General features: G+C 65.0%; 105 protein-coding genes (2 of these 105 cut by a window edge). 48 read left to right on the top strand and 57 right to left on the bottom strand.

The features are described from left to right. The 6 genes from ACSQ3S_RS26770 to ACSQ3S_RS26745 form a co-directional block, all read right to left on the bottom strand. Positions 1-228, bottom strand: partial view of a flagellar protein FlaG gene (locus ACSQ3S_RS26770; protein ID WP_176654207.1) — the 5' portion only. 150 nt of this gene lie to the left of the window's left edge; 228 of the gene's 378 nt are visible here — the first part of the coding sequence; its start codon is at positions 226-228; its stop codon lies beyond the left edge, outside the window. A 90-nt stretch (positions 229-318) separates the two neighbouring features. Next, positions 319-1,860: a flagellin gene (locus ACSQ3S_RS26765; protein WP_176654208.1), complete on the bottom strand. Its 1,542-nt coding sequence runs from the start codon at positions 1,858-1,860 to the stop codon at positions 319-321. A 308-nt stretch (positions 1,861-2,168) separates the two neighbouring features. Then, positions 2,169-3,749, bottom strand: coding sequence for a GGDEF domain-containing protein (locus ACSQ3S_RS26760; protein WP_176654209.1), 1,581 nt, complete (start codon positions 3,747-3,749; stop codon positions 2,169-2,171). A gap of 141 nt (positions 3,750-3,890) precedes the next feature. After that, a complete protein-coding gene (locus ACSQ3S_RS26755) occupies positions 3,891-4,538 on the bottom strand; it encodes a response regulator (protein ID WP_176654210.1) in 648 nt (215 codons plus the stop codon). 27 nt (positions 4,539-4,565) lie between these two features. Then, a complete protein-coding gene (locus ACSQ3S_RS26750; RefSeq protein ID WP_436144294.1) occupies positions 4,566-5,729 on the bottom strand; it encodes a histidine kinase in 1,164 nt (387 codons plus the stop codon). A gap of 48 nt (positions 5,730-5,777) precedes the next feature. Further along, entirely contained in the window at positions 5,778-6,347 is a 570-nt protein-coding gene (locus tag ACSQ3S_RS26745; RefSeq protein ID WP_436144293.1) for a hypothetical protein, read from the bottom strand. A gap of 91 nt (positions 6,348-6,438) precedes the next feature. Here ACSQ3S_RS26745 and greB point away from each other — a divergent pair, with 91 nt between their 5' ends. Both greB and ACSQ3S_RS26735 read left to right on the top strand, forming a co-directional pair. Then, complete coding sequence (gene greB, locus ACSQ3S_RS26740) at positions 6,439-7,005, top strand: transcription elongation factor GreB (RefSeq protein WP_176654213.1); 567 nt, start codon at positions 6,439-6,441, stop codon at positions 7,003-7,005. Positions 7,006-7,039: 34 nt separating this feature from the next. Next, entirely contained in the window at positions 7,040-7,891 is an 852-nt protein-coding gene (locus tag ACSQ3S_RS26735) for a hypothetical protein (protein WP_436144292.1), read from the top strand. A 7-nt stretch (positions 7,892-7,898) separates the two neighbouring features. Here ACSQ3S_RS26735 and ACSQ3S_RS26730 read toward each other — a convergent pair whose 3' ends face one another. The 4 genes from ACSQ3S_RS26730 to ACSQ3S_RS26715 form a co-directional block, all read right to left on the bottom strand. Then, positions 7,899-10,235: a RelA/SpoT family protein gene (locus ACSQ3S_RS26730; RefSeq protein ID WP_176654215.1), complete on the bottom strand. Its 2,337-nt coding sequence runs from the start codon at positions 10,233-10,235 to the stop codon at positions 7,899-7,901. 82 nt (positions 10,236-10,317) lie between these two features. Next, positions 10,318-10,521 carry a DNA-directed RNA polymerase subunit omega gene (gene rpoZ / locus ACSQ3S_RS26725; RefSeq protein WP_008451304.1) on the bottom strand — a complete coding sequence of 68 codons (204 nt, stop codon included), beginning with the start codon at positions 10,519-10,521 and terminating at the stop codon, positions 10,318-10,320. A gap of 24 nt (positions 10,522-10,545) precedes the next feature. After that, a complete protein-coding gene (gene gmk / locus ACSQ3S_RS26720) occupies positions 10,546-11,184 on the bottom strand; it encodes a guanylate kinase (RefSeq protein WP_176654216.1) in 639 nt (212 codons plus the stop codon). Positions 11,185-11,264: 80 nt separating this feature from the next. Beyond that, positions 11,265-12,017 carry a DUF72 domain-containing protein gene (locus tag ACSQ3S_RS26715; RefSeq protein WP_436144291.1) on the bottom strand — a complete coding sequence of 251 codons (753 nt, stop codon included), beginning with the start codon at positions 12,015-12,017 and terminating at the stop codon, positions 11,265-11,267. A gap of 184 nt (positions 12,018-12,201) precedes the next feature. On the opposite strand from ACSQ3S_RS26715, the gene ACSQ3S_RS26710 reads away from it, so the two are divergent. From ACSQ3S_RS26710 to ACSQ3S_RS26665, 10 genes are read left to right on the top strand one after another with little or no spacing between them, the layout of a single operon-like run. Then, on the top strand, positions 12,202-12,648 hold the full coding sequence (locus tag ACSQ3S_RS26710; RefSeq protein ID WP_436144290.1) for a chemotaxis protein CheW: 447 nt from the start codon (positions 12,202-12,204) through the stop codon (positions 12,646-12,648). Next, positions 12,638-13,996 (top strand): CheR family methyltransferase, encoded by a 1,359-nt coding sequence (locus tag ACSQ3S_RS26705; protein ID WP_436144289.1) that lies wholly within the window; start codon positions 12,638-12,640, stop codon positions 13,994-13,996. The genes ACSQ3S_RS26710 and ACSQ3S_RS26705 overlap by 11 nt, the downstream gene beginning before the upstream one ends. A gap of 2 nt (positions 13,997-13,998) precedes the next feature. Then, complete coding sequence (locus ACSQ3S_RS26700; RefSeq protein ID WP_436144288.1) at positions 13,999-14,613, top strand: chemotaxis protein CheW; 615 nt, start codon at positions 13,999-14,001, stop codon at positions 14,611-14,613. Between the two features lie 15 nt (positions 14,614-14,628). After that, positions 14,629-16,578, top strand: coding sequence for a TonB-dependent receptor plug domain-containing protein (locus tag ACSQ3S_RS26695; protein ID WP_436144287.1), 1,950 nt, complete (start codon positions 14,629-14,631; stop codon positions 16,576-16,578). Continuing rightward, positions 16,566-17,123 carry a YfiR family protein gene (locus ACSQ3S_RS26690; RefSeq protein ID WP_436144286.1) on the top strand — a complete coding sequence of 186 codons (558 nt, stop codon included), beginning with the start codon at positions 16,566-16,568 and terminating at the stop codon, positions 17,121-17,123. The genes ACSQ3S_RS26695 and ACSQ3S_RS26690 overlap by 13 nt, the downstream gene beginning before the upstream one ends. Beyond that, entirely contained in the window at positions 17,124-18,896 is a 1,773-nt protein-coding gene (locus tag ACSQ3S_RS26685) for a methyl-accepting chemotaxis protein (RefSeq protein ID WP_176654223.1), read from the top strand. A gap of 15 nt (positions 18,897-18,911) precedes the next feature. Beyond that, a complete protein-coding gene (locus ACSQ3S_RS26680; RefSeq protein ID WP_436144285.1) occupies positions 18,912-21,215 on the top strand; it encodes a hybrid sensor histidine kinase/response regulator in 2,304 nt (767 codons plus the stop codon). After that, positions 21,212-22,288: a chemotaxis-specific protein-glutamate methyltransferase CheB gene (gene cheB, locus ACSQ3S_RS26675; protein WP_436144284.1), complete on the top strand. Its 1,077-nt coding sequence runs from the start codon at positions 21,212-21,214 to the stop codon at positions 22,286-22,288. Before ACSQ3S_RS26680 ends, cheB begins: the two co-directional genes overlap by 4 nt. Continuing rightward, a complete protein-coding gene (locus ACSQ3S_RS26670) occupies positions 22,285-23,736 on the top strand; it encodes an ATP-binding response regulator (protein WP_436144283.1) in 1,452 nt (483 codons plus the stop codon). The genes cheB and ACSQ3S_RS26670 overlap by 4 nt, the downstream gene beginning before the upstream one ends. Before the next feature lie 5 nt (positions 23,737-23,741). Next, positions 23,742-24,104 (top strand): response regulator, encoded by a 363-nt coding sequence (locus ACSQ3S_RS26665; protein WP_413449341.1) that lies wholly within the window; start codon positions 23,742-23,744, stop codon positions 24,102-24,104. 10 nt (positions 24,105-24,114) lie between these two features. On the opposite strand, the gene ACSQ3S_RS26660 is transcribed toward ACSQ3S_RS26665, so the two are convergent. Together ACSQ3S_RS26660 and ACSQ3S_RS26655 are read right to left on the bottom strand one after the other, a co-directional pair. After that, positions 24,115-25,503 (bottom strand): NCS2 family permease, encoded by a 1,389-nt coding sequence (locus ACSQ3S_RS26660; RefSeq protein WP_436145081.1) that lies wholly within the window; start codon positions 25,501-25,503, stop codon positions 24,115-24,117. Positions 25,504-25,750: 247 nt separating this feature from the next. Further along, complete coding sequence (locus tag ACSQ3S_RS26655) at positions 25,751-26,641, bottom strand: YicC/YloC family endoribonuclease (protein ID WP_176654487.1); 891 nt, start codon at positions 26,639-26,641, stop codon at positions 25,751-25,753. Positions 26,642-26,728: 87 nt separating this feature from the next. On the opposite strand from ACSQ3S_RS26655, the gene ACSQ3S_RS26650 reads away from it, so the two are divergent. The 7 genes from ACSQ3S_RS26650 to ACSQ3S_RS26620 all read left to right on the top strand — a co-directional run bounded on the left by ACSQ3S_RS26650 (position 26,729) and on the right by ACSQ3S_RS26620 (position 33,650). After that, positions 26,729-27,754: a serine/threonine protein kinase gene (locus tag ACSQ3S_RS26650; protein ID WP_436144282.1), complete on the top strand. Its 1,026-nt coding sequence runs from the start codon at positions 26,729-26,731 to the stop codon at positions 27,752-27,754. Positions 27,755-27,783: 29 nt separating this feature from the next. Then, a complete protein-coding gene (locus tag ACSQ3S_RS26645; protein ID WP_176654230.1) occupies positions 27,784-28,752 on the top strand; it encodes a PP2C family protein-serine/threonine phosphatase in 969 nt (322 codons plus the stop codon). Between the two features lie 10 nt (positions 28,753-28,762). Continuing rightward, positions 28,763-29,497, top strand: a complete 735-nt coding sequence (rph, locus tag ACSQ3S_RS26640) for a ribonuclease PH (protein ID WP_176654231.1) — start codon at positions 28,763-28,765, stop codon at positions 29,495-29,497. 66 nt (positions 29,498-29,563) lie between these two features. Then, complete coding sequence (locus ACSQ3S_RS26635) at positions 29,564-30,493, top strand: ABC transporter substrate-binding protein (RefSeq protein WP_436144281.1); 930 nt, start codon at positions 29,564-29,566, stop codon at positions 30,491-30,493. A 64-nt stretch (positions 30,494-30,557) separates the two neighbouring features. Continuing rightward, on the top strand, positions 30,558-31,142 hold the full coding sequence (gene rdgB, locus ACSQ3S_RS26630; protein ID WP_176654233.1) for an RdgB/HAM1 family non-canonical purine NTP pyrophosphatase: 585 nt from the start codon (positions 30,558-30,560) through the stop codon (positions 31,140-31,142). Beyond that, positions 31,139-32,395: a radical SAM family heme chaperone HemW gene (gene hemW, locus ACSQ3S_RS26625; RefSeq protein ID WP_353403962.1), complete on the top strand. Its 1,257-nt coding sequence runs from the start codon at positions 31,139-31,141 to the stop codon at positions 32,393-32,395. Before rdgB ends, hemW begins: the two co-directional genes overlap by 4 nt. Before the next feature lie 7 nt (positions 32,396-32,402). Further along, positions 32,403-33,650 carry an anthrax toxin-like adenylyl cyclase domain-containing protein gene (locus tag ACSQ3S_RS26620; protein WP_176654235.1) on the top strand — a complete coding sequence of 416 codons (1,248 nt, stop codon included), beginning with the start codon at positions 32,403-32,405 and terminating at the stop codon, positions 33,648-33,650. On the opposite strand, the gene ACSQ3S_RS26615 is transcribed toward ACSQ3S_RS26620, so the two are convergent. From ACSQ3S_RS26615 to ACSQ3S_RS26580, 8 genes are all read right to left on the bottom strand, one after another. Further along, positions 33,647-35,374 carry a methyl-accepting chemotaxis protein gene (locus tag ACSQ3S_RS26615; protein ID WP_436144280.1) on the bottom strand — a complete coding sequence of 576 codons (1,728 nt, stop codon included), beginning with the start codon at positions 35,372-35,374 and terminating at the stop codon, positions 33,647-33,649. The genes ACSQ3S_RS26620 and ACSQ3S_RS26615 overlap by 4 nt on opposite strands. A 123-nt stretch (positions 35,375-35,497) precedes the next feature. Next, the gene (locus ACSQ3S_RS26610) at positions 35,498-36,583 is read right to left on the bottom strand and encodes a patatin-like phospholipase family protein (RefSeq protein ID WP_436144279.1); all 1,086 of its coding nucleotides are present in this window, start codon (positions 36,581-36,583) and stop codon (positions 35,498-35,500) included. 96 nt (positions 36,584-36,679) lie between these two features. After that, positions 36,680-38,131 (bottom strand): efflux transporter outer membrane subunit, encoded by a 1,452-nt coding sequence (locus ACSQ3S_RS26605; protein ID WP_436144278.1) that lies wholly within the window; start codon positions 38,129-38,131, stop codon positions 36,680-36,682. Next, positions 38,124-41,276 (bottom strand): efflux RND transporter permease subunit, encoded by a 3,153-nt coding sequence (locus ACSQ3S_RS26600; protein ID WP_413449146.1) that lies wholly within the window; start codon positions 41,274-41,276, stop codon positions 38,124-38,126. The genes ACSQ3S_RS26605 and ACSQ3S_RS26600 overlap by 8 nt, the downstream gene beginning before the upstream one ends. A 12-nt stretch (positions 41,277-41,288) precedes the next feature. Beyond that, complete coding sequence (locus ACSQ3S_RS26595; RefSeq protein ID WP_413449145.1) at positions 41,289-42,482, bottom strand: efflux RND transporter periplasmic adaptor subunit; 1,194 nt, start codon at positions 42,480-42,482, stop codon at positions 41,289-41,291. Positions 42,483-42,659: 177 nt separating this feature from the next. Next, the gene (gene tal, locus ACSQ3S_RS26590) at positions 42,660-43,595 is read right to left on the bottom strand and encodes a transaldolase (protein ID WP_436144277.1); all 936 of its coding nucleotides are present in this window, start codon (positions 43,593-43,595) and stop codon (positions 42,660-42,662) included. A gap of 141 nt (positions 43,596-43,736) precedes the next feature. Beyond that, on the bottom strand, positions 43,737-44,141 hold the full coding sequence (locus ACSQ3S_RS26585; protein ID WP_436144276.1) for a response regulator: 405 nt from the start codon (positions 44,139-44,141) through the stop codon (positions 43,737-43,739). A 9-nt stretch (positions 44,142-44,150) separates the two neighbouring features. Further along, positions 44,151-45,605 carry an ATPase domain-containing protein gene (locus tag ACSQ3S_RS26580; protein ID WP_176654243.1) on the bottom strand — a complete coding sequence of 485 codons (1,455 nt, stop codon included), beginning with the start codon at positions 45,603-45,605 and terminating at the stop codon, positions 44,151-44,153. 748 nt (positions 45,606-46,353) lie between these two features. Here ACSQ3S_RS26580 and ACSQ3S_RS26575 point away from each other — a divergent pair. From ACSQ3S_RS26575 to ACSQ3S_RS26555, 5 genes are all read left to right on the top strand, one after another. Continuing rightward, positions 46,354-47,100, top strand: a complete 747-nt coding sequence (locus ACSQ3S_RS26575) for an SDR family oxidoreductase (protein ID WP_436144275.1) — start codon at positions 46,354-46,356, stop codon at positions 47,098-47,100. Positions 47,101-47,161: 61 nt separating this feature from the next. Next, positions 47,162-48,082 carry a LysR family transcriptional regulator gene (locus ACSQ3S_RS26570; protein WP_436144274.1) on the top strand — a complete coding sequence of 307 codons (921 nt, stop codon included), beginning with the start codon at positions 47,162-47,164 and terminating at the stop codon, positions 48,080-48,082. Positions 48,083-48,318: 236 nt separating this feature from the next. Continuing rightward, positions 48,319-48,837 carry a GlcG/HbpS family heme-binding protein gene (locus tag ACSQ3S_RS26565; RefSeq protein WP_436144273.1) on the top strand — a complete coding sequence of 173 codons (519 nt, stop codon included), beginning with the start codon at positions 48,319-48,321 and terminating at the stop codon, positions 48,835-48,837. 40 nt (positions 48,838-48,877) lie between these two features. After that, on the top strand, positions 48,878-49,321 hold the full coding sequence (locus ACSQ3S_RS26560) for a DUF4437 domain-containing protein (RefSeq protein ID WP_436144272.1): 444 nt from the start codon (positions 48,878-48,880) through the stop codon (positions 49,319-49,321). A gap of 355 nt (positions 49,322-49,676) precedes the next feature. Then, entirely contained in the window at positions 49,677-50,051 is a 375-nt protein-coding gene (locus ACSQ3S_RS26555; protein WP_436144271.1) for a VOC family protein, read from the top strand. Between the two features lie 6 nt (positions 50,052-50,057). Here the strand turns inward: ACSQ3S_RS26555 and ACSQ3S_RS26550 are convergent, their stop codons facing one another. From ACSQ3S_RS26550 to pgi, 4 genes are all read right to left on the bottom strand, one after another. Next, positions 50,058-50,912, bottom strand: a complete 855-nt coding sequence (locus ACSQ3S_RS26550) for an SIS domain-containing protein (RefSeq protein ID WP_176654247.1) — start codon at positions 50,910-50,912, stop codon at positions 50,058-50,060. After that, a complete protein-coding gene (gene zwf / locus ACSQ3S_RS26545; RefSeq protein ID WP_176654248.1) occupies positions 50,913-52,385 on the bottom strand; it encodes a glucose-6-phosphate dehydrogenase in 1,473 nt (490 codons plus the stop codon). Between the two features lie 121 nt (positions 52,386-52,506). Then, the gene (locus ACSQ3S_RS26540) at positions 52,507-53,403 is read right to left on the bottom strand and encodes an SMP-30/gluconolactonase/LRE family protein (RefSeq protein WP_436144270.1); all 897 of its coding nucleotides are present in this window, start codon (positions 53,401-53,403) and stop codon (positions 52,507-52,509) included. Between the two features lie 5 nt (positions 53,404-53,408). Further along, positions 53,409-55,058 (bottom strand): glucose-6-phosphate isomerase, encoded by a 1,650-nt coding sequence (gene pgi / locus ACSQ3S_RS26535; RefSeq protein WP_436144269.1) that lies wholly within the window; start codon positions 55,056-55,058, stop codon positions 53,409-53,411. Between the two features lie 254 nt (positions 55,059-55,312). Between pgi and edd the strand changes: the two genes are divergently transcribed. Together edd and eda are read left to right on the top strand one after the other, a co-directional pair. Beyond that, positions 55,313-57,235 carry a phosphogluconate dehydratase gene (gene edd / locus ACSQ3S_RS26530; RefSeq protein WP_353403974.1) on the top strand — a complete coding sequence of 641 codons (1,923 nt, stop codon included), beginning with the start codon at positions 55,313-55,315 and terminating at the stop codon, positions 57,233-57,235. Between the two features lie 3 nt (positions 57,236-57,238). Continuing rightward, a complete protein-coding gene (eda, locus tag ACSQ3S_RS26525; protein ID WP_176654252.1) occupies positions 57,239-57,862 on the top strand; it encodes a bifunctional 4-hydroxy-2-oxoglutarate aldolase/2-dehydro-3-deoxy-phosphogluconate aldolase in 624 nt (207 codons plus the stop codon). A gap of 22 nt (positions 57,863-57,884) precedes the next feature. Here eda and ACSQ3S_RS26520 read toward each other — a convergent pair whose 3' ends face one another. From ACSQ3S_RS26520 to ACSQ3S_RS26500, 5 genes are all read right to left on the bottom strand, one after another. Next, a complete protein-coding gene (locus ACSQ3S_RS26520) occupies positions 57,885-58,109 on the bottom strand; it encodes a BrnA antitoxin family protein (protein ID WP_176654253.1) in 225 nt (74 codons plus the stop codon). After that, positions 58,099-58,413, bottom strand: coding sequence for a transcriptional regulator (locus ACSQ3S_RS26515; protein ID WP_176654254.1), 315 nt, complete (start codon positions 58,411-58,413; stop codon positions 58,099-58,101). The genes ACSQ3S_RS26520 and ACSQ3S_RS26515 overlap by 11 nt, the downstream gene beginning before the upstream one ends. Before the next feature lie 150 nt (positions 58,414-58,563). Further along, positions 58,564-58,701 (bottom strand): GFA family protein, encoded by a 138-nt coding sequence (locus ACSQ3S_RS26510; RefSeq protein ID WP_436144268.1) that lies wholly within the window; start codon positions 58,699-58,701, stop codon positions 58,564-58,566. Positions 58,702-58,711: 10 nt separating this feature from the next. Further along, positions 58,712-59,227, bottom strand: coding sequence for a hypothetical protein (locus ACSQ3S_RS26505; protein ID WP_436144267.1), 516 nt, complete (start codon positions 59,225-59,227; stop codon positions 58,712-58,714). Positions 59,228-59,273: 46 nt separating this feature from the next. Continuing rightward, positions 59,274-60,173 carry a LysR family transcriptional regulator gene (locus tag ACSQ3S_RS26500; protein ID WP_436144266.1) on the bottom strand — a complete coding sequence of 300 codons (900 nt, stop codon included), beginning with the start codon at positions 60,171-60,173 and terminating at the stop codon, positions 59,274-59,276. An 84-nt stretch (positions 60,174-60,257) separates the two neighbouring features. Here ACSQ3S_RS26500 and ACSQ3S_RS26495 point away from each other — a divergent pair, with 84 nt between their 5' ends. After that, positions 60,258-61,067, top strand: coding sequence for an NAD(P)H-dependent oxidoreductase (locus ACSQ3S_RS26495; RefSeq protein WP_353403985.1), 810 nt, complete (start codon positions 60,258-60,260; stop codon positions 61,065-61,067). A gap of 3 nt (positions 61,068-61,070) precedes the next feature. Here ACSQ3S_RS26495 and ACSQ3S_RS26490 read toward each other — a convergent pair whose 3' ends face one another. Both ACSQ3S_RS26490 and ACSQ3S_RS26485 read right to left on the bottom strand, forming a co-directional pair. Next, on the bottom strand, positions 61,071-61,682 hold the full coding sequence (locus ACSQ3S_RS26490) for a hypothetical protein (RefSeq protein ID WP_436144265.1): 612 nt from the start codon (positions 61,680-61,682) through the stop codon (positions 61,071-61,073). 5 nt (positions 61,683-61,687) lie between these two features. Then, positions 61,688-63,133: a cytochrome P450 gene (locus tag ACSQ3S_RS26485; RefSeq protein WP_436144264.1), complete on the bottom strand. Its 1,446-nt coding sequence runs from the start codon at positions 63,131-63,133 to the stop codon at positions 61,688-61,690. A gap of 106 nt (positions 63,134-63,239) precedes the next feature. Between ACSQ3S_RS26485 and ACSQ3S_RS26480 the strand changes: the two genes are divergently transcribed. Beyond that, complete coding sequence (locus ACSQ3S_RS26480; protein ID WP_353403988.1) at positions 63,240-64,088, top strand: helix-turn-helix domain-containing protein; 849 nt, start codon at positions 63,240-63,242, stop codon at positions 64,086-64,088. On the opposite strand, the gene ACSQ3S_RS26475 is transcribed toward ACSQ3S_RS26480, so the two are convergent. The 8 genes from ACSQ3S_RS26475 to ACSQ3S_RS26440 all read right to left on the bottom strand — a co-directional run bounded on the left by ACSQ3S_RS26475 (position 64,085) and on the right by ACSQ3S_RS26440 (position 69,579). Next, positions 64,085-64,513: a VOC family protein gene (locus ACSQ3S_RS26475; protein WP_353403989.1), complete on the bottom strand. Its 429-nt coding sequence runs from the start codon at positions 64,511-64,513 to the stop codon at positions 64,085-64,087. The genes ACSQ3S_RS26480 and ACSQ3S_RS26475 overlap by 4 nt on opposite strands. A 101-nt stretch (positions 64,514-64,614) precedes the next feature. Beyond that, complete coding sequence (locus ACSQ3S_RS26470; RefSeq protein ID WP_353403990.1) at positions 64,615-65,022, bottom strand: DoxX family protein; 408 nt, start codon at positions 65,020-65,022, stop codon at positions 64,615-64,617. A 24-nt stretch (positions 65,023-65,046) separates the two neighbouring features. Continuing rightward, positions 65,047-66,519 (bottom strand): radical SAM protein, encoded by a 1,473-nt coding sequence (locus ACSQ3S_RS26465; protein WP_436144263.1) that lies wholly within the window; start codon positions 66,517-66,519, stop codon positions 65,047-65,049. Continuing rightward, a complete protein-coding gene (locus ACSQ3S_RS26460) occupies positions 66,516-67,289 on the bottom strand; it encodes a prolipoprotein diacylglyceryl transferase (protein WP_436144262.1) in 774 nt (257 codons plus the stop codon). The genes ACSQ3S_RS26465 and ACSQ3S_RS26460 overlap by 4 nt, the downstream gene beginning before the upstream one ends. Next, a complete protein-coding gene (locus ACSQ3S_RS26455) occupies positions 67,286-67,519 on the bottom strand; it encodes a hypothetical protein (protein WP_353403993.1) in 234 nt (77 codons plus the stop codon). Before ACSQ3S_RS26455 ends, ACSQ3S_RS26460 begins: the two co-directional genes overlap by 4 nt. 88 nt (positions 67,520-67,607) lie before the next feature. Next, positions 67,608-68,582, bottom strand: a complete 975-nt coding sequence (locus ACSQ3S_RS26450; RefSeq protein WP_353403994.1) for a sensor domain-containing diguanylate cyclase — start codon at positions 68,580-68,582, stop codon at positions 67,608-67,610. Continuing rightward, a complete protein-coding gene (locus ACSQ3S_RS26445) occupies positions 68,579-69,205 on the bottom strand; it encodes a chemotaxis protein CheC (RefSeq protein ID WP_176654267.1) in 627 nt (208 codons plus the stop codon). Before ACSQ3S_RS26445 ends, ACSQ3S_RS26450 begins: the two co-directional genes overlap by 4 nt. Before the next feature lie 2 nt (positions 69,206-69,207). Further along, positions 69,208-69,579, bottom strand: a complete 372-nt coding sequence (locus tag ACSQ3S_RS26440; RefSeq protein ID WP_353403995.1) for a response regulator — start codon at positions 69,577-69,579, stop codon at positions 69,208-69,210. Positions 69,580-69,781: 202 nt separating this feature from the next. Between ACSQ3S_RS26440 and rpiA the strand changes: the two genes are divergently transcribed. Then, positions 69,782-70,459: a ribose-5-phosphate isomerase RpiA gene (gene rpiA, locus ACSQ3S_RS26435; protein ID WP_176654269.1), complete on the top strand. Its 678-nt coding sequence runs from the start codon at positions 69,782-69,784 to the stop codon at positions 70,457-70,459. Next, positions 70,459-70,851 (top strand): hypothetical protein, encoded by a 393-nt coding sequence (locus ACSQ3S_RS26430; protein ID WP_413449120.1) that lies wholly within the window; start codon positions 70,459-70,461, stop codon positions 70,849-70,851. The genes rpiA and ACSQ3S_RS26430 overlap by 1 nt, the downstream gene beginning before the upstream one ends. A 37-nt stretch (positions 70,852-70,888) precedes the next feature. Here ACSQ3S_RS26430 and ACSQ3S_RS26425 read toward each other — a convergent pair whose 3' ends face one another. Next, positions 70,889-71,161 (bottom strand): oxidative damage protection protein, encoded by a 273-nt coding sequence (locus ACSQ3S_RS26425; protein WP_008451241.1) that lies wholly within the window; start codon positions 71,159-71,161, stop codon positions 70,889-70,891. A 35-nt stretch (positions 71,162-71,196) separates the two neighbouring features. Then, a complete protein-coding gene (argA, locus tag ACSQ3S_RS26420; RefSeq protein WP_176654271.1) occupies positions 71,197-72,507 on the bottom strand; it encodes an amino-acid N-acetyltransferase in 1,311 nt (436 codons plus the stop codon). A 55-nt stretch (positions 72,508-72,562) separates the two neighbouring features. Between argA and hrpA the strand changes: the two genes are divergently transcribed. The 4 genes from hrpA to ACSQ3S_RS26400 all read left to right on the top strand — a co-directional run bounded on the left by hrpA (position 72,563) and on the right by ACSQ3S_RS26400 (position 78,785). After that, a complete protein-coding gene (hrpA, locus tag ACSQ3S_RS26415; RefSeq protein WP_436144261.1) occupies positions 72,563-76,801 on the top strand; it encodes an ATP-dependent RNA helicase HrpA in 4,239 nt (1,412 codons plus the stop codon). A gap of 77 nt (positions 76,802-76,878) precedes the next feature. After that, positions 76,879-77,973 carry an extracellular catalytic domain type 1 short-chain-length polyhydroxyalkanoate depolymerase gene (locus ACSQ3S_RS26410; RefSeq protein WP_436144260.1) on the top strand — a complete coding sequence of 365 codons (1,095 nt, stop codon included), beginning with the start codon at positions 76,879-76,881 and terminating at the stop codon, positions 77,971-77,973. 212 nt (positions 77,974-78,185) lie between these two features. After that, the gene (locus ACSQ3S_RS26405; protein WP_353403999.1) at positions 78,186-78,473 is read left to right on the top strand and encodes a type II toxin-antitoxin system RelE/ParE family toxin; all 288 of its coding nucleotides are present in this window, start codon (positions 78,186-78,188) and stop codon (positions 78,471-78,473) included. Positions 78,474-78,482: 9 nt separating this feature from the next. Beyond that, positions 78,483-78,785 carry an addiction module antidote protein gene (locus ACSQ3S_RS26400; protein ID WP_176654273.1) on the top strand — a complete coding sequence of 101 codons (303 nt, stop codon included), beginning with the start codon at positions 78,483-78,485 and terminating at the stop codon, positions 78,783-78,785. Here the strand turns inward: ACSQ3S_RS26400 and ACSQ3S_RS26395 are convergent. After that, positions 78,768-80,021, bottom strand: coding sequence for a putative Na+/H+ antiporter (locus tag ACSQ3S_RS26395; protein WP_176654274.1), 1,254 nt, complete (start codon positions 80,019-80,021; stop codon positions 78,768-78,770). The genes ACSQ3S_RS26400 and ACSQ3S_RS26395 overlap by 18 nt on opposite strands. A 137-nt stretch (positions 80,022-80,158) precedes the next feature. On the opposite strand from ACSQ3S_RS26395, the gene imuA reads away from it, so the two are divergent. The 3 genes from imuA to ACSQ3S_RS26380 are packed head-to-tail and all read left to right on the top strand — an operon-like array spanning position 80,159 to position 83,087. After that, the gene (gene imuA / locus ACSQ3S_RS26390) at positions 80,159-80,872 is read left to right on the top strand and encodes a translesion DNA synthesis-associated protein ImuA (protein ID WP_436145080.1); all 714 of its coding nucleotides are present in this window, start codon (positions 80,159-80,161) and stop codon (positions 80,870-80,872) included. Further along, complete coding sequence (locus tag ACSQ3S_RS26385; RefSeq protein WP_436144259.1) at positions 80,802-82,280, top strand: Y-family DNA polymerase; 1,479 nt, start codon at positions 80,802-80,804, stop codon at positions 82,278-82,280. Before imuA ends, ACSQ3S_RS26385 begins: the two co-directional genes overlap by 71 nt. 51 nt (positions 82,281-82,331) lie before the next feature. Continuing rightward, complete coding sequence (locus ACSQ3S_RS26380) at positions 82,332-83,087, top strand: alpha/beta hydrolase family protein (RefSeq protein ID WP_353404001.1); 756 nt, start codon at positions 82,332-82,334, stop codon at positions 83,085-83,087. On the opposite strand, the gene ACSQ3S_RS26375 is transcribed toward ACSQ3S_RS26380, so the two are convergent. From ACSQ3S_RS26375 to ACSQ3S_RS26365, 3 genes are all read right to left on the bottom strand, one after another. Next, on the bottom strand, positions 83,088-83,435 hold the full coding sequence (locus tag ACSQ3S_RS26375; RefSeq protein WP_176654277.1) for a hypothetical protein: 348 nt from the start codon (positions 83,433-83,435) through the stop codon (positions 83,088-83,090). A 224-nt stretch (positions 83,436-83,659) separates the two neighbouring features. Continuing rightward, on the bottom strand, positions 83,660-84,586 hold the full coding sequence (locus ACSQ3S_RS26370; protein WP_436144258.1) for a sensor domain-containing diguanylate cyclase: 927 nt from the start codon (positions 84,584-84,586) through the stop codon (positions 83,660-83,662). A gap of 73 nt (positions 84,587-84,659) precedes the next feature. After that, complete coding sequence (locus tag ACSQ3S_RS26365) at positions 84,660-86,540, bottom strand: M61 family metallopeptidase (RefSeq protein WP_176654280.1); 1,881 nt, start codon at positions 86,538-86,540, stop codon at positions 84,660-84,662. Between the two features lie 252 nt (positions 86,541-86,792). On the opposite strand from ACSQ3S_RS26365, the gene ACSQ3S_RS26360 reads away from it, so the two are divergent. The 6 genes from ACSQ3S_RS26360 (at position 86,793) to ACSQ3S_RS26335 (ending at position 92,568) form a co-directional block, all read left to right on the top strand. Further along, positions 86,793-87,251, top strand: coding sequence for an Hsp20 family protein (locus tag ACSQ3S_RS26360; RefSeq protein ID WP_176654281.1), 459 nt, complete (start codon positions 86,793-86,795; stop codon positions 87,249-87,251). Between the two features lie 138 nt (positions 87,252-87,389). Next, positions 87,390-88,913, top strand: coding sequence for a DegQ family serine endoprotease (locus ACSQ3S_RS26355; protein WP_176654282.1), 1,524 nt, complete (start codon positions 87,390-87,392; stop codon positions 88,911-88,913). Between the two features lie 58 nt (positions 88,914-88,971). After that, positions 88,972-89,631 (top strand): response regulator, encoded by a 660-nt coding sequence (locus ACSQ3S_RS26350; protein WP_176654283.1) that lies wholly within the window; start codon positions 88,972-88,974, stop codon positions 89,629-89,631. Positions 89,632-89,639: 8 nt separating this feature from the next. Then, entirely contained in the window at positions 89,640-91,028 is a 1,389-nt protein-coding gene (locus ACSQ3S_RS26345) for an ATP-binding protein (RefSeq protein ID WP_413446362.1), read from the top strand. Positions 91,029-91,060: 32 nt separating this feature from the next. Continuing rightward, positions 91,061-92,203: a pantetheine-phosphate adenylyltransferase gene (coaD, locus tag ACSQ3S_RS26340; RefSeq protein ID WP_176654285.1), complete on the top strand. Its 1,143-nt coding sequence runs from the start codon at positions 91,061-91,063 to the stop codon at positions 92,201-92,203. Continuing rightward, positions 92,200-92,568: a hypothetical protein gene (locus ACSQ3S_RS26335; RefSeq protein WP_218087939.1), complete on the top strand. Its 369-nt coding sequence runs from the start codon at positions 92,200-92,202 to the stop codon at positions 92,566-92,568. The genes coaD and ACSQ3S_RS26335 overlap by 4 nt, the downstream gene beginning before the upstream one ends. Before the next feature lie 16 nt (positions 92,569-92,584). On the opposite strand, the gene ACSQ3S_RS26330 is transcribed toward ACSQ3S_RS26335, so the two are convergent. From ACSQ3S_RS26330 to ACSQ3S_RS26320, 3 genes are all read right to left on the bottom strand, one after another. Beyond that, positions 92,585-93,094 (bottom strand): hemerythrin domain-containing protein, encoded by a 510-nt coding sequence (locus ACSQ3S_RS26330; RefSeq protein WP_176654286.1) that lies wholly within the window; start codon positions 93,092-93,094, stop codon positions 92,585-92,587. 90 nt (positions 93,095-93,184) lie between these two features. Next, on the bottom strand, positions 93,185-93,475 hold the full coding sequence (locus ACSQ3S_RS26325; protein WP_436144257.1) for a type II toxin-antitoxin system RelE/ParE family toxin: 291 nt from the start codon (positions 93,473-93,475) through the stop codon (positions 93,185-93,187). A gap of 5 nt (positions 93,476-93,480) precedes the next feature. Continuing rightward, positions 93,481-93,765, bottom strand: a complete 285-nt coding sequence (locus ACSQ3S_RS26320; RefSeq protein ID WP_176654288.1) for a CopG family transcriptional regulator — start codon at positions 93,763-93,765, stop codon at positions 93,481-93,483. Positions 93,766-93,916: 151 nt separating this feature from the next. Here ACSQ3S_RS26320 and ACSQ3S_RS26315 point away from each other — a divergent pair, with 151 nt between their 5' ends. Then, the gene (locus ACSQ3S_RS26315) at positions 93,917-94,729 is read left to right on the top strand and encodes an NIPSNAP family protein (RefSeq protein WP_436144256.1); all 813 of its coding nucleotides are present in this window, start codon (positions 93,917-93,919) and stop codon (positions 94,727-94,729) included. An 18-nt stretch (positions 94,730-94,747) separates the two neighbouring features. Here the strand turns inward: ACSQ3S_RS26315 and ACSQ3S_RS26310 are convergent, their stop codons facing one another. From ACSQ3S_RS26310 to ACSQ3S_RS26300, 3 genes are all read right to left on the bottom strand, one after another. Further along, entirely contained in the window at positions 94,748-95,203 is a 456-nt protein-coding gene (locus ACSQ3S_RS26310; protein WP_176654290.1) for a carboxymuconolactone decarboxylase family protein, read from the bottom strand. Positions 95,204-95,298: 95 nt separating this feature from the next. After that, positions 95,299-96,042, bottom strand: coding sequence for a tetratricopeptide repeat protein (locus ACSQ3S_RS26305; RefSeq protein ID WP_436144255.1), 744 nt, complete (start codon positions 96,040-96,042; stop codon positions 95,299-95,301). A gap of 52 nt (positions 96,043-96,094) precedes the next feature. Further along, positions 96,095-98,191 carry a bifunctional 2',3'-cyclic-nucleotide 2'-phosphodiesterase/3'-nucleotidase gene (locus ACSQ3S_RS26300; RefSeq protein ID WP_436144254.1) on the bottom strand — a complete coding sequence of 699 codons (2,097 nt, stop codon included), beginning with the start codon at positions 98,189-98,191 and terminating at the stop codon, positions 96,095-96,097. 242 nt (positions 98,192-98,433) lie between these two features. On the opposite strand from ACSQ3S_RS26300, the gene ACSQ3S_RS26295 reads away from it, so the two are divergent. Beyond that, the gene (locus ACSQ3S_RS26295; protein ID WP_218087940.1) at positions 98,434-99,306 is read left to right on the top strand and encodes a hypothetical protein; all 873 of its coding nucleotides are present in this window, start codon (positions 98,434-98,436) and stop codon (positions 99,304-99,306) included. Positions 99,307-99,325: 19 nt separating this feature from the next. Beyond that, the gene (locus ACSQ3S_RS26290; RefSeq protein WP_436144253.1) at positions 99,326-100,744 is read left to right on the top strand and encodes a DUF4785 domain-containing protein; all 1,419 of its coding nucleotides are present in this window, start codon (positions 99,326-99,328) and stop codon (positions 100,742-100,744) included. Positions 100,745-100,750: 6 nt separating this feature from the next. Here the strand turns inward: ACSQ3S_RS26290 and ACSQ3S_RS26285 are convergent, their stop codons facing one another. The 3 genes from ACSQ3S_RS26285 to ACSQ3S_RS26275 all read right to left on the bottom strand — a co-directional run bounded on the left by ACSQ3S_RS26285 (position 100,751) and on the right by ACSQ3S_RS26275 (position 103,760). Beyond that, positions 100,751-102,532 carry a DUF3443 family protein gene (locus ACSQ3S_RS26285; protein ID WP_436144252.1) on the bottom strand — a complete coding sequence of 594 codons (1,782 nt, stop codon included), beginning with the start codon at positions 102,530-102,532 and terminating at the stop codon, positions 100,751-100,753. 10 nt (positions 102,533-102,542) lie between these two features. Then, positions 102,543-102,983: a DUF2844 domain-containing protein gene (locus ACSQ3S_RS26280; RefSeq protein WP_436144251.1), complete on the bottom strand. Its 441-nt coding sequence runs from the start codon at positions 102,981-102,983 to the stop codon at positions 102,543-102,545. Between the two features lie 156 nt (positions 102,984-103,139). Continuing rightward, positions 103,140-103,760, bottom strand: a complete 621-nt coding sequence (locus ACSQ3S_RS26275) for a hypothetical protein (protein ID WP_436144250.1) — start codon at positions 103,758-103,760, stop codon at positions 103,140-103,142. A gap of 301 nt (positions 103,761-104,061) precedes the next feature. On the opposite strand from ACSQ3S_RS26275, the gene ACSQ3S_RS26270 reads away from it, so the two are divergent. Next, the gene (locus tag ACSQ3S_RS26270; RefSeq protein WP_436144249.1) at positions 104,062-105,066 is read left to right on the top strand and encodes an alpha/beta fold hydrolase; all 1,005 of its coding nucleotides are present in this window, start codon (positions 104,062-104,064) and stop codon (positions 105,064-105,066) included. Here ACSQ3S_RS26270 and ACSQ3S_RS26265 read toward each other — a convergent pair. From ACSQ3S_RS26265 to ACSQ3S_RS26255, 3 genes are all read right to left on the bottom strand, one after another. Beyond that, positions 105,063-105,740, bottom strand: a complete 678-nt coding sequence (locus ACSQ3S_RS26265; RefSeq protein ID WP_436144248.1) for a DMP19 family protein — start codon at positions 105,738-105,740, stop codon at positions 105,063-105,065. The two genes, ACSQ3S_RS26270 and ACSQ3S_RS26265, sit on opposite strands and share 4 nt — an antisense overlap. Before the next feature lie 82 nt (positions 105,741-105,822). Then, positions 105,823-108,228: a TonB-dependent receptor plug domain-containing protein gene (locus tag ACSQ3S_RS26260; protein WP_436144247.1), complete on the bottom strand. Its 2,406-nt coding sequence runs from the start codon at positions 108,226-108,228 to the stop codon at positions 105,823-105,825. Between the two features lie 129 nt (positions 108,229-108,357). Beyond that, positions 108,358-109,158, bottom strand: a complete 801-nt coding sequence (locus ACSQ3S_RS26255) for a PhzF family phenazine biosynthesis protein (RefSeq protein WP_413446349.1) — start codon at positions 109,156-109,158, stop codon at positions 108,358-108,360. A 70-nt stretch (positions 109,159-109,228) separates the two neighbouring features. On the opposite strand from ACSQ3S_RS26255, the gene ACSQ3S_RS26250 reads away from it, so the two are divergent. Beyond that, a protein-coding gene (locus ACSQ3S_RS26250) for an error-prone DNA polymerase (protein WP_436144246.1) crosses the window boundary here: on the top strand, positions 109,229-111,793 show its 5' portion. Its footprint extends 609 nt past the window's final position; the window shows 2,565 of its 3,174 coding nt (coding positions 1-2,565); the start codon lies at positions 109,229-109,231; the stop codon falls past the right edge of the window.

The following is a 111,793-nucleotide window of genomic DNA, read 5'->3' as shown; positions in this document are numbered from 1 at the left end:
GATCGAAAACTCCAATCCCTGCGACTTGGCCTGCGCCGACTTGTTCAGCTGCGACACGGCGTGGCTGACCTGGTCCAGGCTGGGCACGGCGGCCGGCGCCTTGACGGCGGCGACGGTGTCGAGCGCGGTGGCCGGCACGCGCACTGTGCCCTGCGCCACGCCGGCGTCGGGAGTGCGATCTGCTGCGGGGCGCGGCTGACTGGCCGAGCCGATGGTATCGATAGTCATGATGCTTCCTTTGTGAAAAATCCCCGGTTGAATAAATCAACCGGGGAACCTAGTCAGAGCGACCTTACCGCGTCAACCCTGCCCCGGATTTTAGCCACGCAGCAGGGACAACACGCCGTTCGGCAGCGAGTTGGCCTGGGCCAGGATGGCGGTACCAGCTTGTTGCAGGATCTGGCCGCGGGTCAGGCTGGCCGTTTCCGCCGCGAAGTCGGTATCTTGAATCCGGCTGCGCGAAGCGGACAGGTTCTCCGTCGTCGTATTCAGGTTCGAGATGGTCGAGGCGAAACGGTTCTGGATCGCACCCAGCGCAGCGCGGTTGCTGTTGATCTGGTTCAGTGCCGAGTCGATGGTCTTCAGCGCCTTGTTCGAGCCGTCGATGGTGCTGACGTCGATCTTGGCGACCGATTGCAGGTCCGAACCGGTCGGGTTGGCGACGATGTCGGTGGTGGTCGACGAGATCGTGAAGCCGCTGTCCGACGAGAAGTCCAGGTGGCCGCCGACGGCGGCCGAGGCCGCGCCGATGACTGCCGCCGCGCCTTCAACCGCCGCGACCGAGCCGTTGGCTGGCTTGTCGGCGCCGCGGATCGAAGCGGTGCCCAGCTGGTCGTCGAGCGCGGTCGAGTTGGTGTTGGTGATCTGGATATCTGCGCCGGACGAGTTCGACAGCTGGATTTCCTTGTTGTGGGTGGTGGCGTTGACCTTGATCGAGGCGCTGATGCCGGTGGTGCCGACTTGCGCGTTGATCGCCTGGGCCACGGCCGACAGGTCGCCGCCCTTGATCTTGGCCGAAATCGTCACGGCGGTCGAGTTGGCGTCCGCTTCGATCGAGTTGTCGCCGCGCAGCTGGAACTGCAGCGAGCCGTCGGCGAAGCCGGTGGCGTTGCTGCTGAACAGCGTGGCGGTGGTGCTGGCGGTGGCGGTCACGCCGGAGCTGCTGCTCAGGGCGTTGACGTTGGCGGCGATCTTCTTGGCGCTGTCGCCCACTTTGACGTCGACGCTGGTGGTGGTGCCGGCGCCCGAGGTCAGGCTCAGGGTCTGCGCCTGTACCAGGTTGGCGGCGGTGGCGGTGGCGGCGCCGGCGCTGCTGGCCACGTCGCCGTACTGGGCGGCCAAGGTGTTGTTGCCGATGTCGGTCGCCTTGGCCGACTGGATGCCGACGTTGATGGTCTGGTTGGCGTTGGCGCCGACCTGGAATTGCGACGCGGTCAGCGAGCCGTCCAGCACGTTCTGGCCGTTGAACTGGGTGGTGTTGGCGACGCGGTTCAATTCCTGCGACAGGGCCGAAACCTCGCCCTGGATCGATTTACGGTCGGAATCGGAGTTGGTGCCGTTGGCGGACTGGACTGCCAGTTCGCGGATACGCTGCAGCAGGTCGCCGGCGGTGCTCAAGCCACCCTCGGCCGTTTGCGCCAGCGAGATACCGTCGTTGGCGTTACGTGCTGCCGTGGTATTGCCGCGAATTTGCGACGTGAAGCGCTCCGAAATGGCCAGGCCGGCGGCATCGTCTTTGGCGCTGTTGATGCGCAGGCCCGAAGACAGGCGTTGCAGCGAGGTCGACAGGTTGGCTTGCGAGGTGTTCAGGTTGCGTTGCGAATTCAGCGATGCAATATTGGTATTGATGACTTGTGCCATGATGTTTCTCCAGGATACTTCGAGTTGGGCAGTGTGCTCATTTCACTTTGGTCTGTCTCCACGCTCCGAGACAATCAAACCGCTGTTGAAGCTGGTAACGGTTGCCCAGTGGGAAAATTAAGGGGAAGAAAGCCGGAAAATTTTGCGTCGCAGGGCTAAAGTTCATCGTCGATGCCCGTTTAAACGACCGCGCAACGGGAATCTTTAGGGTGAAAATAATTATTTTTCGCCCAAAATTTCGGACGAAAAAAAAGCCCGGCGGGCGCCGGGCTGGAGCAAACTGCGGGAAACGATGGCCTGTTCGGCAACTATTCGGCCACCACCACCCGGTTCTTGCCGGTTTGCTTGGCCGTGTACATGGCCTTGTCGGCGCGCTTGACCAGGTCGGTCTGCTCCTCGTTCGGGCGGCGCAGCGCGACGCCGGCCGAGAACGTGATCAAGACCTTCTCGTTATCGTGCAGGAAGAAGTGGCGGGTCAGCTCGCGCTGCAGCCGGGTCATCGTGCTCGAGGCCGCCTCGACCGTGGTTTCCGGCATCAGGATCAGGAATTCCTCGCCGCCGAAGCGGGCGATGACGTCCATCGAACGCAAGGTGTCCTTGACGATCTTGACCAGGTGCTTGAGCGCGGCGTCGCCGGCGATGTGGCCGTAGGTGTCGTTGAGCTTCTTGAAGTCGTCGAGGTCGAGGATGGCGATGCACAGCGGCGTGCCGCGGCGGTCGGAGCGGGCGGTCTCGCGCTCGAACACGTCGTCCAGGCCGCGGCGGTTCAGGCTGCCGGTCAGCTGGTCTTCGCGCACCAGTTCGCTCAAATGCTGCAGCTTGGCCTCCAGCGCGTGGATGCGGTTCTCGGCGTCCTGCACTTCCTGGCGCGCCAGCACCATCTTGTCGCGCGCCTTCAGCGCCTCGCTCTGCACCAGCCGGGTTTCCTTGAGCACCTCGTCGAGGATGCTGTTCAGTTCGGAGATGTTGTCGGCCTTGCTGATCTTTTCCGAATAGCCGCCTATCTTCTCGTGGAAGTCGCCGGTCGACGCCGCCACCTGGCCCAGGCGGTCGATGAAGGTCATCATCATGTTCTTGACGGTGAGCTTGACATCCGACAGGCTGTGCTTGAGCTGGCCCTGCTTGTAGATCACTTCCTTCAGGCTGCGCGTGGCTTCCTCCAGCGCGCGCACGTCGAGCGGGCCGGCGATCAGGTTCTGCACCGCTTCGATCTGGCCGCGCAGCCAGCTGTCGTCGTCGAGCAGTTCGCTGACGTTTTCCAGCAGCAGCTTGAACAGGCGCAGCAGCAATTCCTGCTGTTCGCCGCTGTCGCCGCCGCGCAGCTCGATCTGGAAGCACAGCTGCTTGAGGCGCAGCGCGATTTCCGCCAGCGCCTCCTCGCTGTGGGCCAGCTTGGTGGCCGCGCCCAGCGATTCGGCCTCGGCCACCAACGCCGGCGCGCCCGACAGCAGCGAGGCGACGGCAAAGGTCAGGGTGCGGCTCAGCAGGTCGCGCAGCGTGCGGCTCTGCTCGTCCTCGGCATCCATGCCGGCCACCTCGATGCCGACCTTCCGGCTGATGAAGTGTTTTTCCACCAGCTGCGACAAGGCCTTGGCGTAGCCCTCCCAGTCGCGCGACTTGACGGCGCGGTTGAAGCGGCGGCCGAAGTCGGCCAGGTCGCCGGTGTTTTCCGTCAGGCGGGTGGCGAACTGGCTCAGCACCGATTCCGGGCCGGGATCGACGGCCACCGCCGGCGCGGCCGCCGGCGTGGCGGCGATGCCGGCGATTTCGTTGTAGATGTCGCGGTAGGCTTCCGGCGTCGGCGCGACCCGGCGCACCGCCAGGCGCTTGAACGCCTCGCGCGCGATCTCGGCCGGATTCTGCTCGGGAGTGTTGGATTTGCTGGACATATTACGCGCGGCCTCTTAAAGGTTTCTCATGTAATACCATGATACGGCCGCACCGTGTGCGCCATAGCCTGAATAAAGGGCGGGAAGAGGTCTTTCATCAGGGCATTAAATCTGTTCGATCCGGCAACCATGTTGGACACGTCATTCGATCAGCTGGTTCTTGATCGCGTAGTGGGTCAGTTCCGCGCTGTTTTTCAGCTTCATTTTAACCAGTAAACGGGCGCGGTACTCGCTCACCGTCTTCACCGACAGCGACAGTTCCTTGGCGATCATGCCGACCGTCTTGCCGGAGGCGATCATCGTCAAGGTCTGGTATTCGCGGTCGGACAGCGTGTCGTGCGGCGGCGCGTCGTGGTCGTCGCCGACATGGTTGGCCAGCTCCTGGGCCAGCGCCGCGCTGATGTACTTGAGGCCGCCAGCCACCTGGCGGATCGCCGTCACCAGCTCGCGCGGCGCGCTCTGCTTGGTCAGGTAGCCGGCCGCGCCGGCCTTGAGCGAGCGGATCGCGTACTGGTCCTCGCGGTGCATCGACAGCATCAGCACCGCCAGCTCCGGCTTTTCCTTCTTGATCTGCTTGAGCACCTCGATGCCGCTGCGGTCCGGCATCGAAATGTCGAGCAGCATCACCTGGCACTCCGACTTGCGGAACAGCTTGACGGCGTCCAGGCCGTTCTCGGCCTCGCCGGCGACGACGATGTCGCGCGTCTCGGCCAGGATCTGTTTCAAGCCTTCGCGCACGATCGCGTGGTCGTCGGCGATGAAGACCTTGATGATGGCTTTTTCTGTCATGTGAATCTCTACACCCTATCTTTTACATTATTTCACAGCAGAAACGTTTTCTCCAGCTATTGTAGCGCCAGCGGCGGCTGTTTCGACCCTGATTTTGATGGCGACCACGGTGCCGCCGCCGGCCGCGTGGCTCAGCGTCAACGTTCCGCCCAGCGCGCGGGCCCGTTCGGCCATGCCGCGCAGGCCGAACGAGGCCGGCTTGGCGCGGTCGGCCTGGGCGATGCCGCTGCCGTTGTCGGCGATCTTCAGGCTGACGTGGTGGCGCAGCCGCGCCAGCCTGACGCCGACCTCGGTGGCGCCGGCGTGCTTGGCGATGTTGGTCAGCGCCTCCTGCGCGATGCGGAACAGCGCGGTGGACTGGTCGTCGTTGAGGTCGATGTGGCGCTGGTTGGCGTGGAAGCTGCAGGCGATGCCGGCCTGCTTGCCGAATTCCCGCACCTGCCATTCCAGCGCCGCCACCAGGCCCAGGTCCAGCAGCGACGGCCGCAGGTCCAGCGAGATGCGGTGCACGGCGTCGATGGTGCGGTCGACCAGCGCATCGACGTAGTCGGTCTTTTCGCGCAGCGCCGGATGGTCGCCGGCCTCGCCGAGGCGGGCCGCCAGCATCGCGACCGCCATCTTGATCGCGGTCAGGTTGCCGCCCAGCTCGTCATGGATTTCGCGCGCGATGCGGGCGCGCTCCTGTTCCTTGACGCGGTCGGTGTGCGCCGACAGCTCGGCCAGCCGCGCGCGCGACTGCCGCACCTCCAGCTGTTCCTGCTTGCTCTCGGTGATGTTGGTCATGATGCCGTCCCAGCGCACCGCGCCGTCGGCCAGCGCGTGCGGCGTGCAGCGCAGGTTGATCCACTTGACGTCCTTCCAGGCGTCGACCCAGATGCGGCCTTCCCAGTTCCAGCTCCACAGCGCGGCGGCCGAGGCCCGCATCGCCTCCAGGTAGGAGGCGCGGTCGTCGGCCAGGATCAGCTCGAGGAAGCGCTCCGGCTGCCGGTGCAGCTCGGCCGCCGTCAGGCCCAGCAGCGCCTGGCAGCCGTCGCTCAGGTAGGGGAAGGAGACGGCGCCGCCGGCGTGCAGCACGAACTGGAACACCAGGCCGGGCGTGTTGGAGACGATGGCGTCGAAGCGCGCGCGCACCTGTTCCAGCTCGGCCGCGAGGGCGGCGCCGGGGGTGTGCGGTTCGGGGGCTGCGCTCATGGTGTGCCTGAACTCCTGCATAAACTCGTGCATCAATCGTCTAAAAAATTATCGGGCCCGCCAGCGCGCGCGGAAGCGCCGCAGCAGGCGGCGGAAGCGGGCGATCCAGCTGCCCGGCGCCGGCACCGCGTGCCGGCGCCAGTGGCGCAGGCGCCCGGCCAGCGCACCCACCTGGCGCCAGGCCGCGGTGGCGCGCAGCCGTTCTATCCAGCGCTCCTTCAGCGCCAGGAACCAGTGCAGCAGGCGCGCGAACCAGACTATCGTCATCAGCACCGGCCGCGTCAACAGGAAGATGCGCGCCACCGCCGCCGCGCCGGCCACCTTGGCCAGCACGATGACGAGCAGGCCCAGCAGCGCATGGCCCTGGGCCATCGCCCACAAGGCCAGCAGCTTGACCGGAAACAGCAGCGTGGCCGGCAGCACGAACAGCGCCAGCGCGGCGCGCGGTCCCAGCGTGCAGATCCACGCCTCGATGCGGCGCAGCACCGGCCACGACGACAGCCGCTCCAGCAGCCGCATGCCCAGGTCCCACAGCCAGTCTTCCAGCAGCAACAGCAGGGCGGCCACGTAGACCAGCGGTGCAAACAGCGAACGGCAAAAGCGGTGGAAGGGTTTCATCGTCTCGGCGTTGTTCTATGTGCATCATCATACGTCAAAGCGGACCGTGCGCGGCAGCCTGTTGACCGCCGAAGCCGTTACAATAGCCGGCATGAACAAAGCATTTGTCAAAGAATCGGACGGAGACGACGACGACGAGGCCGCAGCGCTGGCCTTGGCGATCCCGGCCGGGTCGAAGAACTACATCACGCCGGCCGGCTACCAGCGCATCAAGGATGAGCTGTTGCAGCTGATCGACGTCGACCGGCCGGAGGTGGTGCGCATCGTGCACTGGGCGGCGTCCAACGGCGACCGTTCGGAAAACGGCGACTATATCTACGGCAAGCGCCGGCTGCGCGAGATCGACCGCCGCATCCGCTTCCTGACCAAGCGCATGGACACGGCGGCCATCGTCGACCCCAGCGTGCATCATGGCAGCGACCAGGTGTTCTTCGGCGCCACGGTCACGTATTGCAACCAGAACGACGAGACGCGCACCATCACCATCGTCGGCATCGACGAGCTCGACCCGCTGAACGGCAAGATCAGCTGGGTGGCGCCGGTGGCGCGGGCGCTGACCAAGGCGCGCGAGGGCGACGTCATCAGCTTCCAGGCGCCGCACGGCGTGGAGGAGCTGGAAATCCTGGAGGTAAGCTATCCTGAGCCGGCTGCCGATTGAAGCGCGGCGCGCCCTCGGCGCGGTGCTGTGCGCGATGCTGGCGCTGCTGGGCTGGCCGGGGCGGGCGCTGGCGCTCGACTCCTATGTGATCGATCATAATTTCAGCCGGCCGGACAGCCGCGATCACTACACCCTGCAGCTGTTGAAGGCGGCGCTGGAGGCGTCGAGCGAGATCTATGGCCCGTATGAGCTGCGCACCTCGCCGCTGGGCATGGAGCGCGACCGGCTGCTGCTGGAAATGAGCAAGGGCAAGCTGGTCAACCTGAGCGCGCAGATCACGTCGCCGGAGTGGGAGCGCAAGCTGATCCCGATCCGCATCCCGATCGACAAGGGCATGTCCGGCTACCGCATCTCGCTGATCGACGGCCGCCGCCAGGCGCAGTTCAGCGCGCTGAGCACGCTGGAGCAGCTCAAGCGGCTGCCGCTGGGCGCGGGGCGGCAATGGAGTTCGACGGCGGTGTTCCTGGGCGCCGGCTTCGATGTGGTGCAAGGCAACTCGACGGCCGGCCTGCACGGCATGCTGGCGGTCAACCGCTTCCAGCATTTCCCGCGCGGGATAGAGGAGGCGTTGTTCGAGCAGGCCGCGTACGCGCCGGCCTTTCCCGAGCTGGCGCTGGAGCGCAGCCTGGCGATTTATTTTCCGCTGCCGCGCTACTTCTTTGTGACGCCGGGCGAGCAGCGGCTGGCGCAGCGGCTCGAGCAGGGCCTGCAGCTGCTGAGCGCCGACGGCGGCTTCGACCGGATCTTCCACGACTTCTATGACGACTTGATCGACAAGGTGGGCTTGCGCAAACGCCGGCTGTTCAAGCTGGACAATCCGTTGCTGACGCCGCAAACCCCGCTGTCGAACAAGGCCTACTGGTACGACCCCTTCGAGCACAAATAATCCGGGGTCAGCTGCGCTCGCGCAGGATGCGGTTGACGCCGGCCACGCGGCGCACGTTGCGCAGCAGGCCGGCCAGGTGCACGCGGTCCTTCACCTGGATGGTGAAGCGCAGCTGGTGCAGCACGTGTTCCTTGTCCTCGTCCATGCCGACGTAGGTGATGTTGGCGTCCGATTCGCCGATCTCGGCCGCCACGCGCGCCAGGATGCCTTTTTCGTTGTTGATCAGCAGCTTGATGCGGCTGTCGAAACGGCGGTTGAGCTCGGTTCCCCACTTGACCGCGATCCAGCGGTCCGGTTCCTTGATCTTCTGCCGCTTGGCCAGCGTGCAGTCGCTGGTGTGCACCAGCAGGCCCTGGTCGCGGCGCAGCTGGCCGAGGATGGAGTCGCCCGGGATCGGCAGGCAGCACGGCGCCAGCTGCACCGACACGCCCTCGCTGCCGCAGATCGTCACCGGATCGAGCTCGGCCGCGCTGTTGTGGTCGACCGGCGCGCTGGCCGATTCGCCGCCGCGCAGGCCGAAGATGTGGCGCGCCACCAGCGCCGCCATGCGCTTGCCGATGCCGATGTCGGCATACAGCTCGTCGAGCGACTTGGCGCTCGATTCGTTCAGCAGCCGCTCGACCAGGTGCTCTTCCAGTTCCGGGTTGAGGCCCAGCGACGACAGCGCCTGCGACAGCAATTGCTGGCCCAGCGTGATCGATTCCGGCAGGTTGATGGTGCGTAGGTGGTGGCGGATCGCCGAGCGCGCCTTGCCGGTGCGCACGAACGACAGCCACGTCGGGCTGGGGCGCGATTTCGAGTCGGTCACGATCTCGACGATGTCGCCGTTGCGCAGCTCGGTGCGCAGCGAGGCCGGCTCGTTGTTGATCGTCACCGACACCGTATGGTCGCCGATGCCGGTGTGGATCGAATAGGCGAAGTCGATCGGCGTGGCGCCGCGCGGCAGCGCGATGATCTTCGACTTGGGCGTGAACACGTACACCGAATCGGGGAACAGGTCGACCTTGACGTGTTCGAGGAATTCGGCCGAGTCGCCGGTCTGCTGCTGGATGTCGAGCAGCGACTGCAGCCAGGCGTGGGTGCGCTGCTGCAGGTCCGACAGGTTCGAGTCGCCGTTCTTGTACAGCCAGTGCGCGGCCACGCCCGATTCGGCGGTGCGGTGCATTTCCTGGGTGCGGATCTGGAACTCGACCGGCGTGCCGTAGGGGCCGATCAGGGTCGTGTGCAGCGACTGGTAGCCGTTCAGCTTGCGGATCGCGATGTAGTCCTTGAACTTGCCCGGCATCGGCTTGTACAGCGAGTGCAGCGTGCCCAGCGCCACGTAGCAGTTGGGGAAGCTGTCGACCACCACGCGGAAGCCGTACACGTCGAGCACCTGCGAGAACGACAGGTGCTTGCTGCGCATCTTCTTGTAGATGCCGTACAGCGTCTTCTCGCGGCCATACACCTCGGCCTCGATGTTGGCCATGGCCAGCGTGTTGGTCACCGACTCGAGGATCTTCTTGACCACCTCGCGGCGGTTGCCGCGCGCCGCCTTGACCGCCTTGGCCAGGGTGCGGTAGCGCAGCGGATACAGGTGCGAGAACGACAGGTCCTGCAGCTCGCGGTAGATATTGTTCAGGCCCAGGCGGTGCGCGATCGGCACGTACACTTCCATCGTCTCGCTGGAGATGCGCGCCTTCTTGGCCGGCGCCATCACTTCCATCGTGCGCATATTGTGCAGGCGGTCGGCCAGCTTGATCAGGATCACGCGCACGTCGGACGCCATCGCCAGCAGCATCTTGCGGAAGTTTTCCGCCTGCGCCTCGATCTGGCTCTGGAATTCGATCTTCTCCAGCTTGGACAGGCCGTCGACCAGGTTGGCCACCGGCGCGCCGAAGCGCTCGATCAGCTCTTCCTTCTTGACGTCCTGGTCTTCCATGACGTCGTGCAGCAGCGCGGCCATGATGGCCTGCGCGTCGAGCTTCCAGTCGGCGCAGATCTCGGCCACGGCGATCGGGTGCGAAATATACGGCTCGCCCGATTTGCGCACCTGGCCCAGGTGCATCTCGTCCGAGAAGCGGTAGGCTTCCTTGACCTTTTTCAGGTCGGCCGCGTTCATGTACTCGGCCAGCTTTTCGGTCAGGTGGGTGACCGAGGCCACGCCGGCGGTCAGCGTGGGCGTGGCCAAGGGCGACGAGGAAATCACCGGCGGCGCGGGCGCGGGAGAGGAGGAGGCGATGGTGGTCGACAGCGTGCTGTCACCTGCGTTGGCTCCAGACGTGGCTGCAGCCGGCGCTTTGGCCGGCTGTTTGGCCCTGGCGGGCTTGCCACTCAATGTCGGATCGGCAGGAATCAGATTCATACGTATGCGTTCCGTCTCGCTGAGAATGTCGTACTACTATTAAACCACACCATTCACATTGTTCGGGAACGCCGGGCCCAACTTACATTGGGACCTTTTTCAACATTTCCAGACCGACTTTGCCGGCGGCGATTTCACGCAGCGCGACGACGGTAGGCTTGTCCTTGGCTTCGACCTTCGGGGTGTGGCCCTGCAGCAGTTGGCGGGCGCGGTAGGTCGCCGCCAGCGTCAGCTGGAAACGGTTAGGAATGGTTTTGAGACAATCTTCAATAGTAATGCGGGCCATCTTAACTCCTAAAATCTTGTGTATTTATTCAGCGTGGATACCCAATTGGGCAAATAGCGAGGCGTTGCGCGCCGCTTGTTGCGCAAACCGGCAACGGGCCGCTCTGACAATCGCCGTCAGTTCCGACAGGGCGACTGCAAATTCTTCGTTGATGATAGCATACTCGAACTCGGGGGCGTGGGCGATTTCGCCGCCGGCCGCCAGCAGCCGGCGCGTGATCACATGCGGTTCGTCGGTGGCGCGTTTTTTCAACCGTTCCTCGAGCGCGGCGATCGACGGCGGCAGGATGAAGATGCCGGCCGCCTGCGGGAACTGCTTCTTGACCTGGCGCGCGCCCTGCCAGTCGATTTCCAGCAGGATGTCGGTGCCGGTCTTCATCTGTTGTTCGACCATGATGCGCGAGGTGCCGTAGTAATTGCCGTGCACTTCGGCCCACTCCAGGAACTCGCCGGCGTCGGCGCGCTTGACGAAGTCCTCGGCCGTCGTGAAGTAGTATTCCTTGCCGTGGGTTTCGCCCGGACGCGGCGCGCGCGTGGTGGTGGAAATCGACAGCTTGATGGTCGGTTCCTGCGCCAGCAGCGCGTTGACCAGCGTGGACTTGCCGGCGCCGGACGGCGCGACCACCATGAACAGGCTGCCCGCAAATGCGTTGGTTGAACTCATGTCTATCTTTCAAAAACGTCAGCAGGCGGGTAGTGCGTCGCCCAAAGACGTATTTTACCAAGAGCAACGACAGCTTTCCACTACAGCAATGAGATCAGATGCTGCGCCGCAGCGGGCGCGCGTTCCTTGGCGCCGTTGATGAAGTAGACGTAGGCGTCGCCGGATTTCGCCTGCTGCTGCCACTGCTTCGCGGTGGCGGCCCACTGCTTCAGCGCCGGCTTGGTGTAGCCGGTCTCCACTTCGCTTTGCGCGTTCATCAGGCGCGCGTACACGAACTCGCCGGTGATCTCGCCCACGTTGGGGTACTTGGGCGAGTCGGTGATGACGGTGGCGATCTTGTGCTTGCGCGCCAGCTTGTAGTACTCGTCGCACAGGAAGCTGTCGTGGCGCGCGTCGAGCACGTGGCGCAGCTTGCGCGTGCCCAGTTTGGCGGGCAGCAGCTTGAAGAAGGCGGCGACGTCGTCGGCGTCGAACTGCTTGGTGGCGGCCAGCTGCCACAGGATGGGGCCGAGCTTGGGGCCCAGTTCCGTCAGCCCGCTGTCGATGAAGCGGGCGATCGATTCGCCGGCCTCGCCCAGCACCTTGCGGTTGGTGGCGAAGCGGCTGGCCTTGACGGCGAAGACGAAATCGTCCGGCGTCTGCGCGGCCCAGGAGGCGAAGTGCTCGGGCTTGGCGGTGCGGTAGAAGGTGCCGTTGATCTCGATGCTGGTGACCTGGCGGCTGGCGTATTCCAGCGCCTTCTTCTGCGGCACGCCTTTCGGATAGAAAGTCTCGCGCCACGGCGCAAAGTCCCAGCCGCCTATGCCCACCCGCACTGTGCCCGATGTAGCCATCCAGGATTCCTCCGCTAGTCGATGCGCCGATGATAGCGCAGATGGGGGCTGTTCCGTATGCGTGGTAAAAGCAACTTTGTTACACTTCGCGAGGATATTTGTGGCAATATGGATCACAATTGACGTGAAACAATCTTCACTCATCCACCGCAGATAGCCGGGGTCAGCCATCGTGCAACAGCTGTTGATTTGGACACTGGATGAACGGCGCTACGCCCTGCCGCTGGCAGCGGTGGAGCGGGTCGAGCGCGCGGTGGCGGTGACGCCGTTTCCGGCGGCGCCGGGGATTGTTTGCGGCATCGTCAACGTGCAGGGGCAAGTGGTGGCGGTGATCGACATGCGTCAGCGGCTGGGTTTGCCGGCGCGCGAGATCGCGCTGACCGACCAGATCGTGCTGGCGCATACGGCGCGCCGGCGCATCGCTTTTGTTGCCGACGCGGTCGGCGGTGTCGTCGATTGTGCCGACGACGCCATCGTCGGCGCCGGCCTGATTGTTCCCGTCCCCGCCGCCGATTTCGCGAGCGGCGTGGTAAAGCTGGACGATGGCATGATACTGATCCATGACCTGGACCGGTTCCTGTCGCTGGACGAAGAATTGGCTCTCGAGAAGGCGCTCTCCGATGCTTATTGACCGTCATGCCGAACCCACCGCCGCAGCAGCAGCGGTAGCCGATGCGCTGCTGGCGCGCTTCAGCGGCTATGTCGCCGAGCACCTGGGGCTGCATTTCCCGCGCGGGCTGTGGCCCGAACTGCTGCGCGCGGCCGAGGCGCTGGCGCGCGACAGCGGCATCGCCGGCATCGCCGGCACCTCGCGCGCCGCCGTCTGCATGGAGCGCCTGATGACCGCCGCGCCGACGCGCGCCGGCGTCGAGCAACTGGCGCGCCACCTGACCATCGGCGAAACCTACTTCTTCCGCGAACCTGAGCTGTTCGACACGCTGGAGCGCGATGTGCTGCCGCCGCTGATCGCCGCCCGCCGCGCCGCCGGCAAGACGCTGCGCGTCTGGAGCGCGGGCTGCTGCACCGGCGAGGAACTGTATTCGCTGGCCATCCTGCTGCACCGCCTGATCCCCGACCTGGCCGACTGGCGCGTCACCTTGCTCGGCACCGACATCAATCCGCAGTTCCTGCGCAAGGCCGAGCAGGGCGTCTACCGCGACTGGTCGTTCCGCAACGTGCCCGATTGGATACGCCGGTGTTATTTCGACGCGGGCACCTTCGCGCCGGTGCTGCGCCAGGGCGTGCGCTTCGATTACCTGAACCTGGCGACCGGCGCGTTCCCCGGGCCGGACAGCGGTACGCCGCCGATGGACCTGATCCTGTGCCGCAACGTGCTGATGTATTTCGCGCCGGCCTGTGCCGCGCGCACCGTGCTGCGGCTGCGCGACGCGCTGGCCGGCGACGGCTGGCTGGCGGTCGGCGTCGCCGAGACCGGGCACAGCCTGCTGAAGCCGCTGCAACCGGTGCGCTTTGGCGCCGCCCAGCTGTACCGGCGACCCAAGCCGGCAGCGGCGCCGCCACCGCCACCGCTGTCCGCTGCCCCGGCGCCGGCCGCCGTCACCGTCTCAACGCCCCCGCGCGCGCGCATGCCGGACCTGGCCGAACGCGCGCGGCAGTGCGCCGATCGTGGCCTGCTGGCCGCCGCCGGCGACTGCTGCGCCGCCGCGATCGCCCGCGACAAATGCGATCCCGGGCTGCGCTACCTGCAGGCGCTGATCCTGGAGGAGCAGGGGGACGTGGCCGCCGCCATGGGCGCGCTGCGGGACGCGCTGTACCTGGACCAGACCTTCGTGCTGGCGCATTTCACGCTGGGCACGCTGTGCCGGCGCAACGGCGACGAGCGCGAGGCGGCCCGCCATTTCGCCAACGCGCTGGAGCTGCTGCACGGCCGCGCGCCGGACGAGCCGCTGGCGCACGCCGGCGGCCTGCGTGCCGGCGAGCTGGCCGACCTGATGCGCGCCGGCGCGGGGACGCACTGACGATGCCGGGCCGGCGCCAGGCACCGGACTGGGACGCGCTGCGGGCGCGGCTGGCGGCGGCCGCCACCGTCGCGACGGAGCAGGACGCGGCGCCGGGGCCGGAGCGGCAGCGCGCGCTGTTGCTGGAGCGGGCCAGGCGGCTGGCGCAGGAACCGCCGGCCGAGGTGGCGCCGGCGGCGATGGCCGAGGTGCTGGAGTTCATGCTGGCCCATGAACGCTACGCGGTGGAGATGGCGCATGTGCACGAAGTCCATGTGCTGCGCGAATTGACGCCGCTGCCCGGCACGCCGGCGTTCGTGCTGGGGATCGTCAATGTGCGGGGACGGATCCTGTCGCTGGTCGACCTGCGGCGCTTCCTCGGCCTGCCGGAACAGGGATTGACGGATATGAACCAGATCATCGTGCTGCGCGACGGCGCCATGCGCTTCGGCGTGCTGGCTGACCAGATCCTGGGCGTGAACAAGCTGGTGCTGGCAGAGCTGCAGCGGCCGCCGACCGCCGCGGGCGGCATCCGCGCCGAGTTCCTGAAAGGGATCACCGCGCAACGCCTGATCCTGCTCGACGCCGGCCGCCTGCTGGCCGATCCGGCGATGGTGGTGCAGCAGCATGCAGCCTGATAAAGGGAGGGGCCGATGGCGCGACTGACGAGACCGGAAAGGCATGGCGCGAGGCGCCTGGGCTGGCGCGCGGGCTGGTTGAGCCTGGTGTGCTGCGCGGCCGCCGCGGACGGCGGCGAGCAGCTGCCGCAACTGTCGCGCATGAGCATCGAGGAGCTGGCGGAGATTCCGATCACCTCGGTGTCCAAGCGGGCCGAGCCGCTGGGCGACGCCGCCGCCGCCGTCTACATCATCACCGCCGAGGACGTGCGGCGCTCCGGCGCCACCAGCGTGCCCGAGGCGCTGCGGCTGGCGCCCAACCTCGAGGTGGCGCGCACCAACGGCAACAACTATGTGGTCACCGCGCGCGGCGGCAGCACCGGCAACGGCAACAAGCTGCTGGTGCTGATCGACGGCCGGGTGGTCTACAACCCGCTGAACGCCGGCGTGTTCTGGGAAGTCCAGGACGTGATGATGGAGGACATCGAGCGCATCGAGGTGATCAGCGGCCCGGGCGGCACGCTGTGGGGCTCGAACGCGGTCAATGGCGTGATCAACATCCTGACCCGCTCCAGCGCCGACACCCAGGGCACGCTGCTGGCGCTGGGCGGCGGCAACCAGGAGCGCGACGTCGCGCTGCGCCAGGGCTGGCGCCTTGGCGGGGACGGCAGCATGCGGTTGTACGCCAAGGGTTTCCGCCGCGACGGCAACCGTACCACGGCCGGCGCCGACGCCAAGGACGGCTGGTCCGGGCGCCAGGCCGGCTTCCGCGCCGACTGGGGCGCGGCAGACGACGGCGTGACGCTGCAGGGCGACCTGTACGACCGGGAGCTGGACCAGATCGCCAGCGGCGAGCGCAGGCGCTCCGGCGGCAACCTGCTGGCGCGCTGGAGCCGCACGCTGGCCGACGGCGGCGCGCTGCAGGTGCAAGCCTATTACGATCACGTGTACAACCTGATGCCGGGCGCCGTGCTGTTCGGCGAGTCCAACAACACCTACGACATCGAGGCCCAGCACCGGCTGCCGGTGGCGGCGCGCCACGAGCTGGTGTGGGGCGCCGGCCTGCGGGTCTGGCGCAGCACGGCGACCAACGGCGCGATACTGGTGTTCCTGCCGGAAAAGGTCGAGACGCGCCTGTCCAATCTGTTCGTGCAGGACGCCATCACCCTCGACGAGGACTGGAAGCTGACCCTGGGCGCCAAGGTCGAGCACAACGCCTACACCGGCACCGAATACCAGCCCAACGTACGGCTGGCGTGGAAGCCGACGCCGCGCTCGCTGCTGTGGGCGGCGGTGTCGCGCGCGCTGCGCACGCCGTCGCGCGTGGACCGCGACTTTTATGTGTTCGGCATTCCCGGCGCAGCCTACCGCGGCGGCAGCGATTTCCGCTCCGAGCGGCTGACCGCGCTGGAGCTGGGCTACCGCGCCCAGCCGACCGCCAGCCTGTCGTATTCGGTCAACGCCTTCTACAACAAGTACGACGACCTGCGCAGCACCGAGAACGGCAAGGCGGCGGGCACCCTGACGATCGGCAACCAGGCCGAGGGCAACGTGGCCGGCGTGGAAATCTGGGGCAACTACCAGGTCAACCAGGGCTGGCGGCTGAGCGCCAGCCAGACCCTGCAGCGCGAGCGAATCAGCCTGCAGCCCGGCGCCACCCGGCCGGCGCCCACCGGCGGCGCGGGCACGCTGTTCGGCAACGATCCGCCGCACCGCTATGTGCTGCGCTCCAGTCTGGACCTGCCGCGGCAGCTGGAGCTGGACCTGTCGCTGACGCGGGTCGCCTCGTTGCCGTTCCCGTACGTGCCGGCCTATACCTCGCTGGACGGGCGCCTGGGCTGGCGCCCCAGCCCGCGGCTGGAGCTGGCGCTGAACGCGCGCAACCTGCTCGACCGCGGCCATGCCGAGTTCGGCAACGTCACCGGCGGCACGCCGCGCGCCGTGTTCGACCGCGCACTCATGCTGCAGCTGATATGGAAATTCTGACCCGCCCCCTGCGCGCGCTGGCGCGCCCTGTGCTGCTTCTGTTGCTGGCGCTGGCCTGGCGGCCGCTGGCCATCGCGGCCGACGCCGACACGCTGGAATTCGCGGTCAAGGGCGCCTACCTGACCAAGTTCGGCCTGTACGTCGAATGGCCGCCGGGCGTGTTCGCGGCGCCGGCCAGCCCGCTGGTGCTGTGCGTGGTGGGCGACGACCCGTTCGGCGCCGCGCTCGACAGCGCGGTCGGCCGCGAACAGGTGGACGGCCATCCGCTGCAGCTGCGGCGCCTGAAGAGCCTGACGCGCGAGGCCGGCTGCCACGTGGCGTATGTCGGCGCGGCCGAGGCGCCGCGCGGCGCCGAGGCGCTGCGCGGCGTGCTGACGGTGGGCGAGGCGCGCAGCGGCGGCGTGATCAGCTTTGTCATCAAGGATAACCGGGTGCGCTTCACCGTCGACGACGAGGCGGCCGCGCGCAACGGCCTGCAGATCAGCTCCAAGCTGCTCAACATGGCGCTCAGCGTCAAACCCCGTCCGGGCAAGGAGGGTCACTAGATGCACTGGTTTACCGATACGCCGATCCGGCGCAAGCTGATGCTGATCACCGTGCTGGCCAGCGCCATCGCGCTGCTGATGGCGGGGGTGGTGATCGTCAGCTACGACATCCTGACCTACCGCGCGCAAAAACTGCAGGAGAGCGCGGTGCAGGCCGAGATCCTGGCCTCCAGCGTGGCGCCGTCGCTGGTGTTCAGCGACCCCAAGTCGGCGCAGGAATACCTCAACGCGCTGCGGGCCAATCCTGAGATCAGCGCCGCCGCGCTGTACACCGCCGACGGCGCGCCGTTCGCCAGCTACGCGCGCACGGACCGGCCGGCGCAGCCGCTGCCGGCGCGCGCCGAGGCGCTGGGCCAGCACTTCGTCGGCGACGACCTGGTGGCGTCGTGGCCCATCCAGGAAAAGAAACGCCAGCTCGGCAGCGTCTACCTGCGCATGGGCACCGAATCGATGGCGTCGCGGCTGACCCGCTACGGCGGCATCATCCTGCTGGTGATGATAGGCTCGCTGCTGATTTCGCTGCCGCTGGCGATGCGGCTGCACGCGGTGATCGTCACGCCGATCCGCGACCTGGCCGAGGCGGCGCGGCTGGTGGCGGCCGGCGAGATCGTGGTGCGGCCGGCCGCGCGGGCGCGCGCCGACGAGATCGGCCAGCTGCAGGACAAGTTCCGCGAGATGGCGCTGTCGCTGCAGGACAAGGTGGCGATCGCGCGGCGCATCGCCGCCGGCGACCTGCATCAGCAGGTGTTGCCGCAGTCCGAGCGCGACGCGCTGGGCCAGGCTTTCGCGGCGATGGTCGACAACCTGCGCGAGAAGGCCGCCGTGGCCGAACGCATCGCCACCGGCGACCTGACCGGCGAGGTGGCGGCGCCGTCCGAGCGCGACGTGCTGGGCAATGCCTTCGCGGCGATGGTGTTCAACCTGCGCGAGATGAACCGCCAGATCGGCGAGGGCGTCGACGTGCTGGCGGCGTCGTCGAGCGCGATCCTGGCCGGCACCACCCAGGTGGCGACCGGCGCCAGCGAGGCGGCCGCCGTGATGAGCGAGACCGCCACCACGCTCGACGAGGTCAAGCAGACCGCGCTGATGGCCAGCCAGAAGGCCAAGAACGTGGCCGAGGCGGCGCAGAAGGCGGCCCAGGTGTCGCAGACCGGCAAGCGCTCGGTGGAGGAATCGATCGACGGCATGCAGCAGATCCGCGCGCAGATGGAGCTGATCGCCGAGAGCATCATGCGGCTGTCCGAGCAGAGCCAGGCGATCGGCGAATTGATCGCCAGCGTCAATGACCTGTCCGAGCAATCGAACCTGCTGGCCGTGAACGCCTCGATCGAAGCGGCCAAGGCGGGCGAGCACGGCAAGGGCTTCGCGGTGGTGGCGCAGGAGGTCAAGAGCCTGGCCGCGCAGTCGAAGCAGGCCACGGCCCAGGTGCGCACCATCCTCGGCGACATCCAGAAGGCCACCGGCAGCGCGGTGCTGGCCACCGAGCAGGGCGCGCGGGCGGTCGAGCTGGGCGTGCGCCAGTCGCGCGACGCCGGCGAGGCGATCCGCCAGCTGACCGAGAGCATCGGCGACAGCGCGGTGGCGGCCAGCCAGATCGCCGTCTCGGCGCACCAGCAGCTGGCCGGCATGGACCAACTGGCGCTGGCGATGGAGAACATCCGGGTGTCGACCACGCAGAACATGGCCAGCACCCGCCAGGCCGAGTCGGCCGCGCACGACCTGCACGCGCTGGGGCAGAAGCTGCAGGCCATGGTCGGGCGCTACCGGGTCTAGGAGCGGGGACGGCACATGGCGACCGACGACGAACAGTTCCTGCTGCGGCTGATGGCGACCTTCCGCCTCGAGGCGGACGAGCATCTGGGCGCCATGTCGACGCTGCTGCTGGAACTGGAAAAGCCGCAGGCCGGCGCGCCCGTGGCCGGCCTGCTGGAGACGCTGTTCCGCGAAGCGCACAGCCTGAAGGGGGCGGCGCGCGCGGTCAACCTGGTTGACGTCGAGTCCGTGTGCCAGGCGCTGGAAAGCGTGCTGGCCGCGCTCAAGCGCGGCGAGATCGCGCTGTCGCCGCCGCTGTTCGACCTGCTGTACCGCACCGTCGACGCGGTGCGCGCGCTGCTGAACGGCGAAGGCCAGGCCGGCGGCGAGGATCCGGCCGACCTGCTGCATGCCCTGGACCAGGCGCAGCGGGGACTCTACGCGGCCGGTTTGGCGGCCGATTCCGCGGCCGATTCCGCGCCCGCCGCGCCATCCGCCGCGCCCGTCGGCGCCGCGCTTGCCGCGCCGTCCGCTGCCGCGCCGCCCGCCGCGCCCGCCGAGCCGGCCGAACAGACCGTGCGCATATCCACCGCCAAGCTCACCGCGCTGCTGCTGCAGGCGGAAGAGCTGCTGGCCTTCAAGCACAGCGCCGAACACCAGGCCGACGACCTGCACGGGCTGCACACCGAACTGGGCGCCTGGCGCAAGAGCTGGGAACGCACGGTCGCCGGCGCGCGCGCCGCCGTGCGCGCCGGCGAACGCCGCCAGGGATCCGGCGGCCTGCAGGCGCCGGCCATCGAGCGCCTGCTGGAATCGGTCGAACGCGACGCGCTGCTGGCCAAGACGCTCAGCGACCGCTGCGCGCAGATCGAGCGCAACGCGTGGCAGGAGCGGCGCGCGCTGGCCGGCATGGTCGACAACCTGCTGGCCGACATGAAGCAGACGCTGATGCTGCCGTTTTCCACGCTGCTGGAAATGACGCCGCGCCTGGTGCGCGACCTGGCCCACGACAGCGGCAAGCAGGTCGGGCTGAGCATGGACGGCGGCGCCGTCGAGATCGACCGCCGCATCCTCGAGCAGATGCGCGATCCGCTGCTGCACCTGATCCGCAACGCCATCGACCACGGCATCGAGCCGCCGGCCGAGCGGCTGCGCCGCAACAAACCGGAACGCGCGCGGCTGGTGATCGCCGTGGTGCCGCGCGACGGCGACAAGGTCGAGCTGCTGGTCAGCGACGACGGCCGCGGCATCGACGCCCATCAGGTGCGCGAGCGCGCCGTCCGCGAAGGCGTGCTGACGGCCGAAGCCGGCGCGGCGCTGAGCGAGGCGCAGATGCTGGCGCTGGTGTTCGAGTCCGGCGTGTCCACCAGCGCCATGCTGACCGACCTGTCGGGGCGCGGCCTGGGCCTGGCGATCGTGCGCGAGAAGGCGGAAAAACTGGGCGGCAGCGTGACGGCCGAACATGCGCCCGGCGGCGGCGCGCGCTTCCGCATCGTGCTGCCGGCCACGCTGGCGACCTTCCGCGGCCTGCTGGTGGCGGCGGCCGGGCGCCAGTTCGTGCTGCCTTCGCGTAACGTCGAGCGGGTCTTCCGCGTGCTGCCCGAGTCGGTGCGCAGCGCCGCCGGCCAGGCCACCATCGTGCTGGAGAACGAGGTGCTGGCGCTGGCGCCGCTGGCGCGCGCGCTGGGCCTGGCGTCGCCGTCGGCGCCGGCGATGCCGCCCTCCGGCTATCTGACGGTGGCGCTGCTGGCCAGCGGCAGCCGCCGCATCGCGCTGGCGGTGGACGCCGTGCTGGGCGAGCAGGAAGTGCTGGTCAAGGGACTGGGGCCGCAGTTGCGGCGGGTGGTCAACATCGCCGGCGCCACGGTGCTCGGGGCAGGCCAGCTGGTGCCCATCCTGCACGTGGCCGACCTGATGAAGTCGGCGCTGGCGGCGGGCGCCGCGCCGATGCCGGAGGCGCCGGCGACGGCGCCGCGCCGTTCGCTGCTGGTGGTCGAGGATTCGATCACCTCGCGCGCGCTGCTCAAGAACATGCTGGAGGTGGGCGGCTACCAGGTGGCGGTGGCGGTCGACGGCGTCGATGCCCTGGGCGCGCTGCGTCGCGGCGCCTTCGACCTGGTGGTGTCGGACGTCGAGATGCCGCGCATGGACGGCTTCGACCTGACCGCCAAGATACGCGCCGACCGCCAGCTGGCCGCGCTGCCGGTGGTGCTGGTGACGACCTTGGAATCGCGCGAGCACCGCGAGCGCGGCATGGAAGCCGGCGCCAGCGCCTACATCGCCAAGCAAAGCCTGGAGCAGAGCACCCTGCTCGACACCGTGCGCAGGTTGCTGCGATGAGCGCCGCCGCCATGATACGGGTGCTGGTGGTCGACGATTCGCCGGTGGCGCGCGAGCTGCTGGTGTATCTGCTCAACTCCGATCCGCAGCTGCAGGTAATCGGCGTGGTGGCCGACGGCGAGCAGGCGATCGAGGCGGCGCAGCGGCTGCGGCCCGACGTCATCACGATGGATATCCACCTGCCGAGAATGGACGGCTACGCGGCCACCCGGGCCATCATGGAGAGCGTGCCGACCCGCATCGTCATGGTCAGCGCCAGCCCGGCCACGCAGGCGGTGGCGGCCAGCTTCCACGCGCTGGAGGCCGGCGCGCTGGCGGTGCTGGCCAAGCCGCCCGGCCCCGGCCATCCGGAGCACGCGGCCTGCACCGACGAACTGCTGCGCACCATCAAGGTGATGGCCGAGGTGGGCGTGGTCAAACGCTGGAAAAAGACCGGGGCCGCCGCTTCGGCCTACCCGCTGCATCCGCCGCCTGTGCCGCAGCCGCCGCGGCGCGACCTGCGGCTGCTGGCGATCGGCGCGTCGACCGGCGGCCCGCTGGTGCTGCAAACCATCCTGGCGCGGCTGCAGCAGCCGTTCGGCGCGCCGGTGCTGATCGTCCAGCATATTTCGGCCGGTTTCGTGGCCGGGCTGGTCGAGTGGCTGGGCCGCAGCTGCGACTTCGACGTGCGCATCGCCGTCCACGGCGAGCTGGCGCAGGCCGGGCGGGTCTACCTGGCGCCGGACGGCGCCCACATGACGGCGCAGGCCGACGGCCGCATCGCGCTGACCGGCGTGCCGCCCGAGCATGGCGTGCGGCCGGCCGTGTCCTGCCTGTTCCGCTCGGTGGCGGCGCAGTACGGATCGCACGCGGCCGGCGTGCTGCTGACCGGCATGGGACGCGACGGCGCCCAGGAACTCAAGGACATGCGCGACGCCGGCGCGCTGACCATCGCCCAGGACCGGGACAGCTCCATCGTCTACGGCATGCCGGGCGAGGCCGTCAAGCTGGGGGCGGCCCAGCACGTGCTGGCGCCGGAAGCCATCGCCACCTTATTGAACATGTTGAAAGCGGGAGCGCCATCATCGCCATGACCACCATGCCAGCGCCATCGGACGCCGAGATCCTGATCGTCGAAGACAGCCGAACCCAGGCCGAACACCTGCGCCATCTGCTCGAGCAGCACGGCTACCGCGTGCGCCTGGCCGGCAACGGCCGACGGGCGCTGGAGGCGATCGGCGACAGCCAGCCGGCGCTGGTGCTGTCGGACATCGTGATGCCGGAAATGGACGGCTACCAGCTGTGCCGCGAGGTCAAGGCGCGGCCGGAATGGCGCGCGATCCCGGTGGTGCTGATCACTTCGCTGTTCGATCCGGAGGACATCGTGCGCGGCCTGGAGTGCGGCGCCGACAACTTCATCCGCAAGCCGTATGCGACGGCCTACCTGATGAGCCGCATCGAGCAGGTGCTGGCCAACCGGCGCCTGCGCCAGCAGGCCGACGCCAGCGACGCCGGCAAGGGTATCGTGCTGTACCTGAACGGGCGCGAGCACCTGATCAATTCGGAGCGCCAGCAAATCCTCGACCTGCTGGTGGCGACCTACGAGCAGGCGGTGCTGGTCAACAGCGAGCTGCAGGCGCGCGAGCAGCAGGTCAGCGACTTGAACAAGCAGCTGCGCCGCCATGCCGCCGACCTGGAAAACTCCAACCGCGAGATCGCCCGCCAGAACGCCAAGCTGGAGGCGTCGAACCGCGAGATCGCCCGCCAGAACGACGAGCTGGGCGAGGCCAACCGCATGAAGTCGGCCTTCCTGGCCAATATGTCGCACGAGCTGCGCACGCCGCTGAACGCGATCAACGGTTTTTCCGAGGTGCTGCGCAGCGGCATGGCGGGCAAGCTGACGCCGCAGCAGGAAGAGTTCGCCGGCAACATCCTGGCCAGCGGCAAGCATTTGCTGGCGGTGATCAACGACGTGCTCGACCTGTCGAAGATCGAGGCCGGCATGATGACACTGAACCTGGAGCCGGTCGGCGTGGCCACGCTGCTGGGCGACAGCCTGATGGTGGTGCGCGAACGCGCGCAGCAGCACGGCATCGCGCTGGTGCTCGAGGCCAGCGACGATACGCCGCTGCCGGCCGACCGCCGCAAGCTGACCCAGGTGATCTTCAACCTGCTGTCGAACGCCGTCAAGTTCACGCCCGACGGCGGCCGCGTGACGCTGAGCGCGACGCGGGTGGGGCCGGAGCGGCCGGCCGCCATGGCGCTGGTCGACGGCGGCGCCGCGCTGCGGCCCGACGCCGTCTACATGGAGATCGTCGTCGGCGACAGCGGCATCGGCATCGCGGCCGACGATCTGCCGCGGCTGTTCCGCCAGTTCGTCCAGCTCGACAGCCGGCTGTCGCGCAAGTACGAGGGTACGGGGCTGGGGCTGGTGCTGGTGCGGCAGCTCGTCGAGCTGCACGGCGGCGCGCTGGCGGTGCGCAGCACGCCGGGAGCGGGTTCGGAATTCATGTTCTGGCTGCCGTGCGGAACGGCTGGGTGAACGAGATGGCCAAAATCCTCATCGTCGAAGACAACCCGTCCAATATGCTGCTGGCGGCCTTCCTGCTGGAGCGCGAGGGCCACGAGGTGCTGCAGGCCACGGACGCCGACGGCGCGCTCAGCCTGGCGCGCAGCGAGCTGCCGGCGCTGATCCTGATGGACGTGCAACTGCCCGGCATGGACGGGCTGGAGGCGACCGCCGTGCTGAAGGCGGACAGCCGGACCAGCGCGATCAAGGTGCTGGCCTTCACCAGCTTCGCCATGGCCGGCGACGCGGAACGCATCCGCGCGGCCGGCTGCGACGGCTATATCAGCAAGCCGATCGGCGTCGAGCAGTTCGCCGCCGAGGTCGCGCGCGCGCTGGCCTGAGGCGGCCGGATCAGATCGCCCAGCCCCCGGCGTAGAACAAGGCCAGCGCGGCGGCGATCGATACCGTGCCGACGTTGAGCTTGCGCCATTCGCCGGCCACCAGGCGGCCGACCACCAAGGTGCAGAAGCCGAGCATGATGCCGGTGACGATATTGCAGGTGAGCAGGATGAACACGGCGCAGACCAGGCCGGACAGGGCATCGATCTTGTCGTCCATCTTCATGTGGGCGACGCTGCCCAGCATCAGCAGGCCGACATACATCAGCGCCGGCGCGGTCGCGTACGACGGCACCAGGCCGGCCAGCGGCGAGAAGAAGATCAGGCCGAGGAACAGCACGCCGACCACCACCGCGGTCAGGCCGGTGCGGGCGCCGGCGGCGGTGCCGACGGTCGATTCGATGTAGGCGGCGGCGGGCGCGCCGCCCACCAGCGCGGAGAAGATGGAGCTGAGCGAGTCGGCCGTCAGCGCCTTGCCGCCGTTGTGGATATAACCCCTGGCGTCGACCTGGCCGGCCTGGCCGGCGACCGCGCGGATGGTGCCGGTGGCGTCGAACACGGCGGTCATCACCAAGGCCAGCACGCTCGGCAGCACGGTCATGCTCAGCGCGCCGCGGATGTCCATCGCGCCGATCAGCGAGGCGTGGCCGGGGGCGCTCAGCTTGGGCATGGCGAAGAAGCCGGTGAAGTGCACGGCCGGGTCGAAGGCCAGGCCGAGGGCGGAGATGGCGATGACCACCAGCAGGATGCCGCCGGGCACCTTGCGCTGCTCGAGGCCGAAGATGGCGGCCAGGCCCAGCATGCTCATGACGACCGGGAAGGCGGTCACATGGCCCAGCGCCACCGGCAGGCCGGCGCCGGCGTTCTTGACCACCAGGCCGACGTCGCTGGAGGCGATCATCAGCAGGAACAGGCCGATGCCCACGCCGGTGCCATGCGCCACGCCCGACGGCAGGTTCTGCAGGATCCACGAGCGCACGCCGGTGACCGAGATCGCCGTGAACACCAGGCCCATCAGGAACACCGCGCCCAGCGCGATGGCCGGCGACAGGCCCTTGCCCAGCACCAGGCCGAAGGCGGTGAAGGCGGTCAGCGAGATGGCGCAGCCGACCGCGATCGGCAGCCGGGCCCACAGGCCCATCAGCAGCGAGCCGACGGCGGCGGTCAGGCAGACGGCGACGAACACGGCGCTGACGTCGAAGCCGGCCTGGCCCAGCATGCCGGGCACGACGAACACGGAATACACCATGGCGAGGAAGGTGGTGATGCCGGCCACGATCTCGCGCCGCTGCGTGCTGCCGCGTTCGGAGATCTGGAAATACTGGTCGATTTTGCCCGGAGGGACGACGGTGACTGGCTCCGCCGGTACGGGGCGGAGTTGTGGCTGGGGCTGGGACATGATGGTGCTGCTCCTGTTGTTGTCCGCCTGGCCGGCCGTGGCGGCCGTGCCGGGCAGTGTCTCGTTATGGGTATTGCCAGGAGAGCTTAGGGTAAAGCTTGTCTGCGATGCACGGGAGTTAATCGATACCTACCATAACTGAAAACGTATTGCGTTTATCCAGGGCGGGGAATCCCCTATGAGGCGGGCGGCAAAGCGGAGGGCCGCCACATCGCGCGGCGTGGCGCGCTGTGGCGGCATACGGACAGGTTTATTCCAGGTTCTGCACCTGCTCGCGCATCTGCTCGATCAGCAGCTTCAGCTCCATCGAGGCGTCGGCCAGTTCCTTGACCGAGGCCTTGGCGCCCAGCGTGTTGGCTTCGCGGTTGAGTTCCTGCATCATGAAGTCCAGCCGTTTGCCGACCTGGCCGCCTTTTTTCAGGATGTGGCGGGTCTCGGTCAGGTGCGCCGACAGCCGGCCCAGTTCCTCGGCCACGTCGATGCGGATGCCGTACAGGATCACTTCCTGGCGGATGCGCTCGAGCGCGTCCTGGCGCGACAGCGCCGAATTGGAGCCCTGGCAGGCCAGGCCCAGCGCGTCCTGCATGCGTTCGACGGCTTTCTGCTGGAACGCCGCCACCACCTGCGGGATCAGCGGCGTGATGCGCTTGACGATCACTTCCATCGCCTCGATGCGCGAGGTCAGCATCGCTTCCAGCGCCGCGCCTTCGCGCTGGCGGCTGAGGACGAAGGCCTCGACCGTCCTGGCGGTCAGCGCGGCCACGTCGGCCTGCAGCGATTCCTGGCCGATCTGGGCTTCCTCGATGACGCCCGGCCAGCGCAGCAGCTCGGCCACCGACATCGTCTGCACGCCGGGGAAGTGGGTGCCGACTTCGGCTTGCAATCGTTGTAATTCCGTCAACAACGGCAGGTTCAGCGCCTGGGTGCCGGCGGTGGCCGCCTTGCGGCCAAAGCTGAGGCGCAGCTCGACCTTGCCGCGGGTGATCGCCGCCATGACCGCGGAGCGCAAATCGGGTTCAAGCGCTCGCAAATCGTCGTTTATTCGAAACTGAAGGTCTAAAAACCGAGAGTTAACGCTCTTGATTTCGATAGTCAGTGTTCCCGCCGCACTTTCACTGGTGGCGACCGCGTAGCCCGTCATACTGGAAATGCTCAATGGATATCCCCGATTTAATCTTTACAAAACAGTGATTTATCCACACAATCCGGTTGTTGAGGCGAGGAATCTATGGCTGCACAAAACAACGCCCCGTTACCAGATGGTCTGGAAATTGCTGGATATCGCATTGTAAAGAAAATTGCGTCCGGTGGGTTCAGTATTGTTTACCTGGCGTATGACGCCGACGGGGTGGCGGTGGCGATCAAGGAGTATTTACCCAGTTCTTTGGCCCTGCGCCAGGAGGGGGAACTGGTGCCGACCGTGTCCAAGGCCAACCTGCCCGTGTTCCGCATCGGCCTCAAGTGCTTTTTCGAGGAGGGCCGGGCGCTGGCCCGCATCGCCCACCCGAACGTGGTCAGCGTGCTCAACTTCTTCCGCGCCCACGAGACGGTGTACATGGTGATGGCCTACGAGTCGGGCCATTCGCTGCAGGAGCACATCCAGCGCCAGCGCGCCAAGGGCAGCAAGGTGGGCGAGGCCTTCATCCGCACCATCTTCCTGCAGGCGATCAAGGGCTTGCGCGAGGTGCACGCCAACAAGCTGCTGCACCTGGACCTGAAGCCGGCCAACATCTACCTGCGCACCGACGGCACGCCGATGCTGCTGGACTTCGGCGCGGCGCGCCAGACCGTCAACAACGACATGCCCACGCTGACGCCGATGTACACTCCCGGCTTCGCGCCGCCCGAGCTGTACGCCAAGACCGGCGGCCTGGGGCCGTGGTCGGACGTGTACAGCCTCGGCGCCTCGATGTTCGCCTGCATGGTCGGCTCGCCGCCGCAGCCGGCCGACCAGCGCAAGACCGAGGACAAGATGGCTGGCCATTTCCAGAAGCTGGAGGGGCAATACACGCCGGAACTGGTCAAGCTGGTACGCTGGTGCCTGGAAATCGACCCGCTGGAACGCCCGCAAAGCCTGTTCGCGCTGCAGAAGGTGCTGCAGGCGCCGGTGGCCGTGGCGGCCGCGCCGGCGCCTGTGGCGCCGCAGGGCATGATGGACAAGCTGGGGGAGGGCCTGCGCGGCCTGGTCGGCCGCCTGGGCGGCGCCGCCAAACCGAAGTCCAAGGCCAAGGCCGGCCCGGACACGCTGCTTTAACGCGGTTTAAAAAACAAGAAGGTTGAACCATGCAATTCTCCGTGTATCAGGAAAGCCACATCGGCGGCCGCAAGGTCAACCAGGACCGCATGGGCTACAGCTTTACCCGCGACGCGCTGCTGCTGGTGCTGGCCGACGGCATGGGCGGCCACCTGCGCGGCGAAATCGCCGCCACCGTCGCGCTGCAGACCATCTCGTCGCTGTTCCAGCAGCAGGCCACGCCGTACGTGAAGAAGCCGCAGCGCTTCCTCGAGGAAGCCTTCCTGGCGGCGCATCAGGAGATCCACCAGTACCGCATCCTGCACAACCTGCCGGAGACGCCGCGCACCACCATCGTCGCCTGCCTGATCCAGCACAACACGGCGACCTGGGCGCACTGCGGCGACTCGCGGCTGTACTGGATGCGCAACGGCGAGATCCTGGCGCGCACGCGCGACCACTCGCACATCGAAAGCCTGATCGCCAAGGGGCTGGCGCTGCCGTCCGAGCGGGCCACCCATCCGGACCGCAATAAACTCTACAACTGCCTGGGCGCCGACAGCCTGCCCAAGGTGGAAACGGCCAGCGCCGGCGGCATGCTGCCGGGCGACCTGATGCTGTTGTGCTCCGACGGCTTGTGGTCTATGCTGCCGGACGACGACATGGTGCGCCGCATGCAGACGCAAACCGTGGTGCGCGCCGTGCCGGACCTGCTGCAGGCGGCGCTGTCCGCGGCCGGCAGCGGCAGCGACAACGTCACCGCGCTGGCGATCATGTGGCAGGGCAGCTCCATCATCGACGGCATGGGCGCCAGCACGATGGCGGCGGCCGAGCTGTCGACCGTGATCTCGACCGAGGCGTTGCCGCAGGACCTGCACAGCACCACCATCCACAGCGCGCCGGTGCCCGGGCAGGCCGGTGCGGAACCGGAAGTCGACGCCTTCGATGAAGATGAAATCGAGAAGGCCATCGCGGAGATCCGCGGTGCGATCGAAAAATCCTCCCAAATACTTAAATAAGGAATACAGCATGAGTTTTGAATCACGTCCCAGCGGCCGCGCCGTCGATGCGCTGCGCACCCTGCGTCTGACCCGCGACTACACCAAGCACGCCGAAGGCTCGGTGCTGATCGAGTGCGGCGACACCAAGGTGATCTGCACCGCCAGCATCGAAGAAAAAGTGCCCGGCTTCCTGAAGGGCAAAGGCCAGGGCTGGATGACGGCCGAATACGGCATGCTGCCGCGCTCGACCCACACCCGCATGGACCGCGAGGCGGCGCGTGGCAAGCAGTCCGGCCGCACCCAGGAGATCCAGCGCCTGATCGGCCGCTCGCTGCGCGCGGCGTTCGACCTGGAGGCGTTCGGCGAGCGCACCCTGCACCTCGACTGCGACGTGATCCAGGCCGATGGCGGCACCCGCACCGCGTCGATCACCGGCGCCATGGTGGCGGCCTACGACGCGTTCTCCAAGCTGGTGGCGCGTGGCGCGGTGCCGGCGATTCCGCTCAAGCATTTCGTCGCGGCGATTTCGGTCGGCGTGTACCAGGGCATGCCGGTGCTGGACCTGGACTATGTCGAGGATTCCGGCTGCGACACCGACATGAACGTGGTGATGAACGACGCCGGCCACTTCATCGAAGTGCAGGGCACGGCAGAAGGCGCCGCCTTCGACCGCGCCGGCATGAACCGCCTGCTCGACCTGGCGCAGGGCGGCATCGCCGACCTGATCAAGCTGCAGAAGCAGGCGCTGGGCCTGGCCGCCTGAGCGGGCAGACCGCAGAAATTCCATCCGATACCGTCACGGTTGTACAATGGCCGGATGAAAAAATGGATGTCGCTCCTGCTGGTGCTCATCGCGTTTTCGATGTGGCCGGCATACGCCAAAGACCTGAACGTCGTCTTCATTCCGAAGGCGCGCGACCAGGACTTCTGGACCTTCATGCGGCAGGGCGTGGACCGGGCGGTGCAGGAAGACGGGCACGTCAACCTGACCTGGCGCGGCCCGGCCCACAACGACGACATCGATTCGCAGATCCAGATCCTGCGCATCTATTCCAAGCCGGAGGTTGACGCCATCATCATCGCCTCGACCGACCGCGCGCGCCTGGTCGAACCGGTCAAACAGGCGGCGGCCCAGGGGATCAAGATCGTGGTGGTGGACTCCGCGCTGGATGGCAACGCCCACGTCAACTTCGTCACCACCGACAATTACGCAGCCGGCGCGCTGGCGGCGGAACGCATATCCAACTTGTTGGGCCGGCAGGGCACGGTGGCGCTCTTGCGCACCATCGCCGGCAGCGGCTCGACCGACGACCGCGCCAATGGCTTCATCGACTATCTGAAAAAGAACGCGCCGCACCTGGCCGTCGTCGCCGACGTGTATGGCGGTGGCACGCGCGGCAAGGCCGCCCGCAGCGCGGCCACGCTGCTGGAGATGTATCCCGAGGTCGACGGCATCTTCGCCGTCAACGAATCCGCCAGCGACGGCATGCTGCGCGCGCTGCGGCAAGCCGGCCTCGCCGGTAAAAAGAAATTTATCGGTTTCGACACCACCGAGTTCCTGCTGGACGGCTTGAAGCGGCAGGAAATCCACGGCCTGGTGGTGCAGGATCCGCGCCAGATGGGCTATCAGGCGATGAGGGCCGCGGTGGCCGCCGCGAAGGGCGCGGCCATCAAGCCAGCGCTGATCCTGACGGACGCGGTCATGGTCACACAGGAGAACTACCAGAAACCCGAGATCCGATCGCTGCTGACTCCGTAGGGGGCGCGCCAAAGGGTTTACAATGTCGGCTTCATTGCCTTACTTGCCCTCTCCAGCCGACACCATGACCCAACGCCTGATCCTCGCCTCGAACAACGCCGGCAAACTCAAAGAGTTCAACGAACTGCTGTCCACCGTGGGCTTTTCCGTCCACGCGCAGGGCGAGTACGACGTGCCGGAAGCGGACGAGCCGTTCCATACTTTTGTCGAAAATGCACTGCAAAAAGCCCGTCACGCCTCGCGCCTGACCGGGCTGCCGGCGCTGGCGGACGATTCCGGCGTGTGCGTCAACGCCCTGGGCGGCGCCCCCGGCGTGTATTCGGCGCGCTTTGCCGGCGAACCGAAATCGGATGCCCGCAACAACGAGAAGATGATCGCCGACCTGGCCGCCCACGCCGACAAATCGGCGTACTACTACTGCGTGCTGGTGTTCGTGCGCCACGCCGACGACCCGCAGCCGGTGATCGCCGACGGCCGCTGGAACGGCGAAATGGTCGCCACCCCGCGTGGCAACGGCGGTTTCGGCTACGATCCGCACTTCTACATCCCGGCGCTGGGCAAATGCGCCGCCGAGCTGACGGCCGATGAAAAGAACGCGCTGTCGCATCGCGGCCAGGCCCTGCGCGCACTGGTAGAGAAGCTGAAATGATACCGATCAAAATTGCCGGCGCCGCCAGCAAGGCCGCCGCTCCCGCCAGGGACATCAGCGAGGCGGCCGGCGTGGCCGCCAAGTACCTGCAGGCCGGCGCGCTGAACCTGCAGGCGCTGCCGCCGCTGTCGCTGTACATCCACTTCCCGTGGTGCGTGAAGAAGTGCCCCTACTGCGACTTCAATTCGCACGAGGCGAAGGAAGGCGGGGCCTTCCCCGAACAGGAATACCTGGACGCGCTGCGCACCGACCTGGAGATGGCGCTGCCGCTGATCTGGGGCCGCAAGATCTACACCATCTTCATCGGCGGCGGCACGCCCAGCCTGATGTCGGCGGCGGGGCTGGACCGTTTGCTGTCCGACGTGCGCACCCTGCTGCCGCTCGACAGCGACTGCGAGATCACGATGGAGGCCAATCCCGGCACCTTCGAGGCGGAGAAGTTCAAGTCCTACCGCGCCAGCGGCATCAACCGCCTGTCGATCGGCATCCAGAGCTTCAACGGGCGCCACCTGAAGGCGCTGGGCCGCATCCACGACGACAACGAAGCCAAACGCGCGGTGGACATCGCGCTGGCCAACTTCGACAACTTCAACCTCGACCTGATGTACGCGCTGCCGTCGCAAACGCTGGACGAGGCGCGCCACGACGTCGAGACGGCGATGGCGTTCAATCCGCCGCACCTGTCGCTGTACCATCTGACGATGGAGCCGAACACGCTGTTCGCCAAGTACCCGCCGGCGCTGCCGGACGACGACGCCAGCGCCGACATGCAGGACCTGATCGCCGAGCTGACCGCCGCCCACGGCTACCAGCAGTACGAAGTGTCGGCCTATGCCAAGGAAGGCCACCGCGCGCGCCACAACCTGAACTACTGGGAATTCGGCGACTATCTCGGCATCGGCGCCGGCGCCCATTCCAAGCTGTCGTTCCCGCACCGCATCCTGCGCCAGGCGCGCTACAAGCAGCCCAAGGCCTATATGGAGCAGGTGCGGCTGGGCGCGCCGGTGCAGGAGGAATACGAGATCAAGCGCGAGGACATGGGCTTCGAGTTCATGCTCAACACGCTGCGCCTGCACGGCGGCTTCGATCCCAACCTGTTCAGCGAGCGCACCGGCATGAGCCTGAACGCGATCGAGAAAACCCTCAACGAGGCCGAGGCCAAGGGCCTGCTCTACCGCGACTACAAGCTGATCAAGCCGACGGTGCTGGGTCAGCGCTTCCTCAACGATTTGCAGCAGATGTTCCTAGGCTGAGGCCACTATGCCCTTATTCGGTTTGATTTCGTCCTGTTTCGAGCCGCAAAACGGCATGACCTCGGCCGACATGGTCGCCAGCCAGCAGGTGGCCAACGAGCTGGACGAGGTGATCATCTTCCGCTCGACGGGACCGTGGTCGCGGCGCTGGCTGGAGCAGGGATATCCCAGCAAGAATTTCCACGTCAAGGGCAAGAGTTCGGACTGGGGGCCGCAGGCCGGCTTCGTGCCGTACGACGGCACCTACAGCAAGGTCGGCCACGACCAGGCCAAGGCGCAGAAGGGCACGCGCGCCAACCAGAAGGGCATCAACGACGGCTTCACCACGGCCAGGGTGCTGGAGCTGACCTTCGATCAACTGACCCGGCAGCTGCTGAGCCCCGAGGAAATGCCGCCGCGCACGGCTTTGCAGTTCATGGAAGCCATTCCCGGCACCAGGGACTATTCCCTGCTGGCGACGCGTCCGGGCGACGGCCACCTGTTCGAGTTCCGCGCCTGCTGGCGCCGCGCCGGCCCGACCGCTGGCATGGCCGTTTATGCGATCCATGTGTACACCATCGCCACCGACTTCAGCCCGCGCGGCATGGCGTCGCGCCTGCTGCTGCCGCTGGAGGTGATGTGTTCGTCCGAGGCGGGCGCCAACAACATGCCGATGACCGGCGACTACGACCTGATGGCGGTGTGCCCGCGCTGGAGCGACTACGGCGGCCGCAGCACGGCGCAGATTGAAAAACCGGGCCTGGTCATGAACGGCATGGCGCAGCCGCGCGCCGGCCAGATCTTCCGCGCCGGCGTCAACCTGGACCAGGTGCGGGACATGGAGAGCAACACCGGCCGCGTCCGTCCCACCGGATGGCAGCCGCCGCCGCGCTTCGGCCAGGGCGAGCATTCGGACATGGGCAACGTCACGCCCCGCATCACGCGCTGCATCAACCTGCTGAACTCGCGCATGCTGAACGGGAACGGCGCCTTCCGCCGGGTGCACCACAACGCCGAATCGCACCGCCATGTGGCCTTCGGCGCGCTGACCATGGCGGACATGGAAAACGGCAGCGACGGTTTTCCCTTGACGGTATTCCAGCCCGACGCCGCCGGCGCGCGCCATCCGGCGATCGCCCGCTACGGGCCGATCTCGACCTTGCTCGACATGCGCGAGTTCCGGGTTTACGCGGGCCTGCTGCAGGACGCCGGCTACTTCCTGCCCCGCAACGCGGCCTGGGGCATGTCGATTCGCGACGCGATGCGGCCGGTTTAGAATTCTTCCCAGTCCTTGTCGCCGCCAACGGTGGCGGGCTTGCTGGCGGCCAGCCGCTGCGGAGCGGGCGCGCGCGCGGCCACGGCGGGCCGCACCGCAGCCGCCGGGCGTGGCGGCGCCAGCGCAGCCTTGGCGCGCGCGGCCGGCGCGGCCAGCGTCGGCTGGCGGCCCTCGTTGCCCAGCTTGAACGACGACGCCACTTCGGCCAGCCGCGCCGCCTGGTCCTGCATGCTGGCGGCCGCCGCCGCCGCTTCCTCGACCAGCGCCGCGTTCTGCTGCGTCACCTGGTCCATCTGCGTGATGGCGGTGTTGACCTGGTCGATGCCGATGCTTTGTTCGCTGCTGGCCGAGGTGATCTCGCCCATGATGTCGGTGACGCGGCGCACGCTGGCCACCACGTCGTCCATGGTGGCGCCGGCCTGCTGCACCAGCTTGGCGCCGACGTCGATCTGGCCGACCGAGTTGCCGATCAATTCCTTGATTTCCTTGGCCGCGCCGGCCGAGCGCTGCGCCAGGTTGCGCACCTCGGAGGCCACCACGGCGAAGCCGCGTCCCTGTTCGCCGGCCCGTGCCGCTTCAACGGCGGCGTTGAGCGCGAGGATGTTGGTCTGGAACGCGATGCCGTCGATGACGCCGATGATGTCGACGATCTTGCGCGACGAATCGTTGATCGAGCCCATGGTCTCGACCACCTGGCCGACGATGGCACCGCCTTTTTCCGCCACGTCGGACGCCGCCTGCGCCAGCTGGTTGGCCTGTCTGGCGTTTTCCGCGTTCTGGCGCACGGTCGAGGTCAGCTGCTCCATCGACGAGGCGGTTTCCTCCAGCGAGCTGGCCTGCTCCTCGGTGCGTTGCGACAGGTCCATATTGCCGGCGGCGATTTCGTTGGAGGCGGTGGCGATGGTGTTGGTGCCGACCTGCACCTGGCTGACCACATGGTGCAGCGAATCGTTCATGCCCTTGAGCGCGGTCATCAGGTCGCCGATCTCGCAGTGGCTTTTCTCGTCGCTGAAATGGGTGGTCAGGTCGCCGGCGGCCACGGTCGAGGCGATGTCGATGGCCGAATGCAGCGGCACGGTGATCGAGCGCGAGATGATCCACGCGGCCAGCGTACCGAAGGCCAGCATCAGCACCGTCAGCACCAGCTGCAGCATGTTGCTGCGGTCATTGGCGGCGTCGATCGCGTGAGCGGTGTCGTCGATGGCCTTGCGCTGGTAGGTCAGCAGTTCCTTGACCTTGTTCTGGTAGGCGTCGGCGGCCGGCGTGAAAGCTTCTTTGAACAGTTTTTCCGCCTCGGCCGCGTTGCCCGCCTTCTTGGCGTTCATGATGTCGGTCTTGGCTTTCTGGTAAGTGTTGCGGAAGGCGACCGAGGCCTCGAAGACGGCCTTCTCCTCGTCGGTGCTCAGCAGTTCCTTGATCTGGCCCAGCACCTCGCCGCCGCGCTTGCTGCTGGCGGCGATGACGTCGGCAAAGGTGGTCGACAGCGTGTCGTCGGTGCTGCGGGCGATCAGCGCGGTGCGGGCGACGGCCGAATAGATCAGCACATACCAGTCCGACACCAGGCGCTCCTTGGCCAGCGGTTTTTCCATCATGTGCCGGGTGGCGGCGGCGTTGGCGCGGGCGTTGACCAGCGCCACCGAGGTGGCGAAGACGGCGAGCAGCAGGACGATGGCGAAACCCACGGCGAGGCGGGTGCCGATGCGCATATGCGACAGAAAGTTCATGATGTTTACTCCGGGAACGGGCACCGGGCGGCGCCGCTGGCTGGGCTTTAGTATGCGCCCATCCGGCCGGAGTGTTTATGCACTAGCTTATGTTAGCGCATGTTCGTTGCTTTTTCGAAACAGTCAAAAACTGCGCGTTTGCGCCAGGTCGGGCCGCTCGCACCAGCGGGCGAAGGCTTCGGCCAGGCGTTCGCTTTCGGCGATGGCGCGGGTCCAGTCGCGGTTGCGGCCGGCGTGGTCCTGGCCGTAGGCCTTGAAGTCCCTGCGGTCGGGCAGTTTGCCGTTGGCCAGGCGGGCGACGAAGTCGGGCGACGGCGACACCAGGATCATGTTGTCGAGCGCGGGATTGCCGGCGCCGGCCCTGGCGCGGCGCCATGGCATGGACTTGTCCAGCCAGCCGGGCACGATGTAGTCGTTGAAGTGCGGGTACAGCACCAGGCCGGGATCGCGCTGGTAGGGCAGGTGCAGGTGGTAGTCGATCAGGCCGCCGTCCCAGTAGGCGCCGTCCGGTGCACCTGCTATGCCCGACACCGCCTCCAGCACCAGCGGGATCGAGCCCGAGGCCAGCAGCGCGTCGCGCAGGTTGGCCTCGGACAGGCCGACGAAGTGGGCGGTGAAGGCGTCGAATTCGTTGCGCAGCCAGTTTGCGTCGTCGCCAGCGTGGTGGAAGATCACGCGCTGCATGGACGTGGCGAGGCGCCGGCGCGACACGGCGTTGCCGGCGGCAGCGCGCAGGAAGCCGGCCATCTCGCGCCAGCGCGCGCCGTTGGTGCTGCCCAGCGGGCCGATGCCGCGCATGGTCAGCACCGAGACGTGGTGGTGCGGATGATTGAGCGGTTCGGCGGCGCGGCCGTCGAGCAGTTCGTCGAGCAGCGCGCGGCAGGTCTGGCTGACGTAGGCCGGCGTGACCTTGGCCGGATAGCGCTGGCCAGCGTACAGGCGCGCCAGCCGCTGGTGGGCGGCGACCGGATCGTCGAACGCCGAGGCGGCCATGCGCCAGGCGCCGATCGACGCGCCGACCAGCTTGCGGGGGCGCGGCGCGGCCTTGAGCCAGTGGCCGAACATCCAGCAATCGAGGCCATGCAGGATCAGGCCCTTGGGACCGCCGGCGGCGGCCGGCACGATGGCGATATCGGACGCCCGCACACCCTCGGCGGCGATACGCTGGCGGGCGCGGGCACCCAGACGAATGGTGATCGGATTAGTCATAGTCAAATCCGGGGTCAGATCCGACATTTGGACACGAGCCCTGCCGTAGCGACCGCTACGGCAGGGCTCGTGTCCAAATGTGGGATCTGACCCCCGTTATTTCAGGCCGCCGCCGAGGGCGCGGTAGAGGTCGATCGCGCTGGTGGTGCGCAGCAGGCGCGCCTGCACCAGCGACTGCTGGGCGCTGAACAGTTCGCGCTGTGCATCCAGCACGTCGAGCGAGCTGGCCACGCCGTTGTCGAAGCGCAGTTGCAGCAGCTTCAGGCGGTCGGCCTGGGCGTCCTGCACGGCGCGCTGCGCGGCCACCTGTTCGCCCAGGTAGTCGCGCGCGGCCAGCGCGTCGGCCACTTCGCGGAACGCGGTCTGGATGGTCTTCTCGTAGTCGGTCACGGCCAGGTTCTTGCGCACTTCGCTCAGCGTCAGGTTGGCGCGGTTGCGGCCGGCGTCGAAGATCGGCAACGTCAGCTGCGGCGCGAACGACCAGCTGCCCGAGCCGCCGTCAAACAGCCCGCCCAGCGACGGGCTGCTGCTGCCCAGCGCGGCCGTCAGGCTGATGCGCGGGAAAAAGGCTGCGCGCGCGGCGCCGATGTTGGCGTTGGCCGATTTCAGCCGCTGCTCGGCGGCGCGGATGTCGGGACGGCGCGTCAGCAGATCCGACGGCAGCCCGGTCGGCACGGCGCTCAGCAGGTCGATCTGCTGGTCGCTCGGCATGGCGCCGGCCGCGGCACCGGCGACCGCCTGCGACGATGGCTGGCCGACCAGCAAGGTCAGCGCGTTGTCCGCCTGCGCGCGCTGGCGCGCCAGCGTCAGCGCGGCGGCGCGCGCGGTTTCCATCAGCGTTTCGTTGGAGCGCAGGTCCAGCCGCGACGAGGCGCCCACTTCGGCGCGCTGCTGCGTCAGCTTGTAGGTGCGGGCGCGCGCTTCATAGGTCTGCTGCGCCAGTGCGTACTGCTCGGCGTAGGCGCGCTCGGTGTAGTAAGCCTGCGCCACCTGCGCCACCAGGGCGATCTGCGCAGCCTGGCGCGCTTCGTCGGTGGCCAGGTAGGCCGCCAGCGCGGCGTCGTTCAGGCTTTTCACGCGGCCGAAGAAATCCAGCTCGAAGGCGGATATCGCGAGGCCTGCGTCGTAGCGCTTGCCGATCGTGGTCTGGCCCGTCGGCGACAGGAAGGCCGGTGTCTTGGCCTTGGTCACGGCGGCGTTGGCGTTCAGGTTGGGCAGGCGGTCAGCCGACTGGATGTCGTACTGCGCGCGCGCTTCCTCGATGCGCAGGGCGGCCGTGCGCAGGTCGCGGTTGTTGTCCAGCGCGGCGGCGATCAGCTGCTGCAGGCGCGGATCGCTGAAGTATTCGCGCCAGCCGGTATCGACGGCGTCCTTCTGGCCGGGGCCGGCCTGCACGCTGGCGAAGCCGGTCTTGGCGCCCGCACCGGCGGTATCGGCCGGGAAAGCGGCGGCCACCGGCGCCGCCGGGCGCTGGTAGGTCGGCGCCATCGAGCAGGCCGACAGCAGTGCCGCCGCCAGCACGGTCAGGGGCAGGGCAAACTTAGTCATAGGTTTCATGGTTCTTATCGTTCATTTCATGTGCGGCCAGTTTGCGCTGGCGTTCGCTGCCCTTGAATATCTTGCGGACCACGACGAAGAAGACCGGCACCAGGAACACCGCCAGCACGGTGGCGGTGATCATGCCGCCCATCACGCCGGTGCCGATGGCGCGCTGGCTGGCCGAACCGGCGCCGGTGGCGACCACCAGCGGCAGCACGCCGAGGATGAAGGCCAGCGAGGTCATGATGATCGGACGGAAGCGCAGGTGCACCGCTTCCAAGGTCGATTCGATCAGGCCCTTGCCCTGCGCCTGCAGGTCCTTGGCGAACTCGATGATCAGGATCGCGTTCTTGGCCGACAGGCCGATGATGGCGATCAGGCCGACCTTGAAGTAGACGTCGTTCGGCAGGCCGCGCATGGTGGCGCCCAGCAGCGCGCCGAGCACGCCCAGCGGCACCACCAGCAGCACGGCCACCGGGATCGATTCGCTCTCGTACAGCGCGGCCAGCACCAGGAAGGCGGCCAGCAGCGACAGCGCGAACAGCATCGGCGCCTGCGAGCCGGAAGTCTTCTCTTCCAGCGACTGGCCGGTCCATTCGATGCCGAAGCCTGGCGGCAGCTGCTGCGCCAGGTGTTCCAGTTCGTCCATCGCTTCGCCGGTCGAGCGGCCAGGGGCGGCGTCGCCGGTGATGCGGATGGCCGGATAGCCGTTGTAGCGCACCAGCTGCACCGGACCCTGGATCCAGTGCGAGGTCGCGAACGAGGAGAACGGCACCATGGTGCCGTTGCTGCTGCGCGCGTTGAGCTTCATGATGTCTTCCGGCTGCAGGCGGCGCGGCGCGTCGGCCTGCACGATGACGCGCTGCTGGCGCCCGCTGCTGGCGAAGTCGTTGACATACGAGGAACCGAGCGCGATCGACAGCATGCTGTTGACGTCGGCAAAGGTCACGCCCAGCGCGTTGGCTTTTTCGCGGTCGATGTCGACCTGCAGCTGCGGCGAGTCTTCCAGCCCTTCGGGACGCACGCCCTTCAGGATGGCGCTCTTGGCGGCCAGGCCGAGCAACTGGTTGCGGGCGGCGATCAGCGCGTCATGGCCCAGCGCGCTGCGGTCCTGCAGACGCGCCGTGATGCCGGTGGCGTTACCCAGTTCGCGGATGGGCGGAGGGCTGAGCGGGAACACCACCGCGTCGCGAATGACCGACAGGTCCTTAAAGGCGCGCTGCGCGATGGCCTGCGCGGAGTCCTCCGGACCGCGTTCCTTCCAATCCTTCAGCGGCACGAACACCAGGCCGGCGTTCTGGCCGTTGCCCGAGAACGAGAAGCCCGCCACGGCGATGGTGCGCGCCACCGCAGGCTGTTTGCGGAAGTAGGCATCAACCTCGGTCAGCACGGCCTGCGTGCGGCTGGTCGAGGCGCCTGCCGGCAGCTGAATGTTGGAGATCAGATAGCCCTGGTCTTCGTTTGGCAGGAACGACGATGGCAGGCGCGCGTACAGCCAGCCCACCACGCCGCACAGCACGGCGAAGATCACCAGGTAGCGGCCGGTGCGCTTGAGCATCTTGGCGATCACGCCCTGGTAGCCTGTGGCGGTGACGGCGAAGCCGCGGTTGAACCAGCCGAAGAAGCCTTTCTTCTCGTGGTGATGGCCCGCTTCCACCGGTTTCAAGATGGTGGCGCACAGCGCCGGCGTCAGGGTCAGCGCCATCAGGGCCGAGAACAGCATCGCCGACACCATCGCCAGCGAGAACTGGCGGTAGATCGCGCCGACGGCGCCGCCGAAGAAGGCCATCGGAATGAATACGGCGATCAGCACCAGCGTGATGCCGATGATGGCGCCGGTGATCTGCGACATCGCCTTGCGGGTCGCGTCGCGCGGCGACAGGCCTTCTTCGCTCATGATGCGCTCGACGTTTTCCACCACGACGATGGCGTCATCGACCAGGATGCCGATCGCCAGCACCATGCCGAACATGGTCAGCACGTTGATCGAGAAGCCGAAGATCTGCATCGCGGCGAAGGTACCCATCAGTGCCACCGGCACCACGATGGTCGGGATCAGCGTGTAGCGGAAGTTTTGCAGGAACAGGTACATCACCAGAAACACCAGCACCACCGCTTCCAGCAGCGTCTTGACCACTTCCTCGATCGAGATCTTGACGAACAGCGAGGTGTCGTAAGGGATGGTGTACTTCACGCCGGGCGGGAAGTACTTGGCCAGCTGGTCCATGCGCTCGCGCACGGCGGTGGCGGTCTGCAGCGCGTTACCGGTCAGCGACAGCTGCACGGCGATGGCCGCGAACGGCGCGCCGTTCAGGCGCGCGTTGATGTTCAGGTTGGCGCCGCCCATTTCAATGCGCGCCACGTCGCTCAGGCGCACCAGCGAGCCGTTGGGATTGGAGCGCAGCACGACCTGGCCGAACTCGGTGGTCGACGACAGCTGGCCGGTCACCACGATAGGCGCGGAGAAGGTCTGCTGCGCGGGGCTGGGCAAGTCGCCCAGCGTGCCGGAAGTGACCTGCGCGTTCTGCGCCTTGATGGCGGCGGTGACGTCGGCCATGGTCATCTTCAAGCCAACCAGCTTGGCCGGATCGACCCAGATGCGCATCGCGCGCTCGGTGCCGAACAACTGCGCCTGGCCGACGCCGGGGATGCGCTTGATCTCGTTGACCACGTTGCGCGCCATGTAGTCGCCCAGGCCGTAGGGATCGAGGCGGCCGTCGGTCGAGGTCAGGCCGACGAACATCAGGATGTTCGAGCGCGCCTTGTTGACCTGCACGCCCTGCTGCGTAACGGCGGCGGGCAGGCGCGATTCGACCCGCTTGATGCGGTTCTGCACGTCCACCGCGGCCAAGTCCGGATTGGTGCCCGGCACGAAGGTCACGGTAATGGTGACGGCGCCGGTGGCTTCGCTTTGCGACTCCACGTACTGCAGGCCGTCGGCGCCGTTCATTTCCTGCTCGATGACGCTGGTGACGGCGTCGTCCAGCACCTGGGCGGTGGAGCCCGGGTAGTTGGCGGTGATGACGATCGACGGCGGGGCGATGGTCGGATACTGGGCCACCGGCAGGATGGTGATCGCCAGCGCTCCACCCAGCAGGATGAATAGCGCGATCACCCACGCAAACACAGGGCGATCGATGAAGAACTTTGCCATCTGGGCTCCCGGTTATTTGGCTGCGGCCGGAGCGGCGGCAGCGGGTGCGGCAGTTGCAGCGGCGGCGGTGGCCGACGGCGCTTTCCATGGCTGCGGATTGACCGTCGCACCCGGCTTGGCCTTCTGGAAGCCTTCGACGATGATGCGTTCGCCGCCCTTGAGGCCGGAGCTGACGATCCAGTTCTGGCCTTCGTTGGCGGTGGCGACCACCGGCTGCGCGAGCACCTTGTTGTCGGCGCCGACGATCCACACCGACGAGCCTTCCGGGCTGCGCACCACGGCCTGCTGCGGCACGGTGATGGCGGCGCTGTCCACGCCCTGTTCCAGCCGCGCGCGCACGTACATGCCCGGCAGCAGGGTGCGGTTAGGATTGGGGAATTCGGCGCGCATGGACACCGCGCCCGAGCTTTCGTCCACCGACACGTCGGAGAACAGCAGCTTGCCCGATTGCGGATAAACCTGGCCGTCCTCGGTCACCAGCGTGACCTTGGCCTGGTCTTTACCAGCGCGTTGCAGCTTGCCGCCGGCCATGGCCTTTTGCAGTTTCAGCAGCTCGGTCGACGATTGCGTGATCGTGACGTAGATCGGATCGAGCGTCTGCACGGTGGCCATCGGCGTCGCTTCGCCCTGGCCGACCAGCGCGCCCTCGGTCACCAGCGCGCGGCTGATGCGGCCGGAGATCGGCGAGGTCACGGTGGCATAGCCCAGGGTCAGGCCGGCGTTGGTGCGCGCGGCTTTCGAGGTGGCCAGGTCGGCCGCAGCCTGCTTCTGCGCGGTGACGGCGTCGTCGTATTCCTGCTGGCTGACGGCTTGCGCGGCCAGCAGCGGCTTGTAGCGCTTGACCTTCAGCTCGGCCTGCGCCAGGTTGGCCTCGGCCTTGGCGACGGCGGCCTGGCTGCTGTCGTAGGATGCCTGGAACTGGGCCGGATCGATGCGGAACAGCACTTCGCCGGCCTTGACGTCGCCGCCTTCCTTGAACACGCGCTGCAGCACGATGCCGGCGGTACGCGCGCGCACCTGGGCCACGCGCGAGGCTTCGGTACGGCCCGGCAGTTCGCTGGTGAGGGTGACGGCGGCGGGGGCGACGGTGACGACGGATACGGCGGCCGGGGGCGGGGCGGATGGCGCGGCGGCCTTGTCGCCGCAGGCGCTCAGCAAGGTTAAGGCGGCAGCTGCGACGGCAGTGTAACGAGGGACTGATCTCATGGATGGATCTCGTAAAAGGTTTGTTGTGTTGAACGTGCGCCGCTCGGGTCTGGTTATATGCCGAACGAGGTCGCAACATTGTAATGCATGCAGGAATGTAACGTTTTGTGCGCTGCAAAAACAAAAGGCGGGATCCCGGCCGCCGCCGAAATCCCGCCCCGATGGCCCGCGGCCGCCTTAGCGCATGCCGGAGATGATTTGTTTCAGCTTGCCCGAGTCGGCGCAGAAGGCGCGGATGCCTTCGGCCAACTTTTCCGAGGCCATCTGGTCTTCGTTGAGCTGGAAGCGGAAGGTTTTCTCGTCCTGGGTCAGCTTGATGATGCCGGCCGCCGGCGGCGCGTCGGCGCTGAGCTTGCGTTCGACGGGGCCGTCGGTGTCGGCCAGCTTTTGCAGCAGGTCCGGGCTGATGGTCAGCAGGTCGCAGCCGGCCAGTTCCAGGATCTGGCCGGTGTTGCGGAAGCTGGCGCCCATCACCTCGGTTTTATAGCCGAACTTGCGGTAGTAGTTGTAGATGCGCTTGACCGACTGCACGCCCGGGTCTTCGGCGCCGACGTAGTCGATGCCGGTCGATTTCTTGTACCAGTCGTAGATGCGGCCGACGAACGGCGAGATCAGCTGGGCGCCCGCTTCGGCGCAGGCGATCGCCTGGCCCAGCGAGAACAGCAAGGTCATGTTGCAGCGGATGCCTTCCTTTTCCAGGATCTCGGCGGCGCGGATGCCTTCCCAGGTGGCGGCCATCTTGATCAGCACGCGCTCGCGCTCGATGCCGGCTTTTTCGTACAGCGTGATCAGTTCGCGGCCCTTGGCCACCGAACCCTCGACGTCGAACGACAGGCGGGCATCGATCTCGGTCGACACGCGGCCCGGGATGATGCGCAGGATCTGCTTGCCGAAGGCGATCAGCAGGTGGTCGATGGTGTCGGCGATCGAGTTGTCGAGGTTGTCGCGCACGGCCTTTTCCAGCAGCGGCTTGTATTCGTCCTTCTGCACGGCCTTCAGGATCAGCGACGGGTTGGTGGTGGCGTCGCGTGGGGTGTAGGCCTGGATGGACTGGAAATCGCCGGTGTCGGCGACTACGGTGGTGAATTTCTTGAGCTGTTCGAGCTGGTTCATGTGCACTGCCAATCAGGTGAAGGGAATAAGACTTGTCTTATTGTACTCAAGCGTGAACAATTGTTAAAGAATGCCCGCGTATTCGTCGCCGTATTGCCTTGAAATAAAGCTCAGGTTGCGATTTTGCTATCCCGGGCCCGTTCAGCGCGATTGACGCCGGGCGATCAGATGGTTGATCTCCGCCAGCAACACCTCGAAGCGTACCGGTTTTTTGAAAAAGGTGTCGTAGGGCAGGTCGGCATCCTTGCGCGGAATGCCGGCGCTGGCCAGGATGAAGGGAATGTCGCGCAGCGCCGGATCGGCGCGCCACGCCAGGCACAGCGCGGCGCCGTCGAGCACCGGCATCATGAAGTCCGACACCACGATGTCCGGCCGCTCGCGGGCGGCGACGGCCAGCGCCTGCTCGCCGTTGATGGCGGTGCGCACGCGGAAGCCGTGATATTCGAACAGCATCGTGTAGGCCGACAGGACGTCGAACTCGTCGTCGACCACCAGGATCAGCTTGCCGTCCGGATTGGTGTCCATGATTGCGGGAGCATCGCTCATATCGTCGCGCTACAGTGCCAGTGTGGGGACGACGGCACCGGACACCGCGCCCTCGATGCTCATGCCCGAGTCGGAAATGAGCAGGATGTGATTGGCGGCGTCGTAACTGTTTTCGCGCAGCTTGAGCACGCCGATCTGGCGCCGGTTGATACCCTTCACGTCGACATAGCGCAGCAGGATGATGTTCTCGAACAGCATCGAAGCCGACATGTCGCCGTGCAGCTGGCCCTGGCCGAAGTACGGCAGCTCCTGCGTGAAGAAGGTGGTCACGTTGCGGCAGCGCAGTTCGTTGACGAAGGCGGCCAGGAAGGAGCGCGCGCGCCCCTCGTGCAGCACGACTTCGCGCAGGCCGTCGAGGCCGTCGACCAGCAGCCGCGACACCGAGCGCCGCTCGACGTTGCTCAGCACGTCGTGCGCCAGCGCGTCGACCAGCACTTCCAGCGGCGGGTGCCAGATCAGCTGCAGCGCGCCGCTGTCGTAATAGGGCTTGAGGTCGATGCCGACGTTGGCGGCCTTTTCGATCAGCCGCTGTGGCGATTCGTAAAAGCCGGTGATCAGGCAGTGCTCGCCGCGCCGCAGGCCGTCGTAGATGAAGTGCAGGCCCATCAGCGTCTTGCCGACGCCGGGATTGCCCAGCAGCGCCGTGGTCGAGCCCCGGGCGACGCCGCCGTGGGTCAGGTGGTCCCAGCCTTCGATGCCGAAGCCGAGCCGCTGGTGCGACACCGACGGCGTGGCCGCCGACAGGCTGCTGACCGCTTCCAGGCGCGGGTAGATGGCGATGCCATTCTCGCCCACCTCGAACACGTGGCGGCCCAGCAGGTGCTTGCTGCCGCGCAGCTTGAACACCTTGATTTCGCGGATCAGCTGCAGCCCCTGTTCGTACTGGCTCAGTTCGATCAGGCCGTCGACCAGCGTGTTTTCCGAATCGGCGACGTTGCCCTCGGTGGGCGACAGCAGGAAGGTGGTGCATTCCATGGTCGACACCAGCGAATTGAGCGAGAGCATGAACTCGGACAGCGCGACGTCGGACGGCTTGGCGTCGCGCACGGTGCGGAAGCCGTCGATGATCATGATGTCGGGACGCTGCTCGGCCAAGGTGCCGGCGATGGATTTGAGCAGTTCGCGCAGACCGCCCTTGAGCAGGTCGCTGTAGGCGCCGAGGAAGACGATGCGGTCGCCGACCAGTCTTTCGTCAAAGAAGGAGAAGCTGCTCAGGTGGTTGAGCATCTTGCCGTGGGTTTCGGCGATCAGCGTCAGTATCAAGACCTTCTTGCCCTGCAGCGCGTGCTGGAAACCGATCTGGCAGGCCAGCGTGGTTTTGCCGCTGCCGGCCAGGCCCTGGATCAGATACAGGCTGTGGGCGGGGAAGCCGCCGCCGAGGATGCGGTCGAAACCGTCGACGCCGGTGCGCAGCAGCGGAATGCGCGCTACGGTGCCGGCTGTACTGGAAGTAAAGGTAGTCATGTCCACTCTCACGGAGGCTAAGTGCGGCCGCGAACACCTGATTGTGCAAAATGCAATATTGCGAAGCGGCAAACTAGCCATACTCTAGCGCAGAAGCGGCAATTATAGAAGGACTATTGCCATCGGTGCGGTGCGCTAGTACACGGATGGCGGCCGTCGTCGGCAGGATGCAGGAGCACGATTCCGATTATGCCGGCTCCCAGGCATCCGACTTGCTCGGGCACCTTGGAGATCATGATGCATACTAATCTTGCACGCTTTGGAATAAAGCAGCCGAGGTACATCTGCAACCAATAGCAGACCATCCAAATGAAAGAAAACGTCAGGAGCGGCCTGCAAATTCTCCTAACTTGTTTTCAGACGGGCCGCGCCATGTGCGCGTGATGCCTGTTTTCGCCAGCAAGAGTTTGGGGGAATCGGGGTTTTCCTCAGCTTTTCTCCGTCCCATCCCCAAAATTGCAATATTTCCTCCACGGCGCGAGTTCCGACAGCAGATCTCAATACGATGTTGCCTATCGTGATCGTTTCTTCAAAGCGATCCAGTCTCTCAAGGCCCAGCCACTCTAGTCATCTCGTCATTTTTCGATTAAATACTAATCAAATTTAACGGATTCTATCCAGATGCGATGGGACTTAATATACCTTCCAGGCAAAGCATTTAACACAACAAGGTGACCGCGTGAATAAATTGTCAACTATCGCATTGCTATCCAAGTTATTTTCTCTTTTCGTCTATAAGGAACGCATCATGAAACTCAACAACAAAGTGGCATTTATTACCGGTGGCACATCGGGTATCGGCCTGGAAACCGCAAAGCTGTTCCAAGCGGAAGGCGCCAGTGTCGTGCTGGTTGGCTCGAACGCCGAACGCTTGGCAGAGGCTGGCAAGGAGCTCAATGGCAAGGCTCTGTTGATCCAGGCAGACATTCGCAAAGTGGCTGATATCGAACGTGCTGTCGAAGAAACCCGTGCGAAGTTCGGCCACATCGACGTCGTCTTTGCTAACGCTGGCGCCACCAAGGTCGCTCCGCTCGATGCCGTCACGGAAGAGTATATAAACGACAACCTCGCATTGAACTTCACCGGCACGTTCTTCACGATCCAAAAAACGGCCAAGCTGATGAAAAAGGGCGGTAGCGTTATCGTGACGACCTCCTTCCTGAACACCATCGGTTATCCAGGCCTGTCGATTCTGGCCGCCACCAAGGCCGCAACGCGTTCCCTGGTTCGTACGCTGGGCGCCGAATTGGCGCCGCTCGGCATCCGTGTCAACGCCGTCAGCCCGGGCGCTATTGCAACGCCGTTCTACAGCAAAATCGGCCTGCCTGACAACGTCCTGTCCCAAATCGCCGCCAGCATTACCGACAAGGTCGCACTGAAGCGTTTCGGTGAGCCGGTTGAGTTGGCCAAGACCGCGTTGTTCCTGGCAAGCGACGATTCGTCGTACACCACCGGCACCGAAATGGTGGTTGATGGTGGTCTGACGCAGTTCTAATAGCGTGCTCTCGGCGACTCGGGTTTAGAATCGTTATTCATATTTTTTCTTGGTGAGTCAATTGGATCGACTAGAAGCGATGGCGATGCTGGTGTCCTCGGTGGAGGAAGGCAGCTTATCGGCTGCTGCCAGAAAGTTGAATATCCCGGTCGCCACGCTCACCAGGAACGTCAATGACCTGGAAACCCTGGTGGGCACGAGATTGCTCACCAGGACAACGCGAAAGCTCGCGCTGACCGATGCGGGCGCTGAATATGTCGTCGTTGCCAAGCGTATCCTTGAAGACGTTGACGAATTGGAGCGGCGTGCCGCCGGCGAATTCAGGACGCCACGGGGTGAGCTGGTCGTCACGTCACCGGTGCAGGTGGCCCATTTGCGAGTGCTACCGGTCATCAACCAGTTCCTCTCGCTTTATCCCGAGATTCGCATTCGCCTCATGCAGTCCGATCGCGTTATCGACTTGGTCGACGTCCACGCCGACGTCGCAATTCGTGTCGGGCGCCTGCGTGATAGCAGCTTGGTTGCTACGCGGGTTGGGTCATTACGCGTAGTGACCGTAGCAAGCCCGGCTCTTCTTGATAAATATGGATCGCCCAAGACGCCGGCAGACTTGAGTAGTTTGCCTTGCGTGGTATTCGATAGTCCTAGCCTTTCGCCGTGGCGATATCGTAGTCAGGATACGGGACAAACGTACACCATTGCGAACGTGCTGAGATTGCTGGTTTCATCGCCGGATGCAGCTGTTGATGCTGCAATTGATGGAATTGGTGCGACCTTCATCCTTGAGCACGATGTGCACGAAGCAGTGATGGAGGGGAAGCTAAAGTACATCCTGCAAGAATTTGAAGTTGAACCGATTCCGGTTCATGTGGTTTATCTCTCTCGAGAAGCGATGCCGGCAAAGGTGCGCCGATTTATTGACTATGCGGTGCCGCAACTTCGTCAGTTGCTTGCCGAATTCGGCCGCATTCCTTCCGAATAATTCACCAACACCACGTTAAAGCATCCTCGCTGTGCGAAGAGCACCGGCGTGGCTTTTCTATCGCTGAGCGATGGGGCCTTGCATCGCCCTACATTTAGCCATTTTTCGAATAGATGATTCTCACGTTTATATGATTCTGTTCTAAATCTATTCAGAGCATAATTTTTATCAGGCGGATTCGTGTATCGATTAGCGACTCTTTTTTCGCTCAAATTTACCATTGTGAGATAAATAAAATGAAGTTCATGAATACCGTAATATTTGCGCTCGTCAGCCTGGTTTCTCAATCCTCGGCTCAAGCACAGGTTTCGATCAGCGGTAAGTCCCTTCCTCTCAGCGCCGCAATTGCAGCGGCCCAAACGGCGGTGGATACGTGCAAGGCAAATGGTTATGACGTGACAGCGACGGTCGTCGATGTGGCTGGAACGCCGCAAGTCGTTCTGCGCGGCGACCACGCAGTAATTCACACCAAGGACAGCAGTTTTCGCAAGGCCTATACCGTGGTCACTATGGGACCAATCTTCCATACCGACACCACGAGCGGCTTCATCGGCGTTCTCGCGAAGTACCCGCCACTCGTGGCGCAATCGCTGGCTAGCACGCCCAACGTGACGGCACTGCCTGGCGGCGTTGCATTCAAAGTCGGCGATGAAACTATTGCGGGACTCGGTGTGGGCGGGTCTCCAGGCGGCGATAAAGACGAAATCTGTGCCCAGGCGGGTGTAGCCAAAGTGGCGGAGTTGTTGAGGAAGTAAAAAGAGATTACGCGTTTTTTATAATATTTAGGAGAATCACATGAAGGCATTTAAATATCTTACAGTTTTTTCCGGTTTTGGCATCGCCTTGGCTGCACAAGTGGCAATGGCACAAAATACGCAATTCCAGGCAGGTCAAATCGTCGCTGCCAAAGAAGTCCGGTTTAAAGATCTCGGCGGACCGCAGCTAGGTACTGTGTGGGGCGATGACAGCAAAGGCGCGCATGGCTCGTTCCTGCGTTTGCCCAAAGGCTTTGTTAGCCCTTCTCACTTGCACACGGGTGATTACGATGCAGTCGTGGTTGAGGGTACAGTGACCAATGTCGAAGCAGGACAAAAGGCAATTCCATTGGGGCCGGGTAGCTACTTTGTTCAGCGGGGTAAAGTGAATCATGTCACCTCGTGTCTGAGCAAAACCCCATGCCTGCTCTATGTAACTCAGCGAGAGGCATTCGATTTCATTACGCCCCAAGCCCCAAATTGATGCTCAGACAATTGATTGATCCGTTTCTGATAGGAATACCCACATACAGCTAGTCCAACAGGCCTGCACAAGGTTCCCTTTGTGCAGGCCTGTTGGATCCGAAGTTAAATTGAACTGAATCGCCACAGGCATGCTGTCTGCGGCGGAAATCACCTAACTCGACTAAGTCTTCCTCGGCTCGACCGCCACCCGTTCGCGCGTCTCGCTGTTTTGCTGCGTCGGGCGGCTAGCCCGCGTCAACATAGCATTGCCGACTGACTGCTACGGGGCCGCAAACGGACTGTGGTGCACTGCTGACAGAAACTGACAAGGGCTACAAATACACTGAAGTTCCTTTTTTGCATTGGAACTCAGCATGAAATTCGCATCGATTCGTCTTGTCACCGAGCAGTTTGAAGCTCTTCTCGCTTTCTACAAAGACCTGTCCGAAATTGAAGCTGTTCGGCTTGCCGACGGCTTTGCTGAAGTGCGCTTTGAGGGCGCCGTGCTAGCTATCTCAGCCCAGCAATTGGTGGCGCGGTTTAATGCTGGGGCAGCTATTGCTGCCGCCAACCGGTCGGCTATCCTGGAGTTTCAGGTGGCAGACGTGGAGTCTGTTCGCGACCGTTTGGCTCAGGAGAATGTTGAAATCGTGATGCCCCCCACGCGCATGCCGTGGGGGAATCTGTCGCTGCTGGTTCGAGACCCGGATGGGAACCTGGTCAACATCTATTCGAAGCCTGAAGACTGAGACGCCTCAGCCGATGAACGAATCGAACTGCAGGTCGAACTCCTGCAAGGCCTTCTGCGCGTTCTGCATCTTCTTGCGGAACTCGGGGCCGCGTTGCAACGCCAGGCCGACGGCCAGCACGTCGATCACCACCAGATAGGCCAGGCGTGCCGAGATCGGCGTGTATGGGTCGATGTTGAAGATCAGGTCGATCGGGATCAGCACAGTGGCCATATCCGCCAGCGGCGTGCCGGACGGCGCCAGCACGATGACGTCGGCCCCGCCGCGGCGCGCCAGCTTGATCGAGCGCACCAGCGACGGGCTGTTGCCGCGCTGGGAAATGGCCACCACCGCGTCGCCGGTGCGCAGCAGGGCGGCGGCGATACTGTGGATGTGCGGGTCGGCGTAGGCCACCGTCGGCACGCCGGAGCGGAAGAACTTGTGCTGCGCGTCCGCCGCCACGATGCCGGACGTGCCTTGGCCGTAGAACTCGATCTTGTTGGCCTTGGACAGGATGTCCAGCGCCTTCTGGATCGCTTCCGGGTCGAGGTTGTTGCGCAGGTCGAGCAGCGTGTTGATCGAGCGGCTGCAGATCTTGTTGACCAAGTCTGCGGCCAGGTCGTCCTGGGTCGGTTGCTCGTTCAGGCCGGGCAGGGCCAGCGCCAGGCCCTGCGCCAGCTTGAGCTTGAACTCATGCCAGCCGTCGTAGCCCAGCGTGCGGCAAAAGCGCACCACGGTCGGCTCGGACACCTGCGCGCTCTTGGCGAGCGCGGTGATGTTCTGGCTGACCGTCTGGCCCGGATGATCGAGAACCGCCAGCGCGACCTTGCGCTCCGATTTGGAGAGCGAGTCCAGCTGGGTACGAATGGAATCTAAAAGCATTTAATCCTCAGGAAGTGCTTCTTCACGCCACTGCAGGCCATCGCGGCCGATCAGCGCCGATGCCGCGGCAGGACCCCAGGTGCCCGAAGCGTACGGAATCGGGAAGCTGTCGTCGGACTCCCAGTTGTTCAGGATAGGCTCGACCCATTCCCACGCCGCTTCCAGCTCGTCGCCGCGCATGAACAGCGTCAGCTGGCCGCGCAGCACGTCGAGCAGCAGGCGCTCGTAGGCGTCCATGCGCGGCGATTTGAACGATTCGCGGAAGTCCAGCTCCAACTCGGCTTGTTTCAAACGCATGCCGTCGCCCGGCGTCTTCGCCATCAGATTCATGCGCAGGCCTTCGTCCGGCTGCAAACGGATGACCAGCGAATTTGGCTGGAAGCTGTTGGTCGGCTGGGCGAAGATCGAGTGCGGGATCTGCTTGAAGCGCACGACGATTTCAGCCAGGCCGTCGGCCATGCGCTTGCCGGTACGCAGGTAGAACGGCACGCCGGCCCAACGCCAGGTGTCGATCTCCGCCTTCATCGCGACGAAGGTCTCGGTGCGCGAGTGTTCCGGCGCATCCGGCTCGTCGCGGTAGCTCGGCACGGCCTTGCCGTCGACGTGACCGGCGCGGTACTGGCCGCGCACGATGTTCTGCGCCAGCGTGGTCGGCGTGAATTTTTTCAGCGAGCGCAGTACCTGCAGCTTGGCGTCGCGCACGGCGTCCGGAGCGATCGAGGTCGGCGGCTCCATGGCGACGATACACAGCAGCTGCAGCAGGTGGTTCTGCAGCATGTCGCGCAGCGCGCCGGAGGTGTCGTAGTAGCCCATGCGGTTGCCGACGCCGAGCTTTTCGGCGATGGTGATCTGCACGTCGGAGATCCACTCGCGGCGCCACAGCGGCTCGAACAGGATGTTACCGAAGCGCAGGGCCAGCAGGTTCTGCACGGTCTCTTTGCCGAGATAGTGGTCGATACGGTAGATCTGCGATTCTTCGAAGACCTTGCCCACTTCGGCGTTGATCTGCTTGGCCGAGGCCAGGTCGCGGCCCAGCGGTTTTTCCAGCACCACGCGCGAATTGGCGGTCACCAGGCCGTTCGATTTCAGGTTCTCGCAGATCTGCGAGAAGATCGCCGGCGGCGTCGCCAGGTAGTAGACCTTGGTGATGGCCTCGTCCTGGCGCAGCGCCTCGACCAGCGTCTTGTAGCTGGCGGCGTCGGTGGCGTTCAGCGACACATACACGATGCGGGCGGTGAACTTGGTCCACGCGGCAGGCGTCACGGCCGGCGACTTGATGTGCGGCTTGGACGTGGTCTCGACGGTGTGCAGGAAGTCCTGCTGGCTGGCGTCCGCGCGGCCGACGCAGATGATGCGGGCGGTGGCGGGCAAGTCGTTGGCGACGTCGCGGGCGTACATCGCGGGCAGCAATTTGCGCATCGCCAGATCGCCGCTGCCGCCAAACAGAACCAGGTCAAAATCGGTAAGAGCCATAATTATTCGCAGTAAGTAGGGTGCTGAAAAGGGGGACTACTAATCTTAAGTGTAAATTTACTACACGAATTTACGTTTTGCAAGAAAATTTACTACAAATGCCCGAGGTGCGACATCCAGTTTATTCGATATACGCAGGTTCCGCGCGGCCGGCCACGTCCATGCGGATGGCCAGCAGCTTGCCGCTCAGCGGATACTGCGCCAGTTCCGGCGCCGGACGCGCGCCCGCGCTGGTGACGTACAGGGTGCGCAGGTCGGCGCCGCCGAACGCCATCATGGTCGGGCAGCGCACCGGCAACTTGATCTCGCCGATCAATTCACCGGGCGGCGACAGCTTGACCAGGCGCGCGCCTTCGAACATCGCCACCCAGTAGTTGCCTTCGCTGTCGACGGCGGCGCCGTCAGGACGGCCGCCGTAGTTGTTCTCCTTGTCCATCGAGAACTGCATCAGCAGGCGCTGGTTGTCGACCGTGCCGCGCGCGACGTCGAAATCGAAACGGCTGACGCGGTGCGCGCTGGTGTCGGCGTGGTACATGGTCTTGTAGTCCGGGCTGAAACCGAGGCCGTTCGAGTTGGTCATGCCGCCCGACCAGGCCTTGCGGATTTCGCCTTTCTCCAGCACGAACATCTCGGCGGCCGGCTTGTCGCGCGGCTCGTAGATGGTGCCGACCCAGAAACGGCCGGCGCCGTCGACGTGGCCGTCGTTGAAGCGGGTGATGGCGGTGTCGTAGGGCGCGGCGGCGATGTCGGTCAGGCGCACTTCATCGCTGCCCGTGTCCAGGTGCGCGAAGCCGCTGCGCATGGCGACGATCAGGCCACCCTTGTCGCTGATGGCCAGCGTGGCCGGCTCGCTGGCCAGCTTCCACGAACGGTGCGCGCCGCTGGATGGATCGAGGCGGTGCACGGTGAAGGCGGGAATGTCGACCCAGTACAGCGCCTGTTCTTCCGGATGCCACAGCGGACACTCGCCGGTTTGCATGACTGCGTCGAAGGCGACTTCTATATGTGGAGTATTCATCGTGGTCACTGGTGTTGTGCTGCCTTGGCCATGATGATCAGGCCATTGGTGGAGCTGTCGTGGCGCTCGGGCTTAACGTCGCCGGTTAGTTCCGCATGGATGTTCTTGGCCAGTACCTTGCCCAGCTCCACGCCCCACTGGTCGAAGCTGTTGACGTCCCAGATCACGCCCTGCACGAAGGTCTTGTGCTCGTACAGCGCGATCAGGGCGCCCAGCGCCGACGGCGTCAGCTGGTCCATCAGGATGGTGTTCGACGGACGGTTGCCGGGGAAAGTCTTGTGCGGCACCAGCGCTTCGATTTCCTCGGCGCCCAGGTTTTGCGCTTTCAGGTCGGCGCGCACTTCGTCGGCGGTCTTGCCGGTCATGAAGGCTTCCGACTGCGCGAAGCAGTTGGCCAGCAGCGAATCGTGGTGGCCCGCCAGGTCGTGCGTGGCGCGCAGCGCGGCGATGAAGTCGATCGGCACGATGTCCGTACCCTGGTGCAGCAGCTGGAAGTAGGCGTGTTGCGCGTTGGTGCCGCATTCGCCCCACACCACCGGGCAGGTCGGCGTGTCGACTTCGCCGCCGCCGCGGGTGACGCGCTTGCCGTTGCTCTCCATGTCGAGCTGCTGCAGGTAGGCCGGGAAGCGGTTCAGGTCCTGGTGGTAGGGCGCGATCGACAGCGAGCCGGCACCGAGGAACTGGCGGTTCCAGAAGCCGATCATCGCCAGCAGCACCGGCATGTTCTGCTCCAGCGGCGCCTCGCGGAAGTGTTCGTCCATCGCGTGCGCACCGGCGAGGAAGTCGCTGAAGTAGCCGAAGCCCACCGCCAGCGCCACCGCCAGGCCGATCGCCGACCATACCGAATAACGGCCGCCGACCCAGTCCCAGAACGGGAACATATTGGCCGGATCGATGCCGAAGGCCTTCACCGCCTCGGTGTTGGTGGAGACGGCGACGAAGTGGCGCGCCAGGTCCTCTTCCTTGGCCGTCTGCAGGAACCAGTTGCGGGCGGTGCCGGCGTTGAGCATGGTCTCGGCCGTGACGAAGGTCTTGGAGGCGATGATGAACAGCGTGGTCTCGGGGTTGACCTGCGCCAGCGCGGCGTCCATGTCATGGCCGTCGACGTTGGAGACGAAATGCATCTTCAGGCGCGGGTGCGCGTACGAGCGCAACGCCAGCACGGCCATCTTCGGCCCGAGGTCGGAACCGCCGATGCCGACGTTGACGACGTCGGTGATCGGCTTGCCGCTATAACCCAGCCAGGCGCCGCTGCGCACGCGGTCGGTGAAATCCTTGATCTGGTCCAGCACCGCGTGCACGTCGTGGGCGATGTCCTGGCCGTCCACCGTCAAGGCTTTGCCGCGCGGCATACGCAACGCCGTGTGCAGCACTGCGCGATGTTCGGTAAGATTGATCTTCTCGCCACTCAGCATGGCGTCGCGCTGGCGCTCCACGCCGCGTTCGCGGGCCAGGTCCAGCAGCAGGCCGACGGTGGCCGCGTCCAGGCGGTTCTTCGAATAATCGAGGAACAGGCCGGCCGCGTCGACCGTCAGTTTGGGGAAGCGCTGGGCGTCGGCGGCGAACAACTGGCGCAATTGCCAGTCTTTGGCGTCGGCGGCATGGGATTCGAGGGCGAGGAAGCTGGCGGTGGAGGTCAGTGCAGGCTGGCGCATAATGATGTGGGCGTCGTTAGTCTGAGGGAGGGATGCGTGAATGATACAGGAAAAAACGGTAAATTCACTACGGTTACGTCAAAACGGTAGGATTTTTGCATTGTTACCGCTCCCATGCCGGGCAAGACCGGCCGGCACGCCCTCGAGTACGTGACGCCCGCGTGATCGACTTTGGCCATCGTCCGATAAGAAAAGTCGGATGAAATCGAATTTTTGTAGTAAAATTTCACGGAATTCATTGATAAGGAACGTTCATGGCCCTGCATCCAGTCCTGGAAACCGTCACCGCTCGCATTATCCAGCGCAGCAAACCATCGCGCGGCGCGTATCTGGCCCATCTTGAAGCGGCCCGCGTCAAGGGCGTACAGCGCGGCGCTCTGGCCTGTACCAACCTGGCGCACGGCTTTGCCGCCTTCCCCGCCAACGACAAGCTGTCGCTGAAGGAACTCAAGAAGCCGTCGGTGGCGATCGTCTCGGCCTACAACGACATGCTGTCGGCGCACCAGCCGTTCGAAGGCTTCCCGGCGCTGATCAAGGACGCCGTGCGCGAAGTCGGTGCCGTGGCCCAATTCGCCGGCGGCACGCCCGCCATGTGCGACGGCGTCACGCAAGGCCAGCCGGGCATGGAGTTGTCGCTGTTCTCGCGCGACGCGATCGCCATGGCGACCGCCGTGGCGCTGTCGCACAATATGTTCGACTCCGCCGTCTACCTGGGCGTGTGCGACAAGATTGTACCGGGCCTGCTGATCGGCGCGCTGCACTTCGGCCACCTGCCCGCGGTGTTCGTGCCGGCCGGCCCGATGACCACCGGCCTGTCCAATTCCGAGAAAGCCAAGATCCGCCAGCTGTACGCGCAAGGTAAAGTCGGCCGCGCCGAACTGCTGGAAGGCGAATCGCAGTCCTACCACAGCGCCGGCACCTGCACCTTCTACGGCACCGCCAACAGCAACCAGATGCTGATGGAAGTCATGGGCCTGCACCTGCCGGGCGCCGCCTTCATCACTCCGAACACGCCGCTGCGCGACGAACTGACCAAGGCCGCCGCCAAGCGCGCCGCCGTCATCACCGCGCAATCGAACGAATACCTGCCAGTCGGCCACGTGGTCGATGAGAAGTCCATCGTCAACGCCGTCGTCGCGCTGCTGACCACCGGCGGCTCGACCAACCACACGCTGCACCTGGTGGCCATCGCCAAGGCGGCCGGCATCGTCATCGACTGGAACGACTTCGACGAGCTGTCGAAAGTGGTGCCGCTGCTGACCCGCATCTACCCGAACGGCAACGCCGACGTGAACCACTTCCACGCCGCCGGCGGCACCGGCTTCGTCATCCGCGAACTGTTGGACGGCGGCCTGCTGCACGACGACGTCACCACCATCCTGGGCAAGGGCCTGCGCGCGCACTGCGCCGAGCCGTTCCTGGGCGAAGGCGGCAAGGGCGTGGTCTGGAAGGACTCCCCGACCGAGTCGGGCGACGAAGCGGTGCTGCGCAAGATCACCGCGCCGTTCTCGCCGGACGGCGGCACCGTGCTGGTACAGGGCAACCTGGGCCGCGCCGTGATGAAGGTCTCGGCCGTGAAGCCGGAACACCAGACGGTGGAAGCGCCGGCGCTGGTATTCAACTCGCAGGAAGATTTCATGGACGCCTACAAGGCCGGCACGCTGGACCGCGACTTCGTCGCCGTGCTGCGCTTCCAGGGCCCGCGCGCCAACGGCATGCCGGAACTGCATGCGCTGACCCCGGCGCTGGCCAACCTGCAGGACGCCGGCCGCCACGTGGCGCTGGTGACCGACGGCCGCATGTCCGGCGCGTCCGGCAAGGTGCCGGCGGCGATCCACGTATCGCCGGAGATCCTGGCCGGCGGTCCGCTCGGCCTGGTGCGCGACGGCGACATCATCCGCGTCTGCGCCAAGACCGGCACGCTGGAAGCGCTGGTCGAATCGAGCGTCTGGCATTCGCGCTCGCTGGCCACGGCCGACCTGACGCCGAACGGCGTGGGCATGGGCCGCGAACTGTTCGCCATGTTCCGCAACAGCGTATGCGAAGCGGAGAAGGGCGCCACCACCTTTGGGCTGCCGTCGCCGATTCCCACCACGGTAGGCCTGCATGACAAAGACCCGGTCGGCAATACCGTGCCAGGTTCCGATGAAGATTACTCGATGAAGAAAGAAGCGTAAATCATGACCATGACTCTGCTCGACATTATGCGTACTTCGGCCGTGATCCCCGTGATCGCGATTGACGAACCTGAACATGCAGTACCGCTGGCGAAGGCGCTGGTGGCCGGCGGCATCCGCGTGCTGGAAGTAACGCTGCGCACCAAGCACGGCCTGGGCGCGATCAAGGCCATGTCGGCCGTCGAAGGCGCGATCGTCGGCGTCGGCACGCTGACGCAGCCGGAGGAATTTGCCGCCGCGCGCGATGCGGGCGCGGTGTTCGGCGTCTCGCCAGGCTTGACGGCGGCGCTGATCGCCGCCGCCAAGAGCAGCGGCCTGCCGCTGCTGCCGGGTGTGATGACGCCGTCGGAAGTGATGGCCGCGCGCGAGCAGGGCTTCCGCCAACTGAAGCTGTTCCCGGCGGTGCCGGCGGGCGGCATCGGCATGCTGAACGCGATCTACGGTCCGCTGCCGGACGTGACGTTCTGCCCGACCGGCGGCATCTCGCAAGAGACCGCGTCGCAGTTCCTGTCGCTGAAGAACGTCGCCTGCGTGGGCGGCTCGTGGCTGACGCCGAAGGATGCTATCGCTGCTGGCGACTGGGAGCGCATCACCGACCTGGCCAAGGCAGCCAGCGGCTTGCGCTAAGTTAGTTGACAAGAAGCGGCGCCTAGGGCGCCGTTTTACTCAGCAAATCGCTCATGCGCTGTTGCCACCCTGGGCCGGTGGCTTTCCAGCGTTCAAGGACTTCAACGGTAAGGCGCAGAGAAACATCTACCGCGCTTTCCATCGCGTCCTGTGTTTTCAGTTGGGTCAGACGCGCCGCCTGTCCCGAACGCATCTGTTTTACCGATTCCAGTAAATCTCGCTGGAACTCCTCTTTATCAGATGGCATCTTCAATTCCTTTTTTCAGTTCGGCCAGAAAAGATGGCGCGAGTTTGTCAAATGCAGACTTTGCATAGACGATAAGGAGCCAGATAACCTCGTCAGTGCCGCGAAAATAGATAACCCTTGCGCCGCCTCGCTTGCCGTGGCCCCGTCTTGACCACCGCACTTTTCTGCAGCCGCCACTACCCGGGATGACATCACCAGCGTCCGGGTGGCTCGCAATCCATGAAATGAATTCCATACGCTCGGTATCGCTCCAAACTTCGATGGCGTAGCGGATGAACACGGATGTTTCAGCCACAGTGCGCATGATGAAATTCTACGCTTAACAGCCAGACTGCGGGAGATGTCGCCATCGTCATAGTTTGTCTCTGGGAAAATAAGGTCTCCTGAGATTAGCGCGGCGGCGGGTTGAGCAGTTTGATCATATCGATCAAACTGCTCGAAGAAGGAAGAAATTTCAAGGATCTTTATGGAAACAAACGCTGCCCGTCCTGCGCTGGCAGGCGAAGCAGTGACAGACACCCACGTCGCGTGGCTCGCCTTGTACCTCAATGCTCGGTTGCCCGCATGAGTAGGACGCGATTCTGGATGTCATATCGTCGCGTTCAGCGGTTGGGATTCAGGCAGAACAGGCCCGCCTTCGTGGCAAGTTCCAGTACCGGCGCGGCTTGTTCCTTGTTTTGGAAGTAGAGGATATTGGTATCGTCCCAGCCGGCCGCGTAGATGCAGCCCAGTTCCGGCAGGATGATGAATTGTGACGGCACGCCGTAGTCGTTGAAGCGCGACTGGCGCAGGAAACCTTCGCGGTCGGTGTAGCGCTTCAGCACCAGCTTGGCCTTGGCCGGCCAGCGGCCTCGGTGGCGCAGCGTGTAGATCGGCGTCAGGTCGAACAACGCCGCCCAGTGCTGCTCGAATTTCTTGTTGCGCTGTACGCGCTCCTGGCCTTCGAGGCAATCCAGCAGATGCCATTCGCTCTCGTCGTCGAGCCAGTGGTCGAACACGGAGATCGCCAGGCGCTGCATGCCGCCGGCCGAGTCCAGATCCCTGATTTGCTTCAATTGCGGAAACTGCCGGTGGATTTCGGCAGCGACGTTCGCGTCAACGCGAGACAGCATCTTCATGTACATCCTTCATTGGTGACTAGGCCTTCAGCGCCGAAGTATAACCTCAAGCCACCGTGCGGGCGATGTACTCGCGCAGCCATTGATGCGCCGGGTCGCGATGCGAGCGCTCGTGCCACAACATGGCCATCTCATAGCCCGGCACCTCGACCGGCGGCGCCACGCAGCGCAGTGCGGGATGGTCTTGCACCAGCCGCTCCGGCAGCATCGCGACCATATCGGTACTCGCCAGCGCCGATATCACAAACAAAAAGTGCGGCACCGACAATGCCACCCGCCGTGGCGGCAAGCTCGCCGCCGCCAGCGCATGGTCCGTGACGCCGCTGAACCCTCCGCCGTCGGGCGATACGATGACATGCTCCATGGCGCAGAACTGCGCCAGCGTCGGCCGTCGTTTCAGGCGCGGATGGTCGCTGCGTCCCGCCAGCACGTAGCGCTCCCGGAACAGCAGCCGATGGCGCATGCCCGGCGGCGCTTCCTCGCTGGTGTGGAGGGCCAGGTCGATCTCGCCCGATTCCGCCTGCCTGGCGATGCGTGGCGGGATCAGTTCAAGCACCGCCAGCCGCGTTCCCGGAGCCGCCGCGCGCAAGCCCGCCAGCGCCGGCAGCAGGATGGTCGATTCGCCATAGTCGCTGGCGGCCACGCGCCACGTTTGGTTCGCCTCGCGCGGATCGAACGGACTGGCTGGCGACACCGCACGGCCCAGCGCTTCCAGCGCCAGCCGCAAGGGCTCGCGCAATTGTTCGGCGCGCGCGGTGGGCCGCATGCCGCGCGGCCCGGGCAGCAGCAGCGGATCCCCGAAGATGTCGCGCAGCTTCGACAGGTGCACGCTGATGGATGGCTGCGAAAAGTTCAAGCGCTGCGCCGCCCGCGTCACGTTGTGCTCCGAGAGCAGCACGTCCAGCGTCACCAGCAGGTTGAGGTCCAGACGTCTGAGATTATTCATGGCTATACCTGGAATATTAGAAATTCATTTTCAATATACCTCATCTGCTCCTATGCTGGTGTTTTCCAGTCAAGGAGTAGCGTGATGAATGTTCTGATTGTGTATGCCCACCCCGAACCGAAGTCGTTGAACGGCGCGTTGAAGGACTTTGCGGTGCGGCGTCTGGAAGCGGCGGGGCACGCCGTCCAGGTATCCGACCTGTATGCGATGAAATGGAAGGCGCTGGTCGATGCCGGCGATGTCGTCGGCGGCCCGGCCGGCGACCGTTTCGACCCGGTGGCGGATTCCCGGCGCGCCTACGCCAACGATTTACAGAGCGCCGATATCGCCAGCGAGCAGGACAAGCTGCGCTGGGCCGATACCGTCATCTTCCAGTTCCCGATGTGGTGGTTCTCCATGCCGGCCATTATGAAAGGCTGGGTTGAACGTGTCTATGCCTTCGGCTTCGGCTACGGCGTCGGCGAGCATTCGGATGTGCGCTGGGGAGACCGCTACGGCGAGGGCACGCTGGCCGGCAAGCGCGCCATGCTGGTGGTCACGGCCGGCGGATGGGCGTCGCACTACGGCCCGCGCGGCGTCAACGGTGCTATCGACGACCTGCTGTTCCCCATTCAGCATGGCATCCTGTACTACCCCGGCTTCGATGTCCTGCCGCCGCTGGTGGTCTATCGCGCCGAACGCATGGACGACGCCAGATTCTCCGCCGTGTGCGGCGAACTCGGAGAGCGCCTCGACACGCTTGCGCAAACCGCGCCGATACCGTTCCGCCCTCAGAATGGCGGCGACTACGACATCCCCGCCATGACATTGAAAGCCGATGTGGCGCCAGGGCTGTCGGGCTTTGCCGCGCATCTCGTTGCAGCGGACGCCCTGCCGGCGCCTCGTGTGGGATGACGGTCAGCGGAACGTGGCGAGATATTTCGCCGGCACCGTTATGTCATGCAGTCCGCCGGAGAAGGCCGCGATGATCAGCGTGGCGGCCGTGAAGCCGCCTATCACCAGCAGCACCTTGGCGATACGCAGCGTCGCGGCGCTGAGGCGATCATGCGCAAGCCAGTGCAGCGCCCGCGCCAGATGGACCGTGATCGCCAGCACGGCGAGGAAGTAGTAGGGCATGAAGAAGTAGCGATACGGCAGCACGTGCATGCCCGCGGCGGCGTAGTAGAAGTTCGTATCCAGCCCGAACCGCGTGCGCCCGGCCAGTACCGCGCTCACGTGCACCAGCAGGAAGAACGCCAGGTACAGCCCTGAACCGAGCTGCAACAGGTCCAGTCCTTGATGCCGGTCGCGCCAGCGGCGACGAATGAAGATCAATCCGCTGGCGACCTGGCTGGCGGCGCACAGCAGCAGGATGACTTCGACCACGCGGTTGCGGTACACCGCGCGAAACGCCTCCATGAAGTGGATATGCGCCTCCGGGCCGCCGATCGCCAGCAGGTGGTTGAGTAGATGCAGCGTCAGGAAGGCGCCTAGCACGCAGGCGCCGATGCGATGGATCTTGTGCGGCACGCGGCTCACTCCGCGCGGTTGCGTACCCGCATGCGCAGGCCGACCGGCGACATGGTGAAGCCCATCAGCTCTTCCGGCTCTTCGCCATCGGCCGTATCGATGGACTCAATGTCGAAGCTGCTGAGCAGCATGGCGCTGGCGAGTTTGATTTCCAGCAGCGCCAGGTAACGGCCGGGGCAGGTGCGCACGCCGGCGCCGAACGGCATCGACACATGTTTGTCCATCGCGTCTTCGCCGCGCTTCAGCCAGCGGTCCGGATCGAACAGGCCGGCCTGCGCGACGTGGCTTTCGCTGACGCTGTCGTTGCGCATCACGCACCACACCAGGCTGCCGGCCGGCACCCGCACATCGCCGACCACGCTGTCGCGTAGCGCTTCGAGCGGAATGAACGGCGCCACCGGCTTGAGGCGCATCGCTTCCTGAGCACAGGCGTCGAGGTAGTCCAGCGCATCCATCTGCTCGACGGTGAAGGCGGCGGCATCGGGCGCCACGCGCATGACTTCTTCCCGGGCCTTTTGCAGCGTGGCCGGATTCCGCTGCAGCAGGTACAGCATCCACGCCAACGTGTTGCTGGTGGTGTCTTCGCCGGCCAGCAGCATGGTGGTGACGTTGCCCGCCACGGCGATGTCGTCGACGCCGCTGCCGCCTTCGTCCGCCGCGCAGATCATCGCTTCGAGCAGGTTGACGGGATGCTGGCGCCGTGCCGGTTCGGCTGCGATGCAGGCGCGTGCGGTGGCGATCAAGTCATCGACTGCCTTGCTCAGCGCGGTCACGCACTGGTCCAGATGGCGGTCGCGCGCCAGCTTGACGTAGCGCCAATACGGGAACAGCGCGATCGAGCGGCGCGCGATCTCCGGCAAGATCACGTCCATGTGGCGCTGGATGACGTCCTCGCCGCCGTCGATGGTATTGACCTCGGTGCCGAAGGCCAGGCCGGCGATCACGTCGACGCTGAAGCGCTTCAGGTCTTCGGCCAGGTCGATGACGGTGCCGTCGCTCACCGTCTGCCGCCAGCGGCGTTGCAGGCGCAGTCCCACCGATACTAGCGACGGAAAGTAGGCCTTCACCGCGTGCGGCGCCAGCGCGGCCATCACCATGCGCCGCTGGTCGCGCCACGCCGCGCCTTCCGCCATGAACACGCCGGGACGCCCGCCGATTTCGTCGGACACCTGGGTGGTGATCGACGGCCGGCGGAAGCCGTCCGGGCGATCGCGCAGCACGGCGTTGACCAGGTCGTGGCCGGCGAGCACCAGGATGGGCGTGCGACCGAATTTGATCCTGAACATGGGGCCATAGCGCTTGCTCCAGGCCTCGACGTCGCGGTGCACGCGCAGCGGGCGGACTTGCGGCAGGTTGCCCGCCAGCGGCCAGGGACGCGGCCCCGGCAGGCTGTCTATGGTGCGCAGACGGTTGGCGGCAGGGGCGGCAGGGGCGGTGATCGTGTTCTCCATGTGGCTTCCTTGTGTGACGATGCCTCACTATGCCTTGGCGGCGGCGGCGCGTATTGAACGTTTGCGACACGCCGCCGGCCGCCGCGCTTTAGTATAAACTTTGCAAATGACCGCCACCGAACCCTCCCTGACGCGCCTGATCGTGCCGCCCTTTGCGCTGGCCTCCTGCGTGCGCGCCTACATCACGCGCAGCACGGTGGAGGCGCCGCTGGCCGATGCGGCGGACCGCTTCAATCATTTCCCGGCCACGCCCCATTGTTCCATCACCTGGTTCATCGAAGGCGAGGCCGAGGTGGTCGAGCCGGCGGGCATGCCGCACGAGGAACTGCGTGCCGTCTTCGTCGGTCCGCAGACACGGCCCATGGCGACCTACAACCCCGGGCCGGTGCGCGTGTTCATGGTGATGTTTTATCCGCAGGCCATGCACGCGCTGAGCGGCATCGACGTGCCGGCGTGGGTCAACCGCTGGGATGCGGTCGAGCGGGTGCTGGGGCCGGAATGGGGTGCGATGTCCGACGCGCTGCTGGCCGCCGCCGACGACCAGGCGCGCCTGGCGGTGCTGGAAGCGTTCCTCGAGCCGCGCTGGCAGGCGGCGCGTCCCGGCGGTCCGGGCGCCACGGCGGGCGACTGGGTGCGGCATCTGGCGTGGCAGGTGGCCGATACCGCGCTGGGACGGGGCGTGCGCAGCATCGAGCGCCACATCAAGGCGCGCGCCGGACAGCCGATGCGCAAGCTGCTGCGCCTGCAGCGCGCCGAGCAATCGTTCTTCGACGCGCGCGAGGAGTTCATGGCGGGCAAGGTGTTGTGGTCCGACGTGGCCGCGCGCGGCGGCTATTCCGACCAGGCCCACCTGTGCCGCGAGGCGCGCGAAATCACAGGCCACAGCCCGCACGAATTGGCCCGCATCCTGAAGTCCGAAGACGAAAGCTACTGGATCTACCGCATCTGGACTTAAAGAAGGGTGCCGCCCCAGGTGGCGGGATCGATGTCGGCCGTCGTTTGCGAGAAGGTCCAGATGTGGCCGCCGGGATCGGCCACCGAATACTGCCGCTCGCCGAACGGGTAGTTGGTCGGCGGACTCAGCGAGCGCGCCTTGCTGGCCATGGCGCGCTTGTAGTGCTGGTCGATGTCGCTGACCCGCACCATGATCGAGTGGCAGGGATGGGGACAGGCCGGCGCCGGCTGCGGCCGCTGCGCCACCACCACCGCGCCGGCGCCGCCGGCGATGTTCAATTGGATCCGATGGTCGCCGATGCGCAGCCGCTCGCTGTAGCCGAACGCCTCGCACAGCCATTGCGCCGCCACCGCCACGTCCTGGTAGTGCAGCACCGGGATCACCATCACGTCCTGGATCGAACGGTTGGGCGCCAGTTGCGTCATGCCGCGCCTTCCGCGGCGCGAACGCCATGCATTGCAATACGGTCAGGCGGTAAAACGGTGAGTGTGGCGGCGTTGCGCATGGCTATCCTCCATCGGGACGATTATCGTACGGAGATTTTTTGCTTCCAGTCTTCCCACGCGGTGGTCACCAGGCAGGTAATCAGCAGCGCGCTGTATTCCCAGCCTCCGGTGCCCGGCCCGACCACGAAGAAGCCGTTGTGGCGGTGGAACAGGATGATGCCGGTGGTGTAGATGATAGTCAGCGCGGCGCAGACGGGCAAGGTAAATAATTTCATGGCCAGCAGCAGCGAGCCCAGCGTCTCGGTCACGTTGACCGCGTAGGCCAGGATGGTGCCGCTGCCGCCCGGGAAGCCCTGGTCTTCGAGGATTTGCCCGAGGATGGGACTGCTGCCTTCATAGAAACGGTAGGCGCCGTGGGTGAAGATCAGTGCGCACAGGACGAGGCGCAACAGGTCGGTGCCTGCCGTCGCGCGAGTAAATATTTTCATAAGGTCTCCAGGATATTGTTGTTTTTACACTTGGGCCGGCATGATCGACACCGTCTTGCGCAACTGCCTGCGCTGCCGCGTCTGGGCGTCGATAATGCCGCGGATGGCGTCGAGGCGGCGCGGGTCGCGGTACAGCAGGTTGTAGCTTTCGAACGGGATCATCTTGCCGTCCGGCTGGGCGAAATGGATGCACGATTTTTTCAGCGCGCGCACGTCGAGCGAATACGCGTCCATGAACTGCACGATCAGCACCCGGAACACATTGTCGTAGCGGAGTTGCTCGGGCGCGGCGATCAGCGGCAGGCAGCACATCAGTTCGGACAGGCAGTTGGCCTGCGATTCCGGCGAGTGGTTGGTGGAAAACAGCTTGAACACCTGGTCCTTCATGCTGGCCTTGAACTGTTCGTCGCGCTCGAAGACGATGGTGTTGGCGCTGCCTTCGACCAGCGTCTGCGGATCGAGATAGCGGGTCAGCGGCACGGCGCCGTCGGCCGTCTTGATCGCGTAGGCCATCGCCAGCGTGTCGGGATTGCACGGCACCGGCACCACGTCCGCGAGCGTGAACAGCGCGCTCTGCTCGGCGATCTTGCGGCGGATTTCGGACACCGTCAGCCGGTGCAGGCGCGGATCGTAGTCCTCGACCCGGCCGGCGTCCTGGATCGGCTGCAGCGTCACGCCGCGCACGCAGGGCTGGCTCAACGCGAACTCGATGATGGCGCCGATTTCATCGTCGTTCAGGCCCTTCTTCAGCGTCACCACCAGCGTGGTCGACAGGCCGGCCGCGTTCAGGTGCTCGAGCGCCTGGCGGCGGATGCGCGTCAGGTCGGCCCCGCGCAGCGTCTTGTGGACTTCGCCGCGCAGCGAGTCGAACTGCAGATAGACTTCGATGCCCGGCGCGTAGCCGGCCAGCCGCTGCGCGAACGCCGGGTCCTGGGCGATGGCGATGCCGTTGGTGTTGACCATCACGTGCTTGATCGGGCGCGCCTTGGCCGCGTCGAGGATGTCCCAGAACTGCGGATGCAGCGTCGGCTCGCCGCCGGACAGTTGCACCACGTCGGCCTCGCCCTCGTTGGCGACCACCGCGTCGAGCATGCGCAGCACCTCGTCCAGCGACTTGTGCGTCTCGCGATGGGGGCCGCTTTCGGCGTAGCACACCGGGCAGTTCAGGTTGCAGTTGTCGGTGATCTCGACCACCGACAGGCAGGAGTGCTGCATGTGGTCCGGGCACAGGCCGCAGTCGTAGGGGCAGCCGTATTCCATGCGCGTGTTGAAGATCTGCGGCATCTCGGGATGCTTGACGAAGACTTCGCGGCACAGCCGGTAGTACTCGACGTCGTCGCTGATCAGCACCCGCTCGGTGCCGTGGGCCTGGCACCACTTGTCCATGTAGACGTGATCGTCCTTGAAGATGATCTTCGCTTCCACCGGATGCAGGCAGGTGGAGCAGACCGACGTCGTGGTGTCGTAAAACAGGTAGGGGCGGGTTTTTCTGCTCATGTTATTTCTCGGTTGGCGGCGCCGGCCGGCGCATGGGCATGGGGGCGTAGGAGTTGACGGAGCAGCAGCGGCGTGTAGCACAGCAGCGCCACCAGGCAGACCAGCTGGATGCCGCTCAGCTGTGCGGGATAGAAATACGGCACCGGCTTGAGGCCGTCGACCCACAGCCGCCACAGCAGGTAGCCCGCCAGGTAGAACTTGAACATCAGTCCCGGCCTGGCGCGCCAGCGCTCGCGCGTGGCCAGCAGCGCGCCGCCCCACAGCAGCGCAAAGGCCATGTCGTACAGCTGGGTGGGATGGCGGGCGATGCCGTCGCCGAAATCGACACCCCACGGCAGCGCCGTCGGCGTGCCGTAGGTGCCGTCGTTGAGTCCGGCCAGGAAGCAGCCGATGCGGCCGACGACCGTGCCGGCCACCAGCGGCAGCACGAACTGGTCGCCGGTGGACGCGCGCGCGCCGGTCAGCTTCTTGGCCAGTTCGACGCCCAGCAGCCCGCCCAGCAGGCCGCCGACGATGGACTGGCCCGACATCCACACGCCGGCGTCGGCCGACAGCGTGCGCCACAGATGGGGGAACTCTATCCAGAACACCAGCTTGTTGCCGATGGCCGCGCCGAGGATGCAGCCGATGACCACCGCGTAGCGGCCCGGCTGCAGCAGGCTGCCGGCGCTTTGCCGGCGGTAGATCTGCACGCCGGCCGCCAGCGCGGCCCATTCAAACAGCAGGTGCAGCAGGTGCGCCGTGGCCGGCGCAAACACCGGCGCGTTCAATCGCCGCGTTCCGGCTGGCCGGGCTGGTCTGATTTGGCCAGTGTGCGGATCAGGCGGAAGCAGCCGTAGGCCAGGCCGAGGCCGATCGCGCCGGGTACGCCCATCATCAGCAGGGCGCCGGCGTCGCGCGCCACCGTGCCGCCGATCACGCCGAAGGCGCCGCAGATGCCGAAGCCGAGCATGAAGACTGAACAGACGGCGATGCTAATCCAGCGCAGAAAAGTAATCATCGGAATGTCAGCAGTAGGTTGTCCGGAAGCCGGTACTATACGATGCCGCGCGGCCGGAATAGTCAACAATTGTCACAGCGGCCCGGTATCAGTCCGGCAGCCGCGCGACAATGCGGTTGCGGCCGGCGCGCTTGGCGTTGTACAGCGCGCGGTCGGCGGCGCCGATCAGCGCTTCGATGTCGACCGCGGCATCGACCTTCTGCGTGGCGATGCCGATGCTGACGGTGATCAGCTTGGCCTCGCTGTTGTTGCGCTCGTGCGGGATCGCCAGCTCCTGCGTGCGGGCGCGGATCGCCTCGGCCATCAGCGTGGCCTGCTCGACGTCGGTCTCGGGCAGTATCATGGCGAATTCCTCGCCGCCGTAGCGCGCCATCAGGTCGCATGGGCGCTTGAGCATGCCGGCCAGCGCGGCGGCCACCTGGATCAGGCACTGGTCGCCTTTCTGGTGGCCGTAGTGGTCGTTGTAGGCCTTGAAGTGGTCGATGTCTATCATCAGCAGCGACAGCGGCGTGCCGCCGCGCTTGGCGCGCCGGTGCTCCTTCTCCATCGCGACGTCGAAGTGGCGGCGGTTGGCGATGCCGGTCAGGCCGTCGGAGAAGGTTTGCGAGCGCAGTACCATGGCCTGCTCGCGCAGCAGCTTCTCGCGGCCGACGGCGATGCTGACGTCGTTGATCTGTATCAGGCAATGGCGCGGCGCGCCTTCCACCGCGATCGGCGTGATCTCCACCGCCTGCTGGACGCGCTCGTTGCGGGCCGCCGCCGCCGGATTGGCGTACAGCTCGAACGGCGCCTTGTTCAGCGTTTGCGACAGCAGCGACGGGAAGTTGTTGTACAGCGCCTGCTGAATGGCGGCGTCGACGCGGCCGCCGCGCAGGCCGGGGCAGACGCTGAAGAAATCGGCGCCGATCACCTGTTCGTGGCCCAGGCCGGAATGCCTGGCCATCCACGAATTCCACAGCACGATGCGGCGCTCGCCGTCGAGCATGATCACGCCCAGGTTTACCGCGCACAGCACGCTGTGCAGCAGGTTGAGCCGGTGGGGGACGGACGGGGTATCCATCATGCCTGGCCCATCGCGCGGGCGATGTAGAGGTTGATCTGTTCCTTCAGGTCGTGCAGCGCCGAGATGTCGAGCACGAAGGCGACGTAGCCGTGGATCTGGTGCTTCTCCAGCACGAAATCGATGTGCAGCATCAGCACCACGGTGTCCGGCTGGCTGCCGGAGGCGACCAGGATTTCGTCGCTGGTGCCCACGTGGTAAGCCGGCAGCGAGCCGTGCAGCTCGCGCTGGAAGATGTTGGCCAGCGTGCCGACGCAGGAGTTGAGGATGATGTTGCCGATCTCGCACATCGCCTCCTGTTCCATTTCGGTCAGCTCCTTGAGCGGCACCGACTCGCCCACCATCAGGCGCACGATCTCCAGGCTTTTATCCTCGGGGAACATCAGGATCGCCTCGGTCGAGAACGCGCCCTCGTAGTGCTGGCTGACGCCGCAGATGCGCTCGGTCTCGTCGTCCTTGGCGCCCAGCAGGCGCGCCGCCTCGGAGCGGTTGATGAAGCTGATCGACGGCACCGACATGTGCACCGCTTCGTTGACGATGGCGCTCATCGACGCCGCCGCCTGGCCGACGCCGATGTTGAAGATCTCGATCAGCGCATCGTTTTCCAGTTCGGAGAGGTTGAACATGGCTACGCCGCTTCCAGCGTGGAGAGCAGTTGCGCGATGCGCGCCTCGGTGATCGGCTTTTCCATGAAGCCTATGCCCAGCTGGGCCGCGCGGTCGCGGGTGGCGCTCTGCACGTTGGCCGTCAGCAGCGAGATCGGCAGGGCGGGAAATTCCTGGCGCAGCAGTTCGGCGGCGGCGATGCCGCCCATGCCGGGCATGTTGACGTCCATCAGGATCAGGTCGGGATGCGCGGTGCGCGCCTTGAGCAGCGCCTCTTCGCCGGTGCCGGCTTCCTCGACGACCCAATCGGCATGCAAGCCGGTGATGTACTGGCGCGCCATCAACCGCGAAACGCGGCTGTCATCGACTATCAAGACGGTTTTGGTTTGTGTCATCTGTATCTCCGGCGATCTTTTTTTATGCTCTGCATGGAAACTATTCTCGCATATCCAGGGGGCCAACTGGCGACCATCGTGACACTTGTGCGTGTCTGCGACACCGGGGCGATTTTGATATTGTCTGAGCGCAATTTTCTGGGGTGAAAACGGGGATCCGTTAGAATAGCGGTATTGAATTCCCCTCTCTTATAGAAACATCATGACCCAAGACGAACTGAAACAAGCCGTAGCCCGTAGCGCCATCGAATACGTGGTGGAAAACGAGATCATCGGCGTCGGCACCGGCTCCACCGCCAATTTCTTCATCGATGAGCTGGCCAAGATCAAGCACCGCATCAAGGGCGCGGTGGCGTCGTCGGAAGCGACCGCGGCGCGCCTGCGCGGCCACGGCATCGAAGTGTTCGACCTGAACGACGTGCCGGAGATCGCCGTCTACATCGACGGCGCCGACGAAATCACCAACGCCGGCGCGATGATCAAGGGCGGTGGCGCCGCCCTGACGCGCGAGAAGATCGTCGCCTCGGTGTCGAAGCAGTTCGTCTGCATCGCCGACGGTTCCAAGCTGGTCGAGGTGATGGGCAAGTTCCCGCTGCCGGTGGAAGTGCTGCCGATGGCGCGTGCCTCGGTCACCCGCGCGCTGGCCAAGCTCGGCGGCACGCCGAAGCTGCGCCTGAAGCCGGGCACCGAGGAAGCTTTCATCACCGACAACGGCGGCATGCTCATCGACGTGGCCGGCTTGTCGATCACCGACCCGGTCGGCCTGGAGCAGCAGATCAACCAGATCGTCGGCGTGATCGCGGTAGGCCTGTTCGCGGCGCGCGGCGCCAACGTCTGCCTGCTGGGCACGGCCGACGGCGTCAAGACGCTGAAATTCTGATGAGCCGCCGCTCACTGGTACTGCTGTTGTGCGGTGGCGCGTTGTTGAGCGCCGCGCTGGGAGCCTGTTCGTGGCTGCCGTCCAAACAGCGCGACGAGGAGGCCGAGGCCGCCCGCGCGCTGGCGGCGGCGCGCAAGCCGGCGCCGCGCACCACGGCCGCCGATGGCACGCCGCTGGCGCGCGTCGACGGTGTCGAGATCGAGAAGGTGCCGTTCCGCGCCGGCGTGTCGTCGGCGACGGTGGAGAACCTGGCCAAGCATCAGGGCTGCACGGGCGGGTGGGGAGCTGGATTGGTGAGCGAACCGGGACCGGTCGAGATTTACCGCATGACTTGCGAAAGCGGCAAGGTCTTCATTGCGAAGTGCGAGCTGAAACAGTGTAAAGCGATGTAGTACGCGCTGGCGGCGGGCGCCGCCAGCGTTGCCGGACTTACTCGGTCGGCGGCACGTAGCCCATGGCGGCGTCGGCGCCGTCGCCGAAGAAGTGCTTTTCCATCTGCGTCGCCAGGTATTTGCGGGCGCGCTGGTCGGCCAGGTTCAGGCGGTTTTCGTTGACCAGCATGGTCTGGTGCTTGAGCCACGCGGCCCAGGCTTCCTTGGAAACCGATTCATAGATCTTCTTACCCAGTTCACCCGGATACGGCGGGAAGTCCAGGCCTTCGGCTTCCTTGTTGAGTTTGATGCATTGAACGGTGCGGGCCATCAGTGTTGCTCCTAAAGCGGTATGTGAATCCGTGATTATAAGGTCTTAACCAGAACCTGTGATTTGCGCTGCCAGTTGTACATGCGCTGGCGGTCCTTCGGCAGGGCGTCCACGGTGGTCGGCACGAAGCCGCGCTTCTGGAACCAGTGCGAGGTGCGGGTGGTCAGCACGAACAGCTTTTGCACGCCGATGGAGCGCGCGCGGTTCTCCATGTGCTTGAGGATGCGCTCGCCGTCGCCCTGGGCCTGGACCTCGGGGTTGACGGTCAGGCATGCCATTTCGGCCATTTTCTGTTCCGGGAACGGGTACAGCGCGGCGCAGCCGAAGATCACGCCGTCGTGCTCGATGACGGAGAAGTAATCGATTTCGCGCTCGATCAGCTCGCGGCCGCGCTTGACCAGCGTGCCGTCGGCCTCCAGCGGCTCGATCAGCTTGATAATCCCGCCGACGTCCTCAATTGTGGCCTGGCGCAGCGATTCCAGGTTCTCGTGCGAGATCATGGTGCCGACGCCATCGTGGGTGAACAGCTCCAGCAGCGCCGAGCCGTCCATGCTGAACGAGACGATGTGCGAGCGCTCGACGCCGTTGTCGCAGGCCTTGATGCAGTGTTTCAGGTAGAAGGCGGTGGCGTCCGGCAGGAAGCCGGCCTGCAGCACGGCTTCGGCCTGGTGCGAGGACAGCTCGCGGATTTCGGCGCCGCCGGCGTCGGTCATCATGCCGGTTTCGGTGATGAAGATCAGCTTGTCGGCGTGCAGCGCGATGGCGGTGGCGCAGGCCACGTCTTCCATCGTCAGGTTGAACGCCTCGCCGGTCGGCGAGAAGCCCAGCGGCGACAGCAGCACCAGGCCGTCCGAGCCGAGGATGGAGTGGATGGTTTCGGCGTCGACCTTGCGGGTGACGCCGGTCAGCTCCAGGTCGACGCCGTCGATCACGCCCAGCGGACGGGCGGTGATGAAGTTGCCGGAAATGATACGAATCGCCGCGTTGGACATCGGCGTGTTCGGCAAGCCCTGGCTGAACGCGGCCTCGATGTCGAGGCGCAGTTCGCCGGCGGCCTCCTTGGCGCACTCCATGGCGGCGATGTCGGTGATGCGCACGCCGTTGTGGAAGCGGCCTTCGACGTTACGCAGCGCCAGCTGTTCGGCCACCTGCGGGCGCGAGCCGTAGACCACGGTAACGTTGATGTCGAGCGCGTGCAGCAGCGACAGATCGTGGGCCAGCACCTGCAAGGCGCCGGCGCTGACCAGCTCACCAGGGAAGGCGACCACGAAGGTCTTGCCACGGAAGGCGTGGATGTAGGGCGCGACGGAACGCAGCCATTGGACGAATTGGGTAGGGTTTTCCATTAGCCGCATTATAATTCGGTGCGCGACTTCCGCGCCAAAACCTTTGTAAAAAACAATGTCAGAAGCCAGCAACAAGCCAAAAGGCGCAAATAGCGCGCCCGCCAATCCGCAAAACGCCGTCCGCCCCCGCACTCCGCAAGCGCCCAACGCCCGGCAAGGGCAGGGGCAGGGGCAGCCACGCCCGCAAGGGGAGGCACGCCAGAGCGGCCAGCAGCGCGCTGCGCGTCCGCAGGGCGGTCCGCAAGGTGGGGCGCAGCGCCCATCGCGCGCGGAAGGGCAGCCGCAAGCGGCGCACGTTCCGCGTCCGGCCCGCGCGCCGCTGCCGGACGGCGAGGGTTCGCTGGTCCCGCCGCCGCGCCGCGAGCCGCGGCCACGCCTGACGCCGGAGGAATTGGCCGCCAAGGAAGCCGAACGCAATTTCCGCAACCCGCTGCCGCCGATCACCTATCCCGAGGACCTGCCGGTCTCAGGCCGCCGCCAGGAAATCGCCGAAGCGCTGACCAACAACCAGGTCATCATCGTTTCCGGCGAAACCGGCTCGGGCAAGACCACGCAGCTGCCGAAGATCTGCCTGGAGCTGGGACGCGGCCAGAAAGGCCTGATCGGCCATACGCAGCCACGCCGTATCGCCGCCTCGTCCACCGCCAAGCGCATCGCGCAGGAGCTGGGTACGCCGCTGGGCGAGACGGTCGGCTTCAAGGTCCGCTTCGCCGACACGCTGACCAAGGGCGCCTCGGTCAAGCTGATGACCGACGGTATCCTGCTGGCCGAAACGCAGACCGACCCGTTGCTCAAGGGCTACGACACCATCATCATCGATGAGGCGCACGAGCGCAGCCTGAACATCGACTTCCTGCTCGGCTACCTGAAACAGCTGCTGCCGCGCCGCCCGGACCTGAAGGTGATCATCACCTCCGCGACCATCGACGCCGAGCGCTTCTCGCGCCACTTCGGCACGCCGGAAAAGCCGGCGCCGGTGATCGAGGTTTCCGGCCGCCTGTACAAGGTGGAAGTGCGCTACCGCCCGATCGAAAGCGATGTAATCAATCCGGCCGTGGCCAACGCCGAAGGCAAGGGCCAGCGCACCGCCGCCGCCCGCGAAAAGCGCGACCTGATGGACGCCGTGATCGACGGCGTCGACGAACTGGCGCGCCTAGGCTCCGGCGACGTGCTGGTGTTCCTGCCCGGCGAACGCGAAATCCGCGACGCCGCCGAAGCCCTGCGCAAGCACCATCCGCCGCACGTGGAAATCCTGCCGCTGTTCGCCCGCCTGTCGGCCGAGGAGCAGGAGCGCGTGTTCAAGCTGACCAACGCGCGCCGCATCGTCCTGGCCACCAACGTGGCAGAGACATCGCTGACCGTGCCCGGCATCCGCTACGTGGTGGACGCTGGCCTGGCCCGCGTGAAGCGCTACAGCTACCGCAACAAGGTCGAGCAGCTGCAGATCGAGCCGATCGCCCAGTCGGCGGCCAACCAGCGCGCCGGCCGATGCGGCCGTGTGGCCGATGGCGTCTGCATCCGCCTGTACGAAGAGCAGGACTACCTGCAGCGGCCGAAGTTCACAGAGCCGGAAATCCTGCGCTCGTCGCTGGCGTCGGTCATCCTGCGCATGAAGTCCCTGCACCTGACGGACGTGGAGACTTTCCCGTTCATCGAGCCGCCGCTGGCCCGCGCCATCGCCGACGGCTACCAGCTGCTGCAGGAACTGGGCGCCGTCGACGAATACAACCAGCTGACGCCACTGGGCAAGAAGCTGTCCAAGCTGCCGCTCGATCCGCGCGTCGGCCGCATGATTCTGGCTGCGCTGGACAATGTCTGCCTGGAGGAAGTGCTGATCATCGCCTCGGCACTGTCGGTGCAGGATCCGCGCGACCGTCCGATGGAGCACCAGCAGGCGGCCGACGAGGCGCACAAGAAGTTCGCCGACGAGAAGTCCGAGTTCCTCAGCTATATCAAGATCTGGAAGTGGTTCGAAAACGCGATTGAGCACAAGAAGACCAATCGCCAGCTGATGGACAACTGCCGCACCAACTTCCTGTCGCAACTGCGCCTGCGCGAATGGCGCGACGTCCACTCGCAGCTGCTGACCATCGTCAAGGAGCAGGGCTGGCGCGTCAACGAAACGCCGGCCACTTACGAAAACCTGCATCTGGCGCTACTGACTGGTTTGCTGGGCAATATCGGCTTCAAGAGCGAAGACGAACCGGGCGCCGGCTACCTGGGCGCGCGCGGCATCAAGTTCAATATCTGGCCGGGTTCCTCGCTGCTGAAGAAGCCGGGCAAGTGGATCATGGCGGCCGAACTGGTCGACACCACGCGCCTGTATGCGCGCTGCGTGGCGCAGATCCAGCCGGAGTGGCTGGAGAAGGTCGGCGGCCACCTGCTGAAAAAATCGTGGGGCGAGCCGCGCTGGGAGAAAAAATCGGCGCAGGTGACCGCGTCCGAACGCGCGACCTTGTACGGCCTGGTGGTGTACAGCCAGCGCCGCATCAACTACGGCTTGTTCAATCCTGTCGAGGCGCGCGAGATCTTCATCCGCGACGCGCTGGTCGGCGGCGACTATGAGACACGGGCGCCGTTCTTCGCCCACAACCATAAGCTGATCAAGGAAATCGAAAACCTCGAACACAAGTCGCGCCGCCTGGACGTGCTGGTGGACGACGAACTGATCGCTGCCTTCTACGACAAGCTGATACCGGCCGACGTGGTCAACGGCGCCGGCTTCGAGAAGTGGCACAAGGATGCGACGGCCGCCGAGCCGAAGCTGCTGTATCTGAACCGCGACGAATTGATGCGGCATGAAGCGGCCGGCGTCACCACCGACCTGTTCCCGAAGATCATGTCGGTCACCGGTCTCGAACTGGCGCTGACCTATCACTTCGAGCCTGGCAGCGTGCGCGATGGCGTCACGCTGGCCGTGCCGCTGTATGCGTTGAACCAGCTGCCGCGCGAGCGTTGCGAGTGGCTGGTGCCGGGCATGCTGAAGGAGAAGGTGCATCTGCTGCTGAAGTCCCTGCCGCAAAAGCTGCGCCGCCATTGCGTGCCGCTGCCGGATTACGCGGCCAGGTTCTGCGAGCGTGTGCACGAAGCGGGCGTGTTCGGGCGCGGCGACTTGATCGACGCGATCATCGCCGATATTCGCACCCAGATCACGATTTCGGTGCTGACCACCGACTTCAAGCCGGAGACGCTGCCCGCCCACCACTTCATGAATTTCAAGGTGATCGACGAGCACGGACGCCAGCTGGAAATGGGCCGCAACCTGGCCACGCTGCAGGCGGAATTCGGCATGCAGGCGCGCGAGAGCTTCCAGAAGATGGCGGAGGCTTCGGGGCCGCAGTCGACGGTGGCCGCGCGCGCCGTGGTGCCGCCGAAGGGCAGCGGCAGCGTCGCACCGACGGCCCAGAAAGCCGCCGCGCCGGCCACGTCCACCAACAACATCACGCTGACCGGCCTGACCTCGTGGACCTTCGGCGAGCTGCCGGAGCTGCTGGAAATCGCCCAGGGCAAGCTGACCCTGATCGGCTTCCCGGCGCTGGTCGACAAGGGCACGCACTGCGACCTGGAAGTGTTCGACGATCCGACGGTGGCCGCGCGCACGCACCGCGTGGGCTTGCGCCGCCTGTTCTCGCTGCAGATGAAGGACCAGATCAAGTTCATCGAAAAGAGCATCCCCGGGCTGCAGCAGATGGGCATGCAGTTCATGAGCATGGGCACGCAGGAAGAGCTGCGCGAGCAGATCATCAACAAGGCGCTGGACATCGCCTGCCTGCAGGATCCGCTGCCGGTGGACGCGGCCAGCTTCGCCAAGCGCAAGGACGAGGGCAAGTCGCGCCTGGTGCTGCTGGTGAACGAGATCGCGCGTTTGCTGTCGTCGGTGCTGACCGAGTTCCATGGCTTGCCCAAGCGTCTGCAAGGACTGCCGGCGCCGGCGGCGGCGGACATGCAGGCGCAGTTGCAAGGGCTGGTCAACAAACGTTTCCTGTCGGAGAACGAGTACAGCCAGCTGTCGCATTTCCCGCGCTACCTGAAGGCGATGAACGTGCGCATCGAGAAGCTGCGCGGGGATCCGTCCCGCGATGCGAAATTGATGGCCGAGTGGCAGCAGGCGGCGATGCTGTATCAGCGTGTGGCCAAGGATAAATCGGCGGGCAAGAACACCGATCCGAAGCTGGTCGAGTTCCGCTGGATGCTGGAGGAGTTACGGGTATCGCTGTTCGCGCAGGAGCTGCGCACGCCGATGCCGGTGTCGGCCAAGCGTCTGCAGAAAGTGTGGGAATCGATGCAACGCTAGACGCCGTTAAGCGCGCTGGCGTACGCAGGCCGGAGGGGTTTTCGCGGTAGACTTTATCTCAACAGGAGAATGTCGCCATGAAGCTCAAAACCGCCGGCTTGCTGCGCAGCCTGGTTCGCTCGGGCAAGCGCATGACGAAATTGCTTGTCGCGGCCACGGCCGCAGCCACGCCGAAGACCAAGCCTAAATCCAAGCGCAAGCGAACGCCGGCCGCCGCGCCGCGCGTGGCTGCGCCCGCGCCGCGGACGAAGCCGCCTGCCGCTGCCCACGTTCCGCCATCGCCCGGCAAATGGCTGGCATCGCACCTCACCGCCTCCGGGCACCGCATGAGCTACTGGCTCTACCTTCCCAACAAGATTCCCGATGCTGCCGTCCGCAACGGCCTGCCGCTGCTGGTGATGCTGCACGGCTGTCAGCAGACCGCCACGCAGTTCGCGCAAGGCACTCGCATGAACCACTGGGCCGAGGAGATGGGCTATGCCGTGTTGTATCCGCAGCAGCTGGTCAGCACGCACGCCCAGCGCTGCTGGAAGTGGTACGACCGTGCCACGCAGGAAGGCGGCGGCGATGTGCCGATGATCGTCGGCATCGTCAACAAAGTGCTGACTGAATATGCCATCGACCGCTCGCGCATTTATATCGCCGGCATTTCGGCCGGCGCCGGCATGGCCAACATCGTCGCGCTGAACCATCCGCGTTTATTTGCGGCGGTGGGGCTGCATTCGGGACCGGTGTTTGGCGCAGGTCACAGCACGATAGGCGCACTGGGCGTGATGCAGCACGGCGCCGGCCCGCGTGCCGAGCTTGCGGCGCGCGAGGTGCTGATACGCCAGCCACAATTCCCCGGCATGCCGGCGATCCTGATCCAGGGGGAGGGTGACAGCGTGGTGCGGCCGGTCAATCAGCATCAACTGGCGCGGCAAAGCCTGTTGCTGAACCGTCTGGGAGGAGCGCCCAAGACCACGGAGAGGCCGCAGGGACGCGGCGGTAGTCACAACGCCCACCGGCTGCATGATTTCTATGAAGGAAGAAAACTGCTGCTGCGTGTGGCGCAGATCGCAGACCTCGACCACGCCTGGAGCGGCGGCGATCCCGCGCTGGCCTTCAACGCCAAAGCCGGCCCCGACGCCAGCAAGATGATGCTGGAATTCTTCTCGCGCCACCAGCGCTAATCCGGGGTCAGGTCTGACATTTGGACACGAACTCTGCCGTAGCAGCCGCTACGGCAGAGTTCGTGTCCAAATGTCAGACCTGACCCCGGGTTTATCGCATGATGCGTATCAGTAAAGTCTCTGTTCGCTCAGTCTGATCTCGATTGATGGGATAACATCGCGCTTGTTTTGATGTATCCCATGGAATACAATCGGATTGAAGTTTCAGGCGCATGGACATCCTTCAAACTGAGCTTTTCAGCTCCTGGTTTAGCCGGCTGAAAGATCGCCGGGCACGGGCTTGCATACAGGTACGCATTGATCGAGCGGAGGATGGCAATTTCGGCGATCATAAATCTGTTGGCAACGGTGTCTCCGAGATGCGCATCGATTATGGCCCGGGATATCGCGTGTATTACACGCTTCGAGGTACAACAATGATCATCTTGTTGGCTGCCGGAGATAAATCATCCCAAGCCAAGGACATCAAAACTGCGCAGGCACTGGCGCGGCAACTGTAGGGAGATATCGTGGTGCTTAAGTTGACAAAATGGGATAGTGCGGAACACCTTCAGACCAAAGAAGATATCGCCCTGTATTTTGACGCTTGCCTTGAGGAAGCTGGGGACGATGTCGCCTTTATTGCCAAGGCATTAGGCAATATCGCCCGCGCGCACGGGATGACACAGCTTGCCAACGATACCGGAATGGGACGCGAAAGCTTATATAAAGCCCTCTCTGCGGACGGCAATCCAAGCTTCGCGACAATACTGAAAGTCACGCGTGCGCTTGGATTGAAATTCCACGTCGAGGTACTACAGCAGGAAAGCTAATGCCGCCACCGCTGTCGGGGCGATAGCGCCGAGCAGCAGGCCGATAGCGCCTATTGATTCGTCCTGGAAGCCGCGGCGCAGCAGCGAGACGCCGGCCGGATTCGGGGCGTTGGCGATCACCGTCAGGCCGCCGCCGGCCACCGCGCCCGCTACCAGCATGTATTGCGATTGCGCCGAGATGCCGCTGATCAGCGAACCCAAGTAGGTGAGGGCGGCGTTGTCGGTGATCGCCGTCAGTCCCAGCGCGCTGAAGAACAAGGCCACCGGCGGCAGGCTTTCGACGATCGGCTGCAACCACCATTGCTGCATGCCGCCCAGCACCACCAGCCCGGCCAGGAAGAAGCCGACCAGCAGGCCTTCCTTGACGATCAGCGGATTCTGGTAACGCTGGTAAGCCTGCGTGAAGCCGAGGAACAGCATGAAGATGCCGAGGAACAGTACCGGATGGTGGCCCAGCACGACCACGGCGGCCAGGAACACCAGATGGATCGCGGTGACCATCAGCGGCACGGCCGGCGCGTCGGCGGTCTCACCGGCGGCCGGCGCAGGCGCGCGCAAATGCTTGCGCAGCATGAAGCTGACCGCGGTCGCGTTGATCAGCACGGCGATGGCCGCCTTCCAGCCGAAATGCGTCGCCATGAACGCGCTGTCCCATTGCCAGGTGGTGGCCACCATCAGCACGGGCGGCGCGGCGTAGGCGGTCAGCGTGCCACCGATCGAGACGTTGACGAACAGCACGCCCAGCGCGCCGTACTTCAACCATTCCGGCATGCCTTCGCGGAAGATCAGCGGCGCCAGCATCAGCGCGGCCAAGGTCATCGCGGCCGGCTCGGTGATCAGCGAACCGGTCAGCGGCACCAGCGCCAGGCCGAACCACACCAGCGCCAGTTCGGTCCGCATCGGCATCAGCCTGGCCAGCACCAGCAGCATGCGTTCGACGATGTCCAGCACCGGCCGCGATGCGGCCACCACCATCACCGTGAACACGAACAGGGGCTCGGTGTACTGGCGCGATTCGGCGTAGTGGATGGCGGCGTCGCCGCCGCTCAGCAAAGCCATCGCGATGATCAGGATGAAGGCCCAGAAGCCGAACACCACCTCGACTTCGCCCAGCAGGTGGAACAGGCCCGCGTGTTTCGGATGGCGGTGCGACAGCACCTCGAAGGATTTGGCTGCAAAAGTGTGCAGCAGCGCCAGTCCGAACAGGATCGCGCCCACCAGTTGTATGGTTTGCAAAGTATGTCCTTTTATTAATTTCCTCAGCCACATGGTACAGCAAACAATGCGGCAAACGGCATGCACGAATCAGATAAGCCTTGCCAAAATCCGCTTCGAATAGTACTGTGTATTTATACAGTATTTGCGTTAAAATGATGACCCGATCCGCCTCCGCCATTGCTGCACCCGAAGCAGTCCATCCATCGCTATGGCTGGCCTCGCAACTGGCGCACAGCGCCACCCGCTGCGTCGACACCGGCTTTGCCGCGCTGTCGACGCAGTTGCCGGGCGGCGGCTGGCCGCTGGGCGTGCTGATCGACTTGCTGGTGCAGCAGCACGGCATCGGCGAGCTGCGCTTGCTGCGGCCGGCGCTGCTCGGCCTGGGCAAGCGGCCGGTGGTGCTGCTGCAGCCGCCGCACGCGCCGCAGGCGCTGGCGCTGGCCGCGCTGGGGCTGGAACCGTCGCAGCTGATCTGGATACGCAGCGGCGCCAAGAGCGGCGATGCCTTGTGGGCCGCTGAACAAGTGCTGCGCAGCGGCTGTTGCGGCGCGCTGCTGATGTGGCAAAACCATGCGCGCGGCGAAACGCTGCGGCGGCTGCACCTGGCGGCGCAAAGCGGGGACACGCTGTTCTGCATGCTGCGGCCGGTGGCGGCCGCGCAGGATGCGTCGCCGGCGCCGCTGCGCCTGTCGTTGAAGCCGGCGGCGGGCGGCATCGACATCGGCTTCGTCAAGCGACGAGGACCGCAGCGCGACACGCCGTTGTTTTTACCTTTAACGCCTTCTTTGCTACAACGCCATGCGCCTCTGGATCGGACTACACCTGCCGCGGCTCCCGCTCGAGATATTCTGCCCGCGCTGGTCGGCTGACCATTGCACCGTGGTGCTGGAGCAGGAGCGGGTGGTGGCGATGTCGGACGTGGCGCGGGAGGCCGGCGTCGACGTCGGCATGCGGCGCGGCGGCGCGCTGATGCTGGCGCCGCAATCGCAGTTCCAGCAGCGCGCGCCGCAGCTGGAACTGGAAGCGCTGCACGCGGTGTCGATGGCGCTGCTGCAATTTACGCCGCAATTGGCGCAGGCGGAGGAGGATACGCTGCTGCTGGACGTGGGCGCCAGCCTGCGCCTGTTTGGCGGCATACGCGCGTTGTGCCGGCAGGTGGCTGCCAGCCTGCGCACCTTGGGATTTACAGCCGTGATCAGCTGCGCGCCGACCGCGCGCGGCGCATGGCTGCTGGCGCGCAGCCATGCCGGGCGCGCCTTGACGATGGAGGCGTTAGTGCGGCGCATGGACCGCTTGCCCAGCAGCCTGTTGCCACCGGCTCGGCCCTACCTGAGCTGGCTCGAAGGCATAGGGTGCATGACGCTGGGTGAGATGCACCGCCTACCGCGTCCAGGCTTGCAGCGCCGCTGCGGCCGGGCCTTGCTGGACATGCTGGACGACGCCCATGGCGAGCGCGCCGAGATGCATCGCTGGATCGCGGCGCCGGCCAGCTTCCGCGCCAAGCTGGAATTGTTCGACCGCGTGGAAAACGCAGAAGCGCTGCTGTTCGGCGCGCACCGCCTGCTGCAGCAGCTGACCGGCTGGCTCAGTGCGCATCAACTGGCGGTCGAGCGCATCCACCTGCTGCTGGAACACGAGCGCGGCAAGGTGGCGCGGCCGCCGACCTTGATCGAGATCGTGCTGGCCGAGCCGACCTGGCGCGACGAACATCTGGTGCGCCTGCTGAAGGAGCGCCTGGCCAAGCAGACGCTGGACGCGCCGGTGATCGGCCTGTGCCTGGAGGCGCCGCAGGTGCAACCGATGGCGCCGCCCAGCGATTCGCTGTTTCCCGAGCCGGGCGGCAGCAAGGAAGACTGGCAGCGCCTGCTGGAATTGCTGACCGCGCGGCTGGGGCCGGACAACGTGCTGCAGGCGGCGCCGCGCGCCGACTACCGGCCCGAGCAAGCCAACGCCTGGGTCAGCGTGCAGGAAAAAATCCGTCCCGCCGATGCCCGCGCGCAATTGCCGCCGGACATGCCGAGCCTGCCGCGTCCGGCATGGCTGCTGGCCAAGCCGATCGCCCTGCTGATGCGCGATCATCGGCCTTACTACGGCTCGCCGCTGAAGATCGTCTCCACCGGCGAACGCATCGAAGCGGGCTGGTGGGGAGCTATGCAGACGCGCGACTACTTCATGGCGGAAGGGGCGGACCATGCCCACTACTGGCTGTACCGCGAACGCAGCGGCAACGATGGCGAGGCGTCGGCACGCTGGTATCTGCACGGGTTGTTCGGCTGAGCCTGTTATATTTTCCGTGCTATATTTTCCCCATCTCAAGCGGGAGGAACCATGCAATCACAACGACAGGAATTCCTCGGCGCCGATGGCCAGAAGCTGGCGGCCCGTCTCGATGCGCCGGATGGCGAGGTCAAGGCCTACGCCTTGTTCGCGCACTGCTTCACCTGTGGCAAGGATGTGTTTGCCGCCAGCCGCATCGCGCAGGCGCTGACCGAGCATGGCTTTGCCGTGCTGCGCTTCGATTTCACCGGCCTGGGCGCCAGCGAGGGCGAGTTCGCCAACACCAATTTTTCTTCCAACCTGGCGGATCTGGTGGCGGCGGCCGATTTCCTGCGCGCCACCTATGCGGCGCCGCGCCTGCTGATCGGCCACAGCCTCGGCGGCGCGGCGGTGCTGGCGGCGGCCGCGCAGGTGCCGGAAGTGAAGGCGGTGGTGACGGTGGCCGCGCCCAGCGATCCGTCGCATGTCACCGGTTTGTTCAGCCAGCACCTGGACCAGATCGCGCGCGAGGGCGAGGCCCATGTGCAACTGGCGGGCAGGCCTTTCCGCATCAAGCGACAGTTTGTCGAGGATGCGGGCGAGCATAATTTGAAAGTGAAGATCGCGGCCCTGAAGCGGGCCTTGCTGGTGATGCACGCGCCGGGCGATACCACGGTGGGTATCAGCAACGCGATGGAGATTTTTACCGCCGCCAAGCATCCGAAAAGCTTCATCTCGCTCGACAGCGCGGACCATCTGCTGACCGAGCGCGGCGATGCGGTGTACGTGGCGAATTTGATCGCGGCCTGGAGCGACCGCTATCTGTGATTACTCGTCGTCGAATTCTTCGGCCAGGTCTTTCCAGCCCTTGCCGGCGGCGAAGGTGTTGAATTCGTCCGGCGCTTCGAGCACCAGCAGTTTGCTTTCCTGCAGCACGGAATCGCCGGCGGTCAGGGCCGGGCCCTTGTAGCCGACGGTGCGCAGCTGCGCGACCACGGCGTCGATCAGCGATTTGTCCTTGTGCAGGCCGCTGATCGAACCGGAAAAGTCCACATACACGTCGATCGCGCCATACCCTTCGTCGAAGATACGGATCGCCTTGGCGTCGTGGGCACGGCCGGAGCCGTCGGAGGCCTTGAAGGGGCCGCTGAGTTGGATGTCGGTGTCTTTATTCATGTGCTCAGCATACACCCGTCAGCCGACCTTGGGCAAGGCCATGCCGCGCTGCACGGCGGGGCGGGCGCCCACCAGGGCCAGCCAGCGCTGGACGTTGTGCAGGCTCTCCGGCTGGTTGCCCAACACCGACCGCATCTTCTCGGTCGCCGCCGCCGTTGGGCGTGGTCCAGGTGTACAGCGTAATCATGGCGTCTCCCTCTTTGCACAGTAGCCGCCACGATAATCTATCTGGAGATAATGTTGCGCCCCTTATGCTTGGCCCGGTACAACGCCTGGTCGGCCTGCTGGTAGATGTCATCCCGACCCAACGCGGAGTCCGGCGGGATGAACGCCAGTCCCAGCGACAGCGTGACGTAGCCGCCGGGCGGGTTGCCCTGGTGCGGAATCTTGCGCGCCGCCATGTCGGCACGGATCTGCTCGGCCAGCGCCTCGCTCTCGTCGGGGCCGCTGCTGGCGAACAGGCAGGCGAATTCGTCGCCGCCGATGCGGAAGCACAGATCGCCCGGCCGGTGCAGGGTCTGGCGCATGGCGTCGGCCACCGCCTTCAGCACCGCGTCGCCCTGCGGATGGCCATAGGTGTCGTTGTATTCCTTGAAGCGGTCGACGTCGATCAACAGCAAGGTCAGCGTGCGCTGGTCGCGGTGCGCGCGCTTTTGTTCCTCGTTGAAGCGGATGTTGAAATAGCGCCGGTTTTTCAACCCGGTCAGCTCATCGGTGACGCTGTCGTCGCGGGCCGCCTTGGTCTCGGTGATGTCGGTCGAGACGGCGCAGGTGGCATAGACCTCGCCGTTGTCGTCCAGTAGCGGAAACTTCACCGTCATGTAGGTGTGCAGCGTCTTGTCGCGATGGTAGACCGATTCTTCCTCGTGGACGGCGCGCTTTTCCAGCGCTGCCTTGCGGTCGCTGTGCCACAGTTGCTCTGCGATCTCGCGCGCGAACAAGTCGAACACGTTGCTGCCGACGAAGGTGGCGGCGTCGTAGCCGTCCAGCATTTCGAAATGGCGGCTGGCCATCGTGACATTGCCGTGCAGGTCCTTGGTCGATATCAGGATGGGAGCATTGTCGAGCAGCGCGCGGAACACGCGGTCGGACTCGCGCAGTTCGTCAAGTTCGGCGCGTGGCTGGGGATGGATATCGGTCCGATCTGGCATGGGGCCAGTATAGACCTGACAGGGAGCCGGCGCGCGAATTTGGCGCGATCGCCGACTCCCCGTATTGTCACAATTACTTCAGCGGTTGCAGAATTGCCTCAAGGCGGTCGGGCGTATCGGCGATGCGTTCCAGGCGCGGATATTTCAGGCCGCCATGGTAGTCCAGCGCATAGTTCTGATACAGGCTGCCTTTCTTGACCAGGATGTTGATCGGTTCCTTGCCGGTCTTGGCGGCGGTGACGGCCGCGCGCAGCAGCTCGGCCTTGTAGGCGCGGCCATTGACGGCCACCAGCGTGCTGCCGCCCGACAGGCCGGCCTTGAAGCCGACGCCATCCCACTGGAAGGCTTCCAGCTTGCCTTCGGCGCCCACCGAGAAGCCCAGCGAATACTGGAAGTTGGCCGATTTGCTCAGGTCTTCCTGGGCTTTGAGGAAGTCGGTCGGCTTTTCCGTGTAGACCAGTTTCCAGCCGGCGCGGGCCAGGCCATCCAGCGGCGCGCCCGGGCCGTGGCCGTCGAGGCGGCTGCGCAGGAAGGTCGCCCAGTCGTGCGGCTGCACGGCGTTGAGCGCCTTGACCACGTCGTCGAAGGTGTAGTGCCTGGCCACGTTGACGCCGTCGTCGACGCCGAAGAAGCTGCGGGCGAAGTCGTTGAGCGAGCGCTTGTCGCCGGATTTTTCGCGTATCAGCGTGTCGGCGTCCAGCCAGATCAGCTCGCCTTCCGAGTAGTAATCCTCGGCGCGCTGCCAGTTGTTCCAGCCCTGCGGACGGCGGGCGTTGACGATCGGGTCGTTGGTGGTGTCCTGCATCGCGCGCCAGTCGCGGCCCTTGGTGTTGTCGTAGCGGGCGGCGGTGGCGGCCAGCAGGTCGCGCGTGTGCTCGGGCTTGATCAGGCCGGAGCGGGCGGCCAGCACCGCGCCCCAGTACTGGGTCTGGCCTTCGTACACCCACAGCAGCGAGTTCTGCAGCGGCGTGTTGAAGTTGGGGACGTTCTGGTCGGCCGGACGGCGGAACTTGCCGTTCCACGAGTGGGTGAACTCGTGCGGCAGCAGCTCGCGCCGCGCCTCGTTCTTGGACCACTCGGTGAAGTAGCCGGTCTTGACGCCGTTCTCGCTGGACTGGTGGTGCTCGCGGCCGATGCCGCCGAACTCGTCGCTGATGGCGAACAGGAAATCGTAGTGCTTGTAGTGCTGCGAGTTGAACAGCTTGTAGGCCTGCTGCACCATGGCGCGGTGCGGCGCGATCTGTTCCGGCGTCGCTTCCAGCTGCTCGGCCGAGTCGGCCACGACGTTCAGCCGCACCGGTATCTTGCCGTCCGGATCGAGGTCGATGCTGCGGAAGTAGCGGCCGGCGAACAGCGGCGAATCCATCATCGCTTCCAGGTCCAGCGGCTTGAAGGCCACCTCGTCGCCGTTGCGCGACGCGGTTTCCAGCGCGGTGCCGAACTGCCAGCCGGCCGGCACGGTCAGGTTGGGCTGCATGGTGATGCGGCGGCTGTCGTAGCCGGCCGGATACAGCGTCACCGACTGCCATTGCACGCCGACGATGTCGTTGGTCATCGTGGTGCGGCCCTGCGGCGCATCGGTCGGCGACAGGTACTGGAATTCCACGTCCACCGTCGCGGCGCCCTTGGGCACGTCGATATGGAAGGCGTAGACGTTGACCGTGTCGCGCTTCCATTCCAGCGGCTTGCCGTTGGCGCTGACCTTCAGGCCGGCGAACTGGTTCAGCGCGCCGCTGGGGCCGTGGTTGCCCGGCACCCATTGCGGATACAGCAAGGTCAGCTTGCCCGGCTTGGCGGGGATGCTCTCGCGCACGCGGAAGATCTGTTGCGCGGTGTTGGTCGCGTCAACTTTCAGGACAATGGTGCCTGGGTAAGGCTGTTCGGAGATCGATTGTGCCTGGGCGCTGAAGGCGGTAGCCAGCAGGGCGGCGATTGCAACACGAGTCGTGGACATGGGCAAGGTGGGCAAGGGTTGGACAAGAAAAAGAGTGTAGCACGCAGGCAACTTGCAAATCTCGCAAAGAGATGACGCACCGCAGCGAAAATATTTTTAAAAAAAGTGGCCGTCTGGGGATATTGCGGTCGTTTTTCAAGGCCTTGAAAGACCGTAAACCCATCCTATATCGGACTCAGTGGTTGCCCAGATGGGGACCACCGAGGGGGATCTTCCCCGCCCATATCGCTTAACTTTAAAAGGATATTCATCATGCGTACTTTTGACCTGACTCCACTGTATCGTTCCGCCATCGGCTTTGATCGTCTGGCACAACTGCTGAACGACGCCCAGCGCGGCGATTCCACCCCGAGCTACCCTCCCTACAACATCGAACTCGTGTCGGAAGACAAATACCGCATCGTGATGGCGCTGGCCGGTTTCGACCGTTCGGAAATCGACATCACCTTCGAGCGTGATTCGCTGCACGTCGTCGGCCGCAAACAGAAGGACGCCACCGAGCGCACCTATCTGCACCGCGGCATCGCCGCCCGCGATTTCGAGCAGCGCTTCCAGCTGGCCAACCATGTCAAGGTGACCGGCGCCAGCTTCGACAACGGCATGCTGAACATCGAACTGGTGCGCGAAGTGCCCGAAGCGCTGAAGCCACGCAAGATCGTCATCGACGGCGGCGAAAACGTCACCGCCCTGGAGCAGCGCCAGGCCGCGTAAGCCCTGTTGTAGCTAAGTAGTGCCCGACTGGCCGGTTGATCCGGCCAGTTGCACGTCTGTAGCAAGTGTTAAGCAGCGTCTAAGTTTTTACCCTCATATTGGATACATCTACAAACCTTATTATTCAGGAGTGCAGCTATGTCCGAATCTACTCTCAAACGTGCAGCTCTGGCGGTCGCCGTCCTGGGCGTGATAGGCGTGGGAGGTGCAGTCGCAGTTCAACAAAGTAATGCGGTTGCCGCCGCCCCTGCCATCGTTGCCGCCGCTACCGCGCCGGCGCAGGCCGCCCCCGCTGCTGCCCCCGTCCCTGTGCCCGCGCCCGCCATCTCGCTGCCCGACTTCAGCGTCATCGTGGCCCACAACGGTCCCGCCGTGGTCAACATCAGCGTGACCGGCAGCACCAAGACGGCCTACGACGATGACGACGGCCCGCAGCAGGCCCGCCGCGGCGACCCGTTTGCAGACGATCCGTTCTATGAATTCTTCCGCCGCTTCCAGGGGCCGCAGCAGCGCGGCGGCCAGCGCTCGGTGCCGACGCACGGCCTGGGCTCGGGCTTCATCATCAGCGCCGACGGCATCATCCTGACCAACGCCCACGTGGTGCGCGACGCCAGCGAAGTGGTGGTCAAGCTGACCGACCGCCGCGAGTTCCGCGCCAAGGTGCTGGGTTCCGATCCGAAGAGCGACGTGGCGGTGCTGAAGATCGACGCCAAGAACCTGCCCGTGGTGCCGCTGGCCAAGGGCAACGACCTGAAAGTGGGCGAATGGGTGCTGGCGATCGGTTCACCGTACGGCCTCGATAACACCGTGACCGCCGGCGTGGTCAGCGCCAAGGGCCGCTCGCTGCCGGACGGTAACGTGCCGTTCATCCAGACCGACGTCGCCGTCAATCCCGGCAACTCGGGCGGACCGCTGTTCAACACCCGCGGCGAAGTGGTCGGCATCAACTCGCAGATCTACAGCCAGACCGGCGGCTACCAGGGCTTGTCGTTCGCGATACCGATCGAGGTGGCCGGCAAGATCAAGGACCAGATCGTCTCCACCGGCAAGGTCACCCATGCCAAGCTGGGCGTGACGGTGCAGGAGATCAACCAGGGCTTCGCCGACTCCTTCAACCTGGCCACGCCTGAGGGCGCGCTGGTGTCGAACGTGGAGAAGGGCAGCCCCGGCGACAAGGCCGGCCTGAAACCGGGCGACGTGATCCGCACGCTGAACGGCCAGAAGATCATCAGTTCCGGCGATTTGCCGGCGATTGTGGGCCTGGCCACGCCAGGTGATAAAGTAACGCTGGAAGTCTGGCGCCAGGGCAAACCGGTACAATTGACCGCCACGCTGGGCAACGCCAACGACAAGGTCGCGGCGGCCGACGGCGAACGCAGCGACCAGGCCAGCGCCAAGCTGAAGCTGGGCTTGTCGCTGCGGCCGCTGGAAACCATCGAGAAGCGCCAGTCTGGTATTCCGAACGGCTTGCTGATCGAGGATGCGCGCGGCGCGGCGGCCAACGCCGGCGTGCAGCCCGGCGACGTGCTGCTGTCGGTGAACGGCCGTCCTGTCAGCAGCGTCGAGCAGGTGCGCGAGGTGGTCGACAAGTCCGGCAAGTCCGTGGCATTGCTGATACAGCGCGGCGACGATAAAATCTTCATACCGGTGCGTCTGGGCTGAGGTTAAGCTCAAGCCCGCGGACCGGCAGAACGCGACACAAAAACAGAAAGGAAACAATATGCGACTTCTGCTGGTGGAAGACGATACGATGATCGGCGAAGTGGTGCTCGACCTGTTGCGGGCAGAGCACTACGCCGTCGACTGGGTCAAGGATGGCGCGATGGCCGACACCGCGCTGCAGACCCAGACCTACGACCTGGTGCTGCTGGACCTGGGCCTGCCGCGCAAGGACGGCCTCGACGTGCTGCGCTCGATGCGCGCGCGCAAGGAGCTGACCCCGGTGCTGGTGGCCACGGCGCGCGACGCCAAGGAACAGCGCATCGCCGGCCTCGACGCCGGCGCCGACGACTACGTGCTCAAACCCTACGACCTCGACGAACTGCTGGCGCGCATCCGCGCCTTGCTGCGCCGTTCGGCCGGCCGCGCCGAGCCGATCTTCGAGCACGGCGGCGTGAGCGTCAATCCGCAAACCCGCGAAGTGATCGCCGACGGCAAGCAGGTCAACCTGTCGGCCCGCGAATGGGCGGTGCTGGAAGCGCTGATCGCGCGGCCCGGCATCGTGCTGTCGCGGCACCAGCTGGAAGAAAAACTGTACAGCTGGAAGGATGAGGTCAACAGCAACGCGGTCGAAGTCTACATCCATGGCCTGCGCAAGAAGCTTGGCGCGGAACTGATCCAAAACGTGCGCGGCCTGGGCTACATGGTACCGAAACTATGAAGGTGAAGATGCCGTCGTTGCCGCGGGTTCCCGTGGTGACGCACTCGTTGCGCGGACGTTTGCTGTGGTTCCTGCTGGCCGCCATCACCATGGCCGCCATCGCACAGGCGATGATCGCCTACCGCAGCGCGCTGAGCGACGCCGACCAGATCTTCGACTATCACATGCAGCAGATGGCGATGTCGCTGCGTTCCAGCGCCACGCTGACCAACAAGGCCGCCGACACCGCCGCCGACCCGGAGAACGACGACCTGGTGGTGCAGGTGTGGACGCCGGACGGCGCGCAAGTGTTCCGTTCGCTGTCGCGCGCGGCGCTGCCGCAGCGGGCGGTGCTGGGCTTCTCCAACGTCAAGGCCAACAACACCACCTACCGCATCTTCTCCGTTCAAACGAGTAACCAGACCGTGCAGGTGGCGCAGGACATGGCCGTGCGCCAGCGCATGGCCGGCACCTTGGCGCTGCGCACCGTCGGGCCGATCGCCGTCATGGCGCCGGTGCTGATGCTGGTGGTGTGGTGGGTGGTCAGCGGCTCGCTGGCGCCGGTGTCGCGCGTCAAGCGGCAGGTGGCGGCACGCCAGGCCGACGATCTGTCGCCGGTGTCGGAAAACGATTTGCCCGACGAAGTGTTGCCACTGGTACACGAGCTGAACCTGCTGTTCGGCCGAGTGCGCACCGCGTTCGACGCCCAGCAGCACTTCGTGGCGGACGCCGCGCACGAGCTGCGCTCGCCGCTGGCGGCGCTGAAATTGCAGGTGCTGAGCCTGGAACGGGCGCAGGACGAGGCGGCGCGCAGCCTCGCCATCTCGCGCGTGACGGCCGGCATCGAGCGGGCGACGCGGCTGGTGGAACAATTGCTGGTGTTGGCGCGGCAGGAAGGCTCGGTCAACGACGTCAAGCTGGAACCGGTCAGCCTGAGCGACCTGGTCAAGCGCACGCTGGGCGACATGGCCGGGCTGGCGCAGGCGCGCCAGATCGACCTCGGCCTGCATCATGCCGACGACGCCACGGTGGACGGCCAGCCGGACGCGCTGATCATCCTGTTGCGCAACCTGGTCGACAACGCCATCAAGTACACGCCGTCCGGCGGCACCGTCGATATCGACCTGCGCCGTAGCGCCGGCGCCACAGGTGTAGCAAAAGCCAACGTGCCGGGCCGTGTCGTGCTCAGCGTCGAGGATTCCGGTCCCGGCATCCCGCCGGAGGAGCGCGAACGGGTGTTCAGCCGCTTCTACCGCGTGCCGGGAAGCCAGGCCGGCGGCAGTGGCCTGGGGCTGGCCATCATCAAGTCCATCGCCGAGCGCCATGGCGCCGTATTGACCCTGGACCAGTCCGAACGCCTCGGCGGGCTGAAGGTCAAAGTCGATTTTCCTGACACCGCAAGGGCCACTCCAGTCTAAAATGCCACTTTGACATGTCGTTGGAGTGGCGTATGAAGAAAATCGGCTTTTCGGGCACCCTGGACCCGATCACCAACGGGCATATGTGGGTGATCAACGAAGCCCGTTCGCTGGCGGAGGAGGTGGTGGTCTTCCTGTCTGAAAACCCCGCCAAGAAGCCCAAGTTCACGGCCGAGGAGCGCAAGAGCATCATCGCGCTCAGCTGCGCCGAGCAGGGCTGGGACAACGTATCGGTGGTCATCGTCAAGGGCGACTACACGGCGCGCGCGGCCAAGAAGCAGGGCGTGCACTGCCTGATACGCGGCATCCGCACCACCGCCGATTTCGATTACGAGAATCTGATCCAGCAAACCAACGTCGACGTGCTGCAGGGCGCCAAGACCATCTTCGTCATGCCGCCGCGCGACCTCGGTTCGGTCAGCTCCAGCTTCGTCAAGGCGCTGGAAGGGCCGATCGGCTGGAACTGGATCATGAAGAAGTTCGTTCCCGGGCCGGGCTACCACGCCTGGGTGCTGAGCTGGCTGCGCAAGGAATGGGAAACGCTGTGGGACTACGCCCACCTGGACGCTACCGCCATCGCCCATGCCGACCTGTGGTTCGTGCAGCTGACCGGCGCCACGGCGTACGGCGGCAAGGCGCGCTACTATCACAACCTCGACCACCTGGTGCACGGCCTGTGCGAGATCCGCGTATGGGCGGCCAACACGCGGCCCGATCCGGCCGACGTCGACATCGTCAAGCAGGCGTTCTGGTTCCATGACGCGGAGTATGGCCACAGCGGCGAGCCGGGCGCGATGAGCAACGAAGAGGCGAGCGCGCAACTGTGGCTGGGCAGCCAGCTGGCGCACGACATGAGCGACGCGGCGGAACTGATACGCGCCACCGACCACTTCCAGGAAGCGTCGATCCAGCACCGGCTGAAGGACATCATGCTGTGCGTGGACCTGGCGATCCTGGGGCAGGACGAGGAGGTCTATCAGAACTATGCGCAGGCGATCCGGCGCGAGTACAGCCATCTGCCGGACGCAAAATACCGGAGCCAGCGCAGCGGCGCGCTGGCGCACCTGTCGCGCAAGGCGGAGGCGGGGCTGTTGTATGTCGATCCGTATTTTGCCGACCAGTACAACGAACGCGCCATCGACAACATGCGGCGCGAGATAGAGAGCCTGGCATGAGCGCCAGTTTAAAGCGTGGCTTGCTGGCATTGTGCTGCTTTGCCGCGGCCACATCGGCTGATGCGGCCGAAACGCAGACGCTGGACACGCCATCGTTCAGCATCACCATCGATGTGCGCTGCGAGGAAGGTAACGTGACCTGCGATGACGTACGTTATGTCGGTACCAGCAAAAAGACCGGCAAGGCGATCCGCCTGACCGGCCGCACGCGTCACACCACATGCGCCGACGGCGTCACCCCATGCCGCTTCCTTGGCTATGAATTCAAGAACGGCGCCACCGTCTACTTTCTCAGCGACGGCGGCGAGTTGATCGTCGAGCAGCGCGGCAAGCCGCTGCTGCGCGAACAGGGGGAATGGAAGTAAGTTGAAGGTTCCAGGTCTAGCTATTGGGTAGCGTGATCTCTTCCTTGCGCCGGGCTATGGCCTGACCCAGCGCCATCAGATCCAGCTTGGCCTTGCGGGCCTTGGGGAACATTTCGCTTTCTTCTTCCTGGACGTGATGTTCGATCTGTTCGGACAGCACCTTGATCTTGGCGTCGAACAGCTCATCGCCCTCTTCCATGGAGAGGATTTGCGCGATCAGGTCCTTGGCTGCCGCGTGTTCGACCACGGCCTCGTCGATGATGTCCTCGTTTTCCTTGTTCGCTTCGCGCACGGCGGGATAGAAGATTTCCTCTTCGGCGGTAGCGTGCTTGGTCAGCTCGGTGCAGATCTGCACGGCCAGTTTCTGCTTGCTGGCATGGGCCCGGTCGCCCAGCTCCTCGTATTGCTCGAACAGCGACTTGACGTGCTCGTGGTCCTCGGTCAGCAGGGTAATTGCGTCCTGCGGATCGGTTTCGGTGGGAATAGGTTTTGGGATTTTGTCTGACGAATGCGAAGTGGTTCTCATAATGGCTCCTTGGCTGGCGGTGAAGTGCAGGCTGCCAAACCAGTCTAGGGACGATCCCCGGCTCGGTCTGTGCGTTGCCCAACGCTGCCGCTAAGGGTAGCTGGCCTGCCGTTGACTTCGGATGGCGAGTGCGAGTACAAGATCGCTACCGGGAACATAGCGATATTGTGCGACATAGCCACGGTGGTGCCTGCCAATGAGCAACTCTCTTGTGCCCGATGAAGCAGGGCGCCCGATCATGGGATTCTGTTCAAGTGTGGCCAGTGCGGTATGGATTTCTTGAATTTTTGCTGCTGCGGTCGCGATATCTATCGTCGCCAGACGATCAAAAATCTGGTCCAGGTGATCAGCGGCGTGGTGACTCAGCTGAACGCGGACCATGACGGCTAGCGTTTGGATTTTTCGAAGATGAACTTGTCGCCATGGTCGCCGGCAACGCGGCGCTCGAAGTGGCGGCGAACCTCTTCCAGTGATATCGATTCGCCGGATTTCAGGTATTCCGCGTAGCTTGCCTCGGCTTCAGCATCTAAAGTGTCTTGAGTTCTGGTCTGCGCGATTTTTTCCGCGATCGCCAGCAGAAGAAAATCATCAGTCCCAAGCTTGCTTAGCTCGACCGCTTCAGCAAGCTGTTCAAGCAGCTCATCTGACAACTGAATCGAAATGGTAGGCATGGCGATCTCCCTGCGAGAATCTCCGATTTTAGCACCATGCCAGGTCAGCGCCGCTGTCAGGGACGAGACGCAGATCAAATGATGAATCAGGGCGGAAACTGTCCTGTATCGGTTTTATGCTGGCGGCTGATCAATTGGATGGGAGCCGTTCATGCATCGTTTGCTTTCCGTCGCCCTGGGCGGCTTGTCGTTGTTGGCGGTGCCGCAGGTGCCGGCTCAGGAACGTGTCTTCCCGGCGGTTGCGCATCTGGGCGAATTCCAGGTGATCGAGTTTCGGCGCTATACGATCACGCCGGGCGGCCAGCAGGACTTCGCCAGCTACTTCCAGAGTTACTTCCCCGAAGCGTTCGAGCAGTTGGGCGCGATTGCGTTTGGCCAGTTCACGGAGCGCGGCAATCCGGCGTCGTTCACCTGGCTGCGCGGCTTCAAACACCTGGAGGGCAGGGCCATCGTCAACTCGGCTTTCTACTATGGGCCGCTGTGGAAGGAGCACAAGGCCACGCTGAACGCGCTGATCGTCGACAGCGACAACGTGATGCTGATGCGGCCGTTGCGGCCGGTACCGGTGCTGCCTGCGGTCGATCCGGTCAAGGAGCGCAATGGCGCGCACGGCGTGGTGGTGGCGCAGATTTTCGCGCTGAAGAACGGCGCCGGCGCGGAAGCCTTTGCGCAGCGGGCGGAAAGCGCGTTCGCCAGCTATCGCGCGGCGGGAGCGCGGGAGGCCGGCATGCTGGCGACGCTGGATGTACCAAACAACTTCCCACAACTACCGGTGCGCACCGATGGAACCTATATGGCCTGGATCGGTGTCGTGAAGGACAACGATGTGCTGGAGCGGCAGCTCAGGCCCGCCATCGGTCGCGCGGCCGCCGCGTTCGACAAAACCGGCATGCTGCGCTCGCCGCCCGAGCTGCTGATACTCGATCCGGCCAGCCGCTCGCGCTTGCGCTGGCTTAAAGACTGACTCACGCGGAAGCCGGTATCAGGCCTTGTTGGCGGCGGCAGGCGGCATGCGGAAGGTGACGCCGAGGCGGTTGAAGGCGTTCATCAGGCCGATCGCGTAGGTCAGGTCGGCCAGTTCCTTGTCGCTGAATTCTGCCGCCGCGGCGGCGTAGTCGGCATCGGGAACGCGGGTTTCCGCCACGCGCGTCACCGTTTCGGCCCAAGCCAGCGCGGCGCGTTCGCGGGCGCTGAAGACTGCCCCCGCGTCGTGCCATACCGGCACCAGGACCAGCTTGTCGATGGCAACGCCGAGCTTGAGCAGGTCGCTGGTATGCAGGTCGATGCAATAGGCGCAGCCGTTGATTTGCGATACGCGCAGGTAGACCAGATCGATCAGTTCATGCGGCAGGCCGCATTTCTGGAGATAGACGTGCACTGCGCCGAAAGCCTTGTAACCTTCAGGAGAGGCTTTAGCGTAGTCGAGACGTTGGTTCATGATGAAATCCTTTGATTGCTGGTTAGGGATTCCATCTTGAACCATCTTGGCCCACTCCAAAAGAGCCAAGAATTGGCTGGTTTAGTAGGCCATAATTAAAAGCGATTCCAGTTGTTGTGGCGGTGTTCGCTGGCTTCCTTGAGCAGGTGGCCGGCGCGGCGCTCGTCCTTCGGACTCAGGGCGTCGCCCAGTTGCACCGTCATCGCCAGCTCCTGGATCGCCGGCGGGTATTCGTGTTCGGCGGCCTCTTCCAGCAGGTGGCGCGCCTTGGCGGCGTCTTGCGCGACGCCGCGTCCTTCGTTGTAGATGTTGGAGAGCAGGAACATCGCATGGGCGTTGCCCAAGTCGCTGGCCGCGTTCAGCCAGTGCGCGGCTTGCGCGTCGTCGCGCTTGACGCCGTCGCCGTTCTTGTAGAGCAGGCCCAGTACCAGCGCCGCCTTGGCGTGCTTTTGCTTGGCGGCCAACTCGTACCAGGGCGCCGCGTCGCCCGGTGCGGCCGGCACGCCGACCACGCCGATGCGCAGCATTTCACCCAGCTGGAACGCGGCTTCGGTGTCGCCGCCGCGCGCGGCGTCTTCGAACAGCTTCAGCGATTCAGTCCGCTGCCTGGGACGGGTTTGATACAACAGACCCAGCTCGCGCTGCGCCACCGGCATGTTCTGCGCCGACCACGACATCAGCTTGCGCTCGGCGCTGGCGTCGGCCTGCTGCATCGCCTTCATGCCGACGACTTCAATCTGCGCCGACGTCGGCTTTTCGTGCTGGATCTGGCAGCCGAACAGGAACACGCTGGCCAGCACGGCGATCAGCGCAACCCCAGGATAGTTTTTGATTTGCATGACGCTTGCCTCATGAAGAACGGGGCCGGCGAAACCGGCCCCGCGATTCCCTTTACTTGCTCAAATCCACCGTGTACTTGGCGAAGCCGCTGGCATCCAGCGCACCCTCGGCCGTGACGGCGGTGATGCCGCTGCTCTTGGCCAGCGCCAGGTGGCCAGGCGCCGAACGCAGGATCACCGGACCGGCCGTGGCCACCTTGACGAAGCTCCAGCTACGCGCGCTGCCGTTGCTGGCCAGCGTGACCTTGCCGGTCGCCGTGCCCTGCGCCACCAGGTAGTTGCTGACGATGGTCTGGTTGGCGTCCGGCGACTTGATGATGGTTTTGCTGCCGTCGATGCCCGGCACCGCACCGCCACCGCCCGCGCGGTAGTCGTTGGTGGCGACGATGAAGTCGTCGCCATCGGCCACAGCCTTGCCCAGATAGGTCAGGTTGACGATGCGGCTGCCCACAGGCTTGGTCACGTCGATCTGGTAGGTCAGCGCGTTGTTCTCGGCATAGAACACGTCATAGTTGTAGATCGTGCCGTATGAAGGCACCAGGTCCTGCTCTGCCGTCTTGGCCGGATCGATCTGGCCGAACTGCTTGGCGGCCGTTTCCAGCCATGCCTTCAGGTCGGAACCCTTGATCTTCACTGCCTGCAGGTTGTTGTTGCTGTACAGGTAGAGGTCGCCCGGGTTACGCACTTGCAAGCCTATCGGCGCCGCGGCGCTGGCGCCCGGCGCCACGTCGGTGAAGTCCGAAGGACCGTTGCGGCCGGCCTTGAACGGCGCGCTGCACGAGATCACCGGTATGTTCTTGTAGCTGGCGATGGTGGCGTCGGTGCTGCTGGCGATGAATTTCTTCACGTAGTCCAGCTGCGCCTGGTTGACCAGCTGGATCGCGCTGACGTCGCCCGCCAGCGAGAAGTAGGCCGACATTTCAAAGTCGGTCGTCACGCCCAGCGGCTGCTTGGCGTAGGCGATGGTGGCCGCGTGCTCGGTGGCGACGATGGGCGCGATGGCCGGATCGGCCGCCGCGTTGGTGGTGCCGTCCTTGTACTTGAAGCCGCGCGATTCCACCGTGGTCTTGTCCGATTGCACCACCCATTTGCCAGCGGTGTACGCCAAGGTCATCTTGATGATGCCCAGGCGGCGGCCCCAGCTCTGCGCCATCACGGTCGGCACGCCGTTGACGAAGCCGTTGACGGCGTCGATCCTGGCGCTGGCGGGGAAGGCCGCGAACGATGGATCCAGTGCCGCCGCGCCAGTCTCTTTGCCTTTCGGGAAGATCAGGTGCGAGTGGCCGACCAGCAGCGCGTCGATGCCGGTAGTGGTCAGGTGATAGCTGCCGTTTTCCATTTTCGGGCTGTAGGCGCTTGGGTCCAGGCCGCCGTGCGACAGCGCCACGACCAGGTCGGCGCCCTTGGTGCGCATCTCCGGCACGTATTGCTTGGCAGCTTCCTGCACGCCGGTCACGGCGACCTTGCCGGCCAGGTTCTTCTGGTCCCAGTCGAGGATCTGCGGCGGCACGAAGCTCATGATGCCGATGTTCATCTTGACGTCGACCTTGGTGCCGTCCGGCTTGGTGGCCGAGAAGGTGCGCGGCAGCAGCGTGTAGGGCTGCACGATGGGCTTGCCGCTGGCGACGCCGGTGACGTTGGTCAGCACCAGCGGGAAGGCCGGCGCGCCGCAGGTGCCGGCCGGCTTGGCGATGCCGGGAATGCCGAAGTCGGTGTTGGTGATCTGGCTCAGCAACGGCAGGCCGTAGTTGAATTCGTGGTTGCCGAAGCCGCCGCCGTCGTACTTCATGGCGTTCATCACCTTGTGCACGGCCATGGTGTCGCTGCAGGCGATCGGCTTGGTCACGGCTTGCAAGTCACCCAGCAAGGTGCCCTGGATGACGTCGCCGTCGTCCAGCAGCAGGTTGTTTGGATTTTCCGCGCGGGCGGCGCTGACCAGCGTCGAGGTGCGCTCCAGGCCCAGGCTGGTGTCTTCCGACAGGGAATAGTAGTTATAGCTCATCACGTTGGCATGGATGTCGGTGGTTTCCATGAGCGCCAGGGTGACGGTCGTGCCTTCCGGGATCGCCGGAGGAGGAGTGTAGTCGCCGCCGCAACCCACCAGACCAGCCGCCGTCATGGCAGCCAACATCACCAGATTTGTTTTCATTGCTTCCCCAAAATTAAGAAAATTCAAGTTGGCGACTGTATCCAAGCTACATGACATAGTCGTGACAAAACGCAAACATCATGGCCTGGCGAGCCAAGGCGCGATTTAATAAGCCACTGTCGCGATTTAACAATACTGTCGTGCCGGCATCCCGCTAGTCTGGGCGGGCGCATCGGGGCCACGAACCACCGGTGCGCACAGAGATGCGTCATCCTTCGATCAACCACCCATGGAGACAAGGCATGAAACTACGCAATAGATGGACTGCGGCAGCGGCTCTGGCGGCGGCGCTTACCACAGCGCTGCCGGCAACTGCCGGCAATACCGGACTGGCCTTCGTACACGGCACCGGCCACCAGACCAACGCCGCCAACGATTACTGGACTTGGGACATGGTCAATTCGGTCCGACAGGGCTTGCCCAACCAAAATCTGTATGTGGTCATCAATTGCGACTTCGATCAATACATGTGGAGCCCCGCCGCCGTGGGCTGCCTTGCCGATCAGCTCTATCCCTTCATCGTCAACAACAACATCACCGACTTGGTCGTCGAGACCCACTCCAACGGCGGCAACGTGCTGCGCTGGCTGATGTCGAATCCGACGTCGGACAGCCGCTATCCCACCATCATCAACGCCATCCGCTGGGCCAACGCGCTGGCGCCATCGTCGCTGGGCACGCCGCTGGCCGACGCCGCCATCAGCGGCAACGTGTTCGAGAGCGCGGTCGGCTGGCTGCTCGGCTACAAGAGCGATGCCGTGCGCATGCAGCAGACCAGCTGGATGGCCAGTTACAACTCCGCCTGGCTGTACGGCACGGCAGGCCGCCCGGCCTTGCCCAAACCGTTCTACAACGTGGTCGGCACCGACGTCGACAGCTCGCCTTTCGACAGCGACAGCTATTGCGGCGGCTACACGCTCAACGTCGGGCTGGAGGTGACGCAGGCGTGGCTCAACAGCTGTTCCGACGGCTTCCTCAACTGTACCAGCCAATCGGGCGCGGGCGCGCACTGGTTCAATGACAAGGATGTGACCAATGGCGCCGAGCCTTTGTCGCACAACCAGAGCCGCCGCCAGTGCTTCGGCCTGGACGTCATCTTGCGCAACGATGTTTGATCGCAGAGGAAACCACACCATGAAAATGACACTGTTGATGGCCGCCCTGCTGGCGGCCGCGCATGCCCATGCCGCGCCGCGCGAACTGCTGCCGGCCCAGGGCGGCGATTTGTCCGCCGCCGCCGTCGTCGCTCCCGGCACGTCGAGCTTGAAGAATGCCAACCTCACCGTGGCCGCCGGCGCTGGGGACGATGCCGTCGCACCGCCATCGCTGGCCGGCGCCATGCCGAAAGTCTCGCGCGATCCTGTCTCGCTGAGCTGGGCGACGCCAGGTGCGGCCGCCGCGTCTGCCGCCACGCCGTATGTCGCGCAGAGCAAGGAGTCGTACCGCAGCGTAACGGCAGACGAGCTGGCCGCCGGCGTCACGCTGAACACCACGGCGCCGCGCGCGCTGGTGCGATTGCAGGTGCTGAGCTCGGTCGGCCCGCGCGAGCAAGCTGCTATCCATCCGCTGGCGATGACGGTGATCGATCCGGCCGGCCGCTCGCTGGCCTCGGGCGACGGCATGGAAATGATCGTCAGCGCCGACAAGCTGGCCAAGGCCGACGTGCCGTTCGCGCCGGGCACCTCGGCGTTCCGCCTGCATCCGTCGCTGGGTGCCGGCAAGTTCAAGCTGAAGGTGGACGGCGCCAGCGGCAGCGACCGCTACCTGATCAACGTGGTCGAACCGGACAGCCCGTACACGCTGACCATGCAAACGGCCGCGCTGCATTATCTGCACGGGAACGAGCTGGTGCTGCAATCGGAATTGCAGGACGGCACTGGCAAGCCTTCTGCCGCCAAGATTTCCAAGCTCGAGGGCTACGTGATCTCGCCGGCAGGTCGGCGCTTCCCGGTCAGCTTCAAGACGGACGCCACCGGTCGCATGCGCGCCAGCCTGGTGCTCGATGCCGACGAGGCGCCAGTGCCGGGATTGTGGGAGATACGCGCCGAGGCGTCAGGCAAGGTCAAGGACCAGGCCATCGAGCGCTCGGTGCGGCTGGCGTTCCCTGTCGCCATGCCGGTGGCGCGGCTGACGCGCGGCGTGGTGCTGGCGGATGGCGCCGGCGTCAATCTGGAGGTCGGCGTGGAGACTGCGGCGGCGGGCCGCTATGAAGTGCGCGGCATGTTGTACGGCACCGTCAACGGCGTGCTGAAGCCGCTGGGCGTGGCCGATTCCGCGCAATGGCTGGAAGCGGGCGAGGGCAAGATCGCGCTGGGCTTCGCGCCGGAGCTGATCGCCGGCGCCTCCGGGCCGTTCGAACTGCGCGACCTGTTCCTGCTGGACCAGGGACGGCTGGGCGTGCTGCACCGGCAGCAGCGGGCCCTGGTGATCGGCGAAGACGAGGTGGCGCGCGCCGGCGGCCGGGCGACGGCCAAGGCGGCCATCGGCGTCAGTGTGGCGCCTGCCGCCGCGCCGCGCGTCAAGCGGGCGCCGAACGCGGCGGCACAGTCCTAGTCCTGCCTAGTAAGCCCAGAGCGGCCCCGTCTTGCCGTTGACGGTGCCGCCCTCCATCACGACGAACACGCGGCGGCCGTAGAAGAAGGGCAGTCCCCAGTCGAAGTAGTTGCCGGCCGACGAGGTGGTGCTGCCCGCCGTGCCGCCGACCTGCGCCGCCGAGATGGCGGAGTCCAGCTGCACCATGTTCACCACGTTGAAATTGACGGTGCCGGTGGCGCTGCCATCGGCCGCGGCATTGGCCGCGCTGAGCGACAGCGTCGAGGCCGGGCAATAGAAGTCGCCGCCCGAGCAGGTGCGTATCGTGCTGTCGTTGAAGAAGTAGCCGTTCGAGCCGCTGTCGATGAAGCTGGCGCTGTAGGTCTTGCTCTTATAGGTGGTGCTGAAATCGCCGCCGCTGTTGGTCTTGAACAGCGTCTCGCCGGCGATGGCGTTGTTGGTCTGCGTGTTGACGCCGAAGATCAGCGTGCCGCTGACCGACGTCAGGCCGCCCGTGCCCACGCTGGGCAATACCAGCAGCACGCCGTTGTTGTTCACCGCGAACGACGCCACCGGATTGCTGACCTGCGACGTCAGCGGCATGCTGCTGGTCGTGCAGCCGCTGCTGGTGCACGCATAATAAAAGCCGCTGACCGCCGAGCGCGCGCAGCTGTCGCCGCAATCCTGCTTGAACAGACCGACGCCGAGGACGCCGTTGGCGCCAAGCGCCGACAGCGTGCCGATGTTGTTGCCGGCGCTGCTGCAGCTGGAAGGCGTGCTCGCGTAGCTGGCATCGGTGTCGCCGATCACCTGGATCGAGATCGCGGATGCCGTTTCATCCGCCATCTTCACGTCGGCCTGGCGCACCGCGCCCCAGGTATAGCCGCTGATGAACTTGCCGCACTCGCCGGCGTCTGCGCCCGACGGTGTCTTGACGACCGGCAGCGCCAGCGCCGTATTGAGCGGCGCCAGCAGGCGCAGGCCGTAGGAGCCGGTATCGAGCAGCACGTGGTCGATGGTCTGGCAGATCGTGGTGCCGGGTCGACACACCGTTACGTTGACGTAGGGGATGTTGATCGAACCGTTGACGCCGGTCGGACCGCTGTCGACGATGATGGCGGTGCTGTTGCTGAGCGGCGCCGTCACGCTCAGGCCGGCGCTGGCATTGGCGGTGCCGCCGTCGCCGCTGCACGACAGGCTGTAGGTGAAGTTGCCCGCCGCGGTGGGCGTGATATTGACCGTGCCGGATGTGGCCTTGGAGCCGCTCCATGCGCCGCTGGCGGTGCAGCCGGTGGCGTTGGCGGACGACCAGCTCAGCACGGTCGTCTGCGCGGTCGTGATACTGGCCGGCGCCAGGGTCAGGCTGACGGTGGGCGAGGGCGGCGGCGTGCTGACGACCACGCTGGTCGTGTTGCTGACACCGCCGCAGGTGATGGTGTAGTTGGCCGTGCCCGCCGCGCCGGCGGTCACCGTTTGGGTGCCGCTGGTCTCGACGATGCCGCTCCAGGCGCCCGAGGCGCTGCAACTGGTGGAGGTCGGATTGCTGACGCTCCAGGTCAGCGTGACGACCTGGCCGACGGTGGTGGCGGTCGGCGTGGCGCTGATGCTGACCACCGGCGTTGTCGTGGCGTTGGCCTGGATGGTGGACGAGCCGCTGCCGGTGCTGCTGCCGCTGCCGCCGCCGCAAGCGCTCAAGGCCAGCGCGAGCACGGCGCCGGCAAGGTAGACAAACCAGATCGAACTGGACGCGGACAGCAGGGCGGCACCGGCGCGATGCAGCAGCCGGTCGGTGGCAGGCAATCGTTTCATGCGCTGGTCCTTATTCGATGACGTTGGTGTCGAAGCCGGCCGGCAGCGCGCCGGGTATCCAGGCATGGCCGGCGAAGGCGCGCATGTGGCCGCTGGAGACGATCACCACGTCCGACTGGTTCACCGCCAGTTGCGAGTGGCCGGCCTTGGGGTGCCTGCCGGCGGAGCTGGTCATCACCGCGAACTTGTCGCCCAGCAGCGTGCGCAGGTCGGGCAAGGTCGGGCCGTTCCAGCTGACGGCAAAGACGATGCCTTGTGTGTTGGTATATTCGCGAACGACCGTGCCGCTGTCGAGCGTGCTCTGGCTGACGGTATAGACGGCCGCCGTGTCGCTGCTGGCGGCCGCCAGGCTGCGCCCGCCTTGGCGCACTGGCGTGGTGCCGAAATCGGAAGGGGAACTGCCCAGCGCGGCGTATGCCAGCGCGCCCTGCAGCAACGAAAGAACCAACATGAGTAAGAGTGCCCGGCGCATAGTACGCTCCTGTGCCTAAGATGTAGGCAGTGTAAAACGGCAACGAGTTGGATAGCGTTAGGGAGATGTAAGCAAACGTAAGCTGTCGATGCTTTAAAACGATGTGGTCGGCGCCTGCTCCACGCTGTTAGCGAATCAGGGAATCTCGAGCGTCATTTCGCCGTCTGCCCCTTTCATCTCGAATGCCGCGGACGCGCCCAAGCCTTTACATTTGCCCGAGCCGTCCGCAATGGCGCGGTTCTCCGGAGCGTTCTTTTGGCCCACTGTGTGGAGAAGCGCCGCCCCGGGCATGAATGCCGGATGCAGCGCGAGCTTGCATACTTCTGGCGGTTCAATCGTTATGTCCGCACAGATTTGCATGCAGACTTTGATACCCCTCCACGTCAGAACAGCCGTCGCTTCGTCGGGCGGGGTGGCAAAATAGGCGAAACCTGCTTTCCTGGCATAAGCGATATCCTGGGCATCGCCGGTCTTGCTGACCTCCTTGATTTCTTTTCCATCCAAATAGGCAAATGCGACGTTGAACGCGTGCGGGTTATATGTTCCGTTCATAAAAAAAATCGTGCCCGGAACAATCAGCATCCCTTGCGCCCGCAGGCTGGCGGCTTTCATGATGTCACGCACTTGCTGCGCCTCGTCGTAGCTAATGGGGGTGCAGTAGCCGGGCAGTTTGTCTATATCTTGCGCAAACAGATATTCGGGAGCGAGAAACACTTGGTAGCTTGCGCTCCATAGCGCGATTTTTTCCGCAATCATTTTTGCTCGGTCAACAATGGACCGGCCGGAAATTGGCGCAGAGCGAATATCGGGCGCAAATATACCGATTTTTATAGTTGGCATATGGTGAGGTTAAATTTTTCGGAAAAATATAAAACACCCCAGGGCTTGCCGCAATCACTGCCGAGTTGCATGAGACCGGATTGAAGTTGCCATTCAGTACAGATTAACATGGACGCATGATCGAAGCCAGTTTGTTGTTGGCCAAGAGTAAGATGCTCAGTTGAACAAGCCAGGCGATGTGTAATACTGGGCTCCTTGCATTGTCATTGAGCCTGCTATGCCTGTTTTTCCGCCGCGCCTCCTTTCTTTCACCGCCGCGCTGCTGCTTTCGCCTCTACTGGCCATTGCCGCGCCATGTATTGAACCGCCACCTGACGCAACCAATACATACGACGCCTTGCATACTTACGACAAGCTCCGGGGCGACTATCCTTTCATTCGCATCGCCAGCGCGGCACTGCCGCCAGATGTGGCGAGGATCGCGGATCAGACCTATGTTCAATACGGTGCACGCTGCCTGAAGCTCGACCTGTATCTGCCGGCGATGGACGCAAGTCGCAGCATGCCCGTGGTCATACTGGTGCATGGCGGCGGCTGGCGCTCCGGCTTCCGTTCCGAGTTCGCGCCGATGGCGGTACGGCTGGCGCAGCGCGGCTATGCGGCGGTGACGGTCAGCTATCGATTATCGGGCGAGGCGCGCTATCCCGCCGCGATACACGACGTGCGCGCGGCGGTGCGCTGGGTGCGCAGCAATGCCGGACGGTATGGGATTGATCCGCAGCGCATCGCTCTGGCTGGCGGCTCCGCAGGGGGACAGATCGCCAGCCTGGCCGGCGTGACCGGTCACCTCGACCAGTTCGATCCCGGTGCCGCCGGCAGTCCCGTCTCCGGCGCGGTGCAGGCCATCGTCAACATCGACGGGTTGTCCGACTTTACTTCCGAGGCCGCGCGCGCGACGGAGGACGATCCGAAAAAAAATCCGTCATCGGCCGGCGCCTGGTTCGGTGGACGTTATGCAGAGAAGACAGACTTGTGGCGCGAAGCGTCGCCGATCCAATACGTACGCGAAGGCATGCCAGCCATCCTCTTCATCGACAGCGCGCAGCCGCGCTTCTCGGTGGGACGTGATGAGATGCAGGGAAAAATGAGGCAGGTGGCGGCAGCTACCCAGACAGTTATCTTGCCGGATACGCCGCACTCGTTCTGGCTGTTTGATCCATGGCTGCAGCCCACAGTCGATGCCACCGTTACCTTCCTGAAGCAGCAACTGCCTGCGCGCTAGTTCGTTGCGGGTATGAACTCATGCCCATGCGATTGCATAAAGAGGCTTCGCAGCTCAGGAAACTTCGTCGCGCTATCGGCGAACTTGGCGTCAAATTGCTTCAGATTTGTCTCGGTGCAGGATTTGGAAAAGGCATCCAACGATCCGTCTTCCTTAAGCGCTGCGCGTTTGCACAATTCCTCGTCGGCGATCAGTTTGGCTTGTTCAAAGATGGTGGCGGCATCGTCGGCGTTGAGTCGACGCAATGCCGGAGGGATCAACTCGGCCATTTCTACAGGTTGATTCCAAAAAAACTGATTGAGTCCGCCATTCATGACTTCTACCTCGACGATAAAAGACAGATAGAACACTTGCAGACCGCGAGGTAGTAAAAGCAGCGTTGCGCAGCGATCTTCAGCTTTGTCCAACTGCGCCTCAACATATTCGTACACGGCCATATCGAGGTCGTCGCGGTGCAACGCTCGCAGCGATTCGGGCGAAATTTCCATCAACCTTGGACGGGGCAGACGTGCCTTGGCTATTTCCTCGTTCCTGCGAAAGAGCGCTTGCGTCTCTGGTGGCATTGAGGCCATCAGCCTTTCCTGGATTTGCCGCAGTCTTTCAGGTGACTGGCGTTCCATGTCCTGACAAAGGAGCCTCAGTTCTTCAAGAGATAGCTGATTTTCATCGCTCATGGAAGGTTGTCGTTCGAAAAAGAAAAACCACAGCTTATAGTAAAACGGCACCCGAAGGTGCCGTTGGAGGAAGCGGTAAAACTTAGAACTTGACGTACAGGCGGCCGAAGTACGATGCGCCGTTCAAACCGAACTGCACGCTCTCATACTTGAAGCCGTTGTCGGTCTCGTCAGGGTTCTGGGAGGTCGGCTTGACGTTGAAGATGTTGTTGCCGCCGAACGTGAACTTCATGTTCTTGTTGATGGCGTAGGTGAAGCTCAGGTCGGCCGAGGTCTTGGCTTCGTAGTGCTGGTTAGGCACGCCGGCGGCCGTACCGCTGTAGGTGCCTAGGGTCTGCGGACCGAAGTGGATGATCTTCAGGTCGCTTTCCCACGGACCGGTCACGTAGTCGAAGCCCAGGGTCGCCTTCGAGCGCGGCGCGCCTTGCTCGATGTACAGGCGTTCCTTCTCCGACAGCAGCACGTCTTCGTAGCCCTTCAGCGAGGCCGGCGCGTGGATGCCGGTCACTTCGGTCTTGCTGACGTTCAGCGCGAGAAAGGTGGTCAGCTTGTTGGCGCCGAAGTTGGTCTTGTGCGACGCGGTCAGGTCCAGGCCCTTGGTCGTGGTGTCGACCGAGTTGACGAAGAATTGCGCCTGGCCCACGCCCAGGGTCGCCAGCCTGGCGGCCAGGTCGGGGTAGTTGCTGGCGTCGAAGCGGCCCGACAGCACGATGCGGTCCTTGATCTTGATGTCGTACAGGTCGGCGGTGACGGAAACGGCCTGGCTCGGCGTCCAGGTGGTGCCCAGCGTGTAGCTGTTGGATTTCTCTTCCTTCAGCTTGGGAATGCCGGCCGCGTTGGTGACGGCGCTGCCGTTCGGCGCCAGCACGACGTCGGTCGGCACGCCACCGATGAAGTCGGTGAGGGTGGACGAGAAGTAGACCTGCTGCAGCGACGGCGCGCGGAAGCCGGTGCTGGCCGAACCGCGCAGCAGCACGGCGGGCGCCACGCGCCAGCTGCCGGCCAGCTTGCCGGTGGTGGTCGAACCGAAGTCGCTGTATTTTTCATAGCGCACCGCGCCTTGCGCCTTGATGGTCGGAGTCAGGTCCGCTTCCAGATCAAGGTAGGCGGCCAGGCTGTGGCGGTTGGCGTTGACCTGGTCGGCCGGCTGGAAGCCGGGGAAGCCCTGGCTACCGGCGTTGCCGCCGATGCCGACGCCGTCTGCGTCGCTGTACGAGCCGGGTTCGCCGGCGTAGATCTTGTAGTTCTCGTGGCGGTACTCGCCGCCGAAGGCGACGTTCAGGCCGCCGGTGCCCAGCGCGCCTTCGAAGTAGCGGTTGAAGTCGAGGTTGGTGGTCAGCTGCTCGAACGAGAAGCCGCCGGCGTTGAAGTGGTCCGGGCTGACGCCCTTGCCGCCGGCCAGCAGGTCCTTGTTGGCGATCGAGGCATTCAGCGTGTTGCTGATGTCATAGATCATCTTGTTGTAGCCGTAGGTCTGCGACAGGTCCATATTCCACTCGCCCATCTGGTTGCGGTGGCCGACGGTGGCGTAGCGGTCGTCGATGGTTGCGTTGATGAACGGCACAAAGCCGTTCGGGTACATGGCCGCCGAGTTGCGCGACGGGATGTCGTCGCTGTCGATGCCGCCGCGCGCCCAGGCGCCGGATGAGGCGTCGCGCGTTTGCGCGCCGGCCGTGAAGTACAGGCGGCCGCTGCCGGTGGTCGGCAGTTCGCCGTTCAGGTAGATGGTCTGGTTCTGGGTCTTGCTGTCGCCGATGGTGCGCGGGTTGTCCGCTTCGGCGCGGTTGGAGCGGCCGCGGTCCAGGTACTCGCCGGTGACGCCGAGCACGCCGCCGTTGCCGATCTCGAAGCCGCAGTAGGCCGAGGCCAGGTAGTTCTTGCCGTCGCGGCGCGAGTATTCGCTGAAGCCGGCGACCGCTTCGCAACCCTTGCTTTTCTTCAGGCCGATATCCATCACGCCGGCGATCGCGTCCGAGCCGTACTGGGCGGCGGCGCCGTCGCGCAGCACTTGCACGTCCTTGATGGCCAGCAGCGGAATGGCGTTCATGTCGGTGCCGGTGTTGCCGCGGTTGCGCGCGCCGAACAGGTTGACCAGCGCGGTGGTGTGGCGGCGCTTGCCGTTGACCAGCACCAGGGTCTGGTCGGAGCCGAGGCCGCGCAGCGCGGCGGAGTCGACCAGGTCGGCGCCGTCGGAGCCGGTCTGGCGGGTCGAGTTGAACGATGGCGAAATGTAGGTCAGCGTTTGCGCCAGGTCGAACTGGCCGCCTTGTTCGCTGGACTTGCTCATCGGGATGATATCGACCGGCACCACGGTGTCGGTGGACGAACTGGTCGCGCGGCGCGAGCCGATGATGCTGACCGATTGCATGCCGGTGTCCGGCTTGGCTTCCGGCGCCGATTGGGCGAAGGCGGATGGTGCGAAACTGAGGGCGGCGGCGCCGTACAGGCTGAGCAGAACGGCTTTACGTAGCGGTGAAGTGGCGAACAAGTATCTCTCCCATGAAAAATTTGATTCTATTCAAATCGTTCATGGAAACATGGGTTTTCCGACAATTTTGCGTGCAAACTTTATTTACTGTTGTTTTGCCGCGCCAAGTGGCTTTCGTTCTGCGTAGAACTACGTAGGACTGATTTTGTTCGGGACAAACTCGGTTGCACCACCTATTAAAATAGTTTCATGGTTGAGCTGCGTGCGGATCAAACAAGGCTGGTTCATGTTCGCACCCTGGTACAGATCGAGGCTGCGCCGGAGGTGGACGGTGAGGGCGCCGGCCGCCACGCCGGTTGCGCTGTCTTCCATCGCCGGGGCGAGGTGGTTGAAGTTGCGGCCTTCGACGGCACCATCCGGACGCAGGCACCAGGCGTAGCAGCCGCTGACGCCTTGCTGCTTGCCCCATTCCTGGATGCGCGCAAGGTCGGGCCGCAGAGCTTGCAGGATAGCGCTGTCGGCGACTTGCAGCAGCAGCTTGGGGCTGCCGACCGAGGCGATGACCGGCGGCGATGCCAGCCGCAGGCCGGGCGCGGCCAGCAGCAGCGCTGGCAGGTTGTGCGGGATGTCCACGGCCGGCGGCGCTTGCGGCGTCAATTCGATGAAGACGCTGCCGGCCTGCAAGGTCAGCGTCAGCGGCTGGCCGCGCATCGCGGTGCGGACCTGCAGCGACGGCTGTTCCGCCGACAGCAGCACCCGCGCCGCGGCCAGCGTGGCGTGCAGGCACAGCGGGCTGCGGGTGTGCGGATAGAAGTAGTCAAGGAGGACGTTGCCGGCCGCGTCGTGGTCGATGAACACGCACGCCGCCTTGTTGCGCTCCCGGGCCAGTTGCTGGCGCTGGTCGGCGCCGGTGTGGTCGTCCTGGATAACCAGAGCGGCGTTGCCGCCGCCAGGGGCGATGCCGAAGCAGTTCAATTCTTGAATAATCATCCGGCTAGTATAACGGCCCAGGAGGGAAAAATAGGGTGTAGAATACTGTATATAAACACAGTATAAAGCCATGGCCACCTCGAACACATCGCCAGCGCAGGGATTGCCCGCTTATGCCGAGCTGTTCTGCCTGTCCAATTTCTCCTTCCTGCAAGGCGCATCCCACGCCGAGGAATTGGTCGCGCGCGCCATGCAGCTCGATTACGCCGGGCTGGCCATCACCGATGAATGCTCGCTGGCGGGCGTAGTGCGTGCTCACGCCGCAGCGAAGGAGGCAAAGTTCCCGCTGTTGATAGGCAGCCATTTTCATCTGAAGAATCCTGACGGCAGCCCGGCGCTGTCGTTGGTCGCGCTGGCCAGGAACCGTGAAGGCTACGGCAATTTGTGCGAGCTGATCACCATCGCCCGCAACCGCGTCGCCAAGGGCAGCTATCTGCTGACGCCGGCCGATCTGGCCGCGCCGCCGTCGGCGTTTGCGCATCTGAAGGGATTGCCGGATTGCCTGCTGATTTTGCTGCCGCATTATCCGGCGCACCAGCCGGACGATGTCGATCGCCTGCATGCGCAGGCGGCGTGGATGGAAGCGACGTTTCCCGGCCGCGCGTGGATGGGCTTGAGCCTGTTGCAGCGCGCCTTCGACGAGGCGCATCGGATCAGCATCGATGAAGTGGCGCTGCAACATGGCATGCGGGTGGTGGCGCTCGGGCATGTCTGCATGCATGTGCGCTCGCGCAAGCCGCTGCACGATACCTTGACCGCCGTGCGTCTCGGCAAGGCGGTGGGCGAGTGCGGCTATGCCTTGTCGCAGAACGCGGAGCAGCATCTGCGGCCGCGCTTGCGGCTGGCGAATCTGTATCCGCCGCAAGCGCTGGCGGAGACGCTGAGCATCATGGAGCTATGCACGTTCAATCTTGAAGAATTGCGCTACGAATATCCGCACGAACTGGTGCCTCCCGGCCATACGCCGGCCAGCTATTTGCGGCAGGAAGTGTATGCCGGTGCGCAACGGCGCTTCCCTACCGGCGTATCGGACAAGGTGCGAGGGCAGATCGAGAAGGAGCTGGCGCTGATTGCGGACCTGAAGTACGAGCCGTACTTCCTGACGGTGTACGACATCGTCCGTTTCGCGCGATCGAAAGAGATCCTGTGCCAGGGCAGGGGATCGGCGGCCAACTCGGTGGTCTGTTACTGCCTCGGCGTGACCGAGGTCGATCCGGAACGCAGCAACATGCTGACAGGGCGCTTTATTTCCAAGGAGCGCAACGAGCCGCCGGACATCGACGTCGACTTCGAGCACCAGCGGCGCGAGGAGGTGATCCAGTACATCTATCAAAAGTACGGCGCCGATCGTGCCGCGCTGGCCGCCGTCGTCATCAGCTACCGGCCCAAGAGCGCGCTGCGCGACAGCGGCAAGGCGCTGGGCGTGGACCTTGCCATCGTCGAGAAGGTGGCCAAGGCGCATCACTGGTTCGACAGCAAGCATGATCTGCTGGGGCGGCTGGCCGAGTGCGGGCTGGATCCGGCATCGCAGCTGGCGCAGCAGTGGGCTTCGCTGGCGATGACGCTGCTGGGATTCCCGCGCCATTTATCGCAGCATCCGGGCGGCTTTGTCATTTCGCACGAAAAGCTGTCGCGGCTGGTGCCGATCGAGGCGGCCACCATGGAGGGGCGTTGCGTCATCCAATGGGACAAGGATGACCTGGAGGAACTGGGCCTGATGAAGGTGGACGTGCTGGCGCTGGGCATGTTGTCGGCGCTGCGGCGCTGCCTGGCGTTGGTCGCGACGCAGCGCGGCACGCCGTTCGGCATGCAGGACATTCCGAAGGAGGACAAGGCCACCTACGCCATGATGTGGGAAGCCGATACCATCGGCGTGTTCCAGATCGAATCGCGCGCCCAGATGAGCATGCTGCCGCGCCTGCGGCCTAAGGAGTTCTACGATCTGGTGATCGAAGTTGCGCTGGTGCGGCCGGGACCGATACAGGGCGGCATGGTGCATCCGTATCTGCAGCGGCGCATGAATCCCAAACTGATCGACTATCCGCACGGACTGGACGAGGCGTTGAAGCGCACGCTCGGCGTGCCGATCTTCCAGGAGCAGGTGATGCAAATTGCCCAGATTGCGGCAGGCTTCACCGAAGGCGAGGCGGACCAGTTGCGCCGCGCGATGGCGGCATGGAAGCGCAAGGGCGGCGTAGACAAGTACCAGGGCCGCATCATCAGTGGCATGCTGGAGCGCGGTTATGAACTGGGCTTCGCGCAAGCTATCTGTGAGCAGATCAAAGGATTCGGCGAATATGGCTTCCCCGAATCGCACGCCGCCAGCTTCGCGCTGCTGACTTATGCCAGTTCCTGGCTCAAATGCCACGAGCCGGCCGCCTTCCTGTGTGCGTTGCTCAACAGCCAGCCGATGGGCTTTTACAGCCCGTCGCAACTGGTGCAGGACGCCAAACGCCACGGCGTGCAAGTGCGCGAGATCGACGTCACCATCAGCGGCTGGGACTCATCGCTGGAAGAGCCGGCGGGCAAGCGCGGCCAGCCTGCGGTGCGGCTCGGCCTGTCGATGCTGAAAGGGATGCGGGCCGAAGCGGCCGAGCGGATCGAGCAGGCCCGCGCGCAGCGGCCGTTCGCCAGC

This window comes from Duganella sp. LjRoot269 (assembly GCF_964254095.1).
Taxonomy (GTDB): domain Bacteria; phylum Pseudomonadota; class Gammaproteobacteria; order Burkholderiales; family Burkholderiaceae_D; genus Rugamonas; species Rugamonas hordei.
Note: the sequence above shows the minus strand (reverse complement) of the source record. Positions and strands in the feature narration are given on the sequence as shown.

Excerpts from the sequence above, each read along its gene's own strand:
- ACSQ3S_RS26275 (WP_436144250.1), bottom strand. The coding sequence starts at position 103,760 with ATGATTGCGGAAAAAATCGCGCTATGGAGCGCAAGCTACCAAGTGTTT.
- hemW (WP_353403962.1), top strand. The coding sequence starts at position 31,139 with ATGATACCGATCAAAATTGCCGGCGCCGCCAGCAAGGCCGCCGCTCCC.
- ACSQ3S_RS26405 (WP_353403999.1), top strand. The coding sequence starts at position 78,186 with ATGGACATCCTTCAAACTGAGCTTTTCAGCTCCTGGTTTAGCCGGCTG.
- ACSQ3S_RS26705 (WP_436144289.1), top strand. The coding sequence starts at position 12,638 with ATGCTTATTGACCGTCATGCCGAACCCACCGCCGCAGCAGCAGCGGTA.
- ACSQ3S_RS26350 (WP_176654283.1), top strand. The coding sequence starts at position 88,972 with ATGCGACTTCTGCTGGTGGAAGACGATACGATGATCGGCGAAGTGGTG.
- ACSQ3S_RS26355 (WP_176654282.1), top strand. The coding sequence starts at position 87,390 with ATGTCCGAATCTACTCTCAAACGTGCAGCTCTGGCGGTCGCCGTCCTG.
- rpoZ (WP_008451304.1), bottom strand. The coding sequence starts at position 10,521 with ATGGCCCGCATTACTATTGAAGATTGTCTCAAAACCATTCCTAACCGT.
- ACSQ3S_RS26595 (WP_413449145.1), bottom strand. The coding sequence starts at position 42,482 with ATGAGATCAGTCCCTCGTTACACTGCCGTCGCAGCTGCCGCCTTAACC.
- rph (WP_176654231.1), top strand. The coding sequence starts at position 28,763 with ATGAGTTTTGAATCACGTCCCAGCGGCCGCGCCGTCGATGCGCTGCGC.
- ACSQ3S_RS26610 (WP_436144279.1), bottom strand. The coding sequence starts at position 36,583 with ATGACTAATCCGATCACCATTCGTCTGGGTGCCCGCGCCCGCCAGCGT.
- ACSQ3S_RS26345 (WP_413446362.1), top strand. The coding sequence starts at position 89,640 with ATGCCGTCGTTGCCGCGGGTTCCCGTGGTGACGCACTCGTTGCGCGGA.
- ACSQ3S_RS26635 (WP_436144281.1), top strand. The coding sequence starts at position 29,564 with ATGTCGCTCCTGCTGGTGCTCATCGCGTTTTCGATGTGGCCGGCATAC.
- ACSQ3S_RS26515 (WP_176654254.1), bottom strand. The coding sequence starts at position 58,413 with ATGCGCACTGTGGCTGAAACATCCGTGTTCATCCGCTACGCCATCGAA.
- ACSQ3S_RS26330 (WP_176654286.1), bottom strand. The coding sequence starts at position 93,094 with ATGAGAACCACTTCGCATTCGTCAGACAAAATCCCAAAACCTATTCCC.
- ACSQ3S_RS26485 (WP_436144264.1), bottom strand. The coding sequence starts at position 63,133 with ATGGAGAACACGATCACCGCCCCTGCCGCCCCTGCCGCCAACCGTCTG.
- ACSQ3S_RS26605 (WP_436144278.1), bottom strand. The coding sequence starts at position 38,131 with ATGACTAAGTTTGCCCTGCCCCTGACCGTGCTGGCGGCGGCACTGCTG.
- ACSQ3S_RS26520 (WP_176654253.1), bottom strand. The coding sequence starts at position 58,109 with ATGCCATCTGATAAAGAGGAGTTCCAGCGAGATTTACTGGAATCGGTA.
- ACSQ3S_RS26265 (WP_436144248.1), bottom strand. The coding sequence starts at position 105,740 with ATGAGCGATGAAAATCAGCTATCTCTTGAAGAACTGAGGCTCCTTTGT.
- ACSQ3S_RS26585 (WP_436144276.1), bottom strand. The coding sequence starts at position 44,141 with ATGAGCGATGCTCCCGCAATCATGGACACCAATCCGGACGGCAAGCTG.
- ACSQ3S_RS26755 (WP_176654210.1), bottom strand. The coding sequence starts at position 4,538 with ATGACAGAAAAAGCCATCATCAAGGTCTTCATCGCCGACGACCACGCG.
- ACSQ3S_RS26565 (WP_436144273.1), top strand. The coding sequence starts at position 48,319 with ATGAAGTTCATGAATACCGTAATATTTGCGCTCGTCAGCCTGGTTTCT.
- gmk (WP_176654216.1), bottom strand. The coding sequence starts at position 11,184 with ATGAGTTCAACCAACGCATTTGCGGGCAGCCTGTTCATGGTGGTCGCG.
- hrpA (WP_436144261.1), top strand. The coding sequence starts at position 72,563 with ATGTCAGAAGCCAGCAACAAGCCAAAAGGCGCAAATAGCGCGCCCGCC.
- pgi (WP_436144269.1), bottom strand. The coding sequence starts at position 55,058 with ATGCGCCAGCCTGCACTGACCTCCACCGCCAGCTTCCTCGCCCTCGAA.
- cheB (WP_436144284.1), top strand. The coding sequence starts at position 21,212 with ATGAGCGCCGCCGCCATGATACGGGTGCTGGTGGTCGACGATTCGCCG.
- ACSQ3S_RS26285 (WP_436144252.1), bottom strand. The coding sequence starts at position 102,532 with ATGAAACGATTGCCTGCCACCGACCGGCTGCTGCATCGCGCCGGTGCC.
- ACSQ3S_RS26475 (WP_353403989.1), bottom strand. The coding sequence starts at position 64,513 with ATGACGCAACTGGCGCCCAACCGTTCGATCCAGGACGTGATGGTGATC.
- ACSQ3S_RS26305 (WP_436144255.1), bottom strand. The coding sequence starts at position 96,042 with ATGCAAATCAAAAACTATCCTGGGGTTGCGCTGATCGCCGTGCTGGCC.
- ACSQ3S_RS26540 (WP_436144270.1), bottom strand. The coding sequence starts at position 53,403 with ATGAATACTCCACATATAGAAGTCGCCTTCGACGCAGTCATGCAAACC.
- ACSQ3S_RS26410 (WP_436144260.1), top strand. The coding sequence starts at position 76,879 with ATGAAGCTCAAAACCGCCGGCTTGCTGCGCAGCCTGGTTCGCTCGGGC.
- ACSQ3S_RS26425 (WP_008451241.1), bottom strand. The coding sequence starts at position 71,161 with ATGGCCCGCACCGTTCAATGCATCAAACTCAACAAGGAAGCCGAAGGC.
- coaD (WP_176654285.1), top strand. The coding sequence starts at position 91,061 with ATGAAGAAAATCGGCTTTTCGGGCACCCTGGACCCGATCACCAACGGG.
- ACSQ3S_RS26575 (WP_436144275.1), top strand. The coding sequence starts at position 46,354 with ATGAAACTCAACAACAAAGTGGCATTTATTACCGGTGGCACATCGGGT.
- ACSQ3S_RS26480 (WP_353403988.1), top strand. The coding sequence starts at position 63,240 with ATGACCGCCACCGAACCCTCCCTGACGCGCCTGATCGTGCCGCCCTTT.
- ACSQ3S_RS26695 (WP_436144287.1), top strand. The coding sequence starts at position 14,629 with ATGGCGCGACTGACGAGACCGGAAAGGCATGGCGCGAGGCGCCTGGGC.
- ACSQ3S_RS26690 (WP_436144286.1), top strand. The coding sequence starts at position 16,566 with ATGGAAATTCTGACCCGCCCCCTGCGCGCGCTGGCGCGCCCTGTGCTG.
- edd (WP_353403974.1), top strand. The coding sequence starts at position 55,313 with ATGGCCCTGCATCCAGTCCTGGAAACCGTCACCGCTCGCATTATCCAG.
- ACSQ3S_RS26320 (WP_176654288.1), bottom strand. The coding sequence starts at position 93,765 with ATGCCTACCATTTCGATTCAGTTGTCAGATGAGCTGCTTGAACAGCTT.
- ACSQ3S_RS26665 (WP_413449341.1), top strand. The coding sequence starts at position 23,742 with ATGGCCAAAATCCTCATCGTCGAAGACAACCCGTCCAATATGCTGCTG.
- ACSQ3S_RS26295 (WP_218087940.1), top strand. The coding sequence starts at position 98,434 with ATGAAACTACGCAATAGATGGACTGCGGCAGCGGCTCTGGCGGCGGCG.
- ACSQ3S_RS26470 (WP_353403990.1), bottom strand. The coding sequence starts at position 65,022 with ATGAAAATATTTACTCGCGCGACGGCAGGCACCGACCTGTTGCGCCTC.
- ACSQ3S_RS26715 (WP_436144291.1), bottom strand. The coding sequence starts at position 12,017 with ATGGCTACATCGGGCACAGTGCGGGTGGGCATAGGCGGCTGGGACTTT.
- ACSQ3S_RS26700 (WP_436144288.1), top strand. The coding sequence starts at position 13,999 with ATGCCGGGCCGGCGCCAGGCACCGGACTGGGACGCGCTGCGGGCGCGG.
- ACSQ3S_RS26380 (WP_353404001.1), top strand. The coding sequence starts at position 82,332 with ATGCAATCACAACGACAGGAATTCCTCGGCGCCGATGGCCAGAAGCTG.
- ACSQ3S_RS26255 (WP_413446349.1), bottom strand. The coding sequence starts at position 109,158 with ATGATTATTCAAGAATTGAACTGCTTCGGCATCGCCCCTGGCGGCGGC.
- ACSQ3S_RS26335 (WP_218087939.1), top strand. The coding sequence starts at position 92,200 with ATGAGCGCCAGTTTAAAGCGTGGCTTGCTGGCATTGTGCTGCTTTGCC.
- zwf (WP_176654248.1), bottom strand. The coding sequence starts at position 52,385 with ATGGCTCTTACCGATTTTGACCTGGTTCTGTTTGGCGGCAGCGGCGAT.
- ACSQ3S_RS26430 (WP_413449120.1), top strand. The coding sequence starts at position 70,459 with ATGAGCCGCCGCTCACTGGTACTGCTGTTGTGCGGTGGCGCGTTGTTG.
- ACSQ3S_RS26645 (WP_176654230.1), top strand. The coding sequence starts at position 27,784 with ATGCAATTCTCCGTGTATCAGGAAAGCCACATCGGCGGCCGCAAGGTC.
- ACSQ3S_RS26760 (WP_176654209.1), bottom strand. The coding sequence starts at position 3,749 with ATGTCCAGCAAATCCAACACTCCCGAGCAGAATCCGGCCGAGATCGCG.
- ACSQ3S_RS26500 (WP_436144266.1), bottom strand. The coding sequence starts at position 60,173 with ATGAATAATCTCAGACGTCTGGACCTCAACCTGCTGGTGACGCTGGAC.
- ACSQ3S_RS26735 (WP_436144292.1), top strand. The coding sequence starts at position 7,040 with ATGCTGGCGCTGCTGGGCTGGCCGGGGCGGGCGCTGGCGCTCGACTCC.
- ACSQ3S_RS26375 (WP_176654277.1), bottom strand. The coding sequence starts at position 83,435 with ATGAATAAAGACACCGACATCCAACTCAGCGGCCCCTTCAAGGCCTCC.
- ACSQ3S_RS26270 (WP_436144249.1), top strand. The coding sequence starts at position 104,062 with ATGCCTGTTTTTCCGCCGCGCCTCCTTTCTTTCACCGCCGCGCTGCTG.
- eda (WP_176654252.1), top strand. The coding sequence starts at position 57,239 with ATGACCATGACTCTGCTCGACATTATGCGTACTTCGGCCGTGATCCCC.
- ACSQ3S_RS26560 (WP_436144272.1), top strand. The coding sequence starts at position 48,878 with ATGAAGGCATTTAAATATCTTACAGTTTTTTCCGGTTTTGGCATCGCC.
- argA (WP_176654271.1), bottom strand. The coding sequence starts at position 72,507 with ATGGAAAACCCTACCCAATTCGTCCAATGGCTGCGTTCCGTCGCGCCC.
- ACSQ3S_RS26385 (WP_436144259.1), top strand. The coding sequence starts at position 80,802 with ATGCGCCTCTGGATCGGACTACACCTGCCGCGGCTCCCGCTCGAGATA.
- ACSQ3S_RS26280 (WP_436144251.1), bottom strand. The coding sequence starts at position 102,983 with ATGTTGGTTCTTTCGTTGCTGCAGGGCGCGCTGGCATACGCCGCGCTG.
- ACSQ3S_RS26365 (WP_176654280.1), bottom strand. The coding sequence starts at position 86,540 with ATGTCCACGACTCGTGTTGCAATCGCCGCCCTGCTGGCTACCGCCTTC.
- ACSQ3S_RS26685 (WP_176654223.1), top strand. The coding sequence starts at position 17,124 with ATGCACTGGTTTACCGATACGCCGATCCGGCGCAAGCTGATGCTGATC.
- ACSQ3S_RS26290 (WP_436144253.1), top strand. The coding sequence starts at position 99,326 with ATGAAAATGACACTGTTGATGGCCGCCCTGCTGGCGGCCGCGCATGCC.
- ACSQ3S_RS26765 (WP_176654208.1), bottom strand. The coding sequence starts at position 1,860 with ATGGCACAAGTCATCAATACCAATATTGCATCGCTGAATTCGCAACGC.
- ACSQ3S_RS26505 (WP_436144267.1), bottom strand. The coding sequence starts at position 59,227 with ATGAAGATGCTGTCTCGCGTTGACGCGAACGTCGCTGCCGAAATCCAC.
- ACSQ3S_RS26615 (WP_436144280.1), bottom strand. The coding sequence starts at position 35,374 with ATGAACTTTCTGTCGCATATGCGCATCGGCACCCGCCTCGCCGTGGGT.
- ACSQ3S_RS26745 (WP_436144293.1), bottom strand. The coding sequence starts at position 6,347 with ATGAAACCCTTCCACCGCTTTTGCCGTTCGCTGTTTGCACCGCTGGTC.
- ACSQ3S_RS26300 (WP_436144254.1), bottom strand. The coding sequence starts at position 98,191 with ATGAAAACAAATCTGGTGATGTTGGCTGCCATGACGGCGGCTGGTCTG.
- ACSQ3S_RS26555 (WP_436144271.1), top strand. The coding sequence starts at position 49,677 with ATGAAATTCGCATCGATTCGTCTTGTCACCGAGCAGTTTGAAGCTCTT.
- ACSQ3S_RS26360 (WP_176654281.1), top strand. The coding sequence starts at position 86,793 with ATGCGTACTTTTGACCTGACTCCACTGTATCGTTCCGCCATCGGCTTT.
- ACSQ3S_RS26670 (WP_436144283.1), top strand. The coding sequence starts at position 22,285 with ATGACCACCATGCCAGCGCCATCGGACGCCGAGATCCTGATCGTCGAA.
- rpiA (WP_176654269.1), top strand. The coding sequence starts at position 69,782 with ATGACCCAAGACGAACTGAAACAAGCCGTAGCCCGTAGCGCCATCGAA.
- ACSQ3S_RS26510 (WP_436144268.1), bottom strand. The coding sequence starts at position 58,701 with ATGACATCCAGAATCGCGTCCTACTCATGCGGGCAACCGAGCATTGAG.
- rdgB (WP_176654233.1), top strand. The coding sequence starts at position 30,558 with ATGACCCAACGCCTGATCCTCGCCTCGAACAACGCCGGCAAACTCAAA.
- ACSQ3S_RS26655 (WP_176654487.1), bottom strand. The coding sequence starts at position 26,641 with ATGACGGGCTACGCGGTCGCCACCAGTGAAAGTGCGGCGGGAACACTG.
- ACSQ3S_RS26310 (WP_176654290.1), bottom strand. The coding sequence starts at position 95,203 with ATGAACCAACGTCTCGACTACGCTAAAGCCTCTCCTGAAGGTTACAAG.
- ACSQ3S_RS26580 (WP_176654243.1), bottom strand. The coding sequence starts at position 45,605 with ATGACTACCTTTACTTCCAGTACAGCCGGCACCGTAGCGCGCATTCCG.
- ACSQ3S_RS26550 (WP_176654247.1), bottom strand. The coding sequence starts at position 50,912 with ATGCTTTTAGATTCCATTCGTACCCAGCTGGACTCGCTCTCCAAATCG.
- ACSQ3S_RS26730 (WP_176654215.1), bottom strand. The coding sequence starts at position 10,235 with ATGAATCTGATTCCTGCCGATCCGACATTGAGTGGCAAGCCCGCCAGG.
- ACSQ3S_RS26450 (WP_353403994.1), bottom strand. The coding sequence starts at position 68,582 with ATGATGGATACCCCGTCCGTCCCCCACCGGCTCAACCTGCTGCACAGC.
- ACSQ3S_RS26620 (WP_176654235.1), top strand. The coding sequence starts at position 32,403 with ATGCCCTTATTCGGTTTGATTTCGTCCTGTTTCGAGCCGCAAAACGGC.
- ACSQ3S_RS26465 (WP_436144263.1), bottom strand. The coding sequence starts at position 66,519 with ATGAGCAGAAAAACCCGCCCCTACCTGTTTTACGACACCACGACGTCG.
- greB (WP_176654213.1), top strand. The coding sequence starts at position 6,439 with ATGAACAAAGCATTTGTCAAAGAATCGGACGGAGACGACGACGACGAG.
- tal (WP_436144277.1), bottom strand. The coding sequence starts at position 43,595 with ATGAACCAGCTCGAACAGCTCAAGAAATTCACCACCGTAGTCGCCGAC.
- ACSQ3S_RS26750 (WP_436144294.1), bottom strand. The coding sequence starts at position 5,729 with ATGAGCGCAGCCCCCGAACCGCACACCCCCGGCGCCGCCCTCGCGGCC.
- imuA (WP_436145080.1), top strand. The coding sequence starts at position 80,159 with ATGACCCGATCCGCCTCCGCCATTGCTGCACCCGAAGCAGTCCATCCA.
- ACSQ3S_RS26325 (WP_436144257.1), bottom strand. The coding sequence starts at position 93,475 with ATGGTCCGCGTTCAGCTGAGTCACCACGCCGCTGATCACCTGGACCAG.
- ACSQ3S_RS26680 (WP_436144285.1), top strand. The coding sequence starts at position 18,912 with ATGGCGACCGACGACGAACAGTTCCTGCTGCGGCTGATGGCGACCTTC.
- ACSQ3S_RS26370 (WP_436144258.1), bottom strand. The coding sequence starts at position 84,586 with ATGCCAGATCGGACCGATATCCATCCCCAGCCACGCGCCGAACTTGAC.
- ACSQ3S_RS26650 (WP_436144282.1), top strand. The coding sequence starts at position 26,729 with ATGGCTGCACAAAACAACGCCCCGTTACCAGATGGTCTGGAAATTGCT.
- ACSQ3S_RS26315 (WP_436144256.1), top strand. The coding sequence starts at position 93,917 with ATGCATCGTTTGCTTTCCGTCGCCCTGGGCGGCTTGTCGTTGTTGGCG.
- ACSQ3S_RS26455 (WP_353403993.1), bottom strand. The coding sequence starts at position 67,519 with ATGATTACTTTTCTGCGCTGGATTAGCATCGCCGTCTGTTCAGTCTTC.
- ACSQ3S_RS26440 (WP_353403995.1), bottom strand. The coding sequence starts at position 69,579 with ATGACACAAACCAAAACCGTCTTGATAGTCGATGACAGCCGCGTTTCG.
- ACSQ3S_RS26495 (WP_353403985.1), top strand. The coding sequence starts at position 60,258 with ATGAATGTTCTGATTGTGTATGCCCACCCCGAACCGAAGTCGTTGAAC.
- ACSQ3S_RS26600 (WP_413449146.1), bottom strand. The coding sequence starts at position 41,276 with ATGGCAAAGTTCTTCATCGATCGCCCTGTGTTTGCGTGGGTGATCGCG.
- ACSQ3S_RS26445 (WP_176654267.1), bottom strand. The coding sequence starts at position 69,205 with ATGTTCAACCTCTCCGAACTGGAAAACGATGCGCTGATCGAGATCTTC.